Annotated in this window: 86 protein-coding genes and 2 pseudogenes (1 of these 88 running past the window's edge); 37 read left to right on the top strand and 51 right to left on the bottom strand. The window is 69.4% G+C overall.

Annotation, left to right across the window (positions count from 1 at the left end):
* Positions 1-153: 153 nt before the first annotated feature.
* The 12 genes from ACZ5WE_RS32550 to ACZ5WE_RS32495 form a co-directional block, all read right to left on the bottom strand.
* Positions 154-825 (bottom strand): response regulator, encoded by a 672-nt coding sequence (locus ACZ5WE_RS32550; RefSeq protein ID WP_467695055.1) that lies wholly within the window; start codon positions 823-825, stop codon positions 154-156.
* Positions 822-2,048: a sensor histidine kinase gene (locus ACZ5WE_RS32545; RefSeq protein WP_467695057.1), complete on the bottom strand. Its 1,227-nt coding sequence runs from the start codon at positions 2,046-2,048 to the stop codon at positions 822-824. The genes ACZ5WE_RS32550 and ACZ5WE_RS32545 overlap by 4 nt, the downstream gene beginning before the upstream one ends.
* A 55-nt stretch (positions 2,049-2,103) precedes the next feature.
* A complete protein-coding gene (locus ACZ5WE_RS32540) occupies positions 2,104-2,913 on the bottom strand; it encodes an ABC transporter permease (protein ID WP_467695059.1) in 810 nt (269 codons plus the stop codon).
* Positions 2,910-3,845, bottom strand: coding sequence for an ABC transporter ATP-binding protein (locus ACZ5WE_RS32535; RefSeq protein WP_467695061.1), 936 nt, complete (start codon positions 3,843-3,845; stop codon positions 2,910-2,912). The genes ACZ5WE_RS32540 and ACZ5WE_RS32535 overlap by 4 nt, the downstream gene beginning before the upstream one ends.
* Positions 3,846-3,955: 110 nt before the next feature.
* The gene (locus ACZ5WE_RS32530; protein ID WP_467695063.1) at positions 3,956-5,536 is read right to left on the bottom strand and encodes a type IV secretory system conjugative DNA transfer family protein; all 1,581 of its coding nucleotides are present in this window, start codon (positions 5,534-5,536) and stop codon (positions 3,956-3,958) included.
* A 3-nt stretch (positions 5,537-5,539) separates the two neighbouring features.
* Positions 5,540-6,961, bottom strand: coding sequence for an ATP-binding protein (locus tag ACZ5WE_RS32525; protein WP_249589079.1), 1,422 nt, complete (start codon positions 6,959-6,961; stop codon positions 5,540-5,542).
* 17 nt (positions 6,962-6,978) lie between these two features.
* Entirely contained in the window at positions 6,979-8,538 is a 1,560-nt protein-coding gene (locus ACZ5WE_RS32520; protein WP_467695065.1) for an SCO6880 family protein, read from the bottom strand.
* Positions 8,535-9,905 carry a hypothetical protein gene (locus tag ACZ5WE_RS32515; protein WP_467695067.1) on the bottom strand — a complete coding sequence of 457 codons (1,371 nt, stop codon included), beginning with the start codon at positions 9,903-9,905 and terminating at the stop codon, positions 8,535-8,537. The genes ACZ5WE_RS32520 and ACZ5WE_RS32515 overlap by 4 nt, the downstream gene beginning before the upstream one ends.
* Entirely contained in the window at positions 9,895-10,737 is an 843-nt protein-coding gene (locus tag ACZ5WE_RS32510; protein ID WP_467695069.1) for a hypothetical protein, read from the bottom strand. Before ACZ5WE_RS32510 ends, ACZ5WE_RS32515 begins: the two co-directional genes overlap by 11 nt.
* 223 nt (positions 10,738-10,960) lie before the next feature.
* Positions 10,961-11,269 (bottom strand): hypothetical protein, encoded by a 309-nt coding sequence (locus tag ACZ5WE_RS32505; protein WP_160505898.1) that lies wholly within the window; start codon positions 11,267-11,269, stop codon positions 10,961-10,963.
* 236 nt (positions 11,270-11,505) lie between these two features.
* Complete coding sequence (locus ACZ5WE_RS32500) at positions 11,506-13,290, bottom strand: hypothetical protein (RefSeq protein WP_467695071.1); 1,785 nt, start codon at positions 13,288-13,290, stop codon at positions 11,506-11,508.
* A gap of 152 nt (positions 13,291-13,442) precedes the next feature.
* Positions 13,443-13,664, bottom strand: coding sequence for a hypothetical protein (locus ACZ5WE_RS32495; protein ID WP_467695073.1), 222 nt, complete (start codon positions 13,662-13,664; stop codon positions 13,443-13,445).
* Positions 13,665-13,758: 94 nt separating this feature from the next.
* Here ACZ5WE_RS32495 and ACZ5WE_RS32490 point away from each other — a divergent pair, with 94 nt between their 5' ends.
* On the top strand, positions 13,759-14,511 hold the full coding sequence (locus ACZ5WE_RS32490) for a TetR/AcrR family transcriptional regulator (RefSeq protein ID WP_467695075.1): 753 nt from the start codon (positions 13,759-13,761) through the stop codon (positions 14,509-14,511).
* Here the strand turns inward: ACZ5WE_RS32490 and ACZ5WE_RS32485 are convergent.
* From ACZ5WE_RS32485 to ACZ5WE_RS32470, 4 genes are all read right to left on the bottom strand, one after another.
* The gene (locus tag ACZ5WE_RS32485) at positions 14,508-15,221 is read right to left on the bottom strand and encodes a hypothetical protein (protein ID WP_467695080.1); all 714 of its coding nucleotides are present in this window, start codon (positions 15,219-15,221) and stop codon (positions 14,508-14,510) included. The two genes, ACZ5WE_RS32490 and ACZ5WE_RS32485, sit on opposite strands and share 4 nt — an antisense overlap.
* The gene (locus tag ACZ5WE_RS32480; protein ID WP_467695082.1) at positions 15,218-15,838 is read right to left on the bottom strand and encodes a hypothetical protein; all 621 of its coding nucleotides are present in this window, start codon (positions 15,836-15,838) and stop codon (positions 15,218-15,220) included. The genes ACZ5WE_RS32485 and ACZ5WE_RS32480 overlap by 4 nt, the downstream gene beginning before the upstream one ends.
* A 91-nt stretch (positions 15,839-15,929) precedes the next feature.
* On the bottom strand, positions 15,930-17,159 hold the full coding sequence (locus ACZ5WE_RS32475) for a putative T7SS-secreted protein (protein WP_467695084.1): 1,230 nt from the start codon (positions 17,157-17,159) through the stop codon (positions 15,930-15,932).
* Positions 17,156-17,482 (bottom strand): hypothetical protein, encoded by a 327-nt coding sequence (locus tag ACZ5WE_RS32470; RefSeq protein WP_467695086.1) that lies wholly within the window; start codon positions 17,480-17,482, stop codon positions 17,156-17,158. Before ACZ5WE_RS32470 ends, ACZ5WE_RS32475 begins: the two co-directional genes overlap by 4 nt.
* A 398-nt stretch (positions 17,483-17,880) precedes the next feature.
* On the opposite strand from ACZ5WE_RS32470, the gene ACZ5WE_RS32465 reads away from it, so the two are divergent.
* Positions 17,881-18,519 (top strand): NADPH-dependent F420 reductase, encoded by a 639-nt coding sequence (locus ACZ5WE_RS32465; RefSeq protein WP_467695088.1) that lies wholly within the window; start codon positions 17,881-17,883, stop codon positions 18,517-18,519.
* A 46-nt stretch (positions 18,520-18,565) separates the two neighbouring features.
* On the opposite strand, the gene ACZ5WE_RS32460 is transcribed toward ACZ5WE_RS32465, so the two are convergent.
* A complete protein-coding gene (locus ACZ5WE_RS32460) occupies positions 18,566-19,249 on the bottom strand; it encodes a DUF4232 domain-containing protein (RefSeq protein ID WP_467695090.1) in 684 nt (227 codons plus the stop codon).
* A 212-nt stretch (positions 19,250-19,461) separates the two neighbouring features.
* Between ACZ5WE_RS32460 and ACZ5WE_RS32455 the strand changes: the two are divergent.
* A pseudogene (locus ACZ5WE_RS32455) lies at positions 19,462-19,686 on the top strand (hypothetical protein); the annotation flags it as partial.
* 104 nt (positions 19,687-19,790) lie between these two features.
* Here ACZ5WE_RS32455 and ACZ5WE_RS32450 read toward each other — a convergent pair.
* Positions 19,791-20,030, bottom strand: coding sequence for a DUF397 domain-containing protein (locus ACZ5WE_RS32450; RefSeq protein ID WP_467695092.1), 240 nt, complete (start codon positions 20,028-20,030; stop codon positions 19,791-19,793).
* Positions 20,031-20,376: 346 nt separating this feature from the next.
* On the opposite strand from ACZ5WE_RS32450, the gene ACZ5WE_RS32445 reads away from it, so the two are divergent.
* Together ACZ5WE_RS32445 and ACZ5WE_RS32440 are read left to right on the top strand one after the other, a co-directional pair.
* Positions 20,377-21,387 carry a C40 family peptidase gene (locus tag ACZ5WE_RS32445; RefSeq protein WP_467695094.1) on the top strand — a complete coding sequence of 337 codons (1,011 nt, stop codon included), beginning with the start codon at positions 20,377-20,379 and terminating at the stop codon, positions 21,385-21,387.
* 286 nt (positions 21,388-21,673) lie between these two features.
* Positions 21,674-22,393, top strand: coding sequence for a phosphatase PAP2 family protein (locus ACZ5WE_RS32440; protein WP_467695096.1), 720 nt, complete (start codon positions 21,674-21,676; stop codon positions 22,391-22,393).
* A gap of 464 nt (positions 22,394-22,857) precedes the next feature.
* Here ACZ5WE_RS32440 and ACZ5WE_RS32435 read toward each other — a convergent pair whose 3' ends face one another.
* Together ACZ5WE_RS32435 and ACZ5WE_RS32430 are read right to left on the bottom strand one after the other, a co-directional pair.
* The gene (locus ACZ5WE_RS32435) at positions 22,858-24,432 is read right to left on the bottom strand and encodes an FAD-binding oxidoreductase (RefSeq protein ID WP_467695098.1); all 1,575 of its coding nucleotides are present in this window, start codon (positions 24,430-24,432) and stop codon (positions 22,858-22,860) included.
* A 94-nt stretch (positions 24,433-24,526) separates the two neighbouring features.
* A complete protein-coding gene (locus tag ACZ5WE_RS32430) occupies positions 24,527-24,682 on the bottom strand; it encodes a hypothetical protein (RefSeq protein WP_467695100.1) in 156 nt (51 codons plus the stop codon).
* Between the two features lie 139 nt (positions 24,683-24,821).
* On the opposite strand from ACZ5WE_RS32430, the gene ACZ5WE_RS32425 reads away from it, so the two are divergent.
* The gene (locus ACZ5WE_RS32425) at positions 24,822-25,643 is read left to right on the top strand and encodes an SCO4651 family lipoprotein (RefSeq protein ID WP_467695102.1); all 822 of its coding nucleotides are present in this window, start codon (positions 24,822-24,824) and stop codon (positions 25,641-25,643) included.
* Positions 25,644-25,763: 120 nt separating this feature from the next.
* Entirely contained in the window at positions 25,764-25,952 is a 189-nt protein-coding gene (locus ACZ5WE_RS32420; RefSeq protein WP_467695104.1) for a hypothetical protein, read from the top strand.
* A 402-nt stretch (positions 25,953-26,354) separates the two neighbouring features.
* Here the strand turns inward: ACZ5WE_RS32420 and ACZ5WE_RS32415 are convergent, their stop codons facing one another.
* Positions 26,355-26,711: a metal-sensitive transcriptional regulator gene (locus ACZ5WE_RS32415; protein ID WP_160505880.1), complete on the bottom strand. Its 357-nt coding sequence runs from the start codon at positions 26,709-26,711 to the stop codon at positions 26,355-26,357.
* Between the two features lie 222 nt (positions 26,712-26,933).
* Here ACZ5WE_RS32415 and ACZ5WE_RS32410 point away from each other — a divergent pair, with 222 nt between their 5' ends.
* Entirely contained in the window at positions 26,934-27,554 is a 621-nt protein-coding gene (locus ACZ5WE_RS32410) for a DUF47 domain-containing protein (RefSeq protein WP_467695106.1), read from the top strand.
* 9 nt (positions 27,555-27,563) lie between these two features.
* Positions 27,564-28,562 (top strand): inorganic phosphate transporter, encoded by a 999-nt coding sequence (locus ACZ5WE_RS32405; protein WP_367043471.1) that lies wholly within the window; start codon positions 27,564-27,566, stop codon positions 28,560-28,562.
* A 119-nt stretch (positions 28,563-28,681) separates the two neighbouring features.
* Here ACZ5WE_RS32405 and pstB read toward each other — a convergent pair whose 3' ends face one another.
* The 10 genes from pstB to ACZ5WE_RS32355 form a co-directional block, all read right to left on the bottom strand.
* The gene (pstB, locus tag ACZ5WE_RS32400) at positions 28,682-29,458 is read right to left on the bottom strand and encodes a phosphate ABC transporter ATP-binding protein PstB (RefSeq protein WP_249589096.1); all 777 of its coding nucleotides are present in this window, start codon (positions 29,456-29,458) and stop codon (positions 28,682-28,684) included.
* 50 nt (positions 29,459-29,508) lie between these two features.
* Entirely contained in the window at positions 29,509-30,558 is a 1,050-nt protein-coding gene (gene pstA, locus ACZ5WE_RS32395; protein WP_467695108.1) for a phosphate ABC transporter permease PstA, read from the bottom strand.
* Positions 30,555-31,577, bottom strand: a complete 1,023-nt coding sequence (pstC, locus tag ACZ5WE_RS32390; protein ID WP_467695110.1) for a phosphate ABC transporter permease subunit PstC — start codon at positions 31,575-31,577, stop codon at positions 30,555-30,557. The genes pstA and pstC overlap by 4 nt, the downstream gene beginning before the upstream one ends.
* Before the next feature lie 117 nt (positions 31,578-31,694).
* Complete coding sequence (gene pstS, locus ACZ5WE_RS32385; protein WP_467695112.1) at positions 31,695-32,825, bottom strand: phosphate ABC transporter substrate-binding protein PstS; 1,131 nt, start codon at positions 32,823-32,825, stop codon at positions 31,695-31,697.
* Between the two features lie 206 nt (positions 32,826-33,031).
* Positions 33,032-33,454: an NUDIX hydrolase gene (locus ACZ5WE_RS32380; protein WP_467695114.1), complete on the bottom strand. Its 423-nt coding sequence runs from the start codon at positions 33,452-33,454 to the stop codon at positions 33,032-33,034.
* Complete coding sequence (locus ACZ5WE_RS32375) at positions 33,451-34,569, bottom strand: CHAD domain-containing protein (RefSeq protein ID WP_467695116.1); 1,119 nt, start codon at positions 34,567-34,569, stop codon at positions 33,451-33,453. The genes ACZ5WE_RS32380 and ACZ5WE_RS32375 overlap by 4 nt, the downstream gene beginning before the upstream one ends.
* Entirely contained in the window at positions 34,550-36,796 is a 2,247-nt protein-coding gene (locus ACZ5WE_RS32370; RefSeq protein WP_467695118.1) for an RNA degradosome polyphosphate kinase, read from the bottom strand. The genes ACZ5WE_RS32375 and ACZ5WE_RS32370 overlap by 20 nt, the downstream gene beginning before the upstream one ends.
* 212 nt (positions 36,797-37,008) lie before the next feature.
* Positions 37,009-37,980, bottom strand: a complete 972-nt coding sequence (locus tag ACZ5WE_RS32365; RefSeq protein ID WP_467695120.1) for an ABC transporter permease — start codon at positions 37,978-37,980, stop codon at positions 37,009-37,011.
* Entirely contained in the window at positions 37,977-38,882 is a 906-nt protein-coding gene (locus tag ACZ5WE_RS32360) for an ABC transporter ATP-binding protein (protein ID WP_467695122.1), read from the bottom strand. Before ACZ5WE_RS32360 ends, ACZ5WE_RS32365 begins: the two co-directional genes overlap by 4 nt.
* Positions 38,879-39,304 carry a GntR family transcriptional regulator gene (locus tag ACZ5WE_RS32355; RefSeq protein ID WP_467695124.1) on the bottom strand — a complete coding sequence of 142 codons (426 nt, stop codon included), beginning with the start codon at positions 39,302-39,304 and terminating at the stop codon, positions 38,879-38,881. The genes ACZ5WE_RS32360 and ACZ5WE_RS32355 overlap by 4 nt, the downstream gene beginning before the upstream one ends.
* A gap of 143 nt (positions 39,305-39,447) precedes the next feature.
* On the opposite strand from ACZ5WE_RS32355, the gene ACZ5WE_RS32350 reads away from it, so the two are divergent.
* Positions 39,448-39,984 (top strand): LppU/SCO3897 family protein, encoded by a 537-nt coding sequence (locus ACZ5WE_RS32350; RefSeq protein WP_467695126.1) that lies wholly within the window; start codon positions 39,448-39,450, stop codon positions 39,982-39,984.
* Between the two features lie 59 nt (positions 39,985-40,043).
* On the opposite strand, the gene mshD is transcribed toward ACZ5WE_RS32350, so the two are convergent.
* The gene (mshD, locus tag ACZ5WE_RS32345; RefSeq protein ID WP_467695128.1) at positions 40,044-40,967 is read right to left on the bottom strand and encodes a mycothiol synthase; all 924 of its coding nucleotides are present in this window, start codon (positions 40,965-40,967) and stop codon (positions 40,044-40,046) included.
* Between the two features lie 280 nt (positions 40,968-41,247).
* On the opposite strand from mshD, the gene ACZ5WE_RS32340 reads away from it, so the two are divergent.
* Positions 41,248-43,062: a bifunctional metallophosphatase/5'-nucleotidase gene (locus tag ACZ5WE_RS32340; RefSeq protein WP_467695130.1), complete on the top strand. Its 1,815-nt coding sequence runs from the start codon at positions 41,248-41,250 to the stop codon at positions 43,060-43,062.
* Positions 43,063-43,159: 97 nt separating this feature from the next.
* Positions 43,160-44,500 carry an LmeA family phospholipid-binding protein gene (locus ACZ5WE_RS32335; protein WP_467695132.1) on the top strand — a complete coding sequence of 447 codons (1,341 nt, stop codon included), beginning with the start codon at positions 43,160-43,162 and terminating at the stop codon, positions 44,498-44,500.
* A 1-nt stretch (position 44,501) separates the two neighbouring features.
* Here ACZ5WE_RS32335 and ACZ5WE_RS32330 read toward each other — a convergent pair whose 3' ends face one another.
* From ACZ5WE_RS32330 to ACZ5WE_RS32305, 6 genes are all read right to left on the bottom strand, one after another.
* On the bottom strand, positions 44,502-45,908 hold the full coding sequence (locus tag ACZ5WE_RS32330) for a HAMP domain-containing sensor histidine kinase (protein ID WP_467695257.1): 1,407 nt from the start codon (positions 45,906-45,908) through the stop codon (positions 44,502-44,504).
* A 5-nt stretch (positions 45,909-45,913) separates the two neighbouring features.
* Positions 45,914-46,639 (bottom strand): response regulator transcription factor, encoded by a 726-nt coding sequence (locus ACZ5WE_RS32325; RefSeq protein WP_467695134.1) that lies wholly within the window; start codon positions 46,637-46,639, stop codon positions 45,914-45,916.
* 45 nt (positions 46,640-46,684) lie between these two features.
* On the bottom strand, positions 46,685-46,906 hold the full coding sequence (locus ACZ5WE_RS32320) for a hypothetical protein (protein ID WP_467695136.1): 222 nt from the start codon (positions 46,904-46,906) through the stop codon (positions 46,685-46,687).
* Between the two features lie 28 nt (positions 46,907-46,934).
* Entirely contained in the window at positions 46,935-47,957 is a 1,023-nt protein-coding gene (locus ACZ5WE_RS32315; RefSeq protein ID WP_467695138.1) for a S1C family serine protease, read from the bottom strand.
* A gap of 116 nt (positions 47,958-48,073) precedes the next feature.
* Positions 48,074-49,096 (bottom strand): LacI family DNA-binding transcriptional regulator, encoded by a 1,023-nt coding sequence (locus ACZ5WE_RS32310; RefSeq protein WP_467695140.1) that lies wholly within the window; start codon positions 49,094-49,096, stop codon positions 48,074-48,076.
* Positions 49,097-49,119: 23 nt separating this feature from the next.
* Positions 49,120-49,932 (bottom strand): response regulator transcription factor, encoded by an 813-nt coding sequence (locus ACZ5WE_RS32305; RefSeq protein ID WP_467695142.1) that lies wholly within the window; start codon positions 49,930-49,932, stop codon positions 49,120-49,122.
* A gap of 242 nt (positions 49,933-50,174) precedes the next feature.
* On the opposite strand from ACZ5WE_RS32305, the gene ACZ5WE_RS32300 reads away from it, so the two are divergent.
* The 8 genes from ACZ5WE_RS32300 to ACZ5WE_RS32265 all read left to right on the top strand — a co-directional run bounded on the left by ACZ5WE_RS32300 (position 50,175) and on the right by ACZ5WE_RS32265 (position 55,365).
* Positions 50,175-51,056 carry an alpha/beta hydrolase gene (locus ACZ5WE_RS32300; RefSeq protein WP_467695144.1) on the top strand — a complete coding sequence of 294 codons (882 nt, stop codon included), beginning with the start codon at positions 50,175-50,177 and terminating at the stop codon, positions 51,054-51,056.
* Positions 51,050-51,304 carry a MoaD/ThiS family protein gene (locus tag ACZ5WE_RS32295; protein ID WP_160505846.1) on the top strand — a complete coding sequence of 85 codons (255 nt, stop codon included), beginning with the start codon at positions 51,050-51,052 and terminating at the stop codon, positions 51,302-51,304. Before ACZ5WE_RS32300 ends, ACZ5WE_RS32295 begins: the two co-directional genes overlap by 7 nt.
* Before the next feature lie 8 nt (positions 51,305-51,312).
* Entirely contained in the window at positions 51,313-52,476 is a 1,164-nt protein-coding gene (locus ACZ5WE_RS32290; protein ID WP_467695146.1) for a hypothetical protein, read from the top strand.
* A gap of 138 nt (positions 52,477-52,614) precedes the next feature.
* Entirely contained in the window at positions 52,615-53,367 is a 753-nt protein-coding gene (locus tag ACZ5WE_RS32285) for an LmeA family phospholipid-binding protein (protein ID WP_467695148.1), read from the top strand.
* A 226-nt stretch (positions 53,368-53,593) separates the two neighbouring features.
* Positions 53,594-53,674, top strand: coding sequence for a putative leader peptide (locus ACZ5WE_RS32280; protein ID WP_351007875.1), 81 nt, complete (start codon positions 53,594-53,596; stop codon positions 53,672-53,674).
* Positions 53,675-53,829: 155 nt separating this feature from the next.
* Positions 53,830-54,675, top strand: coding sequence for a sulfurtransferase (locus ACZ5WE_RS32275; protein WP_467695150.1), 846 nt, complete (start codon positions 53,830-53,832; stop codon positions 54,673-54,675).
* Between the two features lie 47 nt (positions 54,676-54,722).
* Positions 54,723-55,010 carry a DUF1416 domain-containing protein gene (locus tag ACZ5WE_RS32270; RefSeq protein WP_160505842.1) on the top strand — a complete coding sequence of 96 codons (288 nt, stop codon included), beginning with the start codon at positions 54,723-54,725 and terminating at the stop codon, positions 55,008-55,010.
* A gap of 91 nt (positions 55,011-55,101) precedes the next feature.
* Entirely contained in the window at positions 55,102-55,365 is a 264-nt protein-coding gene (locus ACZ5WE_RS32265; RefSeq protein WP_467695152.1) for a DUF3099 domain-containing protein, read from the top strand.
* A gap of 44 nt (positions 55,366-55,409) precedes the next feature.
* Here ACZ5WE_RS32265 and ACZ5WE_RS32260 read toward each other — a convergent pair whose 3' ends face one another.
* The gene (locus tag ACZ5WE_RS32260) at positions 55,410-55,772 is read right to left on the bottom strand and encodes a DsrE family protein (RefSeq protein ID WP_467695154.1); all 363 of its coding nucleotides are present in this window, start codon (positions 55,770-55,772) and stop codon (positions 55,410-55,412) included.
* Positions 55,773-56,056: 284 nt separating this feature from the next.
* Between ACZ5WE_RS32260 and ACZ5WE_RS32255 the strand changes: the two genes are divergently transcribed.
* Genes ACZ5WE_RS32255 through ygfZ form a run of 3 tightly spaced genes read left to right on the top strand, consistent with a single transcriptional unit; the run spans position 56,057 to position 58,083 of the window.
* On the top strand, positions 56,057-56,629 hold the full coding sequence (locus tag ACZ5WE_RS32255) for a heme-binding beta-barrel domain-containing protein (RefSeq protein ID WP_249589121.1): 573 nt from the start codon (positions 56,057-56,059) through the stop codon (positions 56,627-56,629).
* A 16-nt stretch (positions 56,630-56,645) separates the two neighbouring features.
* A complete protein-coding gene (locus ACZ5WE_RS32250; RefSeq protein ID WP_467695156.1) occupies positions 56,646-57,083 on the top strand; it encodes a Fur family transcriptional regulator in 438 nt (145 codons plus the stop codon).
* 34 nt (positions 57,084-57,117) lie between these two features.
* The gene (gene ygfZ, locus ACZ5WE_RS32245) at positions 57,118-58,083 is read left to right on the top strand and encodes a CAF17-like 4Fe-4S cluster assembly/insertion protein YgfZ (protein ID WP_467695158.1); all 966 of its coding nucleotides are present in this window, start codon (positions 57,118-57,120) and stop codon (positions 58,081-58,083) included.
* Between the two features lie 112 nt (positions 58,084-58,195).
* Here ygfZ and dtd read toward each other — a convergent pair whose 3' ends face one another.
* The gene (gene dtd, locus ACZ5WE_RS32240) at positions 58,196-58,633 is read right to left on the bottom strand and encodes a D-aminoacyl-tRNA deacylase (protein WP_467695160.1); all 438 of its coding nucleotides are present in this window, start codon (positions 58,631-58,633) and stop codon (positions 58,196-58,198) included.
* Between the two features lie 201 nt (positions 58,634-58,834).
* Between dtd and ACZ5WE_RS32235 the strand changes: the two genes are divergently transcribed.
* The 3 genes from ACZ5WE_RS32235 (at position 58,835) to ACZ5WE_RS32225 (ending at position 61,831) form a co-directional block, all read left to right on the top strand.
* Positions 58,835-59,470: an RsiG family protein gene (locus ACZ5WE_RS32235; RefSeq protein ID WP_467695162.1), complete on the top strand. Its 636-nt coding sequence runs from the start codon at positions 58,835-58,837 to the stop codon at positions 59,468-59,470.
* A 61-nt stretch (positions 59,471-59,531) separates the two neighbouring features.
* Positions 59,532-60,509: an asparaginase gene (locus tag ACZ5WE_RS32230; RefSeq protein WP_467695164.1), complete on the top strand. Its 978-nt coding sequence runs from the start codon at positions 59,532-59,534 to the stop codon at positions 60,507-60,509.
* Positions 60,510-60,580: 71 nt separating this feature from the next.
* Positions 60,581-61,831 carry a GNAT family N-acetyltransferase gene (locus ACZ5WE_RS32225; RefSeq protein WP_467695166.1) on the top strand — a complete coding sequence of 417 codons (1,251 nt, stop codon included), beginning with the start codon at positions 60,581-60,583 and terminating at the stop codon, positions 61,829-61,831.
* Between the two features lie 101 nt (positions 61,832-61,932).
* Here ACZ5WE_RS32225 and ACZ5WE_RS32220 read toward each other — a convergent pair whose 3' ends face one another.
* The gene (locus tag ACZ5WE_RS32220; protein ID WP_467695168.1) at positions 61,933-62,118 is read right to left on the bottom strand and encodes a hypothetical protein; all 186 of its coding nucleotides are present in this window, start codon (positions 62,116-62,118) and stop codon (positions 61,933-61,935) included.
* 241 nt (positions 62,119-62,359) lie between these two features.
* Here ACZ5WE_RS32220 and ACZ5WE_RS32215 point away from each other — a divergent pair, with 241 nt between their 5' ends.
* On the top strand, positions 62,360-63,235 hold the full coding sequence (locus ACZ5WE_RS32215) for a winged helix-turn-helix domain-containing protein (RefSeq protein WP_467695259.1): 876 nt from the start codon (positions 62,360-62,362) through the stop codon (positions 63,233-63,235).
* 19 nt (positions 63,236-63,254) lie between these two features.
* On the opposite strand, the gene ACZ5WE_RS32210 is transcribed toward ACZ5WE_RS32215, so the two are convergent.
* Entirely contained in the window at positions 63,255-63,443 is a 189-nt protein-coding gene (locus ACZ5WE_RS32210; protein WP_467695170.1) for a hypothetical protein, read from the bottom strand.
* Between the two features lie 125 nt (positions 63,444-63,568).
* Between ACZ5WE_RS32210 and ACZ5WE_RS32205 the strand changes: the two genes are divergently transcribed.
* The 3 genes from ACZ5WE_RS32205 to ACZ5WE_RS32195 all read left to right on the top strand — a co-directional run bounded on the left by ACZ5WE_RS32205 (position 63,569) and on the right by ACZ5WE_RS32195 (position 67,622).
* Entirely contained in the window at positions 63,569-64,465 is an 897-nt protein-coding gene (locus ACZ5WE_RS32205; protein WP_467695260.1) for a GntR family transcriptional regulator, read from the top strand.
* On the top strand, positions 64,414-65,202 hold the full coding sequence (locus ACZ5WE_RS32200; protein ID WP_467695172.1) for an HAD family hydrolase: 789 nt from the start codon (positions 64,414-64,416) through the stop codon (positions 65,200-65,202). Before ACZ5WE_RS32205 ends, ACZ5WE_RS32200 begins: the two co-directional genes overlap by 52 nt.
* 203 nt (positions 65,203-65,405) lie before the next feature.
* Positions 65,406-67,622, top strand: a complete 2,217-nt coding sequence (locus tag ACZ5WE_RS32195; RefSeq protein ID WP_467695174.1) for a phosphotransferase — start codon at positions 65,406-65,408, stop codon at positions 67,620-67,622.
* 373 nt (positions 67,623-67,995) lie between these two features.
* Here ACZ5WE_RS32195 and ACZ5WE_RS32190 read toward each other — a convergent pair whose 3' ends face one another.
* The gene (locus ACZ5WE_RS32190) at positions 67,996-68,700 is read right to left on the bottom strand and encodes a TetR/AcrR family transcriptional regulator (RefSeq protein WP_467695176.1); all 705 of its coding nucleotides are present in this window, start codon (positions 68,698-68,700) and stop codon (positions 67,996-67,998) included.
* A gap of 67 nt (positions 68,701-68,767) precedes the next feature.
* On the opposite strand from ACZ5WE_RS32190, the gene ACZ5WE_RS32185 reads away from it, so the two are divergent.
* The 3 genes from ACZ5WE_RS32185 (at position 68,768) to ACZ5WE_RS32175 (ending at position 72,104) form a co-directional block, all read left to right on the top strand.
* On the top strand, positions 68,768-70,876 hold the full coding sequence (locus ACZ5WE_RS32185) for a HelD family protein (RefSeq protein WP_467695178.1): 2,109 nt from the start codon (positions 68,768-68,770) through the stop codon (positions 70,874-70,876).
* A gap of 62 nt (positions 70,877-70,938) precedes the next feature.
* On the top strand, positions 70,939-71,256 hold the full coding sequence (locus ACZ5WE_RS32180; protein WP_467695180.1) for an ArsR/SmtB family transcription factor: 318 nt from the start codon (positions 70,939-70,941) through the stop codon (positions 71,254-71,256).
* Complete coding sequence (locus tag ACZ5WE_RS32175; RefSeq protein WP_467695182.1) at positions 71,253-72,104, top strand: SRPBCC family protein; 852 nt, start codon at positions 71,253-71,255, stop codon at positions 72,102-72,104. Before ACZ5WE_RS32180 ends, ACZ5WE_RS32175 begins: the two co-directional genes overlap by 4 nt.
* A 4-nt stretch (positions 72,105-72,108) precedes the next feature.
* Here ACZ5WE_RS32175 and ACZ5WE_RS32170 read toward each other — a convergent pair whose 3' ends face one another.
* The gene (locus tag ACZ5WE_RS32170; RefSeq protein ID WP_467695184.1) at positions 72,109-73,584 is read right to left on the bottom strand and encodes a peptidoglycan D,D-transpeptidase FtsI family protein; all 1,476 of its coding nucleotides are present in this window, start codon (positions 73,582-73,584) and stop codon (positions 72,109-72,111) included.
* A 118-nt stretch (positions 73,585-73,702) separates the two neighbouring features.
* The gene (locus tag ACZ5WE_RS32165; RefSeq protein ID WP_467695186.1) at positions 73,703-74,617 is read right to left on the bottom strand and encodes an NAD(P)-dependent oxidoreductase; all 915 of its coding nucleotides are present in this window, start codon (positions 74,615-74,617) and stop codon (positions 73,703-73,705) included.
* Positions 74,618-74,748: 131 nt separating this feature from the next.
* Between ACZ5WE_RS32165 and ACZ5WE_RS32160 the strand changes: the two genes are divergently transcribed.
* Positions 74,749-75,714: a GlxA family transcriptional regulator gene (locus ACZ5WE_RS32160; RefSeq protein WP_467695262.1), complete on the top strand. Its 966-nt coding sequence runs from the start codon at positions 74,749-74,751 to the stop codon at positions 75,712-75,714.
* Positions 75,715-75,733: 19 nt separating this feature from the next.
* On the opposite strand, the gene ACZ5WE_RS32155 is transcribed toward ACZ5WE_RS32160, so the two are convergent.
* From ACZ5WE_RS32155 to ACZ5WE_RS32140, 4 genes and pseudogenes are all read right to left on the bottom strand, one after another.
* Complete coding sequence (locus ACZ5WE_RS32155) at positions 75,734-76,150, bottom strand: VOC family protein (protein WP_467695188.1); 417 nt, start codon at positions 76,148-76,150, stop codon at positions 75,734-75,736.
* Between the two features lie 10 nt (positions 76,151-76,160).
* On the bottom strand, positions 76,161-76,625 hold the full coding sequence (locus tag ACZ5WE_RS32150; protein ID WP_467695264.1) for a helix-turn-helix transcriptional regulator: 465 nt from the start codon (positions 76,623-76,625) through the stop codon (positions 76,161-76,163).
* A 46-nt stretch (positions 76,626-76,671) separates the two neighbouring features.
* Positions 76,672-77,184 (bottom strand): GtrA domain-containing protein, encoded by a 513-nt coding sequence (locus tag ACZ5WE_RS32145; protein ID WP_467695190.1) that lies wholly within the window; start codon positions 77,182-77,184, stop codon positions 76,672-76,674.
* Positions 77,185-77,498: 314 nt separating this feature from the next.
* Positions 77,499-77,981 (bottom strand): annotated as a pseudogene (locus ACZ5WE_RS32140) (TetR/AcrR family transcriptional regulator C-terminal domain-containing protein); the annotation flags it as partial.
* 236 nt (positions 77,982-78,217) lie between these two features.
* On the opposite strand from ACZ5WE_RS32140, the gene ACZ5WE_RS32135 reads away from it, so the two are divergent.
* The 3 genes from ACZ5WE_RS32135 to ACZ5WE_RS32125 all read left to right on the top strand — a co-directional run bounded on the left by ACZ5WE_RS32135 (position 78,218) and on the right by ACZ5WE_RS32125 (position 79,761).
* Positions 78,218-78,670, top strand: a complete 453-nt coding sequence (locus ACZ5WE_RS32135; RefSeq protein ID WP_467695192.1) for a helix-turn-helix domain-containing protein — start codon at positions 78,218-78,220, stop codon at positions 78,668-78,670.
* A gap of 24 nt (positions 78,671-78,694) precedes the next feature.
* Complete coding sequence (locus ACZ5WE_RS32130; protein ID WP_467695194.1) at positions 78,695-79,297, top strand: hypothetical protein; 603 nt, start codon at positions 78,695-78,697, stop codon at positions 79,295-79,297.
* Positions 79,298-79,404: 107 nt separating this feature from the next.
* Complete coding sequence (locus ACZ5WE_RS32125) at positions 79,405-79,761, top strand: DUF2516 family protein (protein ID WP_467695196.1); 357 nt, start codon at positions 79,405-79,407, stop codon at positions 79,759-79,761.
* Positions 79,762-79,816: 55 nt separating this feature from the next.
* Here the strand turns inward: ACZ5WE_RS32125 and ACZ5WE_RS32120 are convergent, their stop codons facing one another.
* Together ACZ5WE_RS32120 and ACZ5WE_RS32115 are read right to left on the bottom strand one after the other, a co-directional pair.
* Positions 79,817-81,238 carry a PP2C family protein-serine/threonine phosphatase gene (locus tag ACZ5WE_RS32120; RefSeq protein ID WP_467695198.1) on the bottom strand — a complete coding sequence of 474 codons (1,422 nt, stop codon included), beginning with the start codon at positions 81,236-81,238 and terminating at the stop codon, positions 79,817-79,819.
* A gap of 215 nt (positions 81,239-81,453) precedes the next feature.
* Positions 81,454-82,021: the 3' portion of a C40 family peptidase gene (locus ACZ5WE_RS32115; RefSeq protein WP_467695200.1), read on the bottom strand. 482 nt of this gene lie beyond the right edge of the window; 568 of the gene's 1,050 nt are visible here — the last part of the coding sequence; the start codon falls outside the window, past its right edge; it ends in the stop codon at positions 81,454-81,456.

Here is an 82,021-nt window from a genome sequence, read left to right as displayed (position 1 = left end):
ACTGCAGGGGGGACCCTGTGGGAGAGTAGGACGCCGCCGAACTATTATTGACGGGAAACCCCCGCACCCTCTGGGTGCGGGGGTTTTCTGCGTTCTGGAGTAATTGCTTGACCCCGGGCACCCCCTTGACCCCGGCACCCCGGGGTCAAGCAATTACTCCGGCCTCACCAATTTCGTGTCGTACGCCAGAATCACCGCCTGCACCCGATCCCTTGCACCCGTCTTCGCGAGGATCCGGCCCACATGCGTCTTCACCGTCGACTCCGCGACGTGCAGCCGCGCCGCGATCTCGGCGTTCGTCCATCCCTGTCCGATGACGGTCAGGATTTCGCGCTCCCGGTCCGTCAGCGCCGCCAGGCGAGGGTCGCTGGACGGGCCGGCGTCCGAGCCCGCCCGCGTCGGCAAGTGATCGGCGTACGCGTCGAGGAGGCGGCGGGTCAGGCTCGGGGCCACCACCGCGTCGCCCGTGGCGACCGCGCGGATGCCGGAGAGCAGCTCCTCCGGCAGGGCGTCCTTGATGAGGAAGCCCGAGGCTCCCGCCCGCAGGCCGGCGTACGCGTACTCATCGAGGTCGAACGTGGTGAGGATCAGCACGCGGGTGCGTTCGCCCGCCGCCACGATGCGGCGCGTGGCCTCGATGCCGTCGAGGCCCGGCATGCGGATGTCCATCAGGGCGACGTCCGGGTGGAGTTCGGCCGACATACGGACCGCCTCGCTGCCGTTGCCGGCCTCTCCCACCACCCTCATGTCGTCCTGGCTCTCCAGGAGCATGCGGAAGCCGAAGCGTTGCATCGGCTGGTCGTCGACGATGAGCACGGTCGTCACTGAGTGGATTCCTTGGGGAGATGGAGTTCGACGTGCCAGCCACCCGGCGGGTGCGGCAGCGGGCCTGCCTCAAGTGTCCCGTCGTACAGGGCCGTTCGCTCGCGCATTCCTGTGAGGCCGCGCCCGGGCGGTCCGGTTCCAGGAGATCCGCCCGCTCCCACACCCGTGTCCGTCACCATCGCCCGCACCCCGTCGTCGCCGTAGGCGACCTCCACGTACGCCGTTGCTTCGGGACCGCCGTGCTTGAGCGTGTTCGTGAGCGCCTCCTGCACCACCCGGTAGACCGTGAGCTGGCGGCCCGCCGGGAGCGAGTCCGGCCGGCCGCGCACCGTGCTGCGCACCGAAAGCCCCGCGGCCCGTACCCCCTCGATGAGTTGGTCCAGGTCGGTGAGCGCGGGCTGGGGAGCGCGCGCGGCGGCCTCAGGGGCCTCCTCGCGCAGGACGTCCAGGAGCCGGCGCAGCTCCGTCAGGGCCTGGCGGCTTGTGGTGCCGATGGCCGTGAGGGCCTGGGCGGCGCGCTCCGGGGACTTGGCGGCGGCGTACGAACCGCCGTCCGCGAGGGTCGTGATGACCGAGAGGTTGTGGCCGATGATGTCGTGCATCTCCCGGGCTATGCGCGTGCGTTCGGCGTTGGTGGCGAGCTGCGCCTGCTGGTCGCGTTCGACTTCGAGTTGCCTGGCGCGTTCGACGAGGGCCTGCGTGTAGTCCTGACGGGAGCGCACCGCGATTCCGGCGAGTGCGACGACAACGAAGGACCAGACCTGAGGGACGATCAACTCGTCCCAGCTGTCCCGCGGGTAGGAGAAGACGCAGACCGTCATGGGCAGAGCGGCCATCGCGGCCGCACGGCCCAGGGTCTTCAAGGGCAGCCGCAGGGCGATGTTGAACACGACGATGAACTGGATCAGCGCGGCCTGCAGCCACGCGCCCGTCCAGTTGCTGACCGCGGTCACCGCCGCCATCACCGCGAGCACCACCAGCGGGTGGCGGCGGCGCCACAGCAGCGGGGCGGAGAGGCACACGCTCATCAGGTAGATCTGTCCCTGAGCCACCTGGGAGTTGGCCGCGGTGCTGCGCCAGCCGCCGGTGGCGTCGGTGAGGGCGGCGATCACGAAGAACGTGGTCACCAGCACGTCCCAGACCAGCGGGCGGCGCCTGTCGAAGGCGCGCACCCGCTGGGAGGAGCGCTGGAGCAGCTGAGTGAGGGGGTGTGGCTCGGTCACGGCCTCATCCTCGTACAGGAGTTGGGCGAGTGCCCGGGAGTTAGCGGCCGCATGGTCAGACGTCGCGCCGCTTGAGCAGGACCGACGCCGCGGCGATGATCACGGCTGCCCAGAGAGCCAGCGTGAGCAGGGCCGCAGCCGGGGCGATGGTGTTCTCCACCCGGGTGATCGAGCCGAGCGAGGTCGCCGCCTGGGCGGGAAAGTGCCGGATGGCGGTGTCCACGGCCGCGAACGGCAGCATCGTCAGGACCTCCGGCAGGATCAGCACGGCGCCGACGAACGCGCCGATGGCGCCGGGCACCGAGCGGAACAGGGCGCCGAGCCCGAGCGCGATGAGGCTCAGCAGGGTGAGGGCCGCGGCGCTGCTCGCGAGGGCGCCGAGGACGCCGGAGTCCGTCAGGGACAGCTCCTTGTCGGAGCCGGAGAGCCAGACCTGGGCGGCGAGGAACGTGACGACGTTGGTGGCGAAACACATCGTGAAGGCGACGGCCGTGAAGATCCCCGCCTTGGACCACAGGACCGGCAGGCGGTTCGGGACGGCGGTGAGGGACGCCCGGATCATGCCTGTCGAGTACTCGCCCGCGGTGACGAGGATGCCGAGGACCGCGAGGCAGATCTGGGAGAGCTGCGTGCCGAAGAGGGTGAAGACGACCGTGTCGATGTCGGCGTCGTCCCCGTCGTAGGTGACGCCCATCGTGATGCCGACGGCCAGGACGAGGGCGCCGGCGGTGAGCAAGGTGATCCAGGTCGAGCGGAGCGTCCACAGCTTGTGCCATTCGGAGCGCAGGACGCCCTTGGTGCTCAGGCGGTACGCCGACGAGGGCCCGGGGGCCGTCCTGGTGGGGGTGAGAGTGCCGGTGCTCATGCTGCGGCTCCTTCCGGCTGCGGGGTGATCGACGGGGTGACGTACTCGACCGAGTCCCGCGTCAGGTCCATGAACGCCTGCTCCAACGAGGCTGTGTGCGGGGTGAGTTCGAAGAGGGGGATGCCGTTCTGCGCCGCCGTGCGGCCGATGTGTTCGCCGTCCGCGCCGCGTACGTCGAGTACGCCCGGCGCGTCACTCGTGATCTGTACGCCGGGTGCGGCGAGCAGCTCGCCGAGCAGGCCCGCCTCGGGGGTGACGACCCTGACGGAGCCGGTGCCCGACTCGCGTACGAACGTCTCGACCGTGGTGTCCGCGAGGAGCCTGCCGCGGCCGATGATGATCAGGTGGTCGGCGGTCAGCGCCATCTCGCTCATGAGGTGGGAGGAGACGAGGACCGTACGGCCCTCCGCGGCGAGGGACTTGAGGAGGTTGCGGATCCACAGGACGCCCTCGGGGTCGAGGCCGTTGACCGGTTCGTCGAGGATGACGACGGCCGGGTCGCCGAGGAGCGCGGCCGCGATGCCGAGGCGCTGGCCCATGCCGAGCGAGAAGCCCTTCACGCGCTTGCGGGCCACCTCGTGGATGCCCACGAGGTCCAGTACCTCCTCGACGCGGCGGCGCGGGATGCCGTGCGTGTGGGCCAGGGCCATCAGGTGGTGGAAGGCGGTGCGGCCGGGATGGACGGACCGGGCCTCGAGCAGTGCGCCCACCGCGTGCAGGGGCGCTGTGTGCGTGACGTACGTCCGGTCACCGATCGTGGAGCGGCCACGGGTCGGGGCGTCCAGGCCGAGGAGCATCCGCATGGTGGTCGACTTGCCCGCGCCGTTGGGGCCGAGGAAGCCGGTGACAGTCCCGGGGTGGACGGTGAAGGAGAGATCCTCCACGACGGTCTTGTCGCCGTAGCGCTTGGTGAGTTCGTATGCCCGAATCATGCTTCTGATGCTGGCGCCCGCGGGGGTGCGGGGCGTCGGACCAGGGGCGGGATGTGGGTGGGTACGGGTAGTACCGGGGTAGGACGGCGACCCTGAGGCTTCGTCGGCGCCTAACCGGGGAGCTCCGCGTGCGGCCAGCGGGTGCGGGCCTGTTCGCGGGAGCGGAGGAGGGCCAGGGTGGGCAGGCCGCGGTCCGCGCCGGTGGACAGGAGCTCCGGGAGCTGGGGGAGCGGGGCCACGGCGGCCACGTCGTCCAGGACCAGCGTCACTGGTGGGTCGAGCCGACCGGCAGATGACCGTTCGGCCATGCGCCGGCCGTGCTCGACCACGCTTGAGGCGAGCGCCGTGAGGAGGGGCATCGCGCCCGGCCCGTTGGGCGATTTGGGGTCCTCGATGGCTTCACCCACCACGAAAAGCGTGCCCCCTTCATCGATGAAGGAATCCAGGGTGAGGGCATCAGTTCGGTTTGGGGTGCACGATTCGCGTACGTTCAGGGTGAAGAGGGCGGACAGGGCGCGTGCCGTCAACTCCTGGGCCATGTCGCGCCGTTCCGGGTGCGCCGTGAGGGCCGCCTCCAGCTCGCCCGCGGCTCCCGAGGACGCCTTCTGGTGTGTGCGCAGGATCCGTACGGCGTCCTGGACGCCGCTTCCCTGGGCCCAGCGGTGTACGTGCTTGACCGGGCGGCCGTCCACCGCTGCCGCGTGGAGGAAGCTGCGCAGGAGGGTCTCCGCGGTGTCGGCGACGGCGCTGTCCAGCTTGGCGCTCGGCCTTATGGCGGCCAGCAGGGCGGTGGCTCGTTCTGCCGCTGTTGCCTTGTCCTCGCAGTGTGTGGTGGGGGACCAGTGCATTCTTGCGGGGGTGTCGCAGAGGTGGCTCGGGTCGTAGACGAGGACTGGGCCGAGCTTCGCTCTGGCGTCTTTTGTTTCTTCCCACAGGGTGGGGTCCGAGGTGAGTACGAGTGCTGCGCCCTCTGCGTCGCGGATTGCCTCTGCTGCGAGGGGTCTGCGGGTTTCCCTGGGGCCCAGTACCAGGGGCGTACGGGGGGTGGGGACCGTCAGTTTCTCTGTGCTCGGCGGTTCGGTGCGGGGTCCATCAGTGGTCCTGACGCCCTGTTCATCGGCGCCCGGCGGTGTGGGCTGTGCCCACCCGTTCCGCCCTGCGGAACGATTGCCCACAGCGGGGGCAGGGGCGGCCTCGACAGGAGCGGCTGCGGGAGCGATGGGGTGGGCGGCCTCGACGGGTGCCGCCTCGGCCGGAGCGTGAGCCTCTGGAGCCGGGGTGAGCCGCGCCTCGCGCCCGGCTCTCCGTACCGCTCGCCACCGCGTGACCGTTCCCATCACGAAGATCGTGAGTACCACAAGGACCATCAGCTGGCCGATGAGCAGGCCCCAGAACAGGCCGTAGCCCGTGAGTTGGGATGCCGGTGTGGCCGGCCACGCGCCCACGAGGTCTTCCGGTTGCTGTACCAGGTGCCGCATCGCCACCGGCGTATTGCCGAAGGTGACGTTCTTCGGCCAGGAGCCGTGCGAGAAGAGGCCCGCCAGGCCCGTCGCCGACCAGACGAGGACCGTCAGGCCGAGCACGAAGGCGAGGCCACCCACCAACAGGCCGTCCGGGATGCCCCGCTCCCGTGACTCGCGGCGCCCGCCTCGGTAGCGGTACTCGGAGGGCTCCGGCTCCCGGTAGGCCATTCCTCACGCCACCCCGGAACGCGACGACGAGGGACCGTTCATCTGCTGCTCCATGTACGCCGCCCGCTCCTCCGCCTCCAGGTCCGCCGCCCGCAGCGCGTCGTCGCCGAGCAGTTGGTCCGCCGACGACTCCGTCATGGCGCGGTCGGTGAAGACCAGGGGGCGTTCGGTCTCCGTGATCAGGTGCTTGACCACCTGGACGTTGCCGTTCACGTCCCACACGGCGATACCGGGCGTGAGGGTGGGGATGATCTCCACCGCCCAGCGGGGCAGGCCGAGGACCCGGCCCGTCGCTCTCGCCTCGTCCGCCTTCTGGGCGTAGATCGTTCGCGTCGATGCCATCTTCAGGATCGCGGCGGCTTCCTTGGCCGCCGCCCCGTCCACCACGTCGCTCAGGTGGTGGACCACCGCCACGAAGCTCAAGCCGAGCCGTCGGCCGAACTTGAGCAGGCGCTGGAAGAGCTGTGCCACGAAGGGGGAGTTGATGATGTGCCACGCCTCCTCCACCAGGAAGATGCGCTTCTTGCGGTCGGGGCGGATCCAGGTGTGTTCGAGCCAGACGCCCACGATCGCCATCAGGATCGGCATCGCGATCGAGTTGCGGTCGATGTGCGAGAGGTCGAAGACGATCAGCGGGGCATCCAGGTCGATGCCGACCGTGGTCGGACCGTCGAACATGCCCCGCAGGTCACCGTCGACCAGACGGTCCAGGACGAGCGCGACGTCCAGACCCCACGCCCGTACGTCGTCTATGGCGACGTTCATGGCCTCGGCCGACTCCGGCTCCGGATGCCTGAGCTGCTCCACGATGTCCGTCAGGACCGGCTGGCGTTCCACGATCGTCTCGTTCACGTACGCGTGGGCGACCTTGAGCGCGAAGCCCGAGCGCTCGTCGAGGCCGTGCCCCATCGCGACCTCGATGATGGTCCTGAGCAGCGCGAGCTGCCCGGTGGTCGTGATCGCCGGGTCAAGGGGGTTGAGGCGGATGCCCATGTCCAGGGCGGCCGTCGGGTCGAGCCGGATGGGGGTTATTCCCAGCTCCTGGGCGATGAGGTTCCATTCGCCAACGCCGTCCTCGCCCTGCGCGTCGAGCACGACGACTTGGCGGTCCTTGAACCTCAACTGCCGCAGGACGTACGTCTTCTCCAGCGCCGACTTGCCGTTGCCCGACTCGCCGAGCACCAGCCAGTGCGGGGCGGGGAGCTGCTGGCCGTACAGCTGGAACGGGTCGTAGATGTATCCCTTGCCGGAGTACACCTCGCGCCCGATGATCACGCCCGAGTCGCCGAGGCCGGGGGCGGCCGTCGGCAGATAGACCGCCTGGGCCTGCCCCGTCGACGTACGCACCGGGAGTCGGGTCGTCTCCACCTTCCCGAACAGGAAGGACGTGAAGGCGTCCGTGAGGATGGTCAGCGGATCCCGCATGGTGACAGCCCTCGCCTCTAGCGTCGGATGCCGGTCGCGAACGGCAACGTGTTGACGAAGGCCCTGTGGTGCTCGCGGTCGCACCACTCCAGCTTCAGATACGACTTCCCGGCCGAGGCCCGGATGGTGCGCTTGTCGCGCGCGAGGGCTTCGGGGGAACGGGACGAGACGGTGATGTAGCCGACGAGATTGACGCCGGCCGCGCCGCTCGCGAGGTCCTCGCCGCGCTGGTCGAGGCGGGAGTTGGACGCGATGTCACGCGGGTCGACCGTGCGGTTCATCTTGGCCTGGCGGCTCGCCTCGGCCTCGTCGTTCGTCTTCTCCGTCAGCATGCGCTCGATGGCGACCTCGGTGGGTTCGAGGTCCATGGTCACCGCGACCGTGCGGATCACGTCCGGGGTGTGGACGAGCAGCGGGGCGAGGAAGTTGACGCCGACGGGGGTCATCGGCCATTCCTTCACCCAGGCCGTGGCGTGGCACCAGGGCGCGCGGGTGGAGGACTCACGGGTCTTGGCCTGGAGGTAGGTGGGCTCCATGGCGTCGAGCTCGGCGGGCCAGGCGTTGCGCTTGGTCATCGCCTGGATGTGGTCGATGGGATGGTCCGGGTCGTACATGGAGTGCACGAGCGAGGAGAGCCGCCCCTGCCCGAGCGGCTGCCGTACGCGGATGTCCGCTTCCTGGAGCCGCGAGCAGATGTCGGTCAGTTCGCGCGCCATGACGACGGCGAGGCCGGCGTCCTTGTCGAGCTTCCTGCCGCCGTGCGGACGGCTGGCGCGTGCCATCGCCTGGGCCTCGGCGGCCAGGTCGCGGGAGTAGTGCATGCAGGCCACGAGATAGGCGCGGTGCTGCTCGCTGCTGGTGGAGACCATCGACTGGAGCTGCTCGTACGACTGCTGGAGCCAGGGCAGTGCCCGGTCGTCGCCTCGTACGCTGACGTCCTTGGCGTGGGCGTCCGGGTCGGCCGGGAGGGTGCGCGCGAGCATCTGAAGGCGCGTCACGAATCCGTCGCCGTTGGCGACGTGCTTGAGCAGCGTCCCGAACCGGTCGACCAGCGCCTCCTGGTCCTCGGAGTCGCGAAGGCCGACGCCAGGACCCTCGATCTCGATGGCGGCGGTGACGGTCCGCCGGTCGGCGTGCAGAAGCACGGCGATCTCGTCAGGACCGAAGGGGGCGGCGAGCCAGCTGATGCGTCCGATGCCCGGCGGCGGGCCGACCTCGATCTCGCGGCCGTCGAGGTGGATGCCCGCCTCGGGGGTGGCCGAGCGGTAGGCGGTGCCGCGCTTCAGGGAGCGCTTGTAGCTGCGGTTGATCTCGAACCACTTGAAGAACGTGCGGCCCTTGTAGGGGACGTAGACCGCGGCGATCGCCAGCATCGGGAAGCCCATGAGCAGCACGATGCGCAGGGAGAGGACAGGGACCAGGAGCCCGCACATCATCCCGACGAAGGCGCCGGCGATGATCAGCGCGATCTCACCGGTCTCCCGGTTCTTGCCGACGATCGCGTTCGGCCGCGCGCGGCCGATCAGATATGTGCGGCGGGGCGCGACCGGCTGGGACACGTGGGACTGGGTGGTCATGAACGCCCTTCACCTCCCGAGCGATTGGTGCCAGTGGAGCTGTTTCCTGAGCCGCGGTTGCGCGCGTGCGGAGTGCTGGTCGCGCTGCCCCGGGGCGGGGGTGCGGCGGAGGGGACAGATCCGCCGCCGTTCGATGAGCCGCCTCCGCCGCTGGGGCGGCTGCTGTGGGCGGCGACGCCGCCGCTCGCGGGGTTGGATGGCCGCGACTGGTTGTTGCCGCCGCCTCCGCCGCCTCCGCCGCCTCCGTTTCCGCGGGAGCTGTGGGTCTTGATGCCCTGGGAGACGAGGGACGCGGGGGACGTGATGACGGCCGCGGCGCGGTTCTCCGCACCCTGGGAGATGCGGTTGTTCCGGGAGCCCGCGATCTCGTCGCCGAAGCCGGGGACGAAGCGGTAGATCATGGCGCTCGCGAAGATGGCGAGCAGGATGATCGAGAGCCCGGAGACGACCGCCGAGAAGGCGTCGGGCCCGTCATCGGCGGACAGCGCTCCGGCGAGGCCGAGCACGATCACGATGATGGGTTTGACCAGGATCACCGCGATCATGATCCCGGCCCAGCGGCGGACGTGCGTCCACAGGTTCTTGTCGACGAGACCCGCGTACACGACGGTGCCGAGCAGGGCGCCCACGTAGAGCAGGGCGGCCCGGATGACGAGCTCGAGCCAGAGGACACCGGCCGCGAGGATCGACACGAGCGAGACGACGATCAGCATGATCGGCCCGCCGCCGATGTCCTCGCCCTTCTTCAGGGCGCTGGAGAACGTCCCGAAGAACGTGTCCGTCTGCCCGCCGGTGGCCTTCGCGATGACGTCCGTGACGCCGTCGGCCGCGGAGACGACCGTGTAGAGGATCAGCGGCGTGAAGGCGGACGCGAGGACCGTCAGCCACAGGAACCCGATGGCCTCGGTGAGCGCGGTGGTGAGGGGAACGCCTCGCACCGCGCGCTTGGCGACCGCGAGGAGCCAGAGCAGCAGGGTCAGGATGGTGGACGCGGCGAAGACGACCGCGTACTGCTTGAGGAAGCTGGGGTTCGTGAAGTCGACCTCGGCGGTCTTCTTCACGGCTTCGGAGAGCTTGTCGACGGTCCAGGAGGCGGCGTCGGCGCAGCCCTTTGCCAGGGAGGAGAGGGGGTCGAGGGTGGAGTCGAGGGGGGACTCGGTGGGGTATTTGCCGCTGCCGCCTTCTCCGCTGCCGCTGTTTTGGCCTTTTTCGCAGTACTCCTTGGCTGGGCCGCGGATGAGATCGCAGGGGTCCTCGTCGGGCTCGGGCGCGGCGAAGGCCTGCGTTGCGCAGAGGACGGCGGCGGTCTGCACCGCGGTTACTGCGGCGGCGAGTGTGAGGGTGCGGCGGCGGTTGCTAGCGGGCATAAGTGAACCCTCCGTACTCCTCCACAGCCTTCGCCATGTCATCCGCTGTCGAAGCCCTTTGGTCGCGTCCGACGGGGACGGGGCCGTCCTTCTGTTTGAAGTCGGCGACCTTCCAGTCGCCGCCGACCCACCGCAGCTCGTACGTGTTCGTGTACCAGCTTTCGGACACGGGGTTCTTGGTGTTCTCTCCGGCAAGACCGAAGAGCGAGGAGTACCAGATGTCCACGGTCGCCACGTTGCCGCTCAGTTTCTTGACCGTGGTGCCCACAGGGATGATGCGCGAGACGAAGGTCGCACCCTTCGGCGCGCTGCCGTCGGGGTTCAGGCCGATGCCGGTCAGGAACTTCTTGCCCGAGTACACCTTGTCCAGAGAAGGCTGACGCTCGGCGGCCGCCTCCGGGGTGTAGACGGTGTTGACGATGTTGTGGCGAAGCCCAGCCTTGAACATGTCCGCAGAGCCCAGCGCCACCGCGTAGTTCGCGGCAGCGGACTGCGCACCCTGCGCGCTCTTCGTGTATCCGGAGGGAATCCCCGACGTCTTGCCGCGCACAGGCTGCTCCCCGGTAGGGGCGGTGGGATCCGCCCCCGCCTTCTCGCCACCCCCGCTTTCCCCTCCGGAGGAACCCCCGTCACCACGGTTCGCGAAGGCGATAGCCGCAATGAGCAGCACCACCACGCCCACCACCGTCACGAGACTCCGTGACGAAGAACGGCTGGATCTGCGCCCTGCGCCATACCCGTCCTGGCCGCCCCCCTCACCTTCGGGAAGCCGCGTCCTGGTCTCGCCAGAGCCGCCGTAGCGGCTGTCGTTTCGCTCGTCGTCGAGACTCATGCCGCGCACGCCCCCTCAACCTCTCGGAGTACCGCCACGTACGACGGTAGCCGTGCTGGTTCCCGCGCGGGCGCGGTGTGGTGACTCGACATCAGGGAGTTGCAACCTCAGCCGGTGGGCACGACGGATGGGTGGGTCGGAGGGGGACAGGGGGAGGGGACAAGGAGGGGGACGTGGGGAGGGAAGGGGGACGGGAACGGGCGGGGACGTAAGTGGTGGCGGGCTAGACCGCCATGCCGTACACGATGGTGAAGACCGTGCCGAGCGATCCGATGATGAAGACGCCGGTCAGGCCCGCGATGATCAGGCCCTTGCCCTGCTCCGCGCTGAAGGTGTCGCGCAGCGCCGTCGCGCCGATGCGCTGCTTCGCCGCGCCCCAGATCGCGATGCCGAGACAGAGGAGGATGGCGATCGCCATCACGACCTCGATCATCACCCGCGCCTCGTTGCCCAGGCTCCCGAAGGGGCCCCAGTCGGGGGCGATCCCGCCGATGATGGTGGTGATGTCGCCCTTTTCGGCTGCCATAAGCATGTGTAACTCACCGCCCCTAGTGGGTTGTTCTGTCACCTCTGCCTACCGCAGTGCAGAGGACAGCTCATTCTCGCCGACAAACGGGCCAGTGCATGTCGACTTGGCGTCATTCGTTGGCTGAAACGTATGGTCACTCTGTGTATCACGCTGAGTGACGCCGGGCAATGACGGCCCGGCGTGCCCTCTGACCAGGTCTCATTCTGACCGTGTCCGGTGACGGCCCCTCACATCATGGGTCATGCAACCCCGTCGAGACTATCGAGGCTGTCGAGCCCATCGAGCCCATCGAGCCCATCGAGTCCGTCCAGGTCGCCAAGGCCGCCGCCCGTCACGACGTACGAGCAGTCGGTGTAGCGGTAGCCGGGCTGCACCTTGCTGCCCTCGGCGTTGTTGCGGACGCTGCCCACGCTGCTCGTGTCGCGCTTGTACAGGAAGTGGTAGTCGCCGGGGGGCAGGTGGAGCGTCTTCTGCGGGTACCCCTTGCCCGCCAGGCAGGCCTTCTTGCCCTGGGCCTTGCTGGTGTACGTCTTGCAGTTGCCGCACGAGGTGAGCTTGAGGCTGCCGGTGGTGGGGCCGGTGTAGAGGACTTCGAGCGGGCCGGGCCCGCCGTTCTCGACGACGTACGTGAGCTTCGCGCCGCCCGGTGACTTCGTCGGCGGCAGGCTGCGGCCCGCCGCCGGGCGGGCGGCGGCGATCTCGGCGGCGATGGCGATGTCCTTGGCGCGGTCGCGCTTGCCGTTGCTCTTGTAGGTCCCGGCGAAGTCGTTGAGCGTCTTGGCCGCCTGGCCGAACTTACCGTCCTTGAACTCGTCCACCCCGCACGCGTACACCCCGGACTCCACCGCGCTCGTGGCGTCGTCGGAGAGTCCGGCGCCCGCGTCGTCGGGGAGGGCCTTGGCGGTGGAGCCGATGCCGCGGAGTTCCTCGGTGGCCTTGCAGGGGTCGGAGCCCTTCAGGTCCGACGAGCGCGCGTCGATGGCGTCGCGGATGGCGGGCTCGACCTTCCCGGCCTGGTCGGAGTCGGGGAACGTCCGCAGGAGCTCGCCGAATTCACCGCCGCCGGAGCCGGCGCTCCCGGCGGCCGTCGTCGGGGTCCCGAGTCCCTGGCTGCCGCATTCGTAGAGGGAGGTGGCGAGGCGGTCGTCGGGCCAGGTGGCGAGGGTGCCGACGCGGTCCTTGCCGAGGGAGTCGGGGAGGGTGCGGAGGTACTTCAGGGGCTGGAGCGCGTCGCAGTACTTGCGCTCGTCGTACGGGGCGGCGACGGACTCGTAGTACGCGGCGAGGCTGTCCGGGACGCGCTCGGCGGCCTTCGATCCCGGGTGGTCGTCGCCCAGGTCGCGGTAGATGGCGAGGGCGGAGCGGTAGTCGTCCTCGGCCGCGTCGAAGGTGCGCCCTTCGGCGGCGGTGACGATGTTGTCGGCCTTGTCGAGCCGGTCGAGCAGCATCTCCTCGACGGCCTCGTCGCGTGCGGCGTCGTACGCGATGACGCCGCCGGCGGGAACGGCGAGCAGGACGAGCCCGAGCCCGACGGCGAGCGGCGCGCGGAGCGGCCAGTTCTGGTGGGTACGGAGGGCGCGGCGGGCCCCGTCGGCCGCAGCGAGGACCAGGAAGGCCACGAACCCGATGAGTACGCCGCCGGGGACGCCGTCGACCTCGGCGGGGAGCGCGATGAAGAGGAGCGCCGCGGTCGCGGCCCAGCAGAGCGCGGCCAGGAACCAGCGCCGCAGGAGTACGTAGCCGAGGCCGAGGCCGGTGAGATTGAGAAGCCCGGCGGAGAGGGCACGCAGGGCGTCGGGTGCGGGTGCGGGTGCGGGCGGGCCCGCGGGTGGGGTGTAGGTGGGCGGGGCTGTGGGGGGTGGCGGTGGCGGAGGGGCTGTGGGAGGTGCTGCGGGAGGTGCTGTGGGAGGCGGTGGCGGTGGCGGTGTCGGGGGCGCCATCGGGGGCGGTGGCCCGAACTCGCCGCCCTGGCCGGGTGGTACCGCATCGCGTGGCGCGCTGCCGTGCTCGTCTCCAGGTTGCATGTTCGGCTCCCCCCAGCCGTCACAACGCAGCGCGTTGATTTGCGCCCAATTCCCCAACGATCGGCGAAAGTTGGACACCCGTCAACCGCCCGCGCAGCGCTCATCCGCAGGGCTCAGCTGCGGCGCACATGCGGGGCCCTCATGCGGGACTCTCAGCTGCGGCGGCCGAGTGCCTTCGCGTGGGAGTGGGACCAGCCGGTCAGGAGTACGCCCGCGGCGAGCGCGACGGCGTAGGCGATCAGGAGGGGTGCCAAGCCGCCGGGCAGCCAGCCCAGGAAGCCGGTGTAATCGTGGTCGATGAGCAGTCGGATGAGGCCTTGCGCGGAGAAACACATCAGGACTGCGCCAAGGATCTGCAGGATGTCGTATTTCACGTTACGAACGTATCAGTGACATTCGCCGATTCCAGCTGACAGCTGCTATCTACCCTGCATTACGTCACACATTCTGCGCTCTATAGTGGGCAGTGTGCGTGACGAAATAAGAGATCGCTGCACGGTCTGCCGTGCCGGAATCAGCGCCGCGGGCAAGCGTGGCCGCCCCGCTCTCTACTGCTCCCGCAGCTGCCAGGCGAGGGCCTACCGGCGGAGGAAGCAGCCACCCGTCCCGGCGCCCGAGAGCCTCGCGCCCACGTCCGACGCCCGGTCGCGCAGACGCCGTCAGATCGCCGAGGCGGTGTGGCGCATCGCCGCCGAGCGGGGCCTGGACGCGGCGAGCATGCGGGAGATCGCGGCGGAGGCGGGGGTGTCGCTCCGCGTCGTCCAATACCACTTCGGCAGCAAGCACCAACTCCTCGTCACCGCCTTGCACATGCTCCACCGCGAGAACGAACGCCTGGCCAGGACCCGCGTCCACTTCGACCCCGCGAACCTGCGCGGGGTACTGAGCGCGATGCTCGACGAGTTCCTGCCCCTGGACGCCCAACGCGCCATGGCCTTGCGGGTGTTCTCCGCGTACTACGCGCGCAGCCTCACCGACCCCGCCATCGCCGCGGTCTTCCTGAGCGACGACCACCCCTTGGAGGAACTCGTCGCCGGTTTCATCACCGCGGCCCAGGAGAGCGGCCAGACGGCCCCCGGCCTGGACGCGGGGCGGGAGGCGGACCTACTGGTGGCGGCAGCGGTCGGCCTGGGCGGCGACGTACTCCACGGCCGCCGCCCCCTGGACGGCGTACGCGCCACGCTGGACTACCACCTGACGAAGCTCTTCGGCCCGGCCTAGGCGGGGCTCGGGCTGTCGGCTTCGATGATCGCTTCGAGTTCGAGCAGAGGGTTCTCGAAGCTGACGTTCTCGGCGATCTGGTGCATCAGGCTTCGGTACTCCGCGCGCCGGCTCACAGCGGTGGTGCCCAGCGTGAGCACCACCAGGCGTTTGCCGTCCGGGTGCGGGAGATGGGCGAAGACCTGGAGGAGCGGGTCCTGCGGGAGGCCGGACTCGGCATTCGGGGTACGCACGAGCTCACTGAACGACGCGGGGCCGCAGGGCAGTTCGAGGTACTCGATGTTCGTATGCCCCTCGGCGCCGACGACGGCGCGGGCGGCGGTGACGGCGGGCGCGGCGGTGGCGATGTCTCGCCAGGACAGGGTGAAGAGGGAGAGCAGGTGCCCGCCGCTGTTCTCTCCGGGGTCGCTGCCGGAGATGTCGTCGCGGTGCAGGCCGATTGAACAGCGAGTGGTACCAGATTCTGCGAGCACAGCCAACAAATGCTGACCCCGCGCGAGTTGGAACAGGAATTGCCGGCGGGCGAGGTCGTCCTTGACGGAGTCAAGGATCGGAGCTAAGGCATTGCGCAACGCTTCGGCCCCGGGCGAGTCGGGAGGATTCAACAGTGCGTGGAACGGAATCGTGGTGAATCCTGCGGGTTCGACGAACCAGATATCAGCTTCGGGGTTGTGAGCGGATTCATCGAGGAGGAACCTGGGCGCGGTCACAGGGACTTCTCTTTTCGCTCGCGCGAATCAGCGAGCGGGGTGTATCCGGCGAGCCGACCGCGTTCCAAGTCCCCAGCTGTGGCGCCCCACTCTGTTGTGAGGGCGTGATCGGCCCCCGCCAGGCGTTGCCTGAGAATCTTGAAGTGGCCCGGTGCTTTTCCGCTCGGTGAAGGTGCGGCGATGAGGCCGATCATCCGAGGGTCACCTGCGAACCAGATCGTCTCGATCCGGGCTTTCAGCTGCGGCTTGGCACGGGGCGCCATCCTGCGGTGCCACCATCCCACTCGGAGGTGGTTGGAGACGACGAGCGGTAGTTGCTGCTGTCGGTTTGCAGGGTTGGAAAACTCGAACCATCCGTACTGATCACCCAGGATGCCGGGGTATATGTCCAGGCCGTTTGAAATGCCTCGAAGCTCTTGCCATGGGTATGTGCGCAGAATGCGAAGTTTACGCATAGCGTTAGGGAAGTACCCGAACGCTTGGACGAAGAGTCGCCAACTGCCGTAGATGGAATAGGCAATAAAGATCCACACCCCCCAGCCCGTCTCGGTGGAAAGCCAGAGTAGTGCGACCCAGACACTGATCCAGCCGATGAGTCCGGCCACGTTCTTGACCATGAGTAGGATCCAGGCCCATCGCGTTGGCGGGTGCTGCCACGCGGTGGGGTAATCAGCAGGGTTCATTGGGGAGATCCTTCTGCAGGGAGTGTTAGGTGAAGGCGAAACGTGCGATGGACGGGATTCCTGGCAAGTCGAGCAGAAGACGCCCGCCATCAACCCTGGTCGTCGCCTCGACCCTGCCTTCGTCGTCGTCGATGAACCCGTAGCCAGCAGTCGCGAGCCCCAGAGCACCTGAAGTAACAGCCACGTTCTCAGCTGCCGTTTCGCTGGTGACCACCGCGTTAACCAAGGGATTTCCCAGCCTGGCGACTTCCTTGCCTGCATCCAAGGTCTGCGTGCCGTAGGCAGCCAGCTTTTGGCCGAGGCTCATGGGTCCGATTCCCGCCCGCATCGCCTGAGTGGCAGCGCGCCCTCCCTTGACGACAGCTCCGAGGCCAGGCACCACCCCCACGGTATCGGCTCCGACCGAAACCAGATTTCCGAAGAAGTCAGAGTCGAGCTCGCCCTTGGTAAAGCCGTCCATCAGGGACTCCCGCACCTCCGATTCCGAGAGTCGGGATACGAGCGCCGCTGCACTTGTAGCTGACGCCGCCAACAAGAGCGCCGCTGCAACCCCAACCCCCAAAGGGCCGGTGGCCAGGATTGCCGCCAACGCCAGAACCCCGGCAATCGCACTGAGAATATCCGGAAGATTCTCCTTGACCCACTCCCAGGACTTCTCCAGTACACCAGGCTCATGCGGTGCCAGTTTGTTCGTCGCTTCGCGAATCCTGCCCGCGCGGTATGCGGACCTATTCCCGTGCTCGTCTTCCAGGCTTCGCGCCCTCGCCAGGATCCGGTCGAGTTCCGCTTGAGCATCCTCGACCTTGCCGTTGGCGAGCTTCAAGGTTCTTTTCGCGTCGTCTTGTTTGTCGCCCTTCCTGCCCAGGTCCGGATCATCGCCGGCGGTGTCGGCATGCCCCTTTGCGGCCCTCAGCGCCTCCCGGGCGTCCTTGGCCTTCCCGTCAAGAGCTTTCGCCCGGCGTTGGAATTCGTCCAGGTCGCCTTCCCAGCGCTCCAACTGCGTTGCGGCCTTTTCGATGGAGCGTGCGGCGTTCTTCAGATTGAGGGACAGCGGCCCCTCTTTGACGGACTCCCTGAAGGCTACCGCTGCGTCACCCTCCCAGTAGCTGCCGTCCATCAGCTTGGTGACGACCTTGCGGGTGTCGCGGAGGACAGTGACGCAGGTGCCAAGCTTCTTGCGCAGTTCCTTTACGGTGTCGCAGTCTCCAGGCGTCGGATCAAAGCCGAGATCCGGATAGCTGGTCACATCCGTCACTTGGGCACCTCAACGATGTCATCGTTGGTCTTGCCCGCTTTGTGCAACGCCCTGACAAGCGCATCCTCGACCTCCAGGAATGCGTCTTTGCTCTGCTCGACGATCTTGCTCAGATCCTCCGCCTGCTTGCCGATCTGCTCCGCGCCGTACTTCCAGTCCTCTTGGAAGTTTTCGCAGGCCTTGTCGAGGTCGTCCGTCCCGAGGCCGCCCACAGTCGCTCCGGCCAGAGCACTGCGCAGGCCCTTCAGGGATGTGACGGATCCATCGAGCAGTTTCATGAATCCTTCGAGCTCGACCGCGTCGAGCCTCAGCCTCTCGGCCATGCCTACCCCTGGGTTCTGGTCACGCGATTCACGATGGGACATGTCGTGCGCCGTGTTCGAATCCGGTGATACGACGGCGGTCTTGGGGCGACCGACGCTATCTATGGGGGGCGGGTTTCCCTATTGCGAAGTTTGTGTCATAGATGCGCGAACCTGTATTTATCGGGCGGGGTGAGTGTCAACCCTTCGGGGTAACTGTCCGGCAGCCTTGGGGCCTTAGCCCGATCGTGTTGATGTGTGCTGGTGGGGTCACCCGGCGGCCCGCGGACTATGGGATACCTCGGGCCATGGGATACCTCGGCTATGGGCCTCGGGCTATTGGCGTACGTCGACGGGCCCAGAGCGTCCGCGACTTCCGTCCGATTCGCTTGCCGGAGGCGGTACTTAGCGTCGTATCCATGCGAATCGGACTGCTTGGAACAGGACATGTCGCCCGTGCACTGGCAACTGGCTGGCTGGCAGCGGGACACGACGCCGTGCTGGGGTCGCGGGACCCTGAGGAGCGAGGGAGTGCGGAGGAGCTGCGGGGGTTCACCGTCGTCGGGCTCGAGGAGGCTGCCGCGCACGGGGAGGCGCTGGTCAATGCCACGCCCGGGACCGAGTCGGTGGGGCTGCTGAAGGGGATCGGCGCGGCTGCTCTGGCCGGGAAGGTGCTGGTCGACGTGGGTGTCGGGTTCACCGAGAACATGGAGCTCTCCCACCCCAACTACAGCCTCAGCGAGGAGATCCAGGCCGCGTTTCCCGAGACGCCGGTGGTCAAGACCCTCGTCACCATGGACTCGGTGGTGATGACGCATCCCGGGAGCCTGGAGGAGCCGGGCATGGTCTTCCTCTCCGGTGACGACGCCGCCGCCAAGCGGACGACGCGGCAGCTGCTCAGTGACCTGGGATGGCCCGATGCCGCCCAGTTGGATCTGGGCGGCATCGGGACCGCGCGCGGTCAGGAACACGCCGCGCTGCTGTTCATTGGGGTGGGGGATGCGCTCGGCACGTACGGTTTCGGGTTCAAGGTGGTGCTGCCCGGGCGGGCCGCCTGAGCAGGTGCCGGGCCTGGAGCCTGGGCGTGGGCCGGGCCCGGGGGTGTCAACCGACCTTGCCCACCGGGCTGATCTCCAGCTTGACCGCGCCCTCGCCGTCGGAGACCGGGAGCGTGCCCGCGGGCCAGTCGAGGGTGACGTGCTTGGTCTCGTTCGGGGGCGTGACGACGAGGCTGGTGATACGGACGCCGGAGCCGCCCGAGTTGTTGTACGGGAACGTGATGTTGAAGGCGGCGGAATCGCCGTCCTTCAGGACACCGGGCACGGCCTGCTCGCCGTTGCGGTCCACGGAGAGGGTGTCGCCCGTGGACGCCGTCAGGTCGACGCCCGCGTAGCCCTTGATGGAGCAGTCCCGGCCGCCGCCGTTCTTGAAGACGACGGTGACGACGCCTTCCGTCTTGTCGGTGGTGTTGTCGGTGGCGTTCACTTCGAGCTCGTCGGTACGGCAGATGCCGACCTCGCCGTTGCTGTTGTCACCAGTGCCCGCGGCCGTGCCCTGGGCGCCTCCGTCGCCGGACGTCTTGCCGCCGCCGGAGGTCCCGCCGGTGCTGCTGCCGGTACCGGTGTCGGCTCCGGCGCCGGTGTCCGCGTTGTCTCCGCCCTTGTCCGCTGACGCGGTGGGCTTGGTGGTCGTCTCCGCCGACGCGTTGTCGTCGCCGTTGCAGGCGGTGAGGGAGAGGGCGGCGACGAGGCCGATGACTGCCGCGACGGCCTTGCGGGTGTGCTTCATGGGAGTCCCCCGAGTGGTGCTGGTTGTCTGCTGGTGGGCTGTGGTGATCACAGCTAAGGGGAGGGCTCCGGCGGGGACAAGGAGCGCCGGATCATCCGGGACGCTGGAATGGTTCCAATGTTCTGACCTGCGGGAATGTGCCTTGCCTGGAACGGCGGGGTGGGACGCGAGGTGGCCGTCTCGAAGCGCGTACGCACTTGAAGCGCGTACGCATGTGTCCGCGTACGCATGGGCTCAGGGCGTCTGATCCTGTACTCGCCCACGCCAACAGCGATGACCCCGGCGAGCAGTTGGCGTGGCGCCGGCTTACCGCGCGGCACGGTGACCGACTCGGCGAGGTCATGGATGAGGCCGGATGGCCGACGGCGGACAGGGTCGGCGAGGAGGCCGCCCGCCGCGTCCGGCGGAACCGGGTTGCGCAGTTCGCCGATGAGCAGCCGCCCCGCTGGCGCGGACGGGTTGTCCCCCGGGGAGCGGTGCCTTGCTGCCGGCTGCCGGGGGGTGTGTGTCATCCGGTCGGGGCGGGCGTTGTCATTCCACGTCATTCCACGCCCTCTACGAAGTGGTCGAACTCGCCTGCCTGTACGCCCAGTACGAAGGCGTCCCACTTGGCCCGGGTCGTGGTCACGATGTTCTCGGGGTCGCTGGTTTCCCGTAGGTACACGGCGTCCTCAGGGCCGTACGCGATCTCGATCCAGGGGCCTGGTCCTTCTTCCCCTTCCGGGGCCGCACGGATCCAGTCGAGGGTCGGGGGGATGTCGGGGGTGGGGGCGTCGGTCACTGTGGGGTCCTTCGCGGGACTTTCGTGGAAGGGGTGGGGTGGGAGGGGCCGTTGTGTGGGCTTTTGCCCCTGTGCGGGTGGGGGGTGGGGGCGCGGAGTGCAGGAAAGTTCCAGTGCATGCGGGGCGGGTCCTGCGGGGGCCTCCCCCCCCAACCGTACGGACGCCGAGAGTGGGCGTGGGCTGTATTTCGTGCAGGCCTGCGCCGATGCCGCGGGCGCCTACCCCCTCGGTGCCGCGCGGGACGGAAACTGCTCTGGGCGGAGCTCGGCGGTGATCCCCCTCAGGCGCAGGTGACGCCTCTACACTGAGCTCGGCGGACTCCCGTGCGGTGAGGGGTGGTTGACGGTGCGTAAGGCGTGGCTGGTCGCGGCCGTCGGGATCAGCGGGGCGATGAGCTTCATCGCGCTGCTCGTCGTGGGGACGTACATGGCCGCCGGAAGCATCGCCGGCGGTGCCGGTCAGGGGAACGTGGGGCTCGCGAAAGGTGCTGTGCCCGCGACCTACCAGCCCCTCGTGCAGAAGTGGGGCAACCTGTGCAAGGCGATCAACCCCGCCCTGCTCGCAGCTCAGCTGTATCAGGAGAGCGGGTTCAATCCGAAGGCGAAGAGCCCGGCCGCGGCCCAGGGGATAGCGCAATTCATTCCGGGGACCTGGGCCACGCACGGGGTCGACGGTGACGGTGACGGCGATCGCGATGTGTGGGACCCGAAGGACGCCATCCCGTCCGCCGCTTCGTACGACTGCAAACTCGCCAGTTATGTGAAGGACGCCCCGGGAAGCCCGACGGAGAACATGCTCGCCGCGTACAACGCGGGCGCGTACGCCGTCATCAAGTACGGCGGCGTGCCGCCTTACCGCGAGACCCAGAATTACGTGAAGACCATCACGAACCTGGAGAAGAGCTTCGCCCGGCCCACCGGCAGGGTGCAGCCCTCGCAGCAGGCGGCGGGCGCCATCTACTACGCGCAGAAGAAGCTCGGCACGCTCTATCTGTGGGGCGGGAACGGAACCGCCGAGCAGAACGGCCGGTTCGACTGTTCCGGTCTCACGCTCGCCGCCTATCGAAGTGTCGATATCGATCTGCCGCGTGTCGCCAACGACCAGTACAACGCGGGGCCTCACCCGAAACGGGACGAACTGCTCCCGGGCGACCTGGTGTTCTTCTCGGACGACCTCACCAATTCACGGGCCATCCGGCATGTCGGGATCTACGTGGGCGGGGGCTACATGATCAACGCCCCGCGGCCCGGCGCGGTGATCCGTTTCGACCCGATCGACACGCCGGACTATTTTGGCGCGACTCGCGTCACCGAGGACGGGGCGAACGCCGTGCCCGACAAGCTGTCCGCTGCCTGAAGGTTCGCGGACCGCACCGAAACGCGGCCGTTGCGGAGGCGTGAGCGGCGCGTGATGTGGCTTGAACTCTCCGTCAGTACACTTCTCTGAGCTGCGGTGATGTGTCTCTCTTCGATAACGTCTGCGTGATCATTCGGTGGAGAGTGGAACGTAGTGAAGGGGACCGCGCGTTCCACCCGGTAGCGAGCGGCATTGACCACGCAGCAAGCAGCACCGACCACGGGGGTTGATGGAAGGGCGCACGGCAAGGTGCGTCCGAGGCGAGGAGACAAGGGGCCGCAGCACCATGGCTGGACTCGACACAACAGGGTCGAACCCCGACGTCAGCCTGCTCTACGACATCAACGGGCTGGCTGAGGATTCGCCGGCCTGGCTGGCGAATTCGATCGCGTTCTTCGGCGAGTACGGACTGCTGCTCGCGCTTGTTCTGCTCGTCGTCTGGTGCTGGTGGGGACAGCGAAGGCGCGGGACGCTCGATGACGCCGCTTCCTCTGTCGCCGCTGTTGTCTGGGCGCCCTTGGCGGCCGGGATCGCTGTCCTGGTGAATGTGCCGATTCGGGGATTTGTGGAGCGCCGTCGGCCTTTCAAGGACCACGACGGCCTTGAGCTCCTTGTGCACGGAAAGACCGACTTCTCCTTTGTGAGCGATCACGCGACGCTCGCGATGGCTCTCGGTGTCGGGCTTTTCGTGGCCAACAGGAAGTTCGGCCTTGTCGGCATCGCTCTCGCCTTGCTCGAAGGCTTCTGCCGGGTCTTTATGGGCGTGCACTATCCGACGGACGTGGTGGGCGGATTCGCGCTCGGGACGGCTGTCGCGCTGCTGCTCTCGCCGCTCGCGATGGCCCTGCTCACGCCTGTGGTCAAGGCTGTTGGGCGGACGGGGCGGGGTGCGTGGCTGGTGTGGGCGAAGCCGGGTCCGGTGCCGGGGGCCGAGGGTGAGGGTGAGGGTGTGGCGGAGCTGGCGCCGGCGGCCGCCGGTCCGGATGAGCGGGACCTTGCGGCCTAGCCTCTGCCTTGCGGCGCTTCAGCAGCCACCAGCCTGTGGCTGCCGCCGCGGCGGTTACTCCTGCGGAGGCGGCGGTGAGGGCGCCTGCCTCGGGGTGTGCGTCGCCGTCGGCAGCGTTTGCCGCCGGGGCCGCCAGGGCCAGTAGGGCGGCGGTGGACGCTGCGGCTGTGGCTATTCGCGGGTTCATACCCCCAGAGCAGCCGGGTCCCGGTGAATGGGCCACCTGAGGACGTGTCGGGCGGGGCTGTTCGGGTTGTGGGGGCGGCCGTCCGGGGGACGAGATTTTTCCCCGACCCCGCCCTTCCCGAAAACCGTGCCTGCGCCCCGGGCCTACCTGGGGCTCCGCCCCAGACCCCGCACAAGATGTCCTCAAACGCCGGACGGGCTGGAGGTCCAGCCCGTCCGGCGTTTGAGGACGACTCGGCGGAGCCGGTGATCAGCGGCGCCCAAGGCTCAGGAGCCAGTCACAGCGCCTGGGGGAAGTCGAAGAAGCGCTTCGGGTCGTACTGCTTCTTCAGGGTCTTCAGGCGGGCCGCCGCCGAACCGTAGTACGCCTTGCGCCAGTTGGTCAGTGTCGGGTCCGCGTAGTTCTGGTACGCCGCCCCGGACGCGTACCGCCCCATCGCCCCGTGCGCGCTTTTCAGCCACGCCTGGGCCGGCTTGCCGGAGGTGCCGGGGCGCCAGGACGCGATGTACTGCGCCAGCATCCGCGAGCGGCGGTGGACGAAGGCCGTGGCCGTCGGGTCGACTCGGTTGATCGCGCCGCCCAGGGCGGTCAGCGCGATGCTGCCACCGCTCGCGCCCGTCACGTTCTCCACCTGGGTGAGGAGCGTGCGGATCCCGGCCGCCGACAGCGAGCGGTCGAAGAAGTCCGAACTCGCCGCGTACGTCTCGCGGTTCAGGGCGCCCTGCGGGCTCCGGCCCGGTGTCGCGCCGGGCAGGTGGCACTGGGCGTCCGAGGCGAAGGACGAGCAGCCCGCGTACACCTCCATCGACTCCTCGTACGAGCGCCGCTTCAGGGAGACGCTGCGGGCCGGGGCGCCGATCTTGTCGGCCAGGCGGTCCACCGCGTTCTGGAGTTCGCCGTACGTGCCCAGGGAGAAGCACGCCACCGACACCGTGGGCGTGCCGCCCGGCGTGTTCGCCAGGTGCGCCGACGACCAGATCTCGTCCGGCTGGTCGGGGCCCCACTGCTGCCACGCCTTGACGACCGCGGCCGCCTTCGACCAGGGCCAGGTCATGTACGCCGAGACGCCCTGCGGAGCCGCGTGCGTGCGGAAGCTCAGCTCGGTCACCACACCGAAGTTCCCGTTGCCCGCGCCCCGCAGCGCCCAGAAGAGGTCCTTGTTCTCGCTCCTGCTCGCCGTCAGCTGCTTGCCGTCCGCCGTGATCAGCGTCGCCGACGTGAGGCTGTCGCAGGTCAGGCCGTACGCCCGCGACACCACGCCGTGGCCGCCGCCAAGCGTCAGGCCGGAGATGCCGACCGTCGGGCAGGAGCCCGCCGGGATCGTCACGCCCTTCGCGGCAAGGGTGCGGTAGACGTCGATCAGCTTGGCGCCCGCGCCGACCGTGGCCGTCGAACCACTGGCGCGTGTCTTGTTCAGCTTCGATACGTCGACGATGAGGCGGCCCGTGCCGGATGACCAACCCCCGTAGGAATGGCCGCCGTTGCGTATGGAGACCGGGATGTCGTGGGCGCGGGCGTAGGTCAGGGTCGTCCGTATGTCGTCCGGGTTCGCCACGTACGCGACCGCCGTCGGCTTCAGGCTGTCGTAGCGCGTGTTGTAGAGCTGTCGGGCCGCCGCCCATTTCGCCTCGCCCGGCTTGACCAGGGTGCCGTCCAGGTCCTTGGCGAGGGCGGTGAGGTTCGCCGCGGCGGACGCGGCGGCACTCGATGTGCGGAGGGGAGTGCCGGAGCGCGAGGCACCCGTGCCGGTTCCTCCGTCGGACCCCGCGCCTGAGCCCGAGCCGGTGCAGCCCGCCGCCGCCAAGGCGGCCGTGGTCGCCGCCGCCGTGCTGATGAACGTACGTCGTTCCATGACGCCCCTCCCGTTGGTTCCCGGACTACGAGACGGCGTACGGGACCCATGGGTTCCGCTGGGCGGAAAGGGGAGTTGTGCGTGACGCGGCGGTCTATTCGTGGGACGTGTGGGACTCCGCGTCCGTCCGGGCCTTGCTGCGCGCTCTGCGGGCGGGGCCGCGCCAGCCGCAACTGCACGTGGCCGCGCAGAAGCGGCCCTGCTCGACCGTCGTCGTGCGGTGGGGTTCGTCCTGTCGCTCCTCGGCCACGACTCCACCGTACCCACGCCGGGTGACGTACCCACGTCGGGTGAACGCTCTCACGCGTGACCGGGTCAACGTACCGGTCGTTACACGGAACGACAGGGGGCTACAGCACCTCGCGGGAAGGCTTGGGGGTAGTCGGGCGATGGGTCACCAGCACAGGCGCACAGGCGGGGCGGTCGCCACGGCCGCGGCGGTGGGTCTCATGGCCGTCGCCACGGGCTGCTCGGGGGGCGGAGCCGCGGCGGACGACGGCCGCGCCGCCTCCCAGGACGCCGTCGACGTGGTGCGGGACTCCGCCGACGCCCTTGTCCGCGCGGGGAGTTCCAAGGCGCGTACGTCCATGGAGATGGCCAGCGGCGGGACCCGCGTGACCATCCGTGGGCAGGGCTCGTACGACTTCAGGCGGCAGGTGGGGCGGTTCGTGGTGGTGCTGCCGAAGGATCCCGCCGGCGACGAGGAGCACCGTCCCGTCACCGAGCTGATGGCGAGCGGCGCGCTCTACATGAAGAACCGGGGGGCCGGGGTGCCCGCCGACAAGTGGGTGCGGATCGACACGGCGTCGCTCTCGGACGGCAACCTGGTCACGGGCGGGGCCACCGATCCGCTGGCCGCGGCGGAGCTGCTGCGGGGCGTGAGCAAGGCGTCGTACGTGGGGGAGACGGCGGTGGCCGGCGTGAAGGTGCGGCACTACCGCGGGACCGCGGACCTTCCGAGCGCCGCGAAGGCCGCTTCCGAGGGGCAGCGAGAAGCTCTTGAGGCGGCGGCGAAAGGGTTCAGCAAGGGCCGGGTGCCCTTCGACGCGTACCTCGACGAGCAGGGGCGGCTGCGGAAGCTGCGGCAGCACTTCAGTGTCGCGAACGCCGAGGTGGCGTCGACCACGCTGCTGTTCGACTTCGGGGTGCGGGTGGATGTGCGGTTGCCGGCGAGCGAGGACATCTTCGCGGGGAAGATCGCCGAGAAGTAGGGTGCTCGGCTAGTCGCGCCCGGGGGTGTGGAAATGGTCCGTCCGTGCCATGCGCCGTGTGTGGGCCGCTCCCTACTCTAGGAAGTCGGTACCGGCAGGAAGCAAGGTCAGGAAGAGGTGATGAACGTGGCTCTGGTGCGCGGTACGACTGTTCAGGACCACGTTGCCCTTGCCGAGATCGAGCTGTGCGGCGAACTCATCATCGCGGCGTCCGCCGCGGGGGAGGATCGGCTGAGTGCCGACCGCATCGACGAGGTCCTGAACGTCTCCACCGGCGTGGAGCGACGCCGAACCGAGGACCGCGACTGATCCCGGGGCCCTGTGGCCCCGGAGCCCCTGAGCGGGGCGTGGCCCGGACCCTGCCTCCGCCTCGTCCCCCGTAGCTGCCGCGGCTCCGCCGCAAACACCGAGCCCGCCGCTTCGCGACGGATTTCTCCCGCCCACCCACCCGAGCACCCCGCGGGGCTATCGGGTGGGCGGAGGTGATCCGTCGCGAGCACCCCCGCGGGCAATCGGGGTGGGCGGAGGTGATTCGTCGCGAGCATCCCCGCGGGGCTATCGGGGGCGGAGGTGATTCGTCGCGAGCATCCCCGCGGGGCTATCGGGGGCGGAGGTGATTCGTCGCGAGCATCCCCGCGGGGCTATCGGGGTGGGCGGAGGTGATTCGTCGCGAAGCGGCGGGCTCGGGATCTGGTGCCCCAGGCGGGAGCCTTACGTGCGCATCATGCGGGCGATGGCCTTGGTGGCCTCTTCGACCTTCGCGTCGATCTCGTCGCCGCCCTTGACCGCCGCGTCCGCCACGCAGTGACGCAGGTGCTCTTCCAGGAGCTGGAGGGCGAAGGACTGCAGGGCCTTCGTGCCGGCCGAGACCTGAGTGAGTATGTCGATGCAGTAGACGTCTTCCTCGACCATGCGCTGGAGGCCGCGGATCTGGCCCTCGATGCGGCGCAGTCGCTTGAGGTGCTCGTCCTTCTGCTTGTGGTAGCCGTGGACACCCTGGTCGTGGCCGCCGGGCTCGGAGGGCGCTTCGGTGTTCATGGCCACACCGGCCGGCTCGGTGGTCGTCATCGCGTCCTCCTGCTTGGACAGTCACTCTGCTGGGCAGTCATAGGAAAGCCACTGGCTCAACTGGCTTCCTATACCCCTAGAGGGTATAGGATACTCGATTGCTCGGGGGGTGTGCTGATCACTGTGCCCGATGGGCGACACTGGGGTCTGGCCGGTTAGCCGTGGCCGGATGATGCGCCTAGCATCAGCCTGACCGAATCCAAAGCACCCCGAGGACCCCACGTGCGCTTTCGTCTGACCCCCAGGGAGACGAGCTTCTACGACATGTTCGCCGCATCCGCGGACAACATTGTCACGGGCTCGAAGCTCCTGATGGAACTGCTCGGGGCTGACGCCTCCGCCCGAGCCGAGATCGCAGAGCGTATGCGGGCCGCGGAGCACGCTGGAGATGACGCGACACACGCGATCTTCCACCAGCTGAACTCCTCCTTCATCACGCCTTTCGACCGCGAGGACATCTACAACCTGGCCTCGTCCCTCGACGACATCATGGACTTTATGGAGGAGGCCGTCGACCTGGTCGTCCTTTACCAGGTCGAGGAACTCCCCAAGGGTGTCGAGCAGCAGATCGAGGTGCTCGCGAGGGCCGCCGAACTCACGGCGGAGGCCATGCCCAATCTGCGGACGATGTCCAACCTCACCGAGTACTGGATCGAGGTCAATCGTCTGGAGAACCAGGCCGACCAGATTCACCGCAAGCTTCTCGCTCAGCTCTTCAACGGCAAGTACGACGCCATGGAAGTGCTGAAGCTCAAGCAGATCGTCGACGTGCTTGAAGAGGCGGCCGACGCGTTCGAGCACGTCGCCAACACGGTGGAGACCATTGCGGTCAAGGAGTCCTGAGGCCTCTCCATGGACACCTTTGCTTTGATCGTGACCATCGGCGTCGCGCTCGGATTTACGTATACGAACGGCTTTCACGACTCCGCGAACGCCATCGCCACTTCCGTCTCCACCCGGGCGCTGACGCCTCGCGCGGCACTCGCGATGGCCGCCGTCATGAACCTCGCCGGTGCCTTCATGGGCAGTGGTGTCGCCAAGACGGTCAGTAAGGGCCTGATCGAGACGCCCGAAGGCGACAAGGGAATGTGGATCCTCTTTGCCGCCCTGGTGGGCGCCATCGTGTGGAACCTCATCACCTGGTACTTCGGGCTTCCTTCGTCCTCATCCCACGCGCTTTTCGGTGGAATGGTCGGAGCCGCGCTCGCCGGTGGAATCGGGGTGATCTGGTCGGGAGTGCTCGACAAGGTCGTCATTCCGATGTTCATCTCGCCCCTTGTCGGCCTTGTTGCCGGCTATCTGGTGATGTGCGCGATCATGTGGATGTTCCGGAAGTCCAACCCGCACAAGGCCAAGCGCGGATTCCGTATCGCGCAGACGGTGTCCGCGGCGGGAATGGCGCTCGGGCACGGGCTGCAGGACGCGCAGAAGACCATGGGCATCGTCGTGATGGCCCTGGTCATCTCCGATGTCCAGGACGCCGACGCGCCCATTCCGATCTGGGTCAAGATCGCCTGTGCGCTGATGCTGTCGCTCGGTACGTATGCCGGTGGCTGGCGCATCATGCGTACGCTCGGCCGCAAGATCATCGAGCTGGACCCGCCGCAGGGATTCGCCGCCGAGACCACCGGCGCGGGCATCATGTTCACTACCGCTTTCATGTTCCACGCGCCGATCTCCACCACGCACGTGATCACTTCCGCGATCATGGGTGTGGGCGCCACGAAGCGTGTGAACGCGGTGCGCTGGGGTGTTGCCAAGAACATCATCCTGGGGTGGTTCATCACGATGCCCGCGGCTGCCATTGTCGCCGCCGCGAGTTTCTGGATCGTGAATCTCGCGTTCTTGTAGCAGTACGGGAGACGACAACGGAAAGGCCCGCCCCCCGGGAGCCAGGGGGCGGGCCTTTCTTGTTGCCCCTGCGGTGGCACCGCCATGCAGCACCGCGGGGAGTCTGTGCTTTGCCAGGGTTATCCGAAGCGGCCCGAGATGTAGTCCTCGGTCGCCTGGACGGACGGGTTGGAGAAGATCCGCTCCGTCTCGTCGATCTCGATGAGCTTGCCGGGCTGGCCGACCGCTGCGAGGTTGAAGAAGGCCGTACGGTCCGATACGCGCGCCGCCTGCTGCATGTTGTGCGTCACGATGACGATCGTGAAGCGCTCCTTCAGCTCGCCGATCAGGTCCTCGATGGCGAGGGTCGAGATCGGGTCGAGGGCCGAGCAGGGCTCGTCCATCAGGAGCACCTGGGGCTCGACCGCGATGGCCCGCGCGATGCACAGGCGCTGCTGCTGGCCGCCGGAGAGGCCGGAGCCGGGCTTGTTCAGGCGGTCCTTGACCTCGTTCCAGAGGTTGGCGCCCTTGAGGGACTTCTCGACGATGGCGTTCAGCTCGCTCTTCTTGTACGAGCCGTTGAGCCGCAGGCCCGCTGCCACGTTGTCGAAGATCGACATCGTCGGGAACGGGTTGGGGCGCTGGAACACCATGCCGATGGTGCGGCGCACGGCGACCGGGTCGACACCGGGACCGTAGAGGTCCTCGTCGTCCAGGAGCACCTTGCCCTCGACGCGGCCGCCGGTGGTGACCTCGTGCATGCGGTTGAGGGTGCGCAGGAAGGTGGACTTGCCGCAGCCGGAGGGGCCGATGAAGGCCGTCACGGAGCGGGGCTCCACGGTCATCGAGATGTCCTCGATGGCCTTGTGGGCACTGTAGTAAGCGGTCAGGCCCGATACGTCGATTCGCTTGGCCATGGGGATCACTGCCTTAAGGGGGTTACAGAGAGGTCGCTGAGTGGCCGCGGTCAGCGGCCCGTCTTGGGGGCCTTCCAGCGGGCTACGCCGCGGGCCGCCAGGTTGAGGATCATGATGAAGCCGATGAGGGCGAGCGCCGCCGCCCAGGCGCGGTCGTAACCGGCCTGGTTGCCGGCCCCGTACTGCTGGTAGATGTACAGCGGCAGTGAGGCCTGCGAGCCCTCGAACGGGTTCATGTTGATCATGGGGTTCACCCACACCAGGAGCAGGACCGGTGCGGTCTCGCCCGCGATACGCGCTACTGCCAGCATGACGCCGGTGGTGATGCCGCCGATCGCGGTGGGCAGGACCACCTTCAGGATGGTCCGCCACTTCGGGATGCCGAGGGCGAGCGACGCCTCCCGCAGCTCGTTCGGGACGAGCTTGAGCATCTCCTCGGTGGAGCGCACGATCACCGGCATCATCAGGATGGCGAGGGCCATGGCGCCTGCCCAGCCGGAGAAGTCGAAGCCCAGGATCAGGATCCAGAAGCTGAGGACGAACAGGCCCGCGACGATCGAGGGGATGCCGGTCATGACGTCCACGAAGAACGTGACGACCTTGGAGAGCTTCCCGCGCCCGTACTCGACGAGGTAGATCGCGGTGAGCAGGCCGATCGGCACGGCGATGGCGGAGGCGAGGAGCACCTGCTCCAGGGTCCCGATGATCGCGTGGTAGATGCCGCCGCCGGGCTCGTCGTCCGCGACCACACCCATGGAGTGGGTCAGGAAGTAGCCGTTGAAGACGGTCGAGCCGCGCTCGACGGTCTCGTAGACCAGCGAGGCGAGCGGGACGACGGCCAGCAGGAACATGACCCACACCAGCGAGGTGGCGAGGCGGTCCTTGGCCTGGCGTCCGCCCTCGACGGCGACCGCGAGGACATACGAGGCGACGAGGAAGAGGACGGCCGCGATCAGGCCCCACTGGATTCGGCTGTCGAGGCCGGCCCCCATGCCGATGCCGATGGCGACGGCGGCGGATCCGAGTGCGACGACGGCCGGCGTCCAGCGCGGGAGGCGGGCGCCCTGCAGGCTCGTGGGCTTGACGATGGTGGCGCTCATGCGTTGGCCCCCGAGTACTCCTTGCGGCGCGCGATGATCAGGCGGGCCGCGCCGTTGACCAGCAGGGTGATGACGAAGAGGACCAGGCCGGATGCGATGAGCGCGTCACGGCCGTACTCGGTGGCTTCGTTGAACTTGCTGGCGATGTTCTGCGCGAAGGTGCCGCCGCCGGGGTCGAGCACGGACGCGCTGATGAGGAAGGTCGGGGAGAGCACGGTAGCGACGGCGATCGTCTCGCCGAGCGCACGGCCAAGGCCCAGCATCGAGGCGGAGATCACGCCCGAGCGGGCGAAGGGGAGCACCGACATGCGGATGGTCTCCCAGCGCGTGGCGCCGAGCGCGAGCGCGGCCTCCTCGTGCATCTTCGGGACCTGCAGGAAGACCTCACGGCTGACGTTCGTGATGATCGGCAGGATCATGATCGCGAGGAGGATGCCGACGGTCATCAGGGAGCGCGGGGCGCCGCCCTGGTACTCGAAGATGCCGGTCCAGCCGAAGTAGTCGTCGAGCCAGCTGTAGAGGCCGGTCAGGTTGGGCGCGACCACGAGGGCGCCCCAGAGGCCGTAGACGATCGACGGCACGGCGGCCAGGAGGTCGATCACGAAGGCGATCGGGGTGGCCAGCCTGCGCGGCGCGTAGTGCGAGATGAACAGCGCGATGCCGATGGCCACGGGGACGGCGATCACCAGGGCGATCACCGAGCTCACCACGGTGCCGAAGACCAGGACCGCGATGCCGAAGTACGGCTTGCCGCCGGTGGTGGCGCCGGCCGGGTCCCACTCGAAGGTGGTGAGGAAGTTGCCCGTGTCGTCCGAGATCGCGAGGGCCGCACGGTAGGTGAGGAAGGCCGCGATGGCCGCCATGATCACGAGCAGCGTGATGCCGGAGCCACGGGAGAGTCCGAGGAAGATCCGGTCGCCGGGGCGGGTCGCGCTGCGGCGGGGACGCTTCGGGGTGATGCCCGAGGGCTTCACGTCGTCGAGGGGTGGGGGTGCTGTCGTACTGCTTGGTATATCCATAAGATTCTCCGGTCTGCGGAGCCGATCACCGCTTCTTCAGCGGGAGTTGCTCCTGGCGGCGGTGCACCGGACGGTGCGGCCGGCCCTGGATCGCCGGGCCGGCCGCACTCGGTTCAGCTAGCTCAGGCCCGCGACGGTCGTGCGGACCTTGGAGATGATCTCGGCCGGGATCGGCGCGTAGTCGTTCTCCTTGAGGACGTTCTGGCCGTCCTCGCTGGCGATGTAGGTCAGGAAGGACTTGGTCGCGGCGAGGGTCTCGGCCTTGTTGCCCTTCTCGCAGAGGACCTCGTACGTCACCAGGGTGATCGGGTACGCGCCCTCGGCGGTGGGCTTGTAGTTGAGCTCCAGGGCGAGGTCGTTGCCCTTGCCGACGACCTTGGCCTCGGAGATGGCCTTGGAGGCGTTGTCGACGGTGGCCTTCACCGGCTCCTTGGCGTCGGTCTTCAGGTCGACCGTCTTGATGCCGTCGGAGGCGTAGGAGAGCTCGAAGTAGGAGATGGCGCCGGCGGTCTGCTTGACCTGGCCCGCGACACCGGAGGAGCCGTTGGCGGACTGTCCGCCCTTGGCCTCCCAGGACTTGCCGGGCTCGTGCGACCAGGCGGAGGGCGCCGCGCCCTTGAGGTACTTGGTGAAGTTGTCCGTGGTGCCGGACTCGTCCGAGCGGTGGAACGCCTGGATCTTGGTGCCGGGGAGCTTGGTGTCCGGGTTCAGCTTCTTGATGGCCTTGTCGTCCCAGGTCTTGATCTTGTCGTCGAAGATCTTGGCGAGGGTCTCGGCGTCCAGAACGAGGTTGTCCACGCCGGGCACGTTGTAGCCGACGGCGATCGGGCCGCCGACCATCGGCAGGTCGATGGCCTGGCTGTTCTTGCAGACCTTCTTCGACGCCGCGATCTCCTCGGGCTTCAGCGCCGAGTCGGAGCCCGCGAAGGCGGTCTGGCCCTGCATGAACGCGGTGATGCCGGCGCCGGAACCCGTCGGGTTGTAGTTCAGCTGAACGTCCTTGCAGGCGGTCGAGTAGACCTTGCGCCAGGCGTCGATCGCGTTCTTCTGCGCGGACGAACCGGAGGCCGCGAGCTGACCCTTGGCGTCATCGCACTTGATGTTGGCGTTGGCGGTGGACTCCTTGCCGGTGCCCCCGCTGCCACCGCTCGTGTCGTCGGAGCCGCACGCCGTGAGGGCCAGGGCGCCGGAGACGGCGATGGCGCCGAGGGAGAGGGCGCGGAGCCGGTTCTTGCGCTGAAGCTTCACTTTCGGGTTTTCCTTCCGGGAGCCGCCGGCCCTTTGCTGGCGGCGTGCGAGGTCTTCGTCTTCGTTGCGGTCTTACGGTCTTACGTCGTCTTGTAAGGCTGAAATTAGGCAGGGCAGGTGAAGCGGCCGATGGGCATGAGTGAACGGGGGGTGAACCTCGGAGGGCGGCCTGGTTAGGCGGCGTGCTACGGAAAGTAGCGGATCGATCACGCAGGGTTCAGTACCCCGAGCAGAGCGTCGACAAGCTGCTGGTCGCGGGGTTGCGTGAGGCGGTTGCGGGCCGCCGTCGGCGAGAGCCAGAGGATGCGGTCGACCTCGTTGTTGGGCGTGAAGTGGCCGTCCGCCGCCTCCGCCGCCCAGTAGCTGACCTCCTTGGGGCGCCCCTGGGCCAGGTAGCGGACCGTGGGGAGCCGGGCGCCTGGGGTGCAGCGGTGGCCGGTCTCCTCCTCGACCTCGCGCAGGGCGCCCGCGAGGGGCGTCTCGGAGCGCTTCAGCTTGCCCTTGGGGTGCGACCAGTCGTCGTACTTCGGACGGTGGACCAGGCATATCTCCAGGCGGCCGTCGTGAGGGGAGTGGCGCCACAGGACGCAGCCCGCGGCCCGGACGACCTCGTCCCTGTCGGGTGTCATGGCGTGCTCACCGCCTCCGTCTCGCGGAGCCAGGCCTGGTGGAACGCGAAGCGGGCCGCCTCCACCTCGTGGCGCTGGTCGGCGTGCAGAACGCCGAGTGCGTACGCCGTCGCCGGGGCGATGCGGGCGGTACGGGCGGCAGAGGCCGCGGCTGATGCGGCGTCCGCGGCCTCGCGGTGGCGGTCCAGGGCGTGGCCGGCCTCCGCGAGGCGCAGGTCCCCGCCGGGGCCCGGGGTGAGGACTTCCTGGGCGTACCTGTGCAGGCGCAGGAGGGCGCGGGTCTTCAGCCAGGGGGCGTCCTGGGCCTCGGGGGCCTCGGCCGCCGCGAGGCCGTGCGTCAGGGCTTCCGCGTTGTACGGGTGGCCTGCCTGGCCGAGGGGGAGGGCGGCGACGGCTTCGGCGAGGTTCTCCTCTGCGGTTGTGGCCAGGGGTTTCAGGTCCTCCGCGTTGTTGCCTCTGAGAGGGACCTCGCTGGCGAGCACCGCCACGTTGTCCGCCACCGCGTGGAAGCGGGAGGAGCCGAAGGCCTGGAGGGCGGTGGAGTGGGCCCGCGTGCGGGCGAGGGTCAGCTGGCGCTCCAGGAGTGCTGCGGCCTTGGCTGCGCCCACTGTCAGGCCCCTCGGAGTTCCCCCCTGTTCATCGGCCCCCTGCGGTGTGGTGGGCTGTGCCCACCCTCCCCCACTCTCGGCTGCGCTCGAGCGGGGGGACCCCCATCGCCGTGCGGAACGCCTGCCCACAGCCGGGACGGCTGCATGATCCGTGGGCATCGGCACCCCCGGCGTGCCCGAAAGGCGGTGCAGTGCGTCCAGGAGGCGGTCCAAGCGGGTCGCGTACGCGTGTTCGCGGGCCAATGTGCCGGAGAGCCACGCCAGTTCGGGGCGCAGTCCCGACGCCCACTCCTGGTCAAGGAGCGGACGGAAGGTGTGCAGGGTGCCGCCGATGCGGCGGGCCGCGCGGCGCAGGGCGCGTGCCGCCTCCAGGGACGCCTCCGCGCCCTGTGCGTCCGTCGACGACTCGCGGTGCAGCCGAAGCGAGCGCAGGAACTCCGTGGCCTGGCCCTGCAGATAGCCCGACAGGACATCGCCTGTCGTCGTCTCATGGTTTAGCTGTGCCACGCCGGCGCCTCCGGGCGTCTATGAGCATCTCCTGTACGTTCCGCAGGGGCTGGCCCTCCGGGTCCAGCGCGTGCCGGGTCCAGTTGCCGTCCGCGCCCAGGTGCCAGGAGGCGGTGGTGTCCGACATTCCGGTCTCCAGGAGCCGGTTCAGCGTCGCCCGGTGTGCCGGGTCGGTGACCCTGACCAGCGCCTCGATACGGCGGTCGAGATTGCGGTGCATCATGTCGGCGCTGCCTACCCACACCTCGGGCTCGCCCGCGTTGCCGAAGGCGAAGACGCGGGAGTGCTCCAGGAAGCGGCCGAGAACGGAACGGACCCGGATCGTCTCCGAGAGCCCGGCGACGCCGGGCCGCACGGCACAGATCCCGCGCACCCACACGTCCACCGGCACGCCCGCCTGCGACGCGCGGTAGAGCGAGTCCACGACCGCCTCGTCGACCATCGAGTTGACCTTGATGCGTACGTAGGCCGGGCGGCCCGCGCGGTGGTGCTGTATTTCCTTGTCGATGCGTGAAATGAGCCCGTCACGCAGGGACTTGGGGGCCACGAGCAGGCGGCGGTAGGTCTCGCGGCGCGAGTATCCGGAGAGCCTGTTGAAGAGGTCGGACAGGTCGGCGCCCACCTCCTGCTTGGCGGTGAGCAGCCCCAGGTCCTCGTAGAGACGAGCCGTCTTGGGGTGGTAGTTGCCCGTGCCGACGTGGGAGTAGCGGACCAGCGTCTCGCCCTCCTGGCGGACGACGAGCGACAGCTTGCAGTGCGTCTTCAGGCCGACCAGGCCGTAGACGACGTGGCAGCCCGCCTCCTCCAGCTTCCGCGCCCACTTGATGTTCGCCTGCTCGTCGAAGCGCGCCTTGATCTCGACCAGTACGAGCACCTGCTTGCCCGACTCGGCGGCGTCGATCAGGGCGTCGACTATGGGGGAGTCGCCGGACGTGCGGTACAGCGTCTGCTTGATCGCGAGGACGTCCGGGTCGGCTGCCGCCTGCTCCAGGAAGGCCTGCACGGACGTGGAGAACGAGTCGTACGGGTGGTGCAGAAGTACGTCGCGTTCGCGAAGGGCGGCGAAGATGTCCGGCGCGGACGCCGACTCCACCTCGGCGAGGTCGCGGTGCGTGCCCGCGATGAACTTCGGGTACTTCAGCTCTGGCCGGTCCAGGGCCGCGATGCCGAAGAGCCCGGTCAGGTCGAGCGGGCCCGGCAGCGGGTAGACCTCGGCCTCGCTGATCTTCAGCTCGCGTACGAGGAGGTCCAGGACGTTCCTGTCGATGGACTCCTCGACCTCCAGGCGCACCGGCGGCCCGAAGCGGCGCCGCATGAGCTCCTTCTCCAGGGCCTGGAGGAGGTTCTCGGCGTCGTCCTCCTCCACCTCCAGATCCTCGTTCCGGGTGAGCCGGAACATGTGGTGCTCCTGGATCTCCATGCCCGGGAACAGCTCCGCGAGGTGCGCGGGAGCGGCGATGACGTCCTCGATGGGGACGTACCGCTGGGGGGAGGCCTCAAGGAAGCGGGAGAGCAGCGGCGGAACCTTCACACGTGCGAAGTGGGTGTGTCCTGACACCGGGTTGCGCACGACCACGGCGAGGTTGAGCGAGAGCCCTGAGATGTACGGGAAGGGGTGCGCGGGGTCCACGGCCAGCGGGGTCAGGACGGGGAAGATCTGCTGCCGGAAGAGCGTGAAGAGGCGGGACTGCTCCTTCTCGGTCAGCTCGTTCCAGCGGACCAGGTGGATGCCCTCGTCGGCGAGGCCGGGGGCGACGTCCTCCTGGTAGCAGGCGGCGTGCCGGGCCATGAGCTCGCGGGAGCGGTTCCAGATCAGTTCCAGGACCTCGCGGGGCTGCAGGCCCGAGGCCGAACGGGTGGCGACGCCGGTCGCGATGCGCCGCTTCAGTCCTGCCACCCGGACCATGAAGAACTCGTCCAGGTTCGAGGCGAAGATCGCCAGGAAATTGGCCCGTTCGAGGAGCGGGGTGTTCGGGTCCTCGGCGAGCTCGAGAACGCGCTCGTTGAAGGCCAGCCAGCTGCGCTCCCGGTCCAGGAAACGGCCCTGCGGAAGCTCCTGGCCGTCGTGTCCTACCTGGCCGTCCTCGTCGTACGCGTCGAGATCCGCGTCGATGTCGGGGTCGAGGTCGGAGACCGCGGCCGACAGGGTGTGCGGGCGGTGCGCGGCGATGGAGCCTACGGAGGGCTGGGCGTGCTGGACCTGACCTTGGGTGCTGGGCTGGCTCATGGACCCATTCTTCCGCGCGGGGGGCACGATAGGCGCGTCGGAGAGTGCCGGGGTGAGGACGAGCTTCCCGTTCATGGGGGGAGGGTCGGGCACGGCGGGCTGCATTGAGCGAGGGTCGCAAGCCAGTCTGAATCACTGGTTACGGCGACATGACGTGCGGGACATGTGCCGGAGTCCCCCGGACGTCCACACGTCCGGGGGCGGTGCGCAACTCAGGCGGCGCGGCGTCGGAGCACGCGGAATGCGGCGTACGTTGCCGCTGCGGCGAGGGCGAGGACGATGCCGGTCTCGATCAACTGGACGTACCAGAAGTGGGAATGGGGGTGGAATTCGGCGAACCAGCCGGTGATCTTGGTGTCGGTGGGGCAGGGGAAGTCAGCCATTTGATCGGAGGAGCACTGCGCGGCGACGAAGCGCTCACCGGCGGCGTTGTGCACCCCCATGTCCATGATCAGAGAGTCCAGGGGGAGTCCGTGCATCGTGTAACCCGTGATCGTGCCCGACGCGGGCCCCGAGATCGTGTCCACCGGGAACAGATGCCAGCGCAGATTGCCCAGGCCGAACAGGACACCACCAGTGACCAGGCCCGTGAGGGACATGGCGGGCAGTGTCCGGCGCACGAGCAACCCGGTGAGCGCCCCGACGGCCACGGCGAGCAGGGAGTACGCGATCAGCGCGGGGCCCGTCGTCTCGTAGACGCCCCGCTCGCTCCAGGAGAGGTTCCAGCGCCCCAGGATGCCGGAGGCGCCGAGCTGGAAGACGCCCATGAGGGCGAGCGTCCCGGCGACGCCGACGGTCGCGGCCACCGTCAGTTTCGAGGCGAGCCAGCGCGCCGGGGTGACCGACTGGGACCAGGCGAGCCGGTGCAGTCCGGACTCCATCTCGCGGCCGACCATCGGGCCCGCGACGAAGGCGCCGATCAGGAGGGGGAGCACGAGCAGTCCCTTGGACGTCTTCCGCGTGAACTCGTTCAGCAGGTCCTGGGCGCTCGCGAAGCCGAGGAAGGCGTTCTCGCAGGGGCCTGCCCCGCAGCCGTCCAGCGTCTGCGGGTAGGCCGCGGCAGCCCACCGGAAGAAACCGGTCAGCGCCGCCGCGAGCAAGACGAGGCCGAGCCCCGTCCACAGCGCGCCGCGGTGCAGCCGGACGTCCGCCCAGCGGGAGCCGCGCAGGAGGGGGGCGCTCATGCCGTCACCTCGCGCTGAAGCTCGGCGGGCGCGGTGCTCGGCGTGAGGAGTGCCGGGGCCTCCGGCGAGCGGAGATGGGCCAGCAACAGTTCCTCCAGGGACGGTTCTTCGACGTCCCAGCCTTCGTCGACCGGGCCGTCCGGGCGGATCAGCGCGGTCAGGCCGCGCCCGGTGGCGCGGGACTCGACGACGGTGTGCGGGGCGAGGTCCTCGACGGGGCGGCGCCCGGTGACCAGGGCGTGCGCCGAGACGAGGTCGTCGATGCCGCCGCCGAGCCGGACCCGGCCGCCGGACACCAGGAGCAAGTGGTCGCAGGACTCGGCGAGTTCTCCCACGATGTGCGAGGACATCACCACGGTGGTCCCGTGCTCGGCGGCCTCGGCCATCAGCGTCCCCATCAGCTGATGCCGGGCGAGCGGGTCCAGGTCGGCCATCGGTTCGTCCAGGAGCAGGAGTTCGGCGCGCTTGCCGAGCGCGAGGGCGAGCGCGACGCGGGTGCGCTGGCCTCCGGAGAGCGTTCGCACGCGCAGCTTCGGGTCCAAGTCCCCTTCGCGTACGACACGTTCGGCGATGGCGGGGTCCCAGCGCCCAGGGTTCAGCTCGGCGCCGAGCCGCAGGGTGTCGGCGATGCTGAGCTGCGGATAGAGCGGCTTGTCCTGGGCGACGTACGCGATGCGTTCGCGCGCGGCGGCCGGGTCGGTGCCGAGCACGGTGAGCGCGCCCTCGGTGGGCCTCAGGAGCCCGGCGGCCAGAGTGAGCAGCGTCGACTTGCCCGCGCCGTTGGGCCCGACGACCGCGCAGATCCGCCCGGCGGGCAGCCGGAAGGAGCAGTCGAGCAGGGCGTGGCCCCGCCGCCCGTAACTCTTGGCGAGCGAGGCCGCCTCGATGGCGGTGTCGGTCATGCGTGGTCCCCCTTGGTTGCGTGTTCTGGGCGCTCGGTGTGCTCGGAGCGCGTGAACTGCTCTTCGAGTACGGCGCTGAACAGCGCCGCGACGTCGTCCCTCTCCAGACCGGATGCACGGGCACGGGCGGCCCACTGGCTCAGCTCTCCGCGCAGCGGGGAGTCGGTGGGCGTGGAGCCCAGTGACCTCCGCACGAAGGTGCCGAGACCGCGGCGGGCCTCGACCAGGCCCTCGCGTTCCAGTTCGCGGTAGGCCTTCAGGACCGTGTTCGGGTTGATGGCCGTCGCCTCGACGACCTCACGGGCCGTCGGCAGCTTGTCGCCCGGCTCCAGCAGGCCCAGGCGAAGGGCCTGCTGGGTCTGCTGGACGATCTGGAGATAGGTGGCGACGCCGCTGCGCCGGTCGATACGGAACTCGACCATGCCCTTGCACCACCCTTTCACTAATTGAGTAGTGAAAGGGTGGTGCAAGGGGGCCGTTCCGTCAAGAGGTATCTGATCTTGTAAGGTCTGCCGCTCAGCATTGACGTGAACACGTATGGAAAGTCGGGGGACTTACCTTGTCCATGCCTCCGCCGCCTCACGGCGGCTATCAACAGCCTCAAGCGCCGTACGGCCAGCAGCCGTACCAGGGCCAGCAGCCGTACCAGGGCCAGCCGCAACAGCCCTACGGTCAGCAGCAGTTCGCACCGCAGCAGCCCTATCAGCCCCAGCAGCCGCAGCCCCAGCCTCAGCGCCCGCGCGGTGGTGGCGGCTCGTTCAACCGGCAGTCACCCCTGATGAAGGTGGTGACGCTGCTCATCGCCGCCGTCGTCGCGGGCGTCTGGTGGTACAGCAGCCGGGGCAACACCACGAGCCCCGTCAGCAAGCCCGGATCGTCCGCGAACGAGCCCGCGGTCACCGAGGCCGGCGACTGCGTGCGGAACGAGGGGTCCGACAGCAGCCCGGACATGGAGACCGTCGACTGCTCCGGCGCGTCGGCGGAGTACAAGGTCACGAGCACGCACGAGGCCCAGTGCGAGCCCGGCGAGTCCCGCTACGAGCAGACGCGGCGCGGCCGGGTGCAGTACAGCATGTGCCTGGAGCCGCTCTCCCCGAAGTAGCCGAGCGGCCAGGTGGATGTGGACGGGGCGCCCCCCTCGGGGAACGCCCCGTCACGGGGCTATGACTCCGTGCGGTACATCAGGTCCGTCTCGTGCGTGGTGAACCCCAGTCGTTCGTAGACGCTCACCGCCGCCTTGTTGTCCGCGTCCACGTACAGCATCGCGGTCGGCAGTCCCGCCCCGGCCAGGTGGTTCAGGCCGATGGTCGTCAGTGCCTTGCCGAGGCCGCCGCCCTGCGCGCCGGAGCGCACCCCGAGGACGTACACCTCGCCGAGGCCCTCGTCCGCGTGCACCTTGGTCCAGTGGAAGCCGACGAGCTCGCCGTCCTTCTCCGCCAGGAAGAAGCCCTGCGGGTCGAACCACGGCTCGGCCTTGCGGTCGTCCAGGTCGCGCTGGGTGAGCGAGCCCTGCTCGGGGTGGTGGGCGAAGGCGTCCGCGTTCACCGCGAGCCAGGCCGCGTCGTCGTCGCCGGGGACGAAGGGGCGCACGGAGACACCCTCGGGGAGGACGGGCTCGGGCAGGTCGAGGTCGCCCAACGGCCTGCGCATCTGGCGCAGTTCACGGAAGAGGGTGAGACCAAGGACCTGGGCGAGGTGCCGGGCCGCCGAGTGTCCGCCGTGCGCCCAGATCCGCAGCCGCCGCCCGGACTCGGCGAGCAGCGCGGTGCCCAGCGCCCTGCCGTGCCCGCTCCCGCGGTGCGCGGGGTGCACGACGAGCTCGGCGGCCGGCGCCTCGATGGGGTCGGTGTCCTCCAGCTGCGCGTACCCGACGAGCTCGTCGCCGAGGGTGAGCAGCAGATGCCGCACTCCCTCCCGCGCCCCTCCCCGCAGTTGCAGCCGCCCCTGCTCGGACACGGCCTGCTGGCCGTCCGAGCGGGCCGCTTCCGCGAGGAGCCCGAGCACGGCGTCGGCCCGGTCGGATGTGAGGTCGGCGACGGTGTCGATCTGCCGCAGGGTGGCGGGAGGCTGCTGCTCGTCAGTCATGGAGTCGAGGGTACGGCGGCGGCCGGTCGAGGAGCAGATCACCGACGTACTCGAGGTCCGCGGGGGAGTGCACGACGGCGCACGCGCCCTTGTCGCCGCACCCGGCCGGCCTCGCCCCCGTGCACCATCACGCTTGTCCCAAGTGTCCGCAACGTTCCCACGCGGCCTCCGTCGGCAACCACCTCGTAACCCGTAACCCCCTGTCGCGCTACGCGCGTTGACTTTAGGCTGCGCGTTGTCTCACACCCTCAGTCGTCTCACACCTTTCCCAGGGGGACACGTGCCAGCCACTCCTCAGTTGCGTCGGCCCAGACGCCGCGCCACCCGTGTGCTCGCCGCCGCGGCCTCTCTCGCCACGCTCGGTGCGCTGGCCGCCGCGCTGCCCGCGAACGCCGGGCAGGCCTCCGGGCAGGACGCGGCGGGCAAGAAGCGCACCGTCGACGTGCAGCTGCTGTCCTTCAACGACTTCCACGGCAATCTGCAGCCGCCGGCCGGATCGTCGGGCCAGGTGACGGAGAAGCAGCCCGACGGGACCGAGAAGAAGATCGACGCGGGCGGTGCCGAGTACCTCGCCACGTCCCTTCGTACGGCCCGCAAGGGCAACCCCTACAGCGTCACGGCGGCGGCCGGTGACCTGATAGGCGCGAGCCCGCTCCTGTCGGGCCTCTTCCACGACGAGCCGACGGTCGAGGCGATGAACAAGCTCGACCTCGACGTCACCAGCGTCGGGAACCACGAGTTCGACGAGGGGGCCAAGGAGCTGGCCCGTATGCAGAAGGGCGGCTGTCACCCCAAGGACGGCTGCTTCGAGAAGGGCAAGAAGTTCAAGGGGGCGAACTACCCCTACCTCGCGGCCAACGTGACCGACGAGAAGACCGACAAGCCCATCCTCAAGCCGTACTGGGTGTGGAAGAACAAGGGCGTCAAGGTCGGCTTCATCGGGGTGACGCTGGAGGGCACGCCCGACATCGTCTCCGCCGAGGGCATCAAGGGCCTCAAGTTCCACGACGAGATCGAGACGGTCAACAAGTACGCCAAGATCCTCGACAAGCAGGGCGTGAAGTCGATCGTCACGCTCCTCCATGAGGGCGGCTCTCCCGCGTCGCAGAGCTACAACTACGACTGTGACTCCCCGGGCGCGGGCGACGGCATCTCGGGACCGATCACCGCCATCGCCAAGGGCATCACGCCCAAGGTCGACGCCCTGGTCACCGGGCACACGCACTCCGCCTACGTGTGCACCATCCCGGACCCGTCGGGCAAGCCCCGCATGGTCACGTCCGCCTCGTCCTACGGGAAGCTCTACACGGACACGACGCTCACGTACGACCGGAAGACGAAGGACATCGTCCGTACGAGCGTGAAGTCCGCGAACCACGTCGTCAGCCGTGAGCAGGCCAAGGCCAAGGACATGACCTCGCTCATCGGGCGCTGGAACAAGCTGGCCGAGCCTGTCGCCAACAAGCCCGTCGGCTTCATCTCCGCCGACATCCCCGGCCGTGGCGCCACCACCCCGGAGGCGCCGCTCGGCGACCTGATCGCGGACGCGCAGCTGGCGCACGGCAAGTCGCTCGATCCGGAGACGGATCTCGCGCTGATGAACCCGGGCGGCATCCGCTCCGACCTCGTCCACAAGGCGAGCGGGAGCGAGGGTGACGGGGTGGTGACGTACGGCGAGGGCTTCACCGTGCAGCCGTTCAGCAACACGGTCAATCTCGTCGACCTGACCGGCGCGCAGCTGATCACCGGCCTCAAGCAGCAGGTCAGCGGGTCGAACGAGGCATCTCCGAAGATTCTGCAGATCTCGGACGGCCTCACGTACACGCTGGACATGACGAAGTCCGGCGCTGATCGTGTCGTGACGGACTCGATCAAGCTGGGCGGCAAGGCGATCGATCCGGCCACCACGTACCGTGTGGCGATGAACTCCTTCCTGGCGGGCGGCGGCGACGGCTTCGCCGAGCTCGGCAAGGGCACGAAGCCGCTGGTCGGCAGCGACGACCTGAAGGCATTCAACGACTACCTGACCGCCAACTCCTCGGCGGACAAGCCGATCGCGCCGCCCAAGGCGGACAGGATCACCATCGTGAAGTGAATGACGCGTTAACAGACGCGCTCAGAAGGTGGCCTAAATCGGTGGTTACTGGGCGTAAGGCTTGGGGCGGGGTGTGAACGTATGGTGAAATCAGCTGATGCGTTCCCCCCACCGCATAGCCACGCTTCCGCCCGATCACAACCAGGCTAATCCGTCTGATGGTTGGCACGCCGCATCGGTTCCCCCAGAAGCATCAGCAGCACCCTCGGCAGCACCTGAGTCAGGCGCGGAGACGACCGCTCCGCTCAATCCGTACGACGAGCTCGGCGCCCTCGCGGGACCGAACCCGCTGGAGGACTTCCTCCGCGAGACCGACGACGAGGCCGACGACGAGGCCGAGACCGGGGCGGGCAAGGGTGACGCGCCCTGGCAGCCTCCGAACCACCGCCGCGGCAACCGTCGCCGCCGCAACCGCTTCGCCGGACTCCCGCTCGCGGGGAAAGCCGTCGTCGCCCTCGTGGTCCTCGCCGCCTTCCTCGCGCTCGGTGACCGCTGGGCCCTGCTCTACGCCGAGCACGAGGCCGCGGAGAAGCTCAAGGACTCCATGCACCTGAGCGCCGCGCCCGAGGTCGACATCGAGGGCTTCCCCTTCCTGACCCAGGTCCTCGACAAGCGCGTGGACAAGGTCAAGGTCACCGTCCCGGACGTCGCGGCCGACCGGATCTCGCTCGCCCAGGTCTCCGCCACCGCCGAGGACGTGACGATCACCGGCGACGGGCCCACCGACATCAAGGGCGCCCTCATCCGCGAGATGAAGGGCGAGGTGCTGCTCTCCTTCGACGACCTGAACCGTGAACTGGGCGCGTCCCAGGTCACGTTCACCGGCCACGGCCGCGACCAGGTCCTCGCTCGCGGCACCCTGCCCGTCGCGGGCCACGACCTGAAGCTGCGCGCCGACGCCCGCATCCAGCGCAACGGCGAGCGCGGCATCTCCACCGACATCGGCAGGATGAGCCTGCAGATCGGTGACCTGGCGACCTACCGCCCCGGCACCCGCGAGTCCGAGGGCCTGCACCTCAGCAAGGACTCCGCGGACCGCCTCGCCGAGGAGACCGCCAAGGCCAAGGCGCTGCTCTCCGTGCCGTCGATCGTCAAGCGGCTCGGGGTGCCGGACTCGGTGGTCAGCGGCGCCCTGAAGAGCGACACCAAGCTGCACGACCTCGTCGGATCGCCGCGCTTCATCAACGACGTGATGGGCCTGAACCTCATCGACGTCGCGATGGGCCACCCCGAGCTCCTGAAGAAGCTGGGCCTCGACCCGGCGCTCCTCAAGGGGCTCTCCCAGCTCACCCGCCCCGTCCTCGCCGACCGCCTCACGCTCGCCTTCCAGCTGCCGAAGCTGCCGGGCAAGGGGAACGTGTGGCTGCAGGACGTGAGCGTGCAGAAGGACGGTATCCGGGTGCGTCTCACCGGTACGGGGCTCAGCATCGGCAAGTAGGTCACGCCGTGGCGGGGGGTGGGGTGGGCGCTCCCGGCAGGCTGACCGTCGCCACCGTCCCGCCGCCATCGGCGGGCCGGAGCGCCACCTGGCCGCCGGACTGGTGCACGGTGCGGGCCACGATGGACAGGCCGAGGCCCGATCCGGGGAGGCTGCGGGCCGACGGGGAACGCCAGAACCGGTCGAAGACGTACGGGAGCTCGTCGGTGGGGATGCCGGGGCCGTGGTCGCGGACGGTCAGCGCGCCGTCCCTCAGGGCCACCTCGACGGCGGAGCCGGGGGGCCCGAACTTCACCGCGTTGTCCAGGATGTTCACGATGGCCCGCTCCAGGGTCGGGGGCTCAGCGCGTACGTACCAGGGGGCGAGGTCCGCGGTGAACGTCAGCTCGGGCCCGCGCAGACGCGCCCGCTCCAGGGCGGCCTCCACGACCTCGTGCAGGGCGATGACCTGCACCTTGCCGGCCTGTCCGCTGTCCGTGCGCGACAACTCCTGCAAGTCCCCGATCAGCGCGGCCAGTTCGGTCATCTGTGCCGTGACGGAGGAAAGCAGGGCCTTGCGGTCGTCGGGCGGGATGGCCCGGCCGGTGTCCTCGCTGCGGGCGAGCAGCTCGATGTTCGTACGGAGCGAGGTGAGGGGGGTGCGGAGCTCGTGCCCGGCGTCGGCGATGAGCTGCTGCTGGAGGTCGCGGGACGAGGCGAGGGAGGCGGTCATGGAGTTGAAGGAGCGGGAGAGGCGGGCGATCTCGTCGTCGCCGTCCGCGGGAATGCGGAGGTCCAGGTCCTCCGTGCGGGCCACGTGCTCGACGGCCGCGGTCAGCTCGTCCACGGGGCGGAGGCCGGCGCGGGCCACCCACAGGCCGGCGGCGCCCGCGCCGATGACGCCGATTCCGGCGACGACGGTGAGGACCAGGGTGAGATTGCCGAGGGTGTCGTCGACCTCGCTCAGAGGGCGGGCGACAGTCACCGCGAGGCCCTGCCCCTGCGGGGAGTCCAGGGGATAGGTGAGGGCGCGGTACGAGGCACCGTTGGACGTCGTGGCGTTGCGGGACACCTCGCCGGACTGGTGCCGGGCGACCGCGGTGTCCTCATCCGTGACCTTGAGGGACTGGCCGAGGATGGAGCAGCTGTTGCCGTTCCGGTCGACCACCTGGATCGTCGACTTGGCCAGGTCGGTGTTGTTCCGGTTGGGCACCCCCGGCAGGCAACGCCCGTCCTCGTCGATCAGGCTCAACACATCGATGGCCCTGGGGCGATTGGCGCTCAGCGAGTCGTCCAGGGAGTTCACGAGCACGTTGCGTACGACGAACCAGCAGGCCACGGCACTCGCGGCGACCGCGACCGCGACAGCGGCCGTGACCAGCAGCGCCAGCCGCGACCGCAGCGGCAGCGAGCGCAGCCGCCGGAGCATCCTGTTCACTCGCCGCCCCGCAACACATACCCCACACCCCGCACCGTATGAACGAGCCGAGGCTCGCCCCCGGCCTCCGTCTTGCGGCGCAGGTACATGACGTACACGTCGAGGGAGTTGGAGGAGGGCTCGAAGTCGAAGCCCCAGACCGCCTTCAGGATCTGCTCCCGCGTGAGCACCTGACGCGGATGCGCGAGGAACATCTCAAGAAGGGTGAATTCCGTGCGGGTCAGCTCCACCGTGCGCGCCCCGCGAGTGACCTCACGCGTCGCCAGGTCCATCCGCAGGTCGCCGAAGGCCAGCGTGTCGCCCTCCTCGGCCCGGCCCGCGCCGGCGGCGTACGAGCTGCGGCGCAGGAGCGCCCGGATACGGGCGAAGAGTTCGTCGAGCTCGAACGGCTTGACCAGGTAGTCGTCGGCACCCGCGTCGAGCCCCGTGACGCGGTCGCCCACGGTGTCGCGCGCGGTGAGCATCAGGATGGGCGTCACGGAGCCCGTCGCGCGCAGCCGCCGCGCGGCGGTGAGGCCGTCCATGCGGGGCATCTGGATGTCGAGGACGACGAGGTCGGGGCGGTAGGCCGCCGCCTTCTCCAGCGCGTCGGCGCCGTCGACGGCGACCTCCGCGCCGTACCCCTCGAAGGCGAGACTGCGCTGCAGTGCCTCCCGCACGGCGGGCTCGTCGTCGACGATCAGGATGCGCAGCTGTTCGCGGTCGCCTTCGGCGGGGCTCATCGGCTTGGTACTTCCTCGGGTACGGAGTGGTGGACGGGGCCGCTATCAGCCTCGCACGCGCGCGCGGGGCTTGCGGCGTGCGGCGGGCCGGGGCGGCGCCTGGGCCGCGGCCACCTCCGGGGCGCGGGCCGCGGTGGCGCCGTGCAGTTCACCGGCCACGGCGAGGGGGAGGCCGAGGCCCGCCGGGTCGGTGTCCGGGCGGCCCCAGCCGATGGTGACGGCGAGGGCGTGCCGGGCGCGGTGGACGGTGATGGTCGGTCCGGACATGGGGGCCTCCAGGGAGGATGGTTCGGGGTCAGTTGGTCGAGCCGGCCCGCAGGGTGTCGAGGTCGGCCTTGACCGTGTTGATCGGGATGGCGAAGCCGAGGCCGACGCTGCCCGAGCCCGACTGGGCACCGGCCTGCGACGAACTGGGCGAGTACATCGCGGAGTTGATGCCGATGATGTTGCCGTTCATGTCGATGAGGGCGCCGCCGGAGTTCCCCGGGTTGAGCGAGGCGTCGGTCTGCAGGGCCTTGTACGTGGTCTTCGACGAGCCGGTGTCGCCGTTGAACTGCTCGCCGCCGTACTCGAAGGGCCAGTTGCCGCCGCCCTGCTGTTGCTGCTGGCCCTGGCCCTGGTCCTGGTCGGCCGAGACGGTCACGTCGCGGTCGAGGGCGGAGATGATGCCGCTGGTGACGGTGCCGGTCAGACCCTCGGGGGAGCCGATCGCCACGACGTCGTCACCGATCTTGACGTTGTCGGAGTTGCCGAGGCTCGCGGGCTTGAGGTCGGACGCGCCCTCGACCTTGATCAGCGCCAGGTCCTTCTTGCTGTCGGTGCCGACGACCTCGGCGTCGTACGACTTCCCGTCGTTCGTCTTCACCTTGACCGACGAGGCACCGGAGATCACGTGGTTGTTGGTGATGATCTCGCCGTCCTCCGAGATGATCACGCCGGATCCCGTGGCCTCGCCCGAGCCGGACTTCGCGCTGATCTCCACGATGCTGGGGCTGACCGCTTCGGCGACGCCGGAGACGGTGCCCTTCTGGCTGGTGGGCACGACGTTCGTGTTGGTGGCGCTGCTCGACGAGCCGTCCTTGCCGGTCAGCTCCTGGAAGGCGTAGGCGGTGCCGCCGCCGACTGCCGCTGCCGCGATGGCCACGGCGGCGAGCAGGGCCATGGGGCCCCTGGCGCGGCGCCGGTGCTTCGGCGGCTCCTCCGGTGCCGGCGCTTTTGGTGCGAAAGCGGGCGGGGGCGGGTAGGCGCCCTGCGTACCGCCATGGTGCACAGGCGCTGACGACTGGTGCTGCTGGGGGTACTCGCCGCTGGTTGTCATGGAATCCAGGCTGCGGGGCGTTCATGAGAGGCAGCTGAGTGCGCCCTGAGAACACCGGTAGAACCTCGTATGCCCCATATAAAGCCGTCCGGGGCGAGCGGCCCCGCAGGCGTGGGTCAGTTGCAGCCGCAGGACTGGCGGACCACAAGGCGCGAGGGGAACAGCTTCAACCGCTCCCGGCGCGAACCGGCGACCCGAAGCCCGTCGTCCAGGACAAGATCAACCGCTGCGCGAGCCATCGCGGGGCGGTCCGAAGCCACCGTCGTCAGCGGCGGGTCGGTCAGGCCCGCTTCCTTCACGTCGTCGAACCCGGCGACGGCGAGCTGACCCGGCACGTCGATACGAAGCTCCCGCGCGGCCCGGAGGATGCCGATCGCCTGGTCGTCCGTGGAGCAGAAGATCGCCGTCGGCCGGTCCGGCCCGGCAAGCAGCTCAAGGGCCATCTGATACGCGTCGTAGCGGTTGTACGGCGCTTCGAAGAGGCGCCCCTCCACCGAACGCCCGGCCTCCCGCATGGCCCGGCGCCACCCCTCGACGTGGTCGGACACGGGGTCACCGACGGTCGGGGTCTCAGCCATGCCGCCGACGCAGGCGACGTACTCGTGCCCGTGCTCGAGCAGATGCCGCGTGGCCAGCTGCGCGCCGCCCACGTCGTCCGTGACGACGGCCACGTCGTCGATCGCCTCGGGCCGCTCGTGAAGGAGTACGACCCGCGCGTCCCACGCGTCGATCTCGGCGGCGGCCGAATCCGTCAGGCCGTGGCTGACGAGGATCAGCCCCGAGACCCGCATGCCGAGGAAGGCCCGCAGATAGTGGGCCTCGCGCTCGTCCACGTAGTCCGTGTTGCCGACGAGCACCATTTTTCCGCGCTCGGAAGCCGCCTGCTCCACGGCGTGCGTCATCTCCGCGAAGAACGGCTGCCGCGCGTCCGGCACGATCATGCCTATGAGGTCGGTCCGCCGCGACGCCATGGCCTGGGCGACCCGGTCGGGCCGATACCCCAGCTCCTTGATCGCGGCGAGTACACGCTCGCGCGTGGCCGGGGCAACCGGCCTAGGTCCGTTGTTGATGACATAGCTGACGACGGCGGTGGAAGTACCCGCAAGTCGCGCTACGTCATCCCGAGTCACCTTGGCCACGCGCGGAGTCTACGCGGATGGAACTACCGCTGGGCAGGTCGTACGACAGCTTCCTTCGGCGCGGGCGCGACAGGTGCCGCCGCCCGCTGCGGGATCTCCCGGTGCTCGCCCTCGGCCGGCGGAGTCGCCGCCTTCGCCTGCTTCCCGTCGGCGGCGCGCTCGACCTTCTCCGGCGTGACGAAGCGGTAGCCGACATTGCGGACGGTGCCGATGAGCGACTCGTGCTCGACACCGAGCTTCGCGCGAAGGCGCCGTACGTGGACGTCGACCGTCCGCGTGCCGCCGAAGTAGTCGTAGCCCCAGACCTCCTGGAGCAGCTGGGCCCGTGTGAAGACGCGGCCCGGGTGCTGCGCCAGGTACTTGAGCAGCTCGAACTCCTTGAAGGTCAGGTCGAGGACCCGGCCCTTCAGCTTCGCGCTGTACGTCGCCTCGTCCACGGAGAGATCGCCGTTGCGGATCTCCATGGGGGAGTCGTCCGCGGTGATCGACTGGCGGCCCATCGCGAGCCGCAGCCGCGCCTCGACCTCGGCCGGACCCGCCGTGTCCAGAAGAACGTCGTCGATGCCCCAGTCGGCGGTGACGGCCGCGAGGCCGCCCTCCGTGACGACGAGGACGAGCGGACAGCCGGGTCCCGTGGAGCGGAGGAGCTGGCAGAGGCTGCGGACCTGCGGGAGGTCACGGCGGCCGTCGATCAGGATGACGTCGGCACCGGGGGTGTCGACGAGGGCCGGGCCTTCGGCGGGGGCCACCCGCACGTTGTGCAGCAGCAGGCCGAGGGCGGGAAGCACCTCCGTCGACGGCTGAAGGGCATTGGTGAGGAGCAGCAGAGAACTCATCCGCGCCCACCTGCCTGGGTCGTCCTACGGTTGTGCACGTTTCGCTCGCCCATAACGTCGGTTCCTCCTCGGTCCTGCGAGGACGTTTACGGCACTGCTTCGTACTGGTACTACCTGGTACTGCCGTGATTCCGGGGGCCGCGCCCTGGGCCCTGGCGCGCTGTCGATCACAACGCGTCTGAAAGCACGAAAGGACCCGGGGGCTTCGCTGCCCGGATCCTCTGCCAAGGACAATAGCCCACATGAGTTCCGGTCCGGCAGGTCAAGTCGCGCGATCTTCTGTGCGGCCGATCACTCGCGTTCAGCAGAGCGCAACGCTCCGTACACGGGACGGAGTCGTGATTGACGCTCTGTACCAGCCCGGTCCCGACCCGCGCACGGACCTGGCGATCGTGATCGCGCACGGCTTCACCGGAGATCTGGACCGCCCGCACGTGCGGCGCGCTGCCGGTGTCTTCGCCGAGGCCGCAGCCGTGATCACGTTCTCCTTCCGTGGCCACGGGGCGTCGGGCGGGCTTTCCACTGTCGGTGACCGCGAGGTGCTCGACCTGGCGGCCGCGGTGGAGTGGGCGCGGTCCCTCGGCCACGCACGGGTGGTGACCGTGGGCTTCTCGATGGGCGGTTCCGTGGTGCTCCGGCATGCGGCGCTCGCGGGTGCCGCGCACGGGGGGCGCACGGAAGCGCGGGTTGACGCGGTGGTCGCTGTGAGCGCTCCGGCCCGTTGGTTCTACCGGGGGACGGCGCCGATGCGGCGGCTGCACTGGGTGGTGACGCGGCCCGCGGGGCGCGCGGTGGGCCGTTGGGGTCTGCGCACGCGAATCCACCCGCACGAGTGGGACCCCGTACCGCTCTCGCCGGTGGAGTCGGTCCCCCTCATCGCGCCGACGCCGCTGCTGATCGTGCACGGCGACCGGGACCCGTACTTCCCCGTGGACCACCCCCGGATGCTGGCCGCTGCCGCGCGGGGCGGGGCGGAGCTCTGGCTCGAGGCGGGCATGGGGCACGCGGAGAACGCGGCGGACGACGCCCTGCTCGGTCGGATCGCCGGGTGGGCCACGGCATCATGGACGTCGGCAACCGCCGAAGGACCGGCATCCGCCGAAGGAGAGGAGCTGCCATGGTGAACGGCACCATTCGCTACTGGGCCGCGGCCAAAGCAGCCGCGGGCGTCGCGGAGGAGCCGTACGCGGCGACGACGCTCGCCGAGGCGTTGGACGCGGCGCGCGAGCGACACCCCGGTGAGCTGGTACGCGTACTGCGGCGATGCTCGTTCCTCATCGACGGCGACCCCGTGGGTACCCGTGGGCATGAGACGGTACGGCTGGCCGAGGGCGGCACGGTCGAGGTGCTCCCGCCGTTCGCAGGAGGGTGAGCAGCGCTATGAGCGATCCGCGTTATGAGGGGTACGGGGACTACGACCCCTACCGGGGGGACTATCCGCCCGCCGAGCCGCAGGCCTACCCGCCGGAGCAGCAGGCTTACCCCGCTGACCAGCAGTACGCCCAGCAGCAGTACCAGTATCAGTACCCGCAGCAGCAGCAGCCGTACGCCCAGGACGCCTCGTACGCCCAGGACCCCTCGTACACCCAGCAGTGGGAAGGGCAGACCTGGGACACCCAGATCCAGCCCTCACCTGTGGTGGACGTGACGGAGACGGCTTACCTGCCCCCGCAGTCGTATGGGGAGCCGCAGCCGCAGCAACCGCAGCAGCCGCAGGCCGCCGTAGCGGCAGCAGACGAAGAGCCCCCCGCCACCTACGGCCCCGCCACCACCACCGGCAACGCCCGGGTCACCGATGCCCAGCGGGCCCGTGCCGAAGGGCGGTCGCCGATCATAGAGCCGGGGATCCAGCCCGCGGCGCTGACCGCCGTCCTCGGGCTGCTGCTCGCCGGTACGGCCGCCGTCGGGCAGTACGCACTCCTCGTACCGCTGATCCTGCTGCAGGCCGTCACCGCCGCCGGATGGTTCCGGCTCAACGGAATGTGGCCCGCCCGGCAGGGCATCGCGCTCGCCTTCATGGGCGGTGTCGTCGCCGACATCGCGCTGCTGGTCACCGGCAGGGAGAACGCGCCCGCCGCGATCCTCGGCACCCTCGGCATCTGGGTGCTGCTCGTCCTCGTGCTCCAGCTGCGCAGCCGCGCCTCCGCCGACGAGCGGATGTACGGGCTGATGGCGACCGTCGTGTCCGCCGCGCTCGCGATCATCGCCACCGGGCACCTCGCGGCGTCGGACGAAGCCGTGACGGTGGGCGGCATCGCCGTCGCGGTCGCCGTGATCGCCCGCGCGCTGCCCCTGCCGACGCCCGCTTCGGTGGTCGTCGCGCTGCTCGCCGCCGCCGGGGCCGGCATCGCCGTCGGCGGTGCGACGGACGTGGGCAGCAAGGGAGCGCTGCTCGGCCTCGGGGTCGGCGTCTGCGCGCTGATCGGCCACCGGGTCGCCAGTTACGACTTTCCGTCCCGCTTCGTGCACATGACGGCGGGTGTCGCCCTGCCGCTCGCCGCCGCGGCCCCGGCGGTCTACGTGCTCGGGCGTGCCATCGGCTGACCACGGAATCCGATCGGCACCGGCTGATCGTCACAGCTGATCGACAGGTCCCCGGCCGGGCTCTCCCGCCGGGGACCTGTCCTTTAGGCTCGCGGCAACGACAGCCAAGCGGGGGTACAAGGTGGGGGAACACCGGACATGAAGCGCTCCGTACGAATACTTCTGATCGTCCTCGTGATCCTGGGGGGTCTCTTCGTGGGCGCCGACCGCCTCGCGGTGGGCTTCGCCGAAGACGAGGCGGCTGAGAAGCTGCGTACCAGCGAGGGGCTCAGCGAGACGCCCGACGTCTCCATCAAGGGCTTTCCCTTCCTGACCCAGGTCGCGGGCGGCACGCTCGACGACGTCGAGATCGGCATCGAGAACTACGACGCCACCTCCGGCTCCGACAAGATCCGCATCGCCGATCTGAACGCCCGGATGCAGGGCGTCGAGTTCTCCGGCGACTACAGCTCGGCCACCGCCGACAAGGCCACGGGCACCGCCCACATCTCGTACGACGAGCTGCTCAAGGAGGCGCAGGGCGAGCCGCCCGTCGAGCTGCCGCTGGGCGCCACCGGCAAGGTGGTCGGGCTCTCGGACGGCGGCGACGGCAAGATCAAGGTCGAGGTCGAGGTGAGCAAGGGCGGCGCGAAGCTGCCCAAGCCGGTGCACGTGCTGAGCTCGGTCGAGGTCGAGGGCGACACGATCAAGGTGAACGCCGATGAGATCCCGAAGAAGTTCGAGGTCATGGGCGTCTCGATCCCCCTCCCCGAGGGCATGGTCCGCGATGTGACCGACTTCGAGGAGAAGGTCAGCGGTCTGCCGGGCGGCATCAAGATCGACGAGGTGGAGCCGACGCAGGACGGCGTGGACATCTCGGTCAAGGGCACGAACGTGAAGCTCGCGGGCTGAGCACCCGAACGGCCGCGGTGAGCGGCCGTTCCGCAGTACCGTTCCGCAGTACGAGACGAAGCCGTCCGCGCGGTGGATGCGGCAGGGGCGAAGACCGCCCCCCGCTCCCGAACGGGCGGCTTCGCTGTTCCCTCGATCCCGTCCCGATCCCACAATGCGGATGATCGAGTCTCATCATCCGACACGCCGGTGACACGGCAGCCCTTGCGTCCTTACGATCGGACGCATGCAGCGACAGGCGGACCTCACGAAGCGGCGGGCAGTGGACCTGTGCCGCGTCGCCGCCATGCTCTGTCGCACCTTCTGAGCGGGAGCTCCGACTCCCGTATCCCCCGGCCCGTTGACCTCGTCAGGGCCACCCCGTGCCGCGTACGCCGCGCCACCGCGCACTCACAGCCCGTACCCGGTACCCCCTCGCACAGCACCGCAGCCCCGCCGCAACTGCCCCGGAGGAGAAGAAGTATGAGCCGCAGCGACGTCCTGGTAGACGCCGACTGGGTCGAGGCCCACATCGACGACCCGAAGGTTGCCATCGTCGAGGTCGACGAGGACACCTCCGCGTACGACAAGAACCACATCAAGAACGCGATCCGCATCGACTGGACCGACGACCTCCAGGACCCGGTCCGCCGCGACTTCGTCGACCAGGAGGGCTTCGAGAAGCTCCTGTCGGCCAAGGGCATCGCCAACGACACCACCGTCGTCCTCTACGGCGGCAACAACAACTGGTTCGCGTCCTACGCCTTCTGGTACTTCAAGCTCTACGGCCACCAGGACGTGAAGCTCCTCGACGGCGGCCGCAAGAAGTGGGAGCTCGACTCCCGCGACCTGGTCGACGGCTCCGAGGTCCCCAACCGCCCGGCCACCGACTACAAGGCCAAGGCCCAGGACACCTCGATCCGCGCCTTCCGCGACGACGTCGTGGCCGCGATCGGCGCGCAGAACCTGGTCGACGTGCGCTCGCCCGACGAGTTCAGCGGCAAGCTGCTCGCCCCCGCGCACCTGCCGCAGGAGCAGTCGCAGCGTCCGGGCCACGTCCCGTCCGCGCGCAACATCCCGTGGTCGAAGAACGCCAACGACGACGGCACCTTCAAGTCGGACGACGAGCTCAAGGCCCTCTACGAGGACGAGCAGGTCGACCTGGCCAAGGACACCATCGCGTACTGCCGCATCGGCGAGCGTTCGGCCCTGACGTGGTTCGTCCTGCACGAGCTGCTCGGCCAGACCAACGTCAAGAACTACGACGGCTCCTGGACCGAGTACGGCTCCCTGGTCGGCGTGCCGATCGAGCTCGGCGCCAACAAGTAACCCCTCCCGAAGCCCGCAGTGACCTGACCAGTTAAGGACGAACGCATATGTGTGGAGCGAAGGCCGGCGGACCCGACGCCTCGACGATCAAGCCCGGCGAGACCACCATCCAGGGCCAGGTGACCCGCGACGGCGAGCCCGTCAGCGGCTACGTACGCCTGCTCGACTCGACCGGCGAGTTCACCGCCGAGGTCCCCACCTCGGCCACCGGCCAGTTCCGCTTCTACGCGGCCGAGGGCACCTGGACGCTGCGCGCCCTGATCCCGGGCGGCACGGCCGACCGCACGGTCGTGGCCCAGACGGGCGGCCTGGCCGAGGTCGCGATCGCGGTCTGACGACAGCGGATCACTGACGGCTGAAGGGCCGCACCCCCGGGGGTTGGACGCCATCGGATCGGGGTGCGGTCCTTCGGCTTACGCTGGATGTATGTATGCGCGAAGGCGGCACGCCTACTTCGCCATGATGGGGATCTGCATCGGTCTCTTCGTTCTGGCGTGGGGCGTCGTACGGCTCTGGTCCATCCCGGTGGCCGTCGGGATGTGTGTCGTGGCGATGGTGATTCCGCCGGTCGCCGCCATGGTCGCCAACCGGCGCGGGCCCGATGACCGCTGGTGGGACGACCCCTCGGGTGACTCGAAGTCCGACGAGTGGTGGGACGAGCTGGACGGCAGGCGGCGGCCCCGGCAGTAGCCGGTAGCGGGGCTCGGACCCGCTGTCAGTAGCCGAGCGCGCCGTCAGTAGACGAGTGCCTGGACGCCGTCCGTCGTGGCCTCCTGCACGAAGACCTGCGCGCCCGCGATCCGCACCCCGTCGAGCACGTCCTTCTCGGTGATCTCGCGGCGTGCCGCGCACTGCGTGCAGAGGGTGATCCGGCCCGCGGCCAGGACCGAGTCGATCAAGCCGGGGAGCGGTGCGGCGTGCGGCAGTTCGAACTCCGCCGCGCGGCCCGGCAGCGCGAACCACGACGACTCACCGGTCAGCCAGAGCGAGACCTCCACTCCGCTGGCCACGGCCACGGCCGCCACCGTGAAAGCCTGCGAGCAGCGCTCGGGTGCGTCGGCCCCTGCGGTCACCTTGATCACGAGCTTCTTCGCCATGGCCGCATCGTATGGCCATCCGCGCGGTCACCCGTAAGGCCACCTCGCAGAGAGCGGCGGGGCGCGCACGACTACAGTGGGATCGGCTCTGATACCTGCCCCCCTAGCTCACCCCATAGCTCACCGAGGAGCACCCCGTGCTTGAGGCCTTCTTCTCCGCCCTGCTGGTCCTGGTCTGCGTCGGCGTTCTCGCGTTCGCCGGACTGTCCGTGAAGAAGCTGTACCAGGGTCAGCGCTGAGCCCCGTACGTCCCGTACGCCACCTAGAGATCGTCTGAGCTTCCCATGATCGAGATTCCGTCCGACCTGCACCCCGACCTCGTGCCCCTCGTTTGGCTCCTCGGCAACTGGGCCGGCGCGGGCGTCACCGACTTTCCCGGCGCCGAGAAGGCGAATTTCGGCCAGGAAGTGTCCTTCTCCCATGACGGGCGGGACTTCATCGAGTACCACTCGCACACGTGGGTGCTCGACGCCGAGGGCAACAAGGTCAAGCCGCTGGAGTCCGAGTCGGGCTTCTGGCGCATCGACAAGGACCGCAAGGTCGAGACCGTGATGGTGCGCGACGACGGCGTCGTCGAGGTCTGGTACGGCGAGCTCGCCGACCAGAAGCCCCAGATCGACCTGGTCACGGACGCGGTCGCCCGCACGGCGGCCTCCGGCCCGTACACCGGCGGCAAGCGTCTGTACGGGTATGTGAAGGGCGACCTCATGTGGGTCGGCGAGAAGCAGACCCCCGAGGTGCCGCTGCGTCCGTACATGTCGGCGCAGCTGAAGAAGGTCGTCTCGCCCGAGGACGTCGCCGAGATGGCCCGGGGCCTGGGCGACCTGCCGGACGACGGCATCGCTTTCTTCAAGTAGGCCTACACTCCGAGGTGTGGTGAGCACCGACTGGAAAAGCGACCTGCGACAGCGCGGATACCGGCTGACGCCGCAGCGCCAGCTTGTCCTCGAAGCCGTCGACACCCTTGAGCACGCGACCCCCGACGACATCCTCAGTGAAGTGCGGAAGACGGCGTCGGGGGTCAATATCTCCACCGTCTACCGGACCCTGGAGCTCCTGGAGGAGCTGGGCCTGGTCAGTCACGCGCATCTGGGGCACGGGGCGCCGACGTACCACCTCGCGGACCGCCACCACCACATCCACCTGGTGTGCAGGGACTGCACGAACGTCATCGAGGCGGATGTCTCCGTGGCCGCCGAGTTCACCGCGAAACTGCGGGACACGTTCGGTTTTGACACGGATCTGAAGCATTTCGCGATCTTCGGGCGCTGCGAGAACTGTTCCGGCAAGAACGTCGGCGGCAAGGAATAAGAACGCCCGCCACCGGGTCGTAGTGTGGGTGAACATGAAGAGCCCCCTCCTGTCCCTGCCCGGCGCCGTCCCCGCCGAGGGCGTGGACGAAGGCGTCGCCGCCCACTACGGCGACCTGTTCCGTGAGCAGCGTGCCCTCGCCGACGGCACCGGTTTCGTCGACCTCTCGCACCGCGGCGTCGTCACCGTCTCCGGCCCCGACCGGCTGAGCTGGCTGCATCTGCTGCTCACCCAGCACGTGACCGAGCTGCCCGTCGGCCAGGCGACCGAGGCGCTGATCCTCTCCGCGAACGGCCACATCGAGCACGCCCTGTATCTCGTCGACGACGGCGAGACGGTGTGGGCGCACGTCGAGCCCGGTACGCAGGACGCGCTGGTCGCATACCTGGAGAGCATGAAGTTCTTCAACCGGGTCGAAGTCGCCGACCGCACGGACGAGTTCGCCCTCGTGTACCTGCCGGCCGGTTCGATCGCCGTGGTCCCGGACGGTGTCGTCGTACGCGAGACGCCGCACGGCCGGGATCTCTTCCTGCCGCGCACGTCTCTTGAGTCGTACGCCGAGGAGAACGCCCCCGCGATCGGCATCCTCGCCCACGAGGCGTTGCGCGTGGAGGCGCACCGGCCGCGGCTCGGCTTCGAGACGGACCACCGCACGATCCCGCACGAGCTGGGCTGGATCGGCCCGGCGGTGCATCTGCAGAAGGGCTGCTACCGCGGCCAGGAGACGGTCGCCCGCGTCCAGAACCTGGGCAAGCCGCCGCGCCGCCTGGTCTTCCTCCACCTGGACGGCAGCGAGGTCCACCTGCCGGTGGCCGGCACGGAGCTGCGCCTGGCCTCGGAGGGCGAGGACGGCCGGAAGCTGGGCTTCATCACGACGGCGGTACGCCACCACGAGCTGGGCCCGATCGCCCTGGCCCTGGTGAAGCGGAACGTTCCGCTGGACGCGGGGCTGCTCGCGGGGGCGGTGGCGGCGGCCCAGGAGGTCGTGGTCGAGCCGTAGCCTGGCGGCCGGCCTTGAGCGGTGTCTTTTCCCCGCCCACCCGTTGCTCCGGGGTAATCGGATGGGCGGGCGGGAGAAAGTCCGCCGCGAAGCGGCGGTTCAGTTCGGCCCGTCACATCTCCAGAAGCACCGTGAACGGGCCATCGTTCGTCAAAGCCACCCGCATCTTGGCGCCAAAGCGGCCGCAGGCCACCGTCGCGCCCAGTGACCGCAGTTGGGCGACGACCTCGTCGACCAGGGGTTCGGCTACATCGCCGGGCGCGGCGGCGTTCCAGGTGGGCCTGCGGCCCTTCCTCGCGTCGCCGTACAGCGTGAACTGGCTGATGACCAGCAGCGGGGCGTCGATGTCCGAGCAGGACCTCTCGTCGGCCAGCATCCGAACGGACCAGAGTTTGCGGGCCAGTTGGGCCGCCTTCTCCTTGGTGTCCTCGTGGGTCACGCCCACCAGGACGCACAGTCCCTCGCCGTTGATCTCGCCGACCGTCTTGGGGCCGTTCTCGCCGTCGACGACGACGCTCGCCCCGTCCACCCTCTGCACCACAGCACGCATACGGCCCATCATGCCTGCTCGACCGCCTGCCAGACGTCTGCTCCGTACGGCCGTGGTGCGCCGCCGTATGCGCCTCCCATGGGGTGCCCTGAACCCCCCATCTGGGGCCGATTAGGGGCACTCGCTCACATAGCGGCCACCGGGGGTGGCACGATGCTCACACGCGGTGTACCGCGCCGGTCGAGGGGACGGTAGAGCCACATGAGCACACCAAGTACGGGGCAGCCGCCCGGATCTGTGTCGCTGACCCGCATGAGCGCAGCGCGACGTGCGAACGTGCCGCGCCCGCCCATGCAGCGCACGGGCAGTGCGGTGCTGTCCGAGCAGCCCGAGCACGACCTGGCCACGCTGCTCCTGCGCGAGCTGCGTGAGCTGCGCAGGGACGCGCAGCAGAACGAGGCGGACCTGAGCTATGTCCGGCGCCTGCTCCAGGGGCGGATCGACATCCTGCGGGCCGAGGTCGCGCGCCGCAGGGACCCGGCGGCGCCCGGTCCCGCGGGGTCGGGTCCGGAGGGGCCTGTCGTGGACCGGCTCCCGGAGATCCTCACGGACGCCCCCGCCCGGCACCGGTCGTCGGCCAGGCACGTGACGCTGGGCACCCCGCACAGCGCGGAGTACGGACTCCTGGCGACGGAGATGCTCGCCGAGGTCGAGCTCTCCGACCTGGACGCCCGTACGGACGACGAGCTGCACACGGCCATGGGGCGCCTCGTCCGCTACGAGCAGCAGGTTTCCCGGCGCCGCCAGCAGCTGCAGCGCACGGCGGACGATTGCAGCGCGGAGATCGCCCGCAGGTACCGTGAAGGCGAAGCACAAGTAGACGACCTGCTCGCGTGACCCGGTGATCCCGGCTTCCGCGGGCGGCCGCCACGCCACCCCCCGCCCCGGAAGGCCGAAGATGACCTCGCCCGCCGCCGAGTCCGTCGCCACCCCTGTCATATCCCCGGTCCTCGCCGAGGTCGTACGTTCCGGCTTCGTCGAGGGCCGACACAGGGGAAGTCTGGTGCTGCTCGCGGCGGACGGCAGCGTGGAGCTGTCGATGGGGGATGTGACGGCCCCCGTCTTCCCGAGGTCCGCGAACAAGCCGATGCAGGCGGCGGCGGTCCTGCGGGCGGGGCTCGACCTGGCGGGCGAGCGTCTCGCCCTGGCGGCGGCGAGCCACTCCGGAGAGGTGTTCCACCGGGACCTCGTCCAGAAGATGCTGGCGGAGTACGGCCTGACGGCGGCCGACCTGCAGTGCCCGCCCGATCTCCCGCTGGACGCGGTCGAGGCCGAGACATATCTGGCAGCGGGTGCCGTTCGTGACCGGGTCACGATGAACTGCTCCGGCAAGCACGCGGCGATGCTGGCCGTGTGCGACCTGAACGGCTGGCCCGCGGATTCCTATCTGGACCCGGGCCACCCCCTCCAGCAGCTCGTCCTCCAGGTGGTCGAGGAGGCCGCCGGGGAGCCGGTGGCCGCCGTCGGCACGGACGGCTGCGGCGCCCCCCTGATGGCGATCTCCCTGACCGGCCTCGCCCGCGCCTTCCGGCACTTCGTCCTCGCCCCCGAGGAGACGGCGGAGCGCAGGGTCGCGGACGCGATGCGGGCCCACCCCGAGTACGTGGCAGGCACGCGGCGCCCCGACACCTGGCTCATGCGGGAGATCCCGGGCGCCCTCTCCAAGATGGGCGCCGAGGCGGTCCAGGCGTTCGCGCTTCCGGACGGCCGTGCGCTCGCCTTCAAGGTGGACGACGGCGGGATACGGGCCCTTGGGCCCGTCCTGGCCCGTGCGCTGCGTCTGGCGGGCGTGGAGGAGGACGTACTCACCCGCGTCGGCCGCGCGCCGCTGCTGGGCGGCGCCGCCGAGGTGGGGGAGATCCGGGCGGCGTTCTGACCCCGCCCGCAGCCCTCACGGCCCGGAAAACCCGGATGCGCCCCCTGCCCCAGCGGTCCTAGCGTGGGTGTATGAGCGATCTTGACGTCAGGGCCATCACCGAGGACGAACTGCCGGAGTGGATCCGGGCCGTCAACGCCGGGTTCCTGCGGCCGTTGGCGAAGGTCTCGGACGAGGTGGTCGCCCACCGCAGGGAGGGCCTCGACCTCGGCCGCAACCAGGCCGCCTTCGACGGCGACCGTGCCGTCGCGACCTTCAGGTCCTTCCCGCAGCAGCTCACCGCAGTGGGCGGCGCCCCCGTTCCCGCCGACGCCATCTCAGGCGTCACCGTCTCCCCGACGCACCGCCGTCGCGGTCTGCTGAGCCGCATGATGTCTGCCGACCTCACCGCGGCCAAGGAGCGCGGTGACGTCGTCGCCACCCTGATCGCCGCCGAGCACCCGATCTACGGGCGCTACGGCTTCGGGCCCGCCACCACCGCCACCGAGTGGACCATCGATGTACCGCGGGCCGGGCTCGACCCCCGCTGGGCGGGCCCGGACGACGGCGCCCGAATCGACCTCGTGGACGGCGGCGACGTACGCAAGGAGGGCCCGCTCCTGCATGAGCGGCTGCGCGCGGGACGGCACGGTGTCATCAACCGCGACGAGCGCTGGTGGCTGGAGAACACGGGTCAGCTCGTGAGCCCGGAGAACCCGTGGACCGAGCCCTTCTACGCGCTGTACCGCTCCCCGTCCGGCGAGGTCGACGGCCTGGTCACGTACGCGACGGAGGGCAGCTGGAGCGACAGCAGCCAGCCGCGGAACACCGCGACCGTGCAGGGGCTGATCGCCACCACGCCCGCGGCCGAACGCGCCCTGTGGCACTACGTCTGCTCGATCGACTGGGTCAGCGTCGTCAAGACGGGCAACCGTGCCCCCGACGACCTGCTCCCGCTCTTCCTGCCCGACCCGCGCGCCGCGCGCCTCAGCCGGCAGGCGGACTGGATCTGGGTGCGGATCCTGGATGTCGTACGGGCCCTGGAAGCGCGTACGTACGAGGCGTCGGCGTCCCTCGTCCTGGAGATCGGCGACCGCGCGGGCCTTGCCGGCGGCCGCTACCGCCTTGACGCGTCGCCCGGCGGCGCGGTGTGCGCGCCGACCGCGGACCCGGCCGAACTGTCCCTTGGCGTGGGTGAGTTGGGGACGCTGTGGCTCGGTGACGAGTCCGCGGTGCGGCTCGTGGCGGCGGGGCGGGTCACGGAGGAGCGGGTGGGCGCCGCCGCTGTCGCCGACGCCTTGTTCCGTACGTCCCGGCGCCCGTGGTGTCCGGACATCTTCTGATCCGGGCGTGTGAGGGGCGGGTGCTGTGCGGGTGCTGCGCGGGTGATGGCTGACCGGACTCCCGGCTCCCCTCCGGATGGGAGCCCGGTCAGCCGGCTCTGTCAGCCCGACTGGGCGAGCAGCAGGACGAGGAGCGCAGCCCCGACGCCGCTGATTCTGGTGCTCCTGGCCTTGATGCCCACGGTCAGCAGGACGAAGGCGACGATGCCCATCGGTCCGTACTTCCACTGGATGAGCTGCTCGAATCCGATGGCGAGGGCGGCGATGACGATGGCGATGAGCGGCATGACGTTCCCCCTTTCGGGACGGGCATGCTGACCCGTCCCATCCGGTCGGCAGCCATCCGACGGCCAACTTCTGGCGGCCAACCCCTGGGGGTTCCTGCCAGGTTGCCTAAGTTGGCTACCAACTTCATTTGAGTTATCTCCGCGGTGGCTCGTTTTATAACCACCTTCCGAGCAACTCCCCAAAGATGGCGCGAAGTTGTACTGTTTGGTTGTGAGCCCGGAACCTGCACCCGTCAACGGGATGAAGAGGCCGCCAAGGTCGCATCACGAGGTGGCCGACGAACTGCGTGACCGCATCAGGTCCGGGGCGCTGCGCCCGGGCCAACGCATGCCGACTCAGGCCGAGTTGGCCGACGAGTTCGGCGTCGAGCGCGGTGCGATACGCGAGGCGCTGCGCACGCTGCGGGGCGAGAACCTGCTGGCGAACATGTCCAAGGGGAGCCCCGCGACGGTCGCCGTGACCTCGAAGCAGGTGCTGTCCGGGTCGGGCGGTGCGAAGCCGCAGCCCACCATGGTCGGCCTCGCCCCGCGCATCGCCGCGGCGTTCGAGGCCCCCCATGTGGAGATCGACGCGCTCTGTCTGACCTCCATCTCGCTCACCATGGCGATCGGGGAACCGCTCCGTCAGATTCACGCCGGACAGCGGAAACCGGCCAAGGTCGACGTACGGGTGCTGCTGCCGAGCCGCAGCATCGATCTCGCTTTTCCGGCGCCGGTGGACAGTGGGGACGACGAGAGCGGCCAGGTGCACAGGCGCTGGCTCGACCAGCGGAACGCGCAAGGGCAGGTGCTGCGCCACAACCTGCGCGCGCTGCGGGCCTCGCACGGCATCGACGTACAGGTCTCGTTCCGCGCGCTGCCGTTCACACCGCCGGTGAAGCTGTATCTCCTCAACGGCTCCGAGGCGCTCTTCGCGTACTACACGCTGGCCAGGCAGAGCGAAGAGATCGACCACGAGTACCTGGAGATGTACGACGCCCAGGGCGCGCAGTCGATGCTCTTCCCCTTCCACCAGGGTGATGGCCTGCGGGACACGACGTTCGTGGAACAGTCCCATCTGTGGTTCAACGCGCTCTGGGGCACGATCAGTCAGGACCTGGAGCTGGCACGCGGCTAGCTTCCCGTACTTCTGCCGGCTAGAGCGCGGGCCCGGTCATCATCAGTGCGAGGACGACGGCGCCGATGGAGCTGCAGGTGGGACTCTTGGCCTTGATTCCGACGGTCAGGAACAGCAGTCCGACGATGCCCACGGGCCCGTACTGCCACTGCACGAACTGCTCGAAGGTGACGGCGAACGCTGCTGCGAGGAGGGCAAGGACAGCCATGATGGTTCCCCCTTCTGCCAGCTCGGGTGAGTTGGCAACCAACTTAACTTGAGTTGTCCCCACTTGGTCCCACAACATAAACAACTTCAAGACAACTGCCCTGAGATGGCGTGGAGTTGTATCGTCTGGTCGTGACCCAGGAGAACGTTGCAGTGAACGGCAGCAGAAAACTCACCCCCCAGGACATCGCAGACGCCCTTCGCGACCGCATCCGCTCCGGCGACCTCAAACCGGGCGACCGCCTCCCCACGCAAGCGGTGCTCGCGGAGGAGTTCGGCGTGGAACGGGGGACGGTGCGCCAGGCGCTGAAGACACTGCAGGGCGACGGACTGCTCGCCAACGTGAGCAAGGGCAGCCCGCCACGGATCGCGGCGGAGCCGCCGGGGGTGACGTCGGCGGGCGTGCAACCCCAGGCGTCGATGGTCGGCCTGGCACCACGGCTCGCCGAGGCGTTCTCGGAGCCGCAGGTGCGGATAGACGTGGTGTCGTACACGGCGGAGACGCTGATGATCGCGCTGGGGGAGCCGGTGCGTCTCGTCCACGAAGGCCGTATCCGCCCCGATTCCATCGACGTACGCATCCTGCTGCCCAGCAGCGACATCACGCTCGCCTTCCCCCGGCCGACGGAGGGGCAGGACGACGAGGGCCGCGTGCACCAGCGATGGCTGGCGCAGCGCAACGCCCAGGGGCAGGTGCTGCGCCACAACCTGCGCGCGCTGCGGGCCTCGCACGGCATCGACGTGGACGTGTCGTTCCGCGCGCTGCCGTTCACTCCGCCGGTGAAGCTGTACCTCCTGAACCAGCGGGAGGCGCTCCTGGCCTACTACACGATCGAGCGCAGCACGCTGGACTTCGGCAGCGCGGAGGCGGGGATGGAGGCGTTCGACGTCTCCGGACTGAAGTCGCCCCTGTTCTCCTTCGCGAAGGGCGCGGCTCCCCGGGACGCCGCGTTCGTGGAAGAGTCCCAGAAATGGTTCGACGCGCTCTGGGCAACCATCGCGACGGAGCTGACACTCTCTTAGTGACTCCTGATACGACGCAGACTGAGTGGATGGCAGAAGAGACCGAGAAACTGCGGGAACTGATCGAACGCGCCCGCTTCGTACTCTTCGACTTCGACGGACCCATCTGCAGGCTGTTCGCCGGCCACTCGGCCGAGTGGATCGCGAGGGAGCAGGTCCGCTGGCTCGAGGAGCGGGGGCTGCGCGGCCTGCTGACCAAGGAGGAGCGTGCGCAGCCCGACCCCCATGCCGTCCTGCGCGCGGTCGACCGCAGGCACTCGGGCAGCGATCTGGTGACCGAGCTCGAGGAACGCCTGACGCATCAGGAGCTGACGGCGGTCGCCTCGGCGTGGCCGACCCAGTTCGCGGACCCCCTCATCATGACCTGGCACGCCATGGGCTCTCGTCTGGCGGTCACCACGAACAACTCCGCTCGGGCCGTGAACAGCTATCTGGAAGGCCGGCGCCTGGACCACTGCTTCGCCCCGCACGTCTACGGCCGCACCCAGAACCTCCACCTCCTCAAGCCGCACCCGCACTGCCTCAACCGCGCCCTCAGCGCGATGGGCGCGGAGCCCGCGGCGGCGCTGATGATCGGCGATGCCCCCACGGACTACGAAGCGGCGGAGGAAGCAGGAGTGGGCTTCTTGGGCTACGCGCGTAACGAACGGAAGGCGAAGCTGCTGAAGGACGCGGGTGCGGCGTGTGTGGTGGGTTCGCTGGAGCCGGTGTTGCAGGTACTGCGCGAGTCGGCCTGAAGCACCGAACGTCAGGTCGTCACTTCTGGCGAAGCCGTGAGCGAAACGCCCCGGGCGGAAGTTCATCGAACGTCACGACCCCTTGGAGTGGCGCCTACCTCGTTGAGCCCATCGTTTACCGGCCTCGCGTCGTCCCCGGCCTCCTGCGCCACTAGGGTGTGCATCACTTTCGCCTTCCTCGTGTGACTATCCAGGAGCAGCCTGTGGGCGTGCCGACTGTGCCCAGTTCCCCGCCCCTGGGCGCCAAGGCCTCCGCGTACGAGCGCTTCGTCGAGCACGCCCTGCGGCACGGCAAGATGAGTGGGGGCCACCACAACCGGAATTACGTGCTTCCACTGACAGAGTCCATGGCCCAGTGGTACGACCGCTTTCCCGGCCGCCCCGTCACCGTGCGCATGCGGAGGCAGGACGCGCTGCCGGTCGTCATCCGGACCTGGCAGGACGAGTCGGAGATCCTTCGGGCGATCAAGGGCGTGCTGCCCCATGTGCCCGAGTGCCTGGCCAAGGGTGGCGACTCCGCGGTGCACAGCTACGTGGAAGGCGTGCCGTTCTCCAGCATCTGCCAGAACGGCAAGCCGGTCGACTCCATGCTGATCAAGGCGCTGGCCGTACTGCTGGCGCAGATGACCCAGGTGCGGAGGGAGGCGCTGCCCCCACTGCCTGCGGACTGGCCTCGCGTGGACAAGGGCGGGCCGACGTTCCTGCGGACTCTGGCGCAGCTGGCGGAGCGTCAGATCCGGCAGCCCAATTGGGCTGAGTTCGGTGGCCTGTTCGCCGCCCTCGGCATTCCCGATGACGCACTGCTCAGGCTGGCGGAGCGGGTGCCCAGCATGGCCCGCCGTCCCTACAGCCTGCTCCACACGGACCTGCACCGCGACAACGTGATCTTTTCCTACGGTGGCGATCCACCGCTGATCTGCGTGGACTGGGAACTCGCCACCTATGGCGACCCGCTGCACGACCTGGCCACGCACCTCGTCCGTATGCAGTACCCAAGAGATCAGTGGGACGAGGTGATCGGGGCCTGGGCCCAGGTGATGGAGTCCGTCCGGCCCAGGGCGGCCAACGGTCTGGCCCGGGACCTGGAGCATTACGTGGCGTTCGAGCACGCCCAGTCCGTCTATCCGGACGTGATGCGCGCCGCCAAGTCGCTGGGGGGCTCGCCCGACCAGAAGAGCCTCGACGAGGCGACCCGCGCGGTGCGCAAGGCGCTGGAAGCCGCGGCTGTGCCGCTGCAGTTGCCGGGTGTGCCGGACGAGGCGGAGATCCAGCGGGTCCTGTTCCGATGGTGCGCCGCCCGGTTCGGCGGAAGGGCCGAGGGGGTCCGGCAGGCGACCCCCATCTCCTGGGAGCCGGACGAGCGCGTACCGGAGCACCCGGCGTTCCCCCGGTCCGCCGTGCTCGACGCGCTGATCGCCGAAGGTGCCGCTCCGGCCTCCCGCGTCTTCAAGGGCACAGCCCACCTCAATACCGTGGTCAGGGTGGACGGGACCGGCTTCCCGGTCGTGGTCAGGCGCGAACTGAGCTCGGCCGACCGCCGCGAGCGCAGCATTCTCAGTGAACACGCGGTACTGAGGGTCATCGAGGAATCGGGCGAGCCCGTGCGTGCACCCCGCGTACTGGCCCTGGGCACAAGCCACTTGAAGGATGAGTTCGCGATCCATTCCTACGAGGGGCCGGGCGCCGGAGACCTGCCCCCGGACCACCCCGTGGACGGTCTGCGACCCGCCGAGGCGGACCACCTGGTCGACCAGTTGGGCGCGCTGGCCCGGATCGGTACCCGGCAGCTGGACCCCACGGCCGGTAAGACGGTGTTCTACGACTGGCTCTGCGATGAACTGGCGCGGTTGGTCAGGGATCTGCCCAAGGAGTCGCAGAAGCTGGCCAGGGAGCTCGGTCTGCCGGACAGCTCCCTCCTGTGCCGGATCCTGAGACGCCACCAACTCACCCGTCGCCGCCCGGTGTTGCTGCACGGAGACCTCAACCCCTGGAACCTCGTCCGCCGAGGCCAGCGCGGCGGGCCCCTCACTGTCATCGACTGGGAGATGGCGATGATCGGTGACCCGCTGTACGACCTGGTCCGCCACTTACATCTCACCCCGACCCGTCCCGAGATCAGGCAGCGCATGTTCGCCCGCTGGACCCGCCGCCTCCCCGAGGAGTGCACGAGGGGCTGGGAGGGCGAGTGGAAGGTCTACCGGTGGATCGAGGTGGTCCGGTCCGCCTACGTGGACCTTGACCGACTGGTCACCGGCACGGGCCTGGACGCCCCCAACGTGCAGCGCGCCGTGGACTCGTACGCGATGACGCTCGCCGAGGCGAAGGCCTCTCTGGGGATTCGGCGCAGTCCAACGGCGAATCCCTATCTTGCCCGCGCCCTTCCGCATGGCCAGCATGGATGGATGAGGGCGAAGCCGTAAGGCGGGCAGTGGCTTGGGCGGATGGCTGCGCCGGTACCGGGCTGACCGGTCGGCTATGTGCTGTACGGCGCGGTCCAGGAGCTCGCTGTCTCGGCCCGGCCTCCCGACCGCGGCCTGGTCAACTCCCGCGATCTGGGCGGTCTCGTGGGCGAGGCCTTTCACTCCAGGGAAGTGGAGATCTGTTTCCTCGGGTATACGGGCGAACTGCTCGGCGCGACCGGACTGATCCTGCCGCCGCTGACCGGTATCGATCCCCTCGCTGGCGCCGGCCGCGGCCATCGGCTTCGTACTCCTGCAGATCGGCACAGCGCAGTCACCTGGATGCACCCGACGGCCGGCCGGCCCACGGCCGCTGTCATTTCGCGTGTTCCGCTCACGTGCTCCGCGCGGCCTCCGCGTACCCCGTCAGTCCCGACCGCAGCTGCCCGAACGCTCCGTTCGCCGCCGCCACCGCTGCCGGCCGCACCGCTTCCGCGCTCTCGCCCGCGTCGATCCGGCGCCAGTTCTCCAGGGCGAGGATGCGTTGTACGGCGATGATCTGGCCGGCGGCCAGCCGTGCGGTCAGTGCGTCGGTGGCCCGCGGCTCGGCCGTCGCCTCGCTCAGCGCCTCGCCCAGCGCCCTCTCCGACCGCTCCTGATACGCGTACAGCCGCGCCACCAGTGACGGCGTCCCGTACAGCAGGCGGTGGAAGGCCAGTACGTGGACGTTGTCGCACAGGCCGGTCACCGGGTCCTGTCGCTCCAGGCCGTCGAGGAAGTGGCGCCGCAGGGCGTCAAGCGGGGAGCGCTTCGCGGGGCGGGTGGCCACCACCCGCGCCGCCTCGTCCACGTGGTCGGCGAACCGGTGGAGTACGAGATCCTCCTTGGCCGGGAAGTACCGGAACAGGGTCGGCTTCGAGATGTCGGCGGCCGCCGCCACCTCCGCGACCGGCACCTTCTCGAAGCCCTTTTCCAGGAAGAGCGCGATCGCCGCGTCGGAGACCGCCTGGTACATCCGCTGCCGCTTGCGCTCGCGCAGGCCGGGGCCACCGCTCTCGGAGTCGGCAGCAGAGGCCGTGGCCACTTCGTCGTCCTTCATGGTGGGAGCCTATCGCATCGTTGATTCTCGGTAACAAATTTAACTCGGTTACATTATTCTCGACCGTATGCGCCCCCTCGATACGACTTCATCCCTCGATGCGACGTCACTGGACGCGACTCCACTCGACGAAGCCCTCGCCCGAGAACGCCGCTACCACGACACCTGCCGTACCGCCCTCACCGGCATGGTCGACGGCGCCGAGGAGCAGGTCGTCAACGGAGCCGACGTCTCCGCGTCCGGCGCCGACGCCGAAGTCCTCGGCTACCAGTTCCGCAGCCACGCCAAAGCGATGCGCGAACTACCCGAAGCCCCCCTCTTCTTCGGCCGCCTCGACTTCGCGGCCGAGGGCCCCGAAGCCGCCGAAGCCGGTGATCACCGCGGGCAGAGCTACCACATCGGCCGCCTCCGCATCACCGAACACCCCTCGGCCCCACCCCTCGTCGTCGACTGGCGTGCCCCCGTCTCCCGCGCCTTCTACCAGGCCGGAGCGCGGGCCCCCCAAGGCGTCGCCGTCCGCCGCCGCTTCGGCTGGGCGCCCGGCAGCAAGGGTGACTCCGCCGACCTCACGGGCCTGGAGGACGAGCCGCTGACCGGCGGCGAACAGAGCGCCCCACCCGTGCGGGGCAGCCGCATCCTCGCCGGCGAGATCGAGCGCCCCCGCGTCGGCCCCATGCGCGACATCGCAGCCACCATCCAGCCCGAGCAGGACGACCTCGTCCGCGGTGAACTCACCGCGTCCGTCTGCGTCCAGGGTGCCCCCGGCACCGGCAAGACAGCCGTGGGCCTGCACCGCGCCGCGTACCTCCTCTACACCCACCCCCAACGCGTGCAGCGCGCCGGACTCCTCATCCTCGGGCCGAACCGCACCTTCCTGCGTTACATCGCCGAGGTGCTCCCCTCCCTCGGCGAGACCGGCGTGCGCCAGTCCACCGTCGCGGACGAGATCGCGAGGGCCACCGCGCCCGTGCGAGCCCAGGACGACGAGGCCGCGGCGAGCGTCAAGCACGACGCCCGCATGGCCCGGGTCCTGCGTCGCGCGCTCTACTCGCGTGTCGCGCCGCCCACCAACTCCGTTGCTGTGCCCGACGGTTCGTACACCTGGCGGGTCGCTCTCGATGACCTGGAGCGGATCGTCGCGGACGTGCGCGCCGAGGAACCCCCCTACGCCGTCGGCCGTGAGCGCGTGCGCACCCGTGCCGTCCGGCACATCCGGGAGCAGGCCGAGCGCCGCGCCGGCACCGTGAACAACGCCTGGCTGCAGAAGATCTCCCGTGCCCGCTCCGTCTCGGCCTTCGTCGACGAGGCCTGGCCGAGGGTCGGGCCGGAGGAGGTGCTCGCCGCCCTGCTCGCGGACCCGCAGGCACTCGCAGCCGCGGCCGACGGCATCCTCGGCACCGACGAGCAGCGGGCGATCCGCTGGAGCAAGCCCCCACGCTCGTACAAGTCGGCGCAGTGGTCCGCCGCCGATCTCGTGCTGCTCGACGAGATCGGCGGACTGCTCGAACGGCCCGAAGGCTATGGCCACATCGTCGTCGACGAGGCCCAGGACCTCTCCCCGATGGAGGCCCGCGCGATCGCCCGCCGCGCGGACTTCGGCTCGCTCACCGTCCTGGGCGATCTCGCCCAGGGCACCACCCCGTGGGCCGCCCGCGACTGGCCCGAGCTCCTCGCCCACCTCGGCAAACCCGACGCATCCGTCACCCCTTTGACCATCGGCTTCCGCGTCCCGAAGGCCGTCGTGCGCCTCGCCAACCGAGTCCTCGCCTCGCTCGACGTCGACGTACCGCCCGCCCGGTCGCTGCGTACGGACGGCGAGTTGAGTATCCGGGAGGTACGGGACGTGGGCGCCGCCACCGTCGAAGCGGTGCGTGCCGCGCTGGCCCGCGAGGGCTCGGTCGGCGTCATCGCCGCCGACACCGACGCGGCCCGCCTGCGCACGGCCCTCGCCGCGGCCGGTATCGACAGCGCGGGCCCGGACGACCTGGGCGCGCGTGTGACGGTGCTGCCCGCGTCCGAGGCGAAGGGGCTGGAGTACGACCACGTCGTGGCCGTCGAGCCCGCCGCCATCGCGGAGGCGGAACGCCGCGGGGCGGGCCGGCTGTACGTGGTTCTGACCAGGGCCGTCTCCCGGCTCGATGTGCTGCACAGCAGGGCGCTGCCGTGGGAGGACTGATCTGTCGACGAGCGGGCATGCATGCTGTTGCGGTTATATAGCCGCGGGGTTATGTTCGATGCATGCCCATACCGTTCGACGTACTCGCCGAGCCGAGCCGCCGGAAGATTCTCGATCTGCTGCTCGAGCGTCCCCATCTGGTCGGTGAACTCACCGAGCGGCTCGGTCTGAGCCAGCCCGGTACGTCCAAGCATCTGCGGGTGCTGCGCGACGCGGGCCTGGTTCGGGTGCGGCAGGACGCGCAGCGGCGCTGGTACGAGCTGCGGCCCGAGCCCCTCGCCGAACTCGACGCGTGGCTCGCGCACTACCGGCACCTCTGGACGGGCCGGCTCGACGCCCTCGAACGGCACCTCGATGTCATGGACGGTGACTCCTCATGAACCCGCACTCCGACACGCTCACCGGCGACGACGGCCGGAACGTCCTGCGGATGGAGCGCCGCCTCGCGCACCCGCCCGCCCAGGTCTGGGCCGCGATCACCCGGCCCGAGCACCTCGCCCAGTGGTTCCCCTCCGAGGTGACGCTCGAGCTGCGGCCCGGCGGGGCGATGGGCTTCCACTTCCCCGGCGACGAGGGCCCCGGCATGACCGGCGAGGTCACCGACGCCGAAGAGCCCCGCCTCTTCGCCTTCAGCTGGGGCGACGACCACCTGCGCTGGGAGATCACCCCGGAGGGCCCCGACGGACGCGGCTCGCTCCTCACCCTCGTCCACACTTTCGGCGACCGCTTCGGCGCCCCGAGCTTCGCCGCGGGCTGGCAGCTGTGCATCTCGGCGCTCGGCCAGTTCCTCGACGGCGGACAGGCCGAGGTGAGTCAGGACGCGGGCGAGCTGCACGAGGCGTATCTGGAGCAGTTCGACCTCGGGCAGGGGGCCGTGACCGACAGCGGTATCCGCTTCGAGCGGCAGTTGGTGCGGTCCGCCGATGCGGTGTGGGCCGAACTGTGCTCGGGAGAGGTGCCGTTGGAGGGGGACACCGCGCCCGACGGGTTCCTGGCGGACGGCGTCTCCGCGGGGCCGGTCACCACGCTGCGGGCGCCGGTGGTGCTCACGTACGCCGTGCATCCCAAGGGCCAGGTGCGCTGGGAGTTCGGCGAGGGCACGGGCTATGGCACCCGGCTCGTCCTCACACAGACGGGGCCCTTCGACAGCGCGGCGGCCACGGACGAGGCGCTTGCCGCCTGGCACGCGCGCATCGAGCGGTTGGCCGGGCAGCTCCTGGAGGGGTGACCTGCTAGTCCTCCAGCACGGCCTCCATCACCGCCTTCGCGATCGGCGCCCCGAGCTTGCCACCGGCGATCTCCGAGCGCGGGAGGTCCATGTCCTTCGGGTCGACGAACACCGCGACCGCGACCGGCGACGAGCCGTCGTCCTGCTTGGCGTACGAGACGAACCAGGCGTACGGCCGCTCGTCGTTGACGTTCGAACCGTGCTGGGCGGTGCCGGTCTTGCCGCCGACCGTGACACCGTCGATCTGCGCCTTGTTCGCCGTACCCTCCTCGACGGTGTGCTCCATCATTTCCTGCACCTTGCCCGCGGTGTCCTCGGAGACGGCCTGGCTCAGTTCCTGCGGCTTGCCCTTCTCGATCGTGGAGAGGTCGGGGCCGCGCAGCTCCTCCACCATGTACGGCTTCATCACCTTGCCGTCGTTGGCGAGGCCCGCCGCGACCATCGCCATCTGCAGCGGCGTGCTGGTCAGGCTGCCCTGGCCCATGCCGGTCAGGGCGGTCTGCGGCTTGTCGAGGCCGTCGGGGTAGCTGCTCGCGGAGGAGCGCACGGGGACGAACTGCTGCTTGTTGAAGCCGAACTTCTCCGCGGTCTCGCGCATGTCGTCGTCGCCGACCTTGAGCGCGGTGTCGAGGAAGACGTTGTTGCACGACCATTGCATGCCGACCTTCAGAGAGGCCTTGTCGCAGGGGGCGCCCGGCACGTCGTTGCCGATCGTCGTGGAGCTGAGCGGCAGTTTGTAGGGGGCCTTGGCGCCGGTGGACTTGTCGATGTCGTCGACCACGCCGTGTTCCAGGGCGGCAGCCGCGGTGAGGATCTTGAAGGTGGAGCCGGGCGGGTAGATCTCGCGGAGCGCACGGTTGGAGAGCGGCTTGTCCTTGTTCTTGCTGAGCCGCGAGAACTCCTTGCCCTCCTTCGCCGAGATCCCGGCGAAGACGGAGGGGTCGTACGAAGGAGTGCTCGCCAACGCGAGCACCTTCCCGGAGCGCGGGTCGAGCGCGACGACCGCGCCCCGGGCGTTGAGGTCCACCAGGCCCTGGTAGGCGGCCTGTTGGGCCTTGGGGTCGATGGTCGTGATGACATCGCCGCCCTGGCGCTTCTCGCCGGTCAGCATGTCCAGGGTGCGGCGGATGAAGAGGCGGTCGTCGTCGCCGCTGAGCACGTCGTTCTCGACGCCCTCCAGGAAGGTCGCGCCCTGGGCCTGCGAGAAATAGCCGGTGACCGGCGCGTACATGGGGCCTTCCTTGAAGGTCCGCTGGTACTTGAAGTCGGTGCCGCTGACTTCCTTCGAGCCGGTGATCGGCTTGCCGCCGACGATGATGTCGCCACGGGGGTGGGAGAAGGCCTCGATCTGGACGCGCCGGTTCTTCTCGTCCTTCGCCAGCGACTCGCCCTGGGCGAACTGCACCCAGGTCGCGCGCAGGAGCAGGGCGAGCGTCAGCACCCCGCAGAAGACCGCTATGTGGCGCAGCGGCTTGTTCATCCGGCCCCCCAAGACCCAAGACTCAAGACCCAAGACCCGTGACATCAGGACGTGACGACCGATGCCGCTTCATCATGCGCCAGGGTGCGCGGTTCTCCTCCCCTTTGTTGCCGAATGGTCACACTCGAATCGCGTTGTGCCGCTCCCCTCGGAGGACCTCGATCACGCTCGCGTAGCTGTCGGAGCCGTGCCCCGCCGCGCTCGCCCGCTCCATCGTGGCCTTCAGGAGTTCCGGCAGCGCGTTGTCGACGCCGCGGTCGGCCGCCGCGTGGATGAGGTGTCCGATCGTCGTGATCTGTACGTCGACGGTGGCGTCGTCGCCCGGATAGTGCCCGGCGTCCACCTGGGGCGCGTAGGTGTCCAGGAATCCGGCGACCGCGTGCGTCATCCAGCGGATGGCGACCGGCGTGAAGTCGGTGGCCCTGGTCGCGTCCGCGCCGACCAGGGCCGTGCCGTGCAGCCAGCCGGTGAACGCGGACCACATCAGGCCGAGCAGGGCGACGTCGTAGAGCGAGGCGCGGCCGGGCTCCGCGCCCAGGTACAGCGGATCGCCCAGCGCGGCGAGGGTGGGGCGGTACGCCTCGAACACCTCGGCCGAGCCGCTGTAGAGGAACATCATCTCGGGATTGCCGACGCCCGGCGGCGTGGTCATGATCGCCCCGTCGAGATAGCCGAGCCCGAGGGGAGCGGCCCACTTCGCCGCGTCGTCAGCCTGCTCCGGGGAGCCGGAGGTGACGTTGACCAGGGCCTTCCCCGCGAGGGATTCGGCGACGGGGTCCAGGACGGCGTGCAAGGCGTCGAGGTCGAGCACGCAGGCGAGGATCAGGGGACTTGCGGCGACGGCCTCTTCGGGGGTGGCGGCGAGGCGGGCACCCAGGGCGACGAGGGGCTCGGCCTTGGCGGGGGAGCGGTTCCAGACGGTGGTGGGGTGGCCGTTCTCCAGGAGGGTGGCGGCGAGGGCGGTGCCCATGTTGCCGAGGCCGATGACGGTGACGGGGGTCTTCTTCGCTGCACTGGCGTTCTCTGCGGTCATGGGGACCACGCTCGCAGCGGGCGGCGGCGCCGGACAGTGACAGGGGTGACGGCGGCCACCAAATTCCTGCCACGCGCTGCCGCGCCCCGTATGCGGCCTAGTCTCACCGTATGAGCGCTGGTTCCGTGGCCCTGGTCGTCACCGAGGAGATAGCGATTCCCTCGTGGGATCTGTACGAACTGAGCATCCCCTGCACGGTGTTCGGAAAGCCGCAGCCCGATCTGTCGGACCACTGGTACGACTTCCGGCTGTGCAGCGCGTACGAAGGTGAGGGCGCGGGCGGTTCGCCCTCCGGCCTGACGGTGCGTACTCCGCACGGCCTGGAGGACATCGTCGGGGCGGACACGGTCATCGTCACGTCCGTGCCGGACGCCTGCGTGGAGGAGGGTCGCCCGCTGCCGGACGGCCTGACGGCGGCGCTGCGCCGCGCGTACGACGCGGGAGCCCGCATGGTCTCCCTGTGCACCGGCGCCTTCGCGCTCGCGGAGGCGGGCCTCCTTGATGGCCGCAGGGCCACCGCGCACTGGATGCACACGGCCCAACTTGCCGCGCGCTACCCGAGGGTGGAGGTCGACGACTCCGTCCTGTACGTGGACGACGGCGACGTCCTGACCAGCGCGGGCGTGAGCGCGGGCCTCGACCTGTGCCTGCATCTGGTCCGCCGCGACCTGGGCGCGCACGTGGCCAACCAACTGGCCCGCCGCATGGTCGTACCCTCCCACCGCCCGGGCGGTCAGGCCCAGTTCATCGATCTCTCCGTTCCCGCGACGGACGACGAGGGCCTCGGCCCCGTACTCGACTGGGCGCGCGCCCGCCTCGACGGCCCTCTGACGGTCGACGACCTGGCACGCCGCGCGGCGATGAGCCCGCGCACTCTCTACCGCAGGCTCCATGCAGCCACCGGCACGACCCCGCTCCAGTGGCTGCTCAACCAGCGCCTGGCCCGCGCCCAGAGCCTCCTCGAATCGACAGCCGCCCCGATCGACAAAATCGCCGAACTAAGCGGCCTGGGCACGGCGAACAACCTCCGTCACCACTTCCTCAAGCAGGTGGGAGTGTCGCCGGGGGACTACCGGCGGGCGTTCGGCGGGGCTTGAGTGTGTGAGGGGGCATGGCTTACTCCTTGCGCGGCTGGTTGATCCGCAGCATGTTCCCGGCCGGGTCGCGGAAGGCGCAGTCGCGGACGCCGTAGGGCTGGTCCATCGGCTCCTGAAGAACCTCGCCGCCGGCGGAACGGACCCGTTCGAACGTGGCGTCGACGTCGTCGCTTCGGAAGATGACGCCGCGCAGCATGCCCTTGGCCATCAGCTCGGCCACGGCCTGCCGGTCGGCGTCGGTGGCGTTCGGGTCCGCGAGCGGAGGTTCGATGACGATCTCGACGTCCGGCTGCGAGGGCGATCCGAGCGTCACCCAGCGCATCCCCTCGAAGCCGACGTCATTGCGTACTTCGAGACCGAGAGCGTCGCGGTAGAAGGCGAGCGCCTTGTCGTGGTCGTCGACGGCGATGAAGCACTGCGCAAGTTTGATGTCCATGCGTTTCACGCTACGGAGTGGCCGGGGGTTTCGCTTCTCCGTTCCTGATCGGTCCGTTCGCGATCGGTCCGTTCGCGGCCGGCCCGTTCCTGACCGGCCTCGTGCGGATCTTGGCGATACACGCCGGGATGTCGGCGCTGCCACCGTGGTCGCGGGCGCGGTACGCGCTCGGGCTCTCGCCGACCAGCTCCGTGAAGCGTGAGCTGAAGGAGCCGAGGGACGTACAGCCGACCGCCATGCAGACCTCCGTCACCGACAGATCCCCGCGCCGCAGCAACGCCTTGGCCCGCTCGATCCTGCGGGTCATGAGATAGCTGTACGGCGTCTCTCCGTAGGCGGCGCGGAAGCTGCGCGAGAAGTGCCCCGGCGACATGAGGGCGGCCCAGGCCAGCGCCGGCACGTCCAGGGGCTCCGCGTAGTCGCGGTCCATCCGGTCACGGGCCTGGCGCAGGCGGACGAGGTCGGGGAGAGACACAGACACACGATGAACGTTACCGACCGCCGGGAGAGGCGGAGCGGGGTCAGGCCGCGGGGCAGAGCTCGGCGGGGGCCACGGTCGCGTGCACGGGGTGCACGGGCCGGGCGGTGCGGGCCGTGACCGTGGCGTGCGAGCGCTCCCGGGCGAAGACGACCAGGCGCAGTACGGCGAACCGTGCGACGCCGGCGAGCGCGGAGGCCGACAGGTAGACGACCTGTTCGAGCACCGCGCCGGGCGCCGCCACCAGCTGCTGGAGGACCAGCATCGCCAAGCAGGTCACCGCGTACGCGGCTGCCGCGGACCCCGCCGACTGCGCGTGCTGGCGCCCGGTCGCGCGCCCGCCCGCGCCGAAGGTGAAGCGGGCGTGCAGCTCGGTGGCCAGGAGCGTGGAGACCACGGTGATCAGGGCGTTGGCCAAGGCCCAGGGAACCCAGGAGGCCAGGGCCGCCACGGCGAAGCTGGAGGCGACTCCGACCCCGCCGCCGCAGAGCACGAAGCGGGCGAAGGCGGTGAAGGCGCCGGGTCCCGCCGACTGCTGACTCTGTGCTTTCGCCATGATCCGACCCCTCCCTGGTTCTGTCGCGCTTGCTTCGATGGCGCCATCGTGGCACACGAGTGGCGCCATGTCGAGTCATTATTGGCGTCGCGATGGCGCAGGGGGTGGCGGAAAGCGATTGTACGTTGCGAAAGCGCAGGTCAGAGGGTGGCTCTACTTGGTGCCAACGCGTTCAAAATCCCTCGGGGTGGTTCACGCGCGACCCGCACGGAGGGGGTGTGTGGCGTCGTGTGGCGCACCTAGGCGCCACACATGGCGCCAAGTCGGGGGCGCGCGCCGACTCGGCCTCGCTCACATGCGGCAGGGCGTGAGTGTCACGCCGACGGGCAGGCGAGTCTGCCGGCCACGGCGTCGAGGACCCAGTCCAGGCCGGTCGCGAAGGATGTCTCGGCGTCCACGTCCGTGCCGTCGTACACGGCCCTGGCCAGCGCCGGGAAGCGGCCGGTGGCCAGCATGCTCGTCACGTGCGGGCCGTGGGCGCGCTGCCAGTCGTGCTTGGACAGGCCCGTGGCGCGCTCGGCCCGCAGGTTCGTGATCTCGCGCCTGATGGCGCCGATGAAGTAGGCGCTGACGGTGTCCACGGCGCGCAGGACGGTGTCGATATCGGCGAGGCCGTCGAAAGCGGCCAGCGTGGCCTCGGTCACGGCGAGGCCGTTCGGACCCAGCGTCGGGCGACCGCCGAGCAGGTCGGCCGGCCATTCATGGCGCAGGGCGGCCTGCCTGGTGCGCTGGGCGAGGCCGCGCAGGGCCTCCCGCCAGTCACCGGGCTGCTCATCGGGGAGGGTCTCAGCCTGGACGGGCCGGCCGCTGGGCGAAGATCACGACGGCCGGTCTGGAACGCCTCGTGAGTCCGGACCCCGCCGAAGCCCTCGCCCGTTTCGACCAGGTCCAGCCATCCTGACCGGCGACCAGGTCCAGCCATCCTGACCGGCATGGGCACGGACTTCCCGCCCCCGCGGCGCGATCAGTGGCGTGGCGCACTTTTGCAAGCAGGCGCTTGCAATAGTTAGCAAGGCGTGTGCAGTATCGACGCATGGCATCACTCAACGTCGGCAATCTCGGTGAGTATCTGCGTGAGCAGCGGCGCAACGCGCAGCTCTCGCTCAGGCAGCTCGCCGACGCCGCCGGGGTGTCCAATCCGTATCTGAGCCAGATCGAGCGCGGCCTGCGCAAGCCGAGCGCCGACGTGCTGCAACAGGTGGCCAAGGCGCTGCGGATCTCCGCCGAGACGCTCTATGTCCGGGCCGGGATCCTCGACGAGAAGGAGCGGGACGAGCTGGAGACGCGCGCCGTCATCCTCGCCGATCCCTCCATCAACGAGCGGCAGAAGCAGGTCCTGTTGCAGATCTATGAGTCGTTCAGAAAAGAGAACGGCTTCGAGGTCTCGGAGTACGCGGACGACGTGGACGCCACCGCTGACGGCCCCCGCACGGCCGACGGCAGTGATGCCGACCCGAAGGACCCCAAGGACCATCCCTCAAGCTGACGCGAATCCGGGAGGACCATCGCCATGGCCATCAAGGACGACCTGCGCAACACCCTCACCGACACCACCCCCGCCTACTTCGTCGTCGGCACCGCCGACCTGGCGTTCCAGCAGGCGAAGAAGGTGCCGGGCGCCATCGAGCAGTTGATCGCCGAGGCGCCGGCCCGTATCGACGCCGTGCGCAACACCGACACCAAGGCCGTCCAGGACAAGGCCGTCGCCCGCGCCAAGGAGGCGCAGACGACCCTTCAGACCCGGGTCTCCGAGCTGCTCGGCTCGCTCGACACCGACCTGAAGAAGCTGGGCGAGAGTGCCCAGGGCTTCGCTCTCAGCTCGGTCGGCGTGGCCGCCGAGTACGCCGTGAAGGCGCGCGAGAAGTACGAAGAGGTCGCCGAGCACGGCGAGCAGGCCGTGCGGACCTGGCGCGGCGAGGCCGCCGAGGAGATCACCGAGCTGGCCGTGGCCGTCGAGCCGGACGCGCAGGACAAGCCGGCCTCCGCCGAGTCGGGGACGGCGGGCTCCGCCGAGCCGAAGGCTGCCGCCGCACCGGCGAGCAAGCCGGTCGCCAAGAAGGCCCCGGCCGCCCGCAAGCCGGCGGCCAGGAAGACCCCGCCGCCCGCCAAGTAGGCGCGCGGCAGGGCGGTTGTCATGTGAAGGGGCCGGGCACTCTCGAAGTGCCCGGCCCGTTCTCCGGGTAGCGGGTACGGTGTCCGCGTACTCAAGAGCCGAGACTGGTGGTGGACGTAGTGCTGATGCAGGGGTTCGCGAACTTCATGTGGCTGCTGTCGTTGGCGCTGATCGTCTTCAGCGGCTTCGCGCTCGTCGACGCCGCCATCCGGCGTGAGGACGCCTATCGCGCGGCGGACAAGAAGACCAAGCCGTTCTGGCTGATCATCCTCGGCCTCGCCTTCATCGTGAACCTGATCTTCAACATCCTGTCGTTCCTGCCGATCATCGGGCTCATCGCGACCATCGTCTACATGGTCGACGTGCGGCCCGCGCTGCGGCAGATCACCGGCGGCGGTGGCGGCGGCGGACGCCGCGGCTCCAGCAGCGACGGTCCGTACGGGCCGTACAACGGCGGCCGGTAGCCCCCGAGGTCCCGCGCCGCCGGCAGGCGTCGCAGGCGGCAGGCGCCGCCCGCGACTAGCGGTCCCGGTCCAGCAGGAGTACGGCCACGTCGTCGGTCAGATCGCCGCCGTTGAGCTCACGCACCTCGTTCACCGCGGCCTCCAGGAGCTCGTCGCCCCGCAGGCCCGCGGCGATCTGGCGGCGCAGCATCTCCACCATGCCGTCCTGGCCCAGACGCTGGTTGCCCTGGCCGATGCGCCCCTCGATCAGGCCGTCCGTGTAGAGCATCAGGCTCCACTTGCCGCCGAGCTCCACCTGGCGGCGCGGCCAGCGGGCGTTCGGCAGGAGTCCGAGCGCCGGACCGTTGTTCTCGTACGGCAACAGCTCGGCGAGGTGGCCGTCGCGGGCGATCAGCGGTGACGGGTGGCCCGCCAGGCAGAGCCCGGCGCGGCGGCCGTCGGGGGCGATGTCGACCGTGCAGAGCGTCGCGAAGATCTCGTCGTCGGCGCGCTCGTGCTCCAGGACCTTCTGCAGCGTGCTGAGCAGTTCGTCGCCGCACAGGCCCGCGAACGTCAGCGTCCGCCAGGCGATGCGCAGCTCGACACCGAGCGCCGCCTCGTCGGGACCGTGGCCGCAGACGTCGCCGATCATGACGTGCACGGAGCCGTCGGGGGTGCGCACCGTGTCGTAGAAGTCGCCGCCGAGCAGCGCCCGAGAACGCCCCGGACGGTAGCGCGCGGCGAACCGCAGCGGTGAGCCGTCCAGGAGCGGCGTCGGCAGCAGGCCGCGCTCCAGGCGGGCGTTCTCCTGGGCCCGCAGGCGCGACTCCGTCAGCTGGCGCTGGGCGGCGTCCGCGCGTTTGCGCTCCACGGCGTACCGGATGGCACGGCTGAGCAGCCGCCCGTCCAGCTCGTCACGGAAGAGATAGTCCTGGGCGCCGACCCGTACGGCCTCCGCGCCGCCCTCGGTGTCGCCGCTCGCGGTGAGCGCGAGGACGGCGTGCCGGGGCGCGAGGCGCAGGACGTGCTTGAGCGTGGCGAGCTCGTCCTCCTCCTCTTCGGGGGTGGCGGCCGGGACGGCCAGGGCCAGGTCGAGCAGGATGCAGTGCACGTCGTCGGTGAGCAGCCGCTCGGCCTCGGTGAGGTTGCGGGCGGTGCGGACCCTGATGGGCTTGCCCGCGGAGTCGAGCATCTGGGGAACGCTCAGGGAGCCCACCGGGTCGTCCTCGATCACCAGGAGGCTGAGGCCGGGGCCGCTGGCCTGCTGGTCCATGGCGCTGGACGTGGGTACGGGCTCCACGGTCTCCACGGGCGTGGGCACGGGGTCGGGCGCCTGCACGGGTACGGGCGCCGTCCTCGGCAGAGCGTGAGCCTGACCGCCTTCCGCGGCCGGGATCGCTCTCTGCCGCGGTATGGGTACGGGCATGGCTTCGGTTTCCTTCCCTCCCCCCGAGGGCATGGTGGATCGACGGTCGAACGCTCCACCGACGGGGACCATAGCGTTAGCCGAGGCCCGATTGGAATGGCGCACGGAAAACAGCCACCGTCATATGCCGCATCACGGACCGCAATTGGGCACTACGGCCCCCGACAGGGATGACGAACATCACGCCCGAGGGGTTGAGAGGCGGGCCGAGGGTGCGGTGGGTCACATGACGTACGGCACAGGGCGGCCGGCGGGGGCGAAAAGGCTGCTTCGGGAGTCGAGAACCCCTACTTGTCGGGCCGCACGACCCCGAGGATCTTCATCGATCCCGCGCCCGCGACGGTGACATCGCGTCCCGGCCGCGGCGCGTGCACGATCGCGCCGTCGCCCACGTACATCCCGACATGGCTGGCGTCCGCGTGATAAATGATCAGGTCACCGGGGCGCATGTTCTTGATGTCGATGCGCGGCAGCTGCTTCCACTGCTCCTGTGACGTGCGCGGAATTCCCTTGCCGGCGGCGGCCCAGGCCTTGGACGTGAGTCCGGAGCAGTCGTACGAGGACGGGCCCTCGGCGCCCCAGACGTACGGTTTGCCGATCTGCGCGGTGGCGAACTCGATGGCCTTCCTGCCCGGCCCGGTCGCCTTGCCCTTGATGTCCTTCAGGACGCCCGAACTCACCCACGCCGACTGCTTCTTGAGCTGGGCCGCCTCCTCGAGCTTCCGGAGCCGCTCGAGCTCCTTCTTCTCGAGCTTGGACTCCATCCCCTCGGCGGCCGCGATCTTCTTCTTGATCTTCTTCTTCGACTCGGCCTTCGCCTTGCGGTTGGCTTCCAGCTTCTTCCACTGGGCGGTG

The organism is Streptomyces sp. NPDC033180 (assembly GCF_055577645.1).
This window is presented reverse-complemented; position numbering and strand designations above follow the sequence as displayed.

Bases quoted from the DNA above. Each gene is read 5' to 3' on its own strand.
- ACZ5WE_RS32540 (WP_467695059.1), bottom strand. From the start codon at position 2,913: ATGAGCACCGGCACTCTCACCCCCACCAGGACGGCCCCCGGGCCCTCG.
- ACZ5WE_RS32535 (WP_467695061.1), bottom strand. From the start codon at position 3,845: ATGATTCGGGCATACGAACTCACCAAGCGCTACGGCGACAAGACCGTC.
- ACZ5WE_RS32530 (WP_467695063.1), bottom strand. From the start codon at position 5,536: ATGGCCTACCGGGAGCCGGAGCCCTCCGAGTACCGCTACCGAGGCGGG.
- ACZ5WE_RS32525 (WP_249589079.1), bottom strand. From the start codon at position 6,961: ATGCGGGATCCGCTGACCATCCTCACGGACGCCTTCACGTCCTTCCTG.
- ACZ5WE_RS32520 (WP_467695065.1), bottom strand. From the start codon at position 8,538: ATGACCACCCAGTCCCACGTGTCCCAGCCGGTCGCGCCCCGCCGCACA.
- ACZ5WE_RS32515 (WP_467695067.1), bottom strand. From the start codon at position 9,905: ATGCCCGCTAGCAACCGCCGCCGCACCCTCACACTCGCCGCCGCAGTA.
- ACZ5WE_RS32510 (WP_467695069.1), bottom strand. From the start codon at position 10,737: ATGAGTCTCGACGACGAGCGAAACGACAGCCGCTACGGCGGCTCTGGC.
- ACZ5WE_RS32505 (WP_160505898.1), bottom strand. From the start codon at position 11,269: ATGCTTATGGCAGCCGAAAAGGGCGACATCACCACCATCATCGGCGGG.
- ACZ5WE_RS32500 (WP_467695071.1), bottom strand. From the start codon at position 13,290: ATGCAACCTGGAGACGAGCACGGCAGCGCGCCACGCGATGCGGTACCA.
- ACZ5WE_RS32480 (WP_467695082.1), bottom strand. From the start codon at position 15,838: ATGGTCAAGAACGTGGCCGGACTCATCGGCTGGATCAGTGTCTGGGTC.
- ACZ5WE_RS32470 (WP_467695086.1), bottom strand. From the start codon at position 17,482: ATGGCCGAGAGGCTGAGGCTCGACGCGGTCGAGCTCGAAGGATTCATG.
- ACZ5WE_RS32465 (WP_467695088.1), top strand. From the start codon at position 17,881: ATGCGAATCGGACTGCTTGGAACAGGACATGTCGCCCGTGCACTGGCA.
- ACZ5WE_RS32460 (WP_467695090.1), bottom strand. From the start codon at position 19,249: ATGAAGCACACCCGCAAGGCCGTCGCGGCAGTCATCGGCCTCGTCGCC.
- ACZ5WE_RS32440 (WP_467695096.1), top strand. From the start codon at position 21,674: ATGGCTGGACTCGACACAACAGGGTCGAACCCCGACGTCAGCCTGCTC.
- ACZ5WE_RS32435 (WP_467695098.1), bottom strand. From the start codon at position 24,432: ATGGAACGACGTACGTTCATCAGCACGGCGGCGGCGACCACGGCCGCC.
- ACZ5WE_RS32425 (WP_467695102.1), top strand. From the start codon at position 24,822: ATGGGTCACCAGCACAGGCGCACAGGCGGGGCGGTCGCCACGGCCGCG.
- ACZ5WE_RS32420 (WP_467695104.1), top strand. From the start codon at position 25,764: ATGAACGTGGCTCTGGTGCGCGGTACGACTGTTCAGGACCACGTTGCC.
- ACZ5WE_RS32415 (WP_160505880.1), bottom strand. From the start codon at position 26,711: ATGACGACCACCGAGCCGGCCGGTGTGGCCATGAACACCGAAGCGCCC.
- ACZ5WE_RS32405 (WP_367043471.1), top strand. From the start codon at position 27,564: ATGGACACCTTTGCTTTGATCGTGACCATCGGCGTCGCGCTCGGATTT.
- pstB (WP_249589096.1), bottom strand. From the start codon at position 29,458: ATGGCCAAGCGAATCGACGTATCGGGCCTGACCGCTTACTACAGTGCC.
- pstA (WP_467695108.1), bottom strand. From the start codon at position 30,558: ATGAGCGCCACCATCGTCAAGCCCACGAGCCTGCAGGGCGCCCGCCTC.
- pstC (WP_467695110.1), bottom strand. From the start codon at position 31,577: ATGGATATACCAAGCAGTACGACAGCACCCCCACCCCTCGACGACGTG.
- ACZ5WE_RS32380 (WP_467695114.1), bottom strand. From the start codon at position 33,454: ATGACACCCGACAGGGACGAGGTCGTCCGGGCCGCGGGCTGCGTCCTG.
- ACZ5WE_RS32370 (WP_467695118.1), bottom strand. From the start codon at position 36,796: ATGAGCCAGCCCAGCACCCAAGGTCAGGTCCAGCACGCCCAGCCCTCC.
- ACZ5WE_RS32365 (WP_467695120.1), bottom strand. From the start codon at position 37,980: ATGAGCGCCCCCCTCCTGCGCGGCTCCCGCTGGGCGGACGTCCGGCTG.
- ACZ5WE_RS32360 (WP_467695122.1), bottom strand. From the start codon at position 38,882: ATGACCGACACCGCCATCGAGGCGGCCTCGCTCGCCAAGAGTTACGGG.
- ACZ5WE_RS32355 (WP_467695124.1), bottom strand. From the start codon at position 39,304: ATGGTCGAGTTCCGTATCGACCGGCGCAGCGGCGTCGCCACCTATCTC.
- ACZ5WE_RS32350 (WP_467695126.1), top strand. From the start codon at position 39,448: ATGCCTCCGCCGCCTCACGGCGGCTATCAACAGCCTCAAGCGCCGTAC.
- mshD (WP_467695128.1), bottom strand. From the start codon at position 40,967: ATGACTGACGAGCAGCAGCCTCCCGCCACCCTGCGGCAGATCGACACC.
- ACZ5WE_RS32335 (WP_467695132.1), top strand. From the start codon at position 43,160: ATGCGTTCCCCCCACCGCATAGCCACGCTTCCGCCCGATCACAACCAG.
- ACZ5WE_RS32330 (WP_467695257.1), bottom strand. From the start codon at position 45,908: ATGCTCCGGCGGCTGCGCTCGCTGCCGCTGCGGTCGCGGCTGGCGCTG.
- ACZ5WE_RS32325 (WP_467695134.1), bottom strand. From the start codon at position 46,639: ATGAGCCCCGCCGAAGGCGACCGCGAACAGCTGCGCATCCTGATCGTC.
- ACZ5WE_RS32320 (WP_467695136.1), bottom strand. From the start codon at position 46,906: ATGTCCGGACCGACCATCACCGTCCACCGCGCCCGGCACGCCCTCGCC.
- ACZ5WE_RS32315 (WP_467695138.1), bottom strand. From the start codon at position 47,957: ATGACAACCAGCGGCGAGTACCCCCAGCAGCACCAGTCGTCAGCGCCT.
- ACZ5WE_RS32305 (WP_467695142.1), bottom strand. From the start codon at position 49,932: ATGAGTTCTCTGCTGCTCCTCACCAATGCCCTTCAGCCGTCGACGGAG.
- ACZ5WE_RS32300 (WP_467695144.1), top strand. From the start codon at position 50,175: ATGAGTTCCGGTCCGGCAGGTCAAGTCGCGCGATCTTCTGTGCGGCCG.
- ACZ5WE_RS32295 (WP_160505846.1), top strand. From the start codon at position 51,050: ATGGTGAACGGCACCATTCGCTACTGGGCCGCGGCCAAAGCAGCCGCG.
- ACZ5WE_RS32290 (WP_467695146.1), top strand. From the start codon at position 51,313: ATGAGCGATCCGCGTTATGAGGGGTACGGGGACTACGACCCCTACCGG.
- ACZ5WE_RS32285 (WP_467695148.1), top strand. From the start codon at position 52,615: ATGAAGCGCTCCGTACGAATACTTCTGATCGTCCTCGTGATCCTGGGG.
- ACZ5WE_RS32280 (WP_351007875.1), top strand. From the start codon at position 53,594: ATGCAGCGACAGGCGGACCTCACGAAGCGGCGGGCAGTGGACCTGTGC.
- ACZ5WE_RS32275 (WP_467695150.1), top strand. From the start codon at position 53,830: ATGAGCCGCAGCGACGTCCTGGTAGACGCCGACTGGGTCGAGGCCCAC.
- ACZ5WE_RS32270 (WP_160505842.1), top strand. From the start codon at position 54,723: ATGTGTGGAGCGAAGGCCGGCGGACCCGACGCCTCGACGATCAAGCCC.
- ACZ5WE_RS32265 (WP_467695152.1), top strand. From the start codon at position 55,102: ATGTATGCGCGAAGGCGGCACGCCTACTTCGCCATGATGGGGATCTGC.
- ACZ5WE_RS32260 (WP_467695154.1), bottom strand. From the start codon at position 55,772: ATGGCGAAGAAGCTCGTGATCAAGGTGACCGCAGGGGCCGACGCACCC.
- ACZ5WE_RS32255 (WP_249589121.1), top strand. From the start codon at position 56,057: ATGATCGAGATTCCGTCCGACCTGCACCCCGACCTCGTGCCCCTCGTT.
- ygfZ (WP_467695158.1), top strand. From the start codon at position 57,118: ATGAAGAGCCCCCTCCTGTCCCTGCCCGGCGCCGTCCCCGCCGAGGGC.
- dtd (WP_467695160.1), bottom strand. From the start codon at position 58,633: ATGCGTGCTGTGGTGCAGAGGGTGGACGGGGCGAGCGTCGTCGTCGAC.
- ACZ5WE_RS32235 (WP_467695162.1), top strand. From the start codon at position 58,835: ATGAGCACACCAAGTACGGGGCAGCCGCCCGGATCTGTGTCGCTGACC.
- ACZ5WE_RS32230 (WP_467695164.1), top strand. From the start codon at position 59,532: ATGACCTCGCCCGCCGCCGAGTCCGTCGCCACCCCTGTCATATCCCCG.
- ACZ5WE_RS32225 (WP_467695166.1), top strand. From the start codon at position 60,581: ATGAGCGATCTTGACGTCAGGGCCATCACCGAGGACGAACTGCCGGAG.
- ACZ5WE_RS32220 (WP_467695168.1), bottom strand. From the start codon at position 62,118: ATGCCGCTCATCGCCATCGTCATCGCCGCCCTCGCCATCGGATTCGAG.
- ACZ5WE_RS32215 (WP_467695259.1), top strand. From the start codon at position 62,360: ATGAAGAGGCCGCCAAGGTCGCATCACGAGGTGGCCGACGAACTGCGT.
- ACZ5WE_RS32210 (WP_467695170.1), bottom strand. From the start codon at position 63,443: ATGGCTGTCCTTGCCCTCCTCGCAGCAGCGTTCGCCGTCACCTTCGAG.
- ACZ5WE_RS32200 (WP_467695172.1), top strand. From the start codon at position 64,414: ATGGTTCGACGCGCTCTGGGCAACCATCGCGACGGAGCTGACACTCTC.
- ACZ5WE_RS32190 (WP_467695176.1), bottom strand. From the start codon at position 68,700: ATGAAGGACGACGAAGTGGCCACGGCCTCTGCTGCCGACTCCGAGAGC.
- ACZ5WE_RS32185 (WP_467695178.1), top strand. From the start codon at position 68,768: ATGCGCCCCCTCGATACGACTTCATCCCTCGATGCGACGTCACTGGAC.
- ACZ5WE_RS32180 (WP_467695180.1), top strand. From the start codon at position 70,939: ATGCCCATACCGTTCGACGTACTCGCCGAGCCGAGCCGCCGGAAGATT.
- ACZ5WE_RS32175 (WP_467695182.1), top strand. From the start codon at position 71,253: ATGAACCCGCACTCCGACACGCTCACCGGCGACGACGGCCGGAACGTC.
- ACZ5WE_RS32170 (WP_467695184.1), bottom strand. From the start codon at position 73,584: ATGAACAAGCCGCTGCGCCACATAGCGGTCTTCTGCGGGGTGCTGACG.
- ACZ5WE_RS32165 (WP_467695186.1), bottom strand. From the start codon at position 74,617: ATGACCGCAGAGAACGCCAGTGCAGCGAAGAAGACCCCCGTCACCGTC.
- ACZ5WE_RS32155 (WP_467695188.1), bottom strand. From the start codon at position 76,150: ATGGACATCAAACTTGCGCAGTGCTTCATCGCCGTCGACGACCACGAC.
- ACZ5WE_RS32145 (WP_467695190.1), bottom strand. From the start codon at position 77,184: ATGGCGAAAGCACAGAGTCAGCAGTCGGCGGGACCCGGCGCCTTCACC.
- ACZ5WE_RS32135 (WP_467695192.1), top strand. From the start codon at position 78,218: ATGGCATCACTCAACGTCGGCAATCTCGGTGAGTATCTGCGTGAGCAG.
- ACZ5WE_RS32130 (WP_467695194.1), top strand. From the start codon at position 78,695: ATGGCCATCAAGGACGACCTGCGCAACACCCTCACCGACACCACCCCC.
- ACZ5WE_RS32120 (WP_467695198.1), bottom strand. From the start codon at position 81,238: ATGGTCCCCGTCGGTGGAGCGTTCGACCGTCGATCCACCATGCCCTCG.